The following is a 110,959-nucleotide window of genomic DNA, read 5'->3' as shown; positions in this document are numbered from 1 at the left end:
GCAGGCGGAGGTGCTCGTCGAGCTGGGGGCGGGCTCGGCGGCCAAGACCAGGCTGCTGCTGTCCGCGCTGAGCAGCGCCGGGCCGCTGAAAACCTATGTCCCGCAGGATGTCTCGGTGTCGGCGCTGCGCGAGGCCGCTCAGCAGCTCGTCACGGAGTTCCCGGGCCTGGCGGTGCACGGGGTGGTCAGCGACTTCACCGACACCCTGCACAATCTGCCGCGCGGCGGCCGCCGGATGATCGCGTTCCTGGGCGGCACCATCGGCAACCTGGTCCCCGCCGAGCGGGCCGAGTTCCTGTCCGGCGTCCACGAGGTGCTCGAGCCGGGGGAGCAACTGCTGCTCGGCGCGGGCCTGGTGATCGATCCGGCCGTGCTGGTGCCCGCCTACGACGACGCCGCGGGCGTCACGGCCGAATTCAACCGGAATGTGCTGTACGTCTTGAACTCTCGCCTGCGCGCCGATTTCGATCCGGAGAGTTTCCGGCACGTGGCCGTGTGGGACGCGGCGAACGAGTGGATCGAGATGCGCCTGGAGGCCACCCGGGCGATGACGGCCACCGTCGCCGACCTGGGCCTCACGGTGCACTTCGACGAGGGCGAGCAGATGCGCACGGAGATCTCCGCCAAGTTCCGGGTCGAGGGCCTCACCGCCGAACTGGCGGCGAGCGGTTTCGCCACCGAGCAGGTGTGGACCGATCCGTACGACCGCTTCGCGTTGGTCCTGGCCGCCCGCCGCTGAACCGGAAGGTCAACGGCGCGGCGGCGCCTCGCTCTCGCCCCCGACGACCGCGCCCAACCACTCGATGAGCGGCCGCATGGTCTCCCAGGACTTGCGGATCTCCTTGGCGGCGCGGGGAGTCGGGAGCCAGTCGGGCGCGCCGAACTCCTTGCTCACCAGCAGGGATTTGTGCCGGAGCAATTCGATGCGTGGATGATCGGCGGCGTAACCCTTCGGGCGGGTCTTGAGTTGATCACCGCCCGTAGGGAATCCGGCCTTCGCCAGCCGGGCGAGAATCTGTTCCAGCTCGGCCCCGCGCACCTCGTCGTCGATCGTGGCGCGCAGACGCGCGAGCTGCGCGGGGGAGGCGGCGTATATCCCACCGGCCACGAACAGTCCCGGTGCGCCGATTTGGACGTACCACCCGGTGCCGGACGCCACGTGGACGATGGCCCCCTGGTGGTCCTTGTACGGCGTCTTGTTCTTCGAGAACCGCACGTCCCGGTAGGGCCGGAAGACCTTGGGGGCGCCGAAGTCGGCCTCGAGGTCGGTCATCAGCGCGGTCATCGGCTGCTTCACCGACTGCTCGTAGACGTGCTTGTTGGCGGCCCAGAACGTCTTCGAATTGTCGGCCTCGAGGTCTTCGTAGAAGTCCAGGCCCGCGAACGGGAACCCCGCGAACTCGCTCATGCAGATCAACCTATCGCCCGCGTGCGGGGCCGGGACGACGCGAGGTCGTCCCGGCATGCTCGTGCCGGGGGTTAGGCCGAGCCGTTGAACAGCCCGGTGACCGAGCCGTTCTCGAACACCTCGCGGATGGTGCGGGCCAGCAGCGGGGCGATCGACAGCACCGTCAACGTGGGGAACTTCTTGTCCTCGGTGATCGGCAGCGTGTTGGTGACGATCACCTCGCGGGCGCCGCACGACGCCAGCCGCTCGGCGGCCGGGTTGGACAGCACGCCGTGGGTAGCGGCGATGACCACGTCACCGGCGCCGGCCTCGCGCAGCACGCGCACGGCCTCGGCGATGGTGCCGCCGGTGTCGATCATGTCGTCGATCAGGATGCAGGTGCGGCCGTCCACGTCACCGACCGGGCGGTGCGACTTGACCTGGTTGGGCACCAGCGGGTCGCGGGTCTTGTGGATGAAGGCGACGGGCGCGCCGCCCAGCGAGTCGGCCCACTTCTCGGCGACCTTCACGCGGCCCGCGTCGGGGGAGACGACGGTGACGTTGTCGGTGCTGTAGTGGTTGCGCACGTACTCCGACAGCTGTACCAGCGCGTGCATGTGGTCGACGGGACCGTCGAAAAAGCCCTGGATCTGGTCGGTGTGCAGGTCGACGGTGATGATCCGGTCCGCGCCGGCGGTCTTGAGCAGATCGGCGACCAGACGGGCGGAGATCGGCTCGCGGCCGCGGTGCTTCTTGTCCTGCCGGGCGTAGGGATAGAACGGCAAAACCGAGGTGATCCGCTTGGCCGACCCGCGCTTGAGCGCGTCGAGCATGATGAGGTGCTCCATCAGCCACTCGTTCAGCGGAGCCGGGAAGCCCTGCATCACGAACGCGTCCGAACCGCGCACGGATTCCTCGAACCGAACGAAGATCTCTCCGTTGGCGAAGTCGCGGGCAGTTTGCGGAGTGATCGGAACGTCGAGTTCCTTCGCCACCTGCTCGGACAGCTCGGGGTGAGCGCGCCCCGAGAACAGCATCAGGTTCTTCTGATTATCGGTCGAGAACGCGGTCACTCTCTGTTGCCATCCTTTTGCTCGATTGCTTGACTCGCCCTGTCGCCGGCCGCGAGTGCGTCGGCTGCCGCCTGTGCCGCAGCGGTCCCGGGACGTTTCCGCTGCACCCAGCCCTCGATATTGCGCTGTGCTCCGCCCGAGACGGCCAATGCCCCCGGCGGAACGTTTCTCCGCAGCACAGTACCTGCCGCCGAATAGGCGCCGTCGCCCACCGTCACCGGGGCTATGAACATCGTGTCACTACCGGTACGCACATGGGAACCCACAACCGTGTGGTGTTTGTTCACCCCGTCGTAGTTGACGAACACACTGGACGCGCCGATGTTGCTGTGCTCGCCGATGGTGGCGTCGCCGACGTAGGTCAGGTGCGGCACCTTGGAGTGCGCGCCGATGGTGGCGTTCTTGGTCTCGACGAAAGCCCCGAGCTTGCCGGAGAGCCCGACGACCGTGCCCGGCCGCAGGTACGCGAACGGGCCGATGGCCGCGCCGGGGCCGATGGTCGCGCCCGACCCGTGCGTGCGGACCACCGTGGCGCCGTCGCCGACCACCACGTCGGTGAGGGTGGAGTCCGGGCCGACCTCGGCGTCCTCGCCGACGACCGTATTGCCGAGCAACTGCACGCCCGGCCGCAGCACCGCGTCGCGGCCGATCCGGACACCGGCGTCGACCCAGGTCGTAGCGGGATCGATGACGGTGACCCCGGCCCGCATATGGCGTTCGAGGATGTAGCGATTGAAGATGCGGGCGGCCGCGGCCATCTGCACGCGGTCGTTCACGCCGGTGACCTTGGCAGCGTCCACCAGCCGCGCGCCGTGCACCGGGTGCCCGCCCTCGCGCGCCAGCTTCAGCACATCGGTCAGATACAGCTCGTGCTGGGCATTGGCGGTGGTGAGCCGGCCGATCATGGCGCGCAGCACGGCGGCGTCGAAAACGTAGACGCCCGAGTTGACCTCGGTGAGCGCGGCCTGCTCGGGAGTCGCGTCGGCGTGCTCGACGATCTCGAGCACGTGGCCCTCGGCGTCGCGGACGATGCGGCCGTAGCCGTTCGGGTCCTCGGGTGCGAAGGTCAGCACCGTCACCGCGGAACGCTGCGGATAGCTGCGATGCTCGGCCAGCAGCGCCGAGAGCGTGTCACCGTCGAGCAGCGGCACGTCGGCGGAGGTGACCAGCAGGTCGCCGGCGAAGTCGGCGGGCAGCGCCGACAGCGCGCACCGCACCGCGTGCCCGGTGCCCAGCTGCTGCTCCTGCACCGCCGGGGTGATCTCGCGGCCCAGTTCCGCCGCAACGGAATTCATCGCCGCGCCGACCTGGTCGCGATCGTGCCCGATCACGGTGATGAGGTAGGCGGGGTCGATCTCGTTCGCCGCATGCAGCGCGTGCGCGAGCATGCTGCGGCCGGCCAGTGAATGCAAAACCTTAGGAGTCTTCGACCGCATTCGAGTTCCGGCACCGGCTGCGAGAACGACGACGGCGGTCTGCTGTGGCATGGATCTCCCTCGGCTGCCTGTCATCGTGGGCTGCTGTCCCTTGGTCACTTCCGTCCTCGGTCACCGCGGGCACTGCCGATCGACCTTAGGGCATCGTGCCGGCCGACCGCGGTCACCGCGCCCCCGAGCTCCGCCGCCAGGACTCGAACCTGGACTAACTGAACCAAAATCAGTGGTGCTGCCATTACACTACGGCGGATTGTCGCACCGGCGGATTCCATCACATCCGCCGCCACGTCACGGCACGCGGGAATGATCCTCGCATGCCGACGCCCAAAGAGCCACCTTGCCCGGCACCATACCGGTCGAGATCGGCCGTTGCGTTGGGAGATTCACCAAGATGTCCCGGGGCTGCCGCGCGCGGGGGCGATGCTGTCTGAGAGAGTTGTCGGTGCAAGTCGCGACGGGATTCGTAGGGAGGCGGCGGGATCGATGTCTTCGAATGAGGCGAGCCGGACGCCGCGGCCCCGCATGACCGGAACCCAGCGGCGGCAGCAGCTCATCGAGATCGGCCGCGCGCTGTTCGCGGAGCGCGGGTACGACGCCACCTCCATCGAGGAGATCGCGCAGCGTGCCCAGGTGTCCAAACCCGTTGTGTACGAACACTTCGGCGGCAAGGAGGGGCTGTACGCGGTGGTCGTCGACCGGGAGATGTCGACGCTGCTCGACATGATCACCTCCTCGCTGACGCAGAACCGGTCGCGGGTGCGGCTGGAACAGGTGGCACTGGCGTTGCTGACCTACATGGAGGAGCGCACCGACGGCTTCCGCATCCTGATGCGCGATCAGCCCGTGTCGGCGGCCGAGGGCACCTACTCCAGCCTGCTCAACGAGGCGGTCAATCAGGTGGCGCATATTCTCGGCGGCGATTTCGAGCGGCGCGGTTTCGACACCAGCCTGTCCACCATGTACGCGCAGGCGCTGGTCGGCATGGTCGCGACGGCCGCGACATGGTGGTTGGACGAGCGGCAGCCCTCGAAGGAAGTGGTCGCCGCGCACCTGGTGAACCTGTGCTGGAACGGGCTCACCCATCTGGAGGCCGACCCGCAGCTGGCCTCCGAATGGCCCAGCGGGACAGCGCCGTAGACGTGCGACGCGCCGAGCGAGGGTGGTCCGGCGCGAATAACTGGACGGTTAACCCAAAATTAGCGAAGGAGGCTGGTCCGAATGCTCGATTCCGCTGACCCGGGCCTGTCGGGTGGTACGGTTCACCCATCCTTCGAGTGCTGTTCGAGCTGTGATGTCGGTCAACTTCGGGATGTCGGTCTACTTCAGGATGGCTGGTTTGATGACAGGCGGATCTGATGGCTAGGCAAGCGCGTGCGGAGATCACTCGCGATTCCGTCCTTGCGGGCGCGGCCGATGTCTTCCTGCGGCTGGGTTACGCGAACGCGAGCCTGAGCGAGATCATCGCACAGTCCAATGTGACCAAGGGCGCCTTGTATTTTCACTTCGGCTCCAAGGAGGAGCTGGCGCGCGCCGTGGTCGATCAGGGCAACGAGCGACTGGTGAGCGCCTGTCAGGGGTTCTTCGACCCCCGGGTGCCGGCGCTCGAGGCCTGTATCGGGATCACCTACGTGGTCGCCGACCTCACCATGAACGATCCGATGGTGGGCGCGATGCTCAAACTCACCCACCAGATCGGCGACTACCGCGGCGCGAGCGGCGAGAACATCGCCAAGACCTGGGGCGAGACGCACCAGTTGCTGGCCGAACGCGCGATCGCCCAGGGCGACCTGCTGCCGGACCTGGACCCGGAAACCATCGGCCTGCTCCTGCAGGAGATGTCCTCCGGCGTGCACATCACCGCGGTCGGCACGGATTCGATCGACCAGATGGCCGCCCGCATGGAGCGTGTCTGGTACTTCCTGCTCCCGTCGATCGTCCCGGAGGAGAAGGTCGCCTACTTCCGCGAGTTCGCGGCCCGGCGATTACGCCGCTACGTGCCGTAATTTTGGCCTTCGCTTCGCTTCGGCGGCCGCGGCCCTCGTGACCCCGAGTCTTCCCTCCTCCGCTCCTCCGCTTCGCTCCCCCGCTCCGTCAGTCCAGACTCGGGGCGGGCCGCGGTTGGGGGGTGTCGTTCTGCCAGAGGTTTCGGGAGGCGGGGTGGTGGATGTAATGGGGTGTCGGGGGTGGTGACTAGACTCGGTTGGCCGCCCTGATTCGCTTCCTCTGTGCCAGGAGTCTGTGTCATGCCCACCCATCGCCCACCTCTTGCGGGACTGGCCGCGGTGGCCGGTACCGATGCCGCGTTGTCGCAGGTCCGGAGCCTGGTCGGGCGGTCGCCCGTGCAGTTGGTGGCGCCGTCGGCGGTGCGGCCGTTCGTGGCGGAGACCCTCGCGCGGCAGCGGCCGCTGGTGGTGGTGACCGCCACGGGGCGCGAGGCCGACGATCTCACCGGTGAACTCGCCGAGATCCTCGGCGAGGGCGTGGCCTTGTTTCCCTCCTGGGAGACGCTGCCGCACGAGCGGCTCTCACCCGGCGCCGACACGGTCGGCCGCCGGTTGCAGGTGCTGCGTCGGCTGGCCCATCCGGAGGACCCGTTCTACCCGGAGCCGCTGCGGGTGGTCGTTACGACGGTGCGCTCGCTGGTCCAGCCGATGGCCGGGGGTCTCGGCGATATCGAGCCGATCGTGCTGCGCGTGGGCGTCGAGCACGACTTCGACGAACTGATCGCGCGCCTGGTCGAATTCGCCTACGAGCGGGTCGACATGGTCGGCAAGCGCGGTGAGTTCGCAGTGCGCGGCGGCATTCTCGACGTCTTCCCGCCGACCGCCGATCATCCGGTGCGCGTGGAGTTCTGGGGCGACGAGGTCACCGAGCTGCGCCCGTTCTCGGTGGCCGACCAGCGGTCGCTGCCCGAGGTGGACGTGGATGTCGTGGTGGCGCAGCCCTGCCGGGAACTGCTGCTGACCAGTGATCTGCGGGTGCGCGCGGCCGAGGTGGCCGCCGCGAATCCGGCCGACGCCGCGCTGGTCGAGATGCTGACGAAGCTGGCCGAGGGCATCCCGGTGGAGGGCATGGAGGCGCTGCTGCCGGCGCTGCGGCCCGGCGATCTGCAGCTGCTCACCGACGTACTGCCCGCGGAAACCCATGTGCTGCTCTGTGATCCGGAGAAGATCCGCACCCGCGCCGCCGACCTGGTCCGCACGGGACAGGAATTCCTGGAGGCGTCGTGGACGGCCGCGTCCTTCGGCGGCGCGGCGCCGCTGGGCGCGCACGGACTCGATCTGGCGGCCTCGGCCTATCGCGGGCTCGATGCTGTGCATGCCGGCGCCGACGAGCGCGGCCTGCCCTGGTGGACGCTGAGTCCGCTGGCCTCCGGCGATCCCGCCGAGGTGGTGCTGCCGGTGCTGGCCGCGCCGGTCGCGCGCGGCTCGGAGGAGCTGGTGGCGACGGTCTTCGCGTCGCTGCGCGCGCACGTGACGACCGGCGGCCGCGCGGTCGTGGTGGTCGCGGGACACGGTACGGCGCAACGCATCCGGGAGCGACTCGCCGACGCGGAGGTTCCGGCCGCGCCGCTGGAGCCGGGCACCGAGCCGGCGCCGGGCGTGGTCGGCGTGCTGTGCGGCTCACTGCACGACGGTGTGGTGTTCGAGGACGCCAAGCTGGTCGTCATCGCCGAGTCCGATCTCACCGGCAATCGGGTCACCGCACCCGGCGAGGGCAAGAAGCTGCCCGCGCGGCGGCGCAATCAGGTCGACCCGCTGGCGCTGTCCGCCGGTGACCTGGTGGTGCACGATCAGCACGGCATCGGCCGGTTCGTGGAGATGATCGAGCGCACCGTTGGCGGCGCGCGCCGGGAATACCTGGTGATCGAGTACGCGCCCGGCAAGCGCGGCCAGCCCGGTGACCGGCTGTACGTGCCGATGGACTCGCTCGATCAGCTGTCGCGCTACGTGGGCGGCGAGATGCCCGGCCTGTCCAAGCTCGGCGGCTCGGACTGGGCGAATACGAAACGCAAGGCGCGCAAGGCGGTTCGCGAGATCGCCACCGAGCTGGTGCAGCTGTACGCGGCCCGGCAGGCGGCCCCCGGGCACGCGTTCGGACCCGACACGCCGTGGCAGCAGGAGATGGAGGACGCCTTCGCGTTCACCGAGACCGTCGACCAGCTCACCGCCATCGCCGAGGTCAAGTCCGATATGGAGAAGGCCGTCCCGATGGACCGCGTGATCTGCGGCGACGTCGGTTACGGCAAGACCGAGATCGCGGTGCGCGCGGCGTTCAAGGCGGTGCAGGACGGCAAGCAGGTCGCGGTCCTGGTACCCACGACGCTGCTCGCCCAGCAGCATTTGCAGACTTTCATGGAGCGGGTCGCGGGGTTCCCGGTCACGGTGAAGGGCCTGTCCCGGTTCACCGACGCCGCCGAGTCGCGGCTGGTGCTCGACGGCATGGCCGCCGGCGACGTCGACATCGTCGTCGGCACGCACCGCCTGCTGCAGACCGGCATCCGGTGGAAGGAACTGGGCCTGGTCATCATCGACGAGGAACAGCGCTTCGGCGTGGAGCACAAGGAGCACATCAAGGCGCTGCGCACCCACGTCGACGTGCTGACCATGTCGGCCACCCCGATTCCGCGCACCCTGGAGATGAGCCTGGCCGGTATCCGCGAGATGTCGACCATCCTCACCCCGCCCGAGGAACGCCACCCCGTCCTCACCTACGTCGGCTCCTACAACGACAAGCAGGTCGCCGCCGCCATCCGCCGCGAGCTGCTGCGCGACGGGCAGGTGTTCTACGTGCACAACCGGGTGTCCTCGATCGACAAGTCCGCCAAGCGGATTCGCGATCTGGTACCCGAGGCGCGGGTGGCGATCGCGCACGGTCAGATGAACGAGGACACGCTGGAGAAGACCGTGCAGGGCTTCTGGGAGCGCGAATACGACGTGCTGGTGTGCACCACGATCATCGAGACCGGCCTGGACATCTCCAACGCCAACACACTGCTCGTGGAACGCGCCGACGCCCTGGGGCTTTCGCAACTGCACCAGTTGCGCGGCCGGGTCGGGCGCAGTCGCGAGCGCGGCTACGCCTACTTCCTGTACCCGCCGGACAAGCCGCTCACCGAGACGGCCTACGACCGGCTGGCGACCATCTCGCAGAACTCCGATCTGGGCGCCGGCATGGCCGTGGCGATGAAGGACCTCGAGATTCGCGGCGCCGGAAACGTGTTGGGCGCCGAGCAGTCCGGGCATGTCGCGGGCGTCGGCTTCGACCTGTATGTGCGGCTGGTCGGCGAGGCCGTGGAGGCGTACCGGGCCGCCGCGGACGGGCGGCCGATCATCACCGACGAGGAATCCAAGGAGGTGCGCATCGACCTGCCGGTGGACGCGCACATCCCGCCCGACTACATCGCCAGCGACCGGCTGCGCCTGGAGGCTTACCGCAAACTGGCTGCCGCACAGGATGATTCGGCGTTGGCGGGCGTGGTGGAGGAACTCGTCGACCGGTACGGGCCGCTGCCGGTGGAGGTCGGGCGGCTGGTGTCGGTGGCCAAGCTGCGGCTGCTGTGCCGGGAGTACGGGCTCACCGAGGTGGGTGTCAGCGGTACCACGCTGAAGCTGTCGCCGCTCCAGCTGCCCGACTCGAAACAGTTGCGGCTCAAGCGTTTGTACCCGAACGCCACCTACCGGCCCACCACCTCGATCGTGCAGCTGCCGCTGCCGCGGGTGGAGGACAGCGTCGGCGCGGCCCGGGTGCGGGATGTGCAGCTGCTGCAGTTCATCGCCGATCTGCTGCTGGCGCTGGACGGAAAGCCCCAGGGCACAGTCGATCTGCGGGTCGCGACCGAGGTGTCGGCGGCGCGATGAGCGCGGCCGACCCCACCGCGGCGGACTGTGCGCGGATGGCGCACGGCCTCGCCGCCGCCGTCGACGTCATGGACCGGCTGTGGAGTTTCGGCGGTTGGGAGGTCACCCAGACCCACGACTCGCTGCGGCCGTATCTGCTCGAGGAGACCTACGAACTGCTCGACGCCATCCAGCACGGCGACGTCGAGACCATCAAGGAGGAGCTCGGCGACCTGCTGCTCCAGGTGCTGTTCCATTCCCGGATCGCCGAGGCGGCAGGCGAATTCACCGTCGAGGACGTGGCGGCGGCACTGGTGGACAAGCTGGTCCACCGCAGCCCGCACCTGCTGGACGGCGCGGCGGATTTCGGCGACAGCGTCGAGGACAAGATCGCGGCGCAGGAAAAGGCCTGGGAGGAAAGGAAATCCACGGAGAAGGCCCGCCGTTCCTGCCTCGACGGCATCGCCCTGGCCCAGCCCGCCCTCGCCCTGGCCGAGAAGATCCGCTCCCGCAGCCTCAAGGCGGCCCTCCCCGAAAACCTGATCCCCGACACCCTCCGAGTAATCCACCTGGGCGCCCCGGACAGCGCCGAAGAACGCCTCCGCAAGGCAACCCTGACCTTCGCCACCCAGATCCGCGCGGCCGAGGACGCCGCCGAGGCAGCTCGCGGCGAGCGCGCCCCCCTGACCCCCGCCGACTGGCGCGCGTACTGGCCGAACTGATCGGCCGCTCAGTCCTCGGCGAGGTAGCGTTCCACGCTGGCTACCTTCGAGGTGAGGCCGTCGGTGACGCCCGGGCGGATGTCGGCCTTGATCACCAGGCTGCAGCGTGGGGCGGCGGCCATGACGGCGTCGGTGGCCTGTTTGATCACGGCCATCACCTCGTCCCAGTCGCCCTCGATCGAGGTGTACATGGCCGTGGTTTCGTTGGGCAGGCCGCTGGCCCGCACGACGCGCACGGCCTCGGCGACCGCCCGGCCGACGTCCTCTCCGGCGCCGAGTGGGGTGATCGAGAAGGCAGCAATCATGGGATCAATTGTGGTGTCGCGCCATGTCGTGCAGCGTAGCGACACGCGACTCCAGGTACTCCAGCTCGGACTCGTCGAGCACGGTGCGCTGAATTCCGGCCGACACCAGGAACGCGCCCTGGCGGTGATCATCGATCACGTCGACCTCGATCGCCACCGCCACGTAATCCTCGGCGTCGGGCATCGGGTCGGCGATGACGCGCGCGGTGCCGCGGGCGCACAGCGCCACATTGTCACCGCTGAGGAGCAGCAACGCCACGTCGGGACGCTTGCGTAACCGGGCCAGCGAGCCGCGATTGGACCTGAGGCTCAACAGGATTCGGTGATCCCCGGCGCGCACCGGCCAGGACACGGGGATGGCGTGGGGTGACGGGTCGGTGGTCACCAGCACCCCGATGGTGTCTCGTGGCCATTCCGGCAGTACGTCCAGTTCGGGATGCTCGGTCATCTCTGCCTGCGGCTCGGTCGAGGTCTCTTGACGTTCCCGGGCTTCGGCCACCATATTTCGTCACCTCACGGTCGTCTCGCGCTGCGGGCTGGGTCGCGCGTTTCCTAGCAGTGTAAGCCGTTGCGCCGCTTGCTCGCTGGGATGGAGACGGATATGGGGCCGGACCCGGGGCTCGTCAGGACGCGGCTCCGGCGGTGGCCAGGGCTTCGACAGACAGTGATCGGGCCCATTCGCGCGCCTGATCCTGCGACCGGATGGTGCCGGAGGCATCGTGGCGGCCGTGCTCGCCGAGCTGCCGCGCGCCGAGCGCGGTGAGTTTCTCGGCGCAGATCTCCCCGCCGCGGTTGAAGGTGTCGTCATAGACGATGTCGCCGAGGCCGAACACCGCGAACCGCAGCCCGGTCAGATCGGGCAGGCGGTCGTCGAGCTGGTCGAAGAACGGTTCGGCCCCGGTCGGCAGCTCGCCCGTGCCGTAGGTGGAGCAGACGAAGACGTGGAAGTCGTGCGCGTCCAGATCGTCGGTGTCGAACTCGGACATGTCGTAGATCGAGACGTCGTGCGCTCGCGACAGTTCGTCGGCGACGGCCTCGGCCGCCCGCTCCGCGGTGCCCATCTCGGACCCGAACAGAATCACTACCCGCACGCTGTCTCCCTCGTGTAGTCTCCACCCGAACGCTTGGTGAGCCTACCCTAACTTGTACACTGGGTGTGGTGCCCGGCCCGCGCGGATACCGACGGCCCGGAATCATTCCGTTACGGATGTGAAAACGTCTCGGGACCTGCGACCCGCCTGATTGACGAACAGGCATCGCTGGTTGCATCATTCGTAACAGTTCCCCGTCTTTCGGGGTCACGCGAGTGGCCGGTCGATGAACGCCCGGCGTAGCGAGTCGCTCACCGATTCCTGGTGCCCGACGAACGCAGCAGCATCCGTACGGCGCGCCCGCGCGCCCGAAGACGAGTGAGGTGAGTGCAATGGGATTTCGGCCCTACCGATACCGACTGTGGGCGGCCTTCCCGAACAGTCTGACCTCACGCGGTTTCTTGTAACGCATTCGACGCAGTGGTGAGCCCTCCGCCTGCGGCGGAGGGCATGCGGGCGTGGTCCTTATCGCGGAGGGCATGTGCGCGTGGCTCTTATCTCGGAGGCCCGCGCGTCCGGTGATTTCACGGGTGATGGTGCCCGCGGCTCCGCTCGGGGAGTCGCGGTCGGAGTACGAGGCAGGAGACGGTGATGACGGAATTCGACAAGGTGGAGACGGCCGGCCCGGCGACGGTGGCGAATCTCGCGGTGTCCGCGTCGGTGCTCGATGATCTGCGGTACCTGCGGGCCGAACTGGTAGCGGCCGAGCTGCCGTATCTGCTGGTACGCGACGGCGATCACGGCCTGGCGCTGGCCGTCGACGCCGCCTATCACGCGCAGCTGCGTCGGGTGCTGGGCGCGGCCATGGTGGCCGGATTCTCCTGTAACGAGTTGCGGCACAACGTGTTCCGCCTCGGCCGGGACATGGATCCGGCACACCACGTCGACCTCGAGCTATGGGAGTACCACGGTGACACGGTGTCGTGCCCGCGCCCGAACGCGCTGACCCGCAACGTCTTCGACGTCGCGGACGTGGAGTACACGACGGTACTGCTGTTCGACGGCAGCTGGCCCACCCTGGCGGGAATGTTCGCCCCGCACCCCACCGATGTCGGCTTCGACATCGACCTCGTCTACTCTTGGGTGGACGGCACCGACCCCGAATTCCGCGCCCGCCGTGCGGGAATGCTGGCCCAGGTGGTGGTCGGCGAGGGCGACGACGCCGACGCCCGCATCCGGCACATCGACGAGCTGAAGTACGCCCTGCGTTCGGTGCACAAGAACGCGCCGTGGATCCGCCGCATCTTCATCGCCACCGATTCCCGGGTGCCGGACTGGCTGGCCGACGATCCGAAGGTGACCGTCGTCCGGGCGCAGGACCACTTCTCCGACACCAGCGGACTGCCGGTGTTCAACTCGCACGCGGTGGAATGCCAGCTGCAGCACATCGAGGGGCTGTCGGAGCATTTCCTCTACTCCAACGACGACATGTTCTTCGCCCGCCCGGTGCGCCCGTCGATGTTCTTCACCCCGGGCGGGATCAGCCGGTTCATCGAGGCGGACACGCGCATCGGGCCCGGCAGCAACAACGAGCGGCGCAGCGGATTCGAGAACGCCGCGCGGGTGAACCGCGCGCTGCTGGCAAAGCGGTTCGGCCACATCATCACCCGACACCTCGAGCACACGCCGGTGCCGTTGCGGCGCAGCGTGCTGCTGGAGATGGAGCGCGAGTTCGGCGCCGACTTCGCGCGCACCCGCGGCAGCAGGTTCCGGGCGGCCACCGACATCTCGGTCACCAACTCGCTGTACCACTACTACGCGCTGCTCACCGGCCGCGCGGTACCGCAGGAAGCGGCCCGGGTGCGCTACGTCGACACCACCGGCTACGCCGGCCTGGCCCTGTTGGACGGCCTGGCGCGACGGCGCAAGGTGGACTTCTTCTGCCTCAACGACGGCAGTTTCCCCGAGGTCCCCGAGGCCGAGCGGGTCCGCGTCGTCTCGCAGTTCCTCGAGGGCTACTTCCCGGACCCGGCGCCCTGGGAGCGCGTCACCGCCGCCGACCCGCTGGCGGCGCTGGAGCCGGGCGCCGCGTAGGACAGTCCGTGGATGGGTCCGCGGTTCAGCGGACCGATTCGTCGTCCGATTCGGCGGTTTGTTCCCGGCGGTTCAGGACCTGCGGGATGCGGGAGGCGGGCGGGATGAGGATTCCCGCTCGCTCGAGCCGCTCGGCGGCCTCCGCGGGGCTCGCGGGTTGCCCGACCGTCGGGCCGCGGTCGATCGGCACCACCGAGTGCACCACGGTGTCCGGGTAGACGTGCACGTAGTTGAAGCTCTGCGCGCCGTCGCGGCCGCGCTGACCGCCTTCGGCGACGGCCAGGTCCTGGCTGTAGCAGGCGGAGGACGCCACCGACACCGGGATGCCGGCGAACGTCGCCGTGGTCGAGTAGTGCAGGTGCCCGGCGAGAATGCTGCGCACATCGGTGCCGTCCAGGACGTCGGCGAGCCGCTTCTGGTCGCGCAGCTCCACCGTCACCGCCAGGTCCTGGATGCACGGCACCGGCGGATGATGCATGGCGAGGATCGTGCCGAACGGGGCGGGCTCGGCCAATACCGAACGCAGCCAAGCCAATTGGTCGTCGGTGAGTTCGCCGTAGTGGTGGCCCGGGACGGTGGTGTCCAGCACCACGATGCGCAGCCCGTCGATGGTGTGCACCCGGTCGAAGGGTGCGGCCGAACCGTCCTCGTCGAGCAACTGCTCGCGCAGCGTGGCGCGGTCGTCGTGGTTGCCGGTGACCCAGACGACGGGCGCGCCGAGCCGATCGGCGAACGGCTCCACCAGTGCGCGCAGCTTGTTGTACGCGCGCGGCTCGCCGTGGTCGGTCAGATCGCCGGTGAACAGGATGGCGGTCGGCGTGATGCCGCCCGCCTCGGCCCGGTCCAGGAGCTGGCGTAGGCGCTGTTCGGCGTCGACAGCGCCGTACAGCGCGCCGTCGTCGGCGATCAGGTGGGTGTCACTGAAGTGGAACAGGACATGGTCCGGTCGTGGGTATTCCGCGACTCTGCTGATGGGCACCGGATTCCTCCCGGATACGGGCTTGGCTTCGCCTCCGCGTCAGAATAACGAAGCTGATCCCTACTAAATGCCCACGCCGGATGACGACATGCTTACGTCCAGATGAGAATTTCGTGTCAGCTCGCGCCGCCGAGACTACCGGCCAGCACCCGCGGCCGAGCGTGTTCGCGCCCGCCCAGCAGGGCGAAGTACCGCCGCAGCATGAGTCCGGCGGTCGCGGCGAGCCCGGCCGTGAGCCCCCACCACACGCCCGCCGCGCCGAGCCCGGCCGGGTAGGCGAGCGCCAGCGCTGTGGGCAATCCCACAATCCAGTAGCCGACCAGCGACAGCCGGAACCCGGCCCGCGTCTCCTTCAATCCGCGCAGCAGCCCGGTGCCGATGTTCTGCGCGGCGTCGAAGAACTGCAGCACGATCGCGATCAGCAGCAGGGTGTGCGCGAGTGCGACGGTGTCGCCGTCGCGGTGGGCGAGGAACGGGCGCAGCACCACATCCGGCGCCACCACGTACAGCAGCCCGACCAGCGTGGCGACCACCGCGGCGTGCCGCAGGGCCAGCCACGCCAGCGACTGCGCGTGCCGGTGCTCGTCGCGCGCCACGGCCTTGCTGACCAGGATCGAGACGCCGTGCGAGAGGCCGATCGCCACCTGGAACACGATGTAGACCAGCTGGTAGACCACGTTGTGCGCGGCCAGCGCGGCCGGTCCCAGCGCACCCATGACCAGCGCCAGTACGGAGAACATGCCCGCTTCGGATCCGTAGGTCAGCGCGATCGGGGTGCCCAGCCGCAACTCTTCGGCGACGGTCCGCCACCGCACCGGCCACATCCGCACCGGCAGCGTCGGCCGCAGGCGGGCGTCGCGGCGCACCATCGCCCAGAAGACGCCGAAGGTGATCAGGAAGACCAGCGAGGTGGCGAGCCCGATGCCGGTGAGGCCGAGCGCGGGCAGACCCGCCCAGCCGTGCATGAGCCCAAGGGCGAGAACGACATTCAGCGCCACCGAGCCGAGGGTTACCAGCAGCAGCGCCTGAGGCCGCTGCATGCCGACGGTGTACTGGCGCAGCACCTGGAACCACAGGCACGGCAGCAACCCGGGAGCCAGCGCGACCATCATCGGCCGCGCCGCGGACAGCACCGCCGCGTCCTGGCCGAGCCACTGCAACGACCAGCCCAGCGCCATCAGCACCAGCCCGCCCAGCAGGCCCGCGGCCGTCGCGATCAGGAAGCTGGACCGGACCACGTCGCGGATCTCGTGGTCGGCGTCGGCATTGCGCTGCCCGGCCCGGCTCGCCACCGTGGCGACCTGGTTGCCGGTCGCGGTGATCAGGCCGACGCACATGGTCCGGATCTGGTTGAACAGCGTCATGGCCAGGCCACCGGCGGCGACCTGGGTGATGCCGAGCGAGCCCATCAGCGCGATATTGGTCGTCGACACCGCGACCTGCGCGAGCTGCGTCAGCGCGATCGGCGTCGCCAGCGTCGTCAGACTGCGCCAATCGGATCGGTGCGATGCGCTGCTCATTCCGCCCTTCCGTGTATGAGAATCACATTCTTACTAGGGTGCATCGATATTCTCGTTAGGTATACCTTACTCACCGCGCGCCCACCAGATCGCGGCGCGCGGGCGAGTAGCGATCGAGCAGGTCGAGTACTGCGCTCTCGGAGCTTTCGTCCAGCAGGTCGCGTTCGTTCATCCAGTCGTCGTCGAAGACCGTATCCAGATACTTTTCGCCGCCGTCGCACACGATCGTTACCACGGTCGACCCGGCCGGGAACTGTTCCAGGCGGGTGAGCGCGGCGTGCACCGAGCCGCCGGCCGAGCCACCGATCAGCAGGCCCAGTCTCGCGGCCACCGCACGCGCCGTGGCGAACGCGTCCACGTCCGACACCTTGACGCCCTCGTCCAGCAGCGAGTAGTCGACCGCGGTGCCGACGGTGGCGCCGGGCGGGGTGCCGGTGCCGGACTGCCAGTACGGTCCGCCCTCCCCGCCGAACGCGATCGAGCCGATCGGCTCGACGCCGATCACCCGTGCCGCGCAACCCAGTTCGCGCAGGCGGCGGGCGGTGCCGAACAGCGAGCCGCCGGTGCCGACGGCCGACAGCAGGATATCGACGCTGCCCAGATCATCCAGCAACTCCTCGGCGACCGCGTAGTAGCCGAGGGCGTTGGCGTCGTTGTTGTGCTGCTCGGTGAAGTAGGCGTCGGGGCGGGCAGCGGCCATCGCCTCGGCGAGGTCCTCTCGCGCCGAGGTGGCCAGACTGTCGTCTCCGTCATCGGCGACGTACACGAGTTCGGCTCCCATGGCTCGCATCGCGCGTAGTTTGTCCTTGCAGGCGTGGTGGTCGACGACCGCGGTGAAGCGATACCCGCGCTCGGCTGCCACTACCGCCAGTCCCAGTCCGGTGTTGCCGGACGTGGACTCGATGATATGCCCGCCATCTTTCAGCAATCCTCGACGCTCCGCGTCGCGCACCATTTCCCGGGCCATCCGGATCTTGGCCGCGCCGGTCGGGTTGAACTGTTCGAGCTTGAGCAGCAGCCGGGTGCCGGTGTCGGTGGCGGCGAGTTCGAACAACGGGGTGTTGCCGATCAGGTCCGTCACACGGGTGACGAGCGCCATGAAGTCTCCTCGGACTATGGGTGTGGAAGGGAGGTGTGTGACGGGGACGCTAGCGCGCGTCGAGGGTCCAGCGGAACCGGCCGCCGGGCGCCTCGTGCAGCACCACCTTGGGTGGAATCGGTAACTCGTGGAACGCCGATTCGTTGGAATCCATCTGATATCCGGCGGTATTGGGGTAGACGAGCAGGTCGCCGGGCACCGCGGGCCGCGCCAGCGGGATGCGCCGCCAGCTGAGCATGTCGGAGTCGAGGCAGGTGGCCGCGCCGACGCTCGCGGGAGTGCGGGTGCCGGGCCGGGTGGGCCACAGCACCGGGTCGGGGAGGTATTCGCTGTCGAACCACTGTTCGGACAGGCTCAGGCTGGTCCCGTCGACCGTGAGCAGCTGGTACGGGAGACCCTGTGCGGTGCGGGTTTTCGTGCCTTGGACGCGGAAGACGGTGCTGCCCGCGCGGTCCAGGAGAGCGCGGCCCGGTTCGATCGCCAAGCGAATGCCGTTGTCCCGCAGTGTTTTCGCCAAGCCCTGGTGGTTGAGGACGGCGGCCAGCGCGGCCGGGCCCGCGGTCGCGCTGTGGTACGGGTAGTACGAATCGAACCTCTTCCCCCGTGAAACCAGTGCGGCCCCGCGCCTTCGGTGAACTCCCGCCACGACTGCTCGGCGACGTAGTCGACCGCGAAGCCGCCGCCGATGGAGATCATCGTCGCCGGGTGGCCGAGTGCGCGCGCTTCCCGGCAGCGGGCCACGAGTGCGGCGGCCAGTTCGGCGCGGGGTATCGGCTGGTAGCCGGAGAGATGGAAGCTGAATCCGGCGATGCGGACCGGCCCGAGATCGGTGCGGGCCAGCGCGCGATCGAGTTCGTCGCCGGTCATGCCGAAGCGGCTGTCCGACTCCGGGGGGAGCGCGCGCAACAGCACGCGCACCGGAATGACCTGCGCCGCAAGCTGGTCCAGTTCGTCGTCCGTGTCGACGGCGATGAGCGCACCGTGGCGCGCCGCCAACCACAGCAGCTCGTCGGACTTGGCCGGGCCGGTGACCATCAGCTCGTCGCCCCGGACGCCCTGCGCCAGCGCAGAATTCAGCTCCCCGACGCTCGCCACGTCCACCCCGGCGCCGTGCTCGGCGCACGCCCGCGCCACGCACCCGGCCTTGTTCGCCTTCTTGCCGTAGTAGATCGCGCCGTCGACGCCGGTTCGCTCGAACACTTCCCGGAACGCCTCGATAGTGCGCCCCACCCGCGCCGGGAACATCACGTGAAACGGCCCGCCGACCGCGAACGCGATGTCCCCCAACAAGTCCGGATCGGCCAGCAATCGCCGCTCCCAGTCGTCCCGGTGGGCGGGCAGCGCGGGCGCGGCGCACGGTGGCGCGCCCGCGTTCAATCCCATATGGGGACCTCCGTGCCGCGGCCGTCGGCGATGGCGCGTTCCGCGAGGGCGTGGGCGACGGCGATGTCGGTGAGGACCAGGCCGCTGTTGTAGACGAAGATGCGCTGGTCGTCGCCGGTGCGGCCGACGCCGCGGCGGCTGAGGATCTGCGGCAGCTCGATATCGACGGGTCGCAGGCGGCCGTCCGGGCCGGCCATGTCGGTGCCGGTCAGCGACATCTGCTCGGCGTTGGTGGCGACCACACGGTCGGCGTCGGTCAGCGCCGACGGCGCGAGTCCGTAGCCGACCAGCACCGCCACCGAACCCGGTGCCAGATCCCCGGATTCGAGGGCGACCTTGGTGCCGGGACCGGCCGTCGCGAGCACCACGTCGGCCTCGCGTGCGGCCGCGTAGGGATCCGACACGGTCTCCAATTCGGTGTGCGGGTGATGGGCGGCCAACTGCTCGTGCACCGCCTTCAGCCCGTCCGGATGCGTGCCGTACAGCATCAGGTGATTCAGCTGCGGGTTCGCGGCGAGCAGGTGCGGCAGCGCGTTCCGGCCCTGCGTGCCGGTGCCGATCAGCAGCACGCTGCGCGCATCGGAGCGGATGGTCTCGCGGACCAGCAGCGCCGACACCGCCGGGGTGCGCAGGGCGCCGACCCGGGCGCAGTCCATCATCGCGATCGGCATGCCGGTCGCGTCGTCGTACAGCGTGATCGTGGTGTAGTAGCGCTTGGTGCTGCGGTCGTGGCTGGGATCGAATTTGTAGGAGGTCTTCATCGCCACCACCCGGCGCCGGCCGTCGCGGCCGAGCATGGCGTAGGCGACCGACCAGCCGTCGGGATGGGCGACGCTGAGCTTGCGCGGATTGTCCGAATCTCCCGACGCCAGTGCGATATACGCCTCCTCGACGGCGCGCACCACGTCCACCGGGGTGATCGGGACGTCGGCGAGGTCGCTGCGGCTGAGTACCCGCAGCGGGATGCGCCGGGTGGTCACTGGCTTCCTCGGTTCATCGGTCTGGAACCTCCTGTGTCGCAGTGTCTTTCGAGTCGAAGGGGGTGACCGTGCGCTGGCCGTAACCACTTTCGGCGGCCTCGGCCGCGGGCCTGCGGCGCGGCAGGCGGATGTTGACCCGCTTGAGCCAGCGGTCCGTCCCGTCGTAGCGCGGCGTGAACGGCACCCGTCCGTGTACTACCACGTCGTTGTCCACCAGTAACAGATCACCCGGTGCGAGGACGGCCGTGCGGCATACTCGCTCCAGCTCGGCCCCGAGATGGGCGTAGGCGCTGCGGAATTCGGCGTCGGCGTCGTCGAGCGGGGTGTAGGCCGGGTCGTAGCGCAGCGTCGGGCGGCCGTCGTGGTCACCGACGGTCGGCAGCGGCGTCGCCGGGTACCGGTGAAAATCGGTGCCGTAGGAGACATCCGGCAGGATCGGCAGCGTCGGCTCGCTCAGCCGCCGCCGTTGCCGCTCGTCCAGGCGCACCTGCCGCACCGACGACACGGTGGTGCCGACGCGGTCGGGGTTGCGCAGGCAGCCGAGCATGAGCAGGTGGGCGCGGCGGGGGTGGAAGGCGTCCTCGGTGTGCGGGGTGAGCAGCGTGGTGCTGGAGGCGCCGGACTGCTCGTGCTCGTGCCCGAGGGAAGGGACGATGTTGTTCACCATCCGGCCGTTCTGCTGGCCCTGCCACCCGAACGGCGCACCGGCGGCGCGGGCCAGCAGGAGCATCGTGATGTCCCATTGGAACGAGGCGTGGCGATGGGCCGGATCGCCGCTCCACGCGGCGGCCTGCCGCCAGTCGCGCGGGGTGGGGCCCAATTCTTCGTCGCTCAGCGGTAACCGGCTCACGATCGCGGCGCCGGCCGCGGACACGGGCGGTCGCAGCACGGTGCGCACGGCCTCGGGTAAACGCGCGGCATGCGTGTCGATCAAGTCGATCAGCGCCGTATCGGTGAGAGTGGCGGCGCGCGCGGCGGAACCCGGCATGCTCTCGATTGTGACCGCGATGTCGCGGGCCGTGTCGCGAACGGCCTGTGCGGCCGCGGCGGGCAGCGCGCGTCGTTCGATCTCGTCCGATTCGGTGGGGTGGTGCGTCATACGTTCGCAGAGAACGTTTTCCACCAGGAATTCCCTTCTTCGCAACGGTGGTGAAGCAGGTGGTGAAGACTCGGTCTGCGAAATTAGTCTCTCCCGAGAGCTTAAGCAAGGCTTACCTAAAGTGTGTCGCGGGAAAGGCGAACGGAGAGCGCGGAGATCAGCTAGCAGGGTAACCATGCAGCTAATCGGTCCGACGCGCCGGTGTCGGAGGGCGACGTGGACGTCCGCATGCCCTGTATCGCAGAATCATAAGGTTAGCCTTGGCTGGCATAGCTGACTCGGATGAGGGACGAGGCACCTGCGATGACGACCATGACCAGACGACGGTTGCTCGGCGCCGGATTCGGAGTGGGTGCCGCACTGGCACTGGGCGCCTGCGGGCGCGCCTCCGGCGACACCGGGACCCTACGTGTCGGCGCACTGGGCAAAGCCTCAGCGCTGCAACAGGATCCGCACGCGAACCTGAGCAATGAGAGCGACTTCCTGATCGCGTCGCTGATCTACGAGCCGCTCACGGTGCCCGGCGCCGACCCGACCGTGCAGCCGCGCCTGGCCGCCGCCTGGTCCGCGGACGCCGCGCAGCGGCGCTGGGTGTTCACTCTCGTCGAGGGCGCGACCTTCCACGACGGCAGTCCGGTCACCGCCGAGGATGTGGTGTGGTCGCTGCGCCGCCTGCGTGAGGTGGGCGGTGAGTCGAAGATGCCGGTGGCGCGGCCCGACGACATCGCCGCCGACGGGCCGGGCCGCGTGGTGGTGACGGCGGCGGCGCCGAACACCCAGATTCCGGTGCTGGTGCGGCTGATGACGTTCACGGTCAAGCAGGGGACGACGGACTTCTCGAATGCCGTGGGGAGCGGGCCTTTTCGGCTCGAGTCCTATCGGCAGGGCAACGCCCGGCTGGTGCGCAACGACTCCTGGCACGGGCCGCGGCCGCGGCTGGAGGCCATCGAGGTCACCATGTTCGACAACGTGGACGCGCTGTCGAACGCGGTGGTCGGCGGGCAGGTCGACCTGGCGTCCAACGTCGGCGCGATCGCCGGGCGCACCGCCGCCGGGCGCGGTGACCTGCACGTTGTCCGGCGGCCCAACGACACCGCGGTCGCTATCGCCATGCGCACCGCCGACGGACCCTTCGCCGACCCGCGGGTGCGCACCGCGCTGCGGTTGGCCGCGGACCGCGATGCGCTGGTGGCGCAGGCCTTTTCGGGGTACGGCAGCGTCGCCAACGACGTCCTCGGCACCGGGGATCCGGAGTACGCCAAGGATATTCCGCAGCGTCGCCGCGACCCGGACCGGGCGCGGGCGCTGCTGGCGGAGGCGCGTTTCGATACCGGCGCGACCTATCAGCTGGTCACCAAGGAGGAGGCGCCCGGCGAGGTGGAGTCGGCGCGGGTATTCGCCACCCAGCTGCGCGATATCGGCGTGAATGTCGAAGTGGTAGTGCAGGACTCGGGCACCTTCTACGAGCGCACCTGGTTGCACGCGCCGCTGTACACGGTCAACTGGGGCACCAACGACTCGGTGCTGTTCTACGCCGCCAAGCTGCTGTCCTCGGGCAGCAATCGCAACGAAACCGCCTTCGCCGACAACGAATTCGACGCCGCTACCGCCGCGGCGCTGGGTGCCGCCGATCCGGCCGCGTATGCCAGGGCGTGCCGGGCGGTGCAGCAGATCGAGCACGATCGGGGCGGATACCTGGTGTGGGGCATGGCCGACGGCATTGATATCGCGTCGAGCCGGGTGCGCGACCTGCCGACGCTGGGCGGGTTCGGGCGCGTGCAGCTGGAACGGGTATGGCTCACGTGAGTGTGGTCGCCGAACCGGCGGTGCTCGGCGTCACGGACCGTGGGCGCGGCGGTGTCGCGGTCGCGGTGGCCGGGTTCGTGTTGCGCCGGGTCGGGCTGTTGCTGGTGTTGTTGACGCTGGTGTTCTGCGCGGTCTCGGTGTTGCCCGGCGACGCCGCCCGCGCGGCGCTGGATCGCGGGGCGAGCCCGGAGACGGTCGCCGCCAAGCGGCACGAGCTCGGGCTGGACCGGCCGCTGCCGCAACGATTCTGGTCGTGGCTGAACGGGTTGGTCACCGGTGACTTCGGCACTACGGCGCACGGTCGGCCGATCGCCGATCTGCTCGCCGCGTCCGCGCCGCAGACGCTGCTGCTGGGCGGAATCGCCTTCGCGGTCACCGTCTTCGCGTCGATGGCGTGCGGAATGTGGTGGGCGACAAAGCCGGACGGGTGGGCCGCGCGGGTACTGCAACCGGCGACCGCGATGGTGGTCGCGCTGCCGGAGTTCGTGGTCGCCGCCGGACTGATCGCGGTCTTCTCGTTCGCGGCCGGTTGGCTGCCCGCCGTGACCGTCGCCGGTCGCTCCGGATTCCCCGCGAGCGCCGACATGCTGGTGCTCCCCGCCCTGGCCCTGGCACTGCCACAGACCGGCTGGAACACCCGGGTGGTCCGCGGCGCACTCGCCGACGCCGCCCGCGCGCCACACGTGGAACACGCGGAGCTGGAAGGCCTTTCGCCGACCCGCCTGATGACCCGACACATCTTCCCGGTAGCACTACCCGCCATCGCGGCCTCCTACGCCACGACGGTGGGCATGCTGCTCGGCGGCGCTTTGGTCGTCGAGAGCCTCTTCAACTACCCAGGCCTCGGAGCCCTCCTCGCCGGCTCCGTCGCCGACCGCGACACCGGCCTGGCCGCCGCCACCGCCGCAGCAGCAGGCGTAATCATCATGTGCGTCCTACTGACAGCAGACGGCCTGCGCGCCTGGGCAATGCGAGGTCGGCGATGAACCCGATTCCGGCCACCCCGAGCCCAGCACTACCGCGGCCGTGGCGCGAGGGCGCAGCCGTTGGCAGAGGTGTCGCCTCGAAAGGCGATGGCGTGGTGGCGGGCGGAGCGTCACCGCGATCGTGCCGCGAGCAAGTAGTGGCTGTTGGCGGTGGGGTTGCGTCGAGTGTGGGCGGTGGGGTGGTGGTGGGCGGAGTATCGCTGCGGTCGTGTCGCGAGGAAGTAGTGGCTGTTGGCGGTGGCGTTGCGTCGAGTGTGGGCGATGGGGTGGTGGTGGGCGGAGTGTCACTGTGGTCGCGTTGCGAGGAAGTCGGGGCCGTTGACGGTGGTGGCGTGTGGGGTATCGCTGCGGTCGTGCCGCGAGGAAGTCGCGGCCGTTGGCAGAGGTGTCGTTTCAAGTGTGGGTGGGGTGGTGGCGGGTGGAGCGTCACTGCGGTCGTGGCAGCGGGAAGTCGTGGCTGTTGGCGGTGGCGTTGTGTCGAGTGTGAGCGATCAGGTGGTGTCGGGTGGAGTGTCACCGTGGTCGTGTTGCGAGGAAGTCGCGGCCGTTGATGGTGATGGGGTGGTAGCGGGCGGAGTACCACCGTGGTCGTGTGGCGAGCAAGTAGTGGCTGTTGATGGAGGTGTCGCGTCGGGTGTGAGTGGTGGGGTGGTGGCGTGTGGAGTATCGCTGCGGTCGTGTGGCGAGGAAGTAGTGGCTGTTGGCGGTGGCGTTGTGTCGAGTGTGGGCGGCGGGGTTGTGGCGAACGGAGTATCGCTGCGGTCGAGTCGTGAGGAAGCGCGGCTGTTGACGGAGGTGTCGCAGTGGGGGTGGGCGGTGGGGTTGTGGTGGGTGGGGTATCGCTGCGGTTTTGTCGTGGGGAAGTTGCGGCTTTTGGCGGGGGCGTTGCGTGGGGTGGTGGCGGTTGTGCGCGGGCATGAATGGGTGGGTGGTGCCTGGGCTGGAGACGGGCGGGTGGTGCCGGGGGGCCGCTTTTCTCGGACTTTGGGATGGGGGTGGTGGTTGGCTGCGAGTTGGGTGGGGGTGGGGCGGCTTTCCGGCAGCGGTGATCCGGCCTTGGCGGTCACGGGTCGCGGGGAAGTGGCGGGATTTGCCGTGTGGGGTCGATTTGCGTCCGCGCAGGCCGGGTGGCCGATGCGTGGGAGTGACGACGTGGGCGGGTGGACATGAATCGGGGCTTGCTGTTGCGGGGATTGCCCGCGGTGGTCGTGGTGGTGGGGGCGGCGGTGGGGCCGTGGGTGGCGCCGCGGGCGGTGGATGCCACCGTGGGGATTCCGTTTGCCGCGCCGGGGGCGGGGGCGCCGTTGGGCGGGGATCGGTTGGGGCACGACGTGTTCAGCCGGTTGCTGCACGGTGGGTGGGGGCTGATACTGCTGGCCGTGTTGATCGCCGTCGCGGTTACCGGGTGCGCGAGTGTGTTGGGTGCGCTGGCGGCGCTGCGGCCGCGGCTGGGGGCGGTGATCGAGCGCGGTGCGGATCTGGCGATCCTGTTGCCGGCCGTCCTGGCGCTGCTGCTGGTGGTGGCGTCGTGGCCGGAGTCGGGGGCGTTCGGGGTGGTGCTGGTGGCGATTGTGTTCGGAATCCCTTACTCCGCAAGGGTGTTCGCGGCCGCGGCGACACCCGTGGCCGCAACCGGGTATGTGGAGGCGGCGCGGCTCGGCGGGGAGTCCACCGGTTACGTGATTTTCCGCGAGATGTTGCCGAACATGCGTGAACTGGTCTTCGCGCAGTTCGGCTTGCGTTTCGTCGAGGGCATGTACCTGGTGGCGACGGCCGCGTTCCTGCGGCTGCCGACCTCGCTCGGCGCGTCGAATTGGGCTGTCATGGTGCGCGACAACGCTTCCGGGATCCTGCTGAATCCGTGGGCGGTGCTGGCGCCGAGCCTCGCCATCGGCATCGTCGCGGTGAGCGTGAACCTGCTGGCGGCCGCGTTGGGACGACGGGAAGCGGGGCGGACATGATCGTGGTCCGGGAACTGTCGGTGTCCGCGGCGTCCGCGCCGCTGCTCGACACCATCTCGCTGCGGGTGCCCGAGGGCGGTGTCACCGCGCTGCGCGGGCCGTCCGGCTGCGGCAAGTCGACCCTGATGAAGGCGTTGCTCGGGCAGGTTCCGGCGGGCGCCACCGCGAGCGGGGTGGTACACGTCGGCGAGCACGAGGTGCTCACCCTCGACCCGCTCGCGTTGCGGAGGTTCCGGCGCGAGCAGATCGCTTTCGTCGGCCAGGATCCCGGCGTGGCGCTGAACCCGACCATGCGCGTCCGCTCCTTGCTGGGCGAATTGTCCGACCCTGCAACAGCTTTGGAAGCCCTGGCGGCGGTGGAACTGCCAGAGTCCTACCTGCGCCGCCGCCCGGCCGAACTGTCCGGCGGCGAGCAGCGCCGCGTCGCCCTGGCCCGCGCCCTCGCCCGCCGCACCCCGGTCCTGGTCCTGGACGAGCCCCTGGCCGGTCTACACGGCCGCCTACGCACCTCCGTCATACATCTCCTCCGCCGCCTGGCCGACGACCACGGCACCACCATCGTCGTCTCCGGCCACGACACCGCCGCCCTGCACGACTTGGCCGACGTGGTGGTCGCGGTGGGCAACGGTCGTAACGCGATGTCCGGCAAGGTTGTCGACGCGAGTCGCGACTCGTCCGTCGGGCTGGGCTCGGCCGGCGAGGTGACCGCGGTAGGCAATGGTCGTAGCGCGATGTCCGGCAAGGTTGTCGACGCGAGTCGCGACTCGTCCGTCGGGCTGGGCTCGGCCGGCGAGGTGATCACGGTAGGCAACGGTCGTAGTGCGGTATCCGGCAAAGCTGTCGACTCCAGCCGTGACGCGCTCGTTGGGCAGGGCTCGGCTGATGAGGCGATCGTGGTGGGGGACGGCCGTGGCGCGGTATCCGGGAAGGCTGTCGACCCCGGTCGTGACGCGCTCGGTGGGCAGGGCTCGGCTGATCGGGTGATCGCGGCGGGCAATGGTCGTGGTGCGGGATGCGGCGAGGATGTTGATCCCGGTCGTGATGCGTCAATCGGGCAGGGCTTGGTTGATGAGGTGGTCGCGACAGGCGACGGGCGCGATGCGGTGCGCGGAAAGGCGGTTGATTCCGCCGGGGGTAGCTCGATCGATTTCGCCGTGGACGAGTCGGTGGCTTCGGATGTTGCGGGCTGGTCGTGCCCGGGCGAGGCCGTCGTTGGGCCGGAACGTCCTGGCGGCGTGGGGGTTTCGGCTACGGATTCGGTGGTCGGCGGCGCGCTGCCCGGAGATGGTGTGCATCGGCCTGTGGGTGCCGGGGCGGAATCCGATCGGCATGCTGGCGGAGCGCCGGTGAGTTCCGGCGGCACGGCCGGTCGAGCGGACGGCGGTCCAGGTGGGACCAAAGGTGTTGGTGGCCAGGTGCTCTCGGTGTCGGGGCTCGGGGTGTCAATCGGGCGGCGGATGGTGCTCGAAGGTGTCGACCTGGGGTTGGCGGCGGGGGAGTCGGTCGCGGTGGCGGGGCCGTCGGGGGCGGGGAAGTCGACGTTGGCTCGGGCGGTGGTGGGATTGCGCCGGGCCGCGGTGGGGGAGGTGCGGGTGTCGGGGCGGGTGGCGTTGGTGCCGCAGGACAGTGCGGGGAGTCTCAATCCGCGTCGGACCGTGGCGCAGACGCTGTCGCGGCCGGTGCGGCGGCACGGTGGTGTGCGCGGGCCGGAGGTGATGGCCGAGGTCGCGCGTTTGCTGGACACGGTGGAACTGGAAAGCGCACTGGCCCAGCGGTATCCGCACGAACTGTCCGGTGGTCAGCGGCAACGGGTGGCGCTGGCCCGGGCCTTGGCGCTGCGACCGGCGGTGCTGGTGTGCGACGAGATCACCTCGGCACTCGACCGCGACACCGCCGACGCCATCATGACCCTGCTGGACAGCCTGCGCCGCGACCGGAACCTGGCCCTGCTCGTCATCACCCACGACATGCACGTCGTCTCCCGCTACTGCACCGGCATGTGCGTACTCGAATCCGGCCGCATCGTCGAAACAGGCCCTGTCGCCAAGGTCCTCGCCGCCCCGGCACACGACGCCACCGCCGCCCTGCTGGGCTGAGTGGTCCGTGGCCGGGGTTGAGTCCGCGTGCCCCGAGGGCTGAGAACGGTGGGGCATACACTCGTTGCGTGTCGAGTGCAGCAGCGGTGCCCGCGGCGGCTGGGGGGCGGCGGGAGCGGTGGCAGCCGCATAATGCTGCGCGGCGGGAGCGGATTGTCGAGGCGGCGATTGCGTTGCTGGAGGAGCATCCGGCGGGCGCGGACATTCCGGCGCAGCAGATCGCGGCGCGGGCCGGGTTGGCGAAATCCGTTCTGTATCGGCAGTTCTCGGGCCGCGAGGAGCTCGATCGCCGGGTTCGGACCACCATCGCCGAGCGCTTCACCGACGCCCTGGACGCCGCGCTGGACATCGGCGCCGGGTCCATCGCGGAGATCTTGGCCCGGGCGGTCGGCGTGGTCGTCGACTGGATCGGCGACCATCCGCGCCAACACGAATTCCTGCGCACCGGCCCCGCGGCGGACGGCCCCGAGGACCGCGACGCGCTGAGCGGCCTGATGATCACCATCACCGGCCGCGCCAACGGGCTGGTGTCCGGGCTCGCCGGCGCCGTCGGCGTGGCCGACCCGCCGGTCATCGACACCATGACCTTCGCCATCGTCGCCATGGTCGAGGCCACCGTCACGCGCTGGGCCCACGAACCGGACCCCGCGCTCGACCGCGCCGCCCTGATCGCCGAGGTAGCGAGCTACGCCTGGAGCATCCTCGACGGCGTCGCCCGCACGCACCACCTCACCCTCGACCCCGACCAGCCCCTCCTCCAGCTGATCGAGGCACTGGCCGCACCGGACCGATGAGTGCCGCCGCTCACGCCGCCCGGCGCGCCGGTTCGCTGCGATAACGCGAGGGCGCGCCATTGATGTTCAGCGCCCGCCAGAGCAGCTTGGCGGGGGCGGGCATGAGGCCGAGATCATCGACCAGCTTGCGCACGTCGTCGAAGTAACCCGAGAGGATCTTGCGCGAGGCGGGACCGCGCCAGAACGCCTCCTTGATCACCTCGCGCGGAATGTCGAACTGCCGGGCGAACGACCGCGGCGGCGTCATGATCTCCCCGGCCAGCCACCGCATCGCGAGCGGGAATGCCAAGGCGCACACCGCTTTTCCGGGTAGACCCATCCGCTCGATGTGGGCGGTGAGGTACTCGTGGGCGAATGAGATGTGCCGCGCCTCCTCGGCGATGTGGATCTGCATGGTGCGCAGCACCGCCGGCGGCATGTTGGCCTCGGCGCGGATGACCGCCTTCTGGTAGTGGTCGATCGGCTCCTCGCCGCCGAGAATGCCGATGAACAGGATGACGTGCGCGTATCCGCCCGCCACCCCGATCAGCGGCGACAGCGCCCGGAACACCGGCCGCATCCCGGGCACGTCCACGCCGACGCGGTTCACCAGCTCCTGGAACATCTGGATGTGGTTGCACTCCTCGGTCATCTCGTGCAGGCAGTACCGGAACTCGGGAGATCCGTTGGGCAGCTTCATGATGTACTGCATCAGCCCGCGGATCAGCACGCTCTCGAACGCCGCCCCCACCTTGATCACGTTCGAGATCCGCCATTTGCCGATCTCGATCTGCTGGTGCAGCGGCAACTCCCGGTACCAGCGGGTGGCGCCGAGCGGGTCGATCTCGGGATCGAGCACCCAGCGCGGGTCGTCGGGGTCGATCGCGAGTTCCGGCCCGTCCCAATCGATGTCGAGATACGGGTCGAAATGCCGATGCACCGATCCCTCGGACAGAGCCGCCAACGCCTCCGCGTACTCGGGCGTGATCGGGCCGGTGTGCATGGTGTCGGACAACGTCATCGGTGCCTCCTGAACCTCGACTCCCTTCGAGAATACGTGGGACTCGGAGTCCCACACAACCACCATCGCCCGGATATCTGGATGATGGAGAGGTGCGTCCGAAGAAGGCCGGTGCTCGAACCGCTCGGAAGGTCCGCGCCGCCCTGCTCGGCGTCGTCGCGGCGGCCGTCGTGCTGTCCGGGTGCGGGGAGGTGCAGCAGCTCCCGCCCATTCCGGAGGGCATCCCGCCCGGCGTGGGCACTCCCGTCCCCCGATCGATCTCGACGCCCCCGGCCGCAGCGCCGGACAGCTGCGCGAGTGGGCCGACGAGCAGTCCGACGCGCTCGGCATCCCGGTCGTGGCGCTGGAGGCCTACGGCTACGCCGCGGCCGTGCTGGCCCGATCCCGCCCCGACTGCGGCATCGGCTGGACCACGGTCGCGGGCATCGCTCGCGTGGAGAGCAAACACGGTAGCCACGGCGGTTCCCGCCTGGGGTCCGACGGCCAGGTGAGCCCGCCCATCCGCGGTGTGCCGCTGGACGGATCGCCGGGCGTGGCGCGAATCGTCGACGAGCACGAGACCGCCCGCGCGGGCGAGCCCGTCTATGTGCGTGCGGAGGGCCCGTTCCAGTTCCTCCCCGAAACGTGGCAGCGCTGGGGCGCCGACGCCAACGGTGACGGCGTCGCCGACCCCGACAACATCGACGACGCCGCCCTCACCGCCGCCCGCTACCTGTGCGCCAGCGGAGGCAACCTGACCACCCCCGAAGGCTGGCAGCGAGCCCTGCTCACCTACAACCAGTCCACCCCCTACCTGAATAAGGTCCGCCTCCACGCCGCCGCCTACAGCGTCGGCCGCAAGGCCTGACCCCAACAAACCTCTTGTTCACATCACCCCCGGTTTATGCCGACCCCCCGTTTATGGCGCAACCCCCCCCGGTTTGTGGCGCGTCTCGGGTTTCGGGGGTCGCTGCGAAGCGACGAAGGAGCCAGCAGCGACCCCCGAAACCCGAGACCAAGGGCGCCACAAACCCGCCGAGCGAAGCTCGGCAAACAAACACAGTAGGCTCATCCGAGCACGGGTTCGCCGTGCGACCTGCTCATGGACGGCGGTGGGCGGGACCGAGTCAGGAGCCGAAGGAGTGTCGTTTTCGTGGCCATCATCGAACAGGTCGGAGCTCGCGAGATCCTGGATTCGCGCGGTAACCCCACTGTCGAGGTCGAGATCGCTCTCGACGACGGCACCCTGACCAGGGCTGCCGTGCCGTCGGGGGCTTCCACCGGCGAGCACGAGGCCGTGGAGCTGCGCGACGGCGGTGAGCGCTACGGCGGCAAGGGCGTGCGCAAGGCCGTGGAGGGCGTGCTCGACGAGATCGCCCCGGCCGTCATCGGTTTGGACGCCGTGGAGCAGCGCACCGTCGACCAGGTGCTGCTGGATCTGGACGGCACCCCCGACAAGTCCCGGCTGGGCGCGAACGCGCTGCTGGGCGTGTCGCTGGCGGTGGCCCGCGCGGCCGCCGAGTCCTCGGGCCTGGAGCTGTTCCGCTACCTCGGTGGCCCGAACGCGCACGTGCTGCCGGTGCCCATGATGAACATCCTCAACGGCGGCGCACACGCCGACACCAGTGTCGATGTGCAGGAATTCATGATCGCCCCGATCGGCGCGCCCACCTTCCGCGAGGCCTTGCGCTGGGGCGCCGAGGTCTACCACGCCCTCAAGGCCGAGCTGAAGAGCAAGGGCCTGAACACCGGCCTGGGCGACGAGGGCGGTTTCGCCCCCGACCTGCCGGGCGGCACCCGCGAGGCGCTGGACCTGATCGTCGCCTCCATCCAGAAGGCCGGTTACCAGGTCGGCAGCGATGTGGCGCTGGCGCTGGACGTGGCGGCCACCGAGTTCTACACCGCCGGTACCGGTTACAAGTTCGAGGGCAGCGTCCGCTCGGCCGACGAGATGACCGAGTTCTACAGCGAACTGCTGGCGGCCTACCCGCTGGTGTCGATCGAGGACCCGCTGTCGGAGGACGACTGGGACGGCTGGGTCTCGCTCACCGACCAGATCGGCGACAAGGTGCAGCTGGTCGGCGACGACCTGTTCGTCACCAACCCGGAGCGACTCGAGGACGGCATCGAGAAGGGCGCCGCGAACGCGCTGCTGGTCAAGGTGAACCAGATCGGCACGCTCACCGAGACTTTGGACGCGGTCGAACTGGCCCACCGCAATGGCTACAAGTCGATGATGAGCCACCGTTCCGGCGAGACCGAGGACACCACCATCGCCGACCTGGCGGTCGCGGTCGGCAGCGGGCAGATCAAGACCGGCGCGCCGGCGCGCAGCGAGCGGGTCGCCAAGTACAACCAGCTGCTGCGCATCGAGGACGCGCTGGGTGATTCGGCCCGCTACGCCGGGGACGTCGCGTTCCCGCGCTTTGTTCTCGAGGGGTAGTACGGTCGGAGCTGTCGTCATGCGGCGCGCGTGCCGGGGCCGGATGGTCACGACGGGATCCACGCGCGCCGCCCCGCAGGCAGCCGATTTTCGAGGTGTGAGATGACGGAGCGACGGGCGCGCGGTGCCAGTCCGTCCGGGCGCGGGGACCGCCGCACGTCGCGGACCGCCCGGTCGCGCCCCGACAAGCCGGTCACCGGTTCCACTCCCGCGGCTCGCACCGCCGCCGGTAAGCGCGCCGCGCAGCGCCGCACTGGGACCGGCGGTTCGCGGGCGGCCCGCGCCCGCGCCGCCCGCGACAAGCACGAGCGCAAGATTCTCGGCCTGTCCACCGGCCGCGCGGTCATCCTGGCCGCCGTGCTGTGCGCGCTGGCACTGACCCTGGCCGTCCCGATGCGCACCTACTTCAGCCAGCGTTCCGAGGCCGCCCAGCTCGCCCAGGAACGCCGGGAACTGGAGGACGATCTGGCCCGCCTGCGCGATCGCCGTGCGCAGCAACAGGATCCGGCCTACATCAAGTCGGAGGCACGCGATCGGCTGCGCCTGGTGATGCCCGGCGAGACCGCGTACATCGTGCAGGTGCCCGGCATCGAACAACCGCCCGTCCCGGCCCAGGCCACCCGGGCGCGCCAACCCGACCCCTGGTACACCGAGCTGTGGCGCAGCATGTCGACCCCGCAACCCGCGCCGCAGCCGGATGCGGCCACACCACCCCCGACCCCCGAAGGAGCGCCCCGGTGACAGAGCCCGCCAGCGAGGCCGATCTGGAGATCGTCGCCCGGCAGTTGGGCCGTCCGCCGCGCGGCGTGCTCGGCATCGCCTACCGCACCCCGGACGGGCAGCCGGCCGTCGTCCGGACCGCGCCGCGGCTGCCCGACGGCACGCCGTTCCCGACGCTGTACTACCTGACCGATCCCCGCCTCACCGCCGAGGCGAGCCGGCAGGAGGCGACCGGCGTCATGAAGGGCATGACCGAGCGGCTCGGCGCCGACGCCGAACTGGCCGCCGCCTACCGTGCCGCGCACGAGAGCTATCTGGCCGAGCGCGACGCCATCGAGTCGCTGGGCACCGATTTCAGCGGCGGCGGGATGCCGGAGCGGGTGAAATGCCTGCACGTGCTGATGGCGCACGCACTGGCGAAGGGCCCGGGGGTGAACCCGCTCGGCGACGAGGCGGTCGCGCTCGCGGCCGACAACGGCTTGCGCGGCACCGCGATTGCGGCAGACTGGCCGAAGTACGTGGAGTACCAGCAGGGGAAGGACAGCGATGAGTGACCGGGTGGCCGCCGTCGATTGCGGCACGAATTCGATCCGGTTGCTGATCGCGGAGGTCGGCGCGGACAAGCATCTGACCGACGTGCACCGGGAGATGCGGATCGTGCGGCTCGGCCAAGGCGTCGACGCCACCGGCGAACTGCACCCGGAGGCGATCGAGCGGACCCGGGCGGCGCTGCACGACTACGTGGACCGGATGGTGGATGCGGGTGTCACGCGAGTGCGCATGGTCGCCACCTCCGCGACCCGCGATGCCCGCAATCGCGACGACTTCTTCGCCATGGCCGCAGCGGAATTGGGCCGCGTGGTGCCCGGCGCGCAGGCCGAGGTGATCACCGGCGACGAGGAGGCCCGGCTGTCGTTCGCCGGTGCGGTCGACGAATTGTCCAGTGCCGAAGGGCCGTTCGTCGTGGTAGACCTCGGCGGCGGGTCCACCGAGGTGGTGCTGGGCGACAGCACGGGCGTGGAGTCGGCGTACTCCGCCGACATCGGCTGTGTGCGGATCACCGAGCGCTGCCTGCAGGGCAACCCGCCCACCCGCGAAGAGGTCGCCTCCGCACGGTTTTTCGCCTCTCAGCGGCTGGCGCAGGCCTTCGGGGTGGTGCCCGTGGAGCGGGCGCGCACCTGGGTCGGCGTCGCGGGCACCATGACCACGCTCGCCGCCGTGGCGCTCGACCTGCCCGAATACGATTCGGAGAAGGTACATCTCACCCGCATGAGCCTGGAACAGGTTCGGGCCGTGTGCAATCGGCTGATCGCGATGAACCACGACGAACGCGCCGCGCTCGGGCCGATGCATCCCGGCCGGGTCGATGTGATCGGTGGCGGCGCGGTGATCGCCGAGGTGCTCGCCGACGAGCTGGCCCGCCGGGCGGGCATCACCGAACTGATCGTCAGCGAGCACGACATCCTCGACGGCATCGCCGCGTCGGTCGCCTGAGCGCTCGCGTCCCCGCCCACACCCCCGATCACGCTGCGGCGCACCCGTTGTCGGGCGTCGCGTCGTGCCCTGTGTGCTGTCCGAATCCGCCGCGGCCGGTATATTGCTCGCAAGCTGCTGTCCTTCTCAGACAGATGGCACATTCGAGCCATTGGCGGGGAAGGGCGTTTTGTCCGACCGGGGTGATCGCAAGGGGAGGGATGTCGTGTCGCCGTCGCGCATTCTGGCAAGTCCGAACCGGCCGGCTTGGGCACTCTGCGTGCGAACCGCTCATGACCTGAACATCCTGACCGGAATCCATCTCGTAAATTCATGCGTCCAGTTAGTCTGCTGCGGCGGCGCGCCGAAACCCGGCCCGCCGAATCACCGCAACTGCGATCCGGTTGCTGGAGAATTGCGTGCATGGAAAGGTCGAGTACATGACCGGAGTGGTCCACCCACCGCAGCGGAGTGCCGAACGCACCCTGTTCGGGCATCCGATCGGCTTGGTGAACCTGTTCGGAGTCGAGCTGTGGGAACGGTTCTCGTTCTACGGCATGGTCACGATCCTGGGTTACTACCTGTACTACTCGGCCACCGAGGGCGGGCTCGGGCTGGAGAAGTCCACCGCCACCGGACTCGTCGGCGCGTACGGCGGACTGGTGTACATGTCGACCGTGCTGGGCGGCTGGGTCGCCGACCGCGTGCTCGGCATGGAGCGCACCGTGTTCTACGGCGGTGTCGTGGTGGTGGCGGGACACCTCGCGCTGGCGGTGATTCCGGACCTGGCCGGTGTCGGTGTCGGCCTGGTGCTGGTCGCGCTGGGCAGTGGCGCGCTGAAGGCGAACGCCTCGTCGCTGGTGGGCACCCTCTACGAGAAGGGCGACGCGCGGGCCGACGGCGGCTTCACGCTGTTCTACCTCGGCATCAACATCGGCTCGTTCATCGGCCCGCTGATCACCGGCCTGCTGCAGACGCACGTGGGATTCCACTACGGCTTCGGCGCGGCGGCGATCGGCATGTCGCTGGGCCTCGCTCAGTACGTGGTGTTCCGGCGCAATCTGGGCACGCACGGCCGCGACGTGCCGAACCCGCTGCCGCGCAACGGCTTCGGGCCCGTGCTCGGAGCGGTCGCCGGGCTGCTGGTGGTGGTGGCGGTGGCCGTCGCGACCGGGCTGCTGACGCTGGACAACCTCTCCGACGTGATCACCGGCGTCATCGTGATCGCGGCGATCACCTACTTCGCGGTCATGCTGAGCAGTCCCAAGGTGACGCCCGTCGAGCGCACCCGGGTTCGGGCGTTCATCCCGCTGTTCGTCGCCAACGCCGTGTTCTGGTCGCTGTTCCAGCAGATCTTCACCGTGCTCGCGGTGTACTCCGACGAGCGGATGAACTGGTCGCTGTTCGGCTGGACCGCGCCGTCGAGCTGGGTCGGCTCGGCCGACCCGGTCTGGATCATCGTGCTGTCGCCGCTGTTCGCGATCCTGTGGACCAGGCTGGGCAATCGCGCACCGACCACGCCGCGCAAGTTCGCCTACGGCGTGATCGGCATGGGCGCGTCGTTCCTGCTGTTCGTGGCGCTCGCCGGTTTCGACGGCAAGACGGTGCCGGCGGTGCTGGTGTTCCTCGTCCTGGGCGGGTTCGCGGTGTCCGAACTGCTGCTGTCGCCCATCGGCCTCGCGGTGACGACTCAGCTTGCGCCCGAAGCCTTCCGGGCACAGATGATGGCCCTCTACTTCTTCTCCGTCGGCCTCGGCACCGCGATGTCGGGTGTGCTGTCGAAGTACTACGACCCCGGGCACGAGATCGCCTACTTCGGCACCACCGGCCTGGTCGCCATCGCCGTCGGCATCGTGGTCTACTTCTTCGCTCCACGGGTCAGCCGTCTGATGGAGGGAGTCCACTGAGCAAACTTTCGGATAATTCCGAGACGCCCGTACAAGTTTGATAGGTTGACCGGACGCCCCCGTAGCCCAATTGGCAGAGGCAGCGGACTTAAAATCCGTCCAGTGTCGGTTCGATCCCGACCGGGGGCACGACGACACAGCAGGTAATCGGTCCTCCGGTCCGGCTGTGTTACATCCCTGTGCGGCCCGCTCGGTGCCCGCGCCCATCATGTCCGCGACCGCGTCGGCGTGGTCGAAACGCTCGGCGCAGGCACCGGCGACGCGGCGGTGCGGGGACGCGTTCGCCGGGTGTGCCGCCGTACGGCTTTGTGATCCTCGTCACTGCGCTCCCGGATGGTGCTGTCGGGGCGCCCGTACGTGGTGACGCAACCGGACGCCGTCATGCCCGCGCCGAGTGGCCGCCCTGGTTGCCAGGGTGTGGCCGACCCGTCAGTTTCCTTGCAGCAAACCAGCTTCCGCGGGGTGGGGACCGGCGCGCCGGGTCTCTCGGCCGTCACCGGCGGGAAGGCCCGAGAATGTATTCATCGATGGTGGAAAGGACCGGTACGGCATGCTCGAGGGCCCGTCCGGCGCGGCGCGAGGAACGTCCTGAGATGACCGATGTGGTGGACGTCGCGGGTGCGCCGAGGGTGGTGGAGTCCCGCGTCGTCGGGGACTACCTCGTCGCCGCGACCGAGAGGTTGGGGTTGGGATCCGACGCGGCGACCGTTCGCGCCGTGGCGGCGAGCGCCTGCGGCGCGCGGCTGCACCCGGTGTGGCCGGACGGACGGCGGGCCACCACGCTGACCCTCTCCGGATTCCCGCTCGAGGTGAGCGTGACGGGAGGCCGCGGCGAGGTGGTCCCGGCCCTGCGCTACGTCACCGAAACAGCAACGGAGCAAACGGAATTCGCCCGGCGCGCAGCCGTCCAACTCGCCACGATCCCGGACCTGGTCGCACGCTTGCCGGAGGCCGACTCCACGGTCGCCGAACTGCTGCGGTCCTTCGTAGCGACCGTCTACCCCGACCCGGCGGCCGTGTCCAGGCGGCATCGCTTCGTCACCTGGGCCGGGATCACGCATCGAGCCGCGCTACCGCGCCACGCCGCGTACCTGAAGGTCTACGCGAACCTGCGGGTGGTGCCCGGAGCCGTGGACAGATTGTGCCGAGCGTGGCCCGAGTTCGCCGGATCGGTGTCGGTGCCCGAGGGCCGGAAGTTCGTGGGACCGGTCGCGGCCGCGTTGGAAGTGGATGCCGGTGGCGACCTGACCCACAAGATCTATCTCTCCACGCGGTACAACGACCCGGCGGTGCCGGAGGAGTTGGTCCGATATCTCGGCGACCCGATCGCGGAGATGTTGGCGGAGTTCGCCCGCTGCGGCGCGGAGGCGAACCCGGTGCGGCAGTACAACCTTGCTCTCTGCCGCGCACACCGTCACGGAAAGAGTTCTGTGACGCTCTACCTGCTCGGTAAGCGGCACACCGACGTGACCGAGCTGGCCCGTGCACTCGCTGCCCGGCATCACGGGAGCACCGATGCCGTCGATGCCCTCGCACAGGCGGCCGAGACGGCCGGAGCGGTCTGGCGTTATTCGGGTGTCGGGCTGGGTTTCTCCCCGGACAGCGGAATCGACAAGTTGAATGTCTACGGCACACCGCTGTGGATCACAGCGAGTGCCGCACCAGCCCGAGGTGAGCGTTGACATGCTCCAGCCGATGCGCGGAGCGCAGCTGCCGAAGTCGGCTCGGATCGGCCCCGTAGAGTCGCTCGGCCAAGGCGGCGTCGAGGTCGTCGGCCCCGTACAGGTAAGGGCGCCCGCCCAATTCGCAGCAGCGTCGCAGCAGATCGTCGAATACTCCGCGAACGGCGGCGGTAGCGGCCGGGTCGCGATCGACCCAGGTGTAGATGCCCACTCCGATCGAGACGGGCACATTTCCGGCCGGTGCGAAGGCGAACGGAACGGCGTCGGCGCGACGGCGCACGATCAGGAGATAGAGCATCGTGCGGGCTCGATCGAGGGGCGGCCGGAGCCGATGGGTCTCCACCGCCGCGACCATCGGCGCCAGCTGCCCGGCGGGCACGAGGTAGTCGGTCCACAGGCGCACGCGATCGGCGGCCCGCTCCGGCTCGCGATCCCAAGCGAACGGCAGATCCGGCACTCGCACACAGGTTTCGGCATCGCAGTGCTCCGGTTCGTCGGAGATCCAGCCGGTCGCGGAGCGAAAGCGGTTGCGGCGCACCGACGCCCAGAAGATGTCGACCTCCTCACAGCGTGCGATTCGCTCGGTGTGCTCGACGAGATCGGCGATGGTGCGATGGTGCGCGCGGTGCACGTGGGCGTAGCGGCGGTACGGCGCCGACCGCAGCACGACCCGCTCGATCAGTCCGACGGTGCCGAGCCCGCCCAGCGCGAACCGGAACAGCTCCGGATGGTCTGTGCGGGAACACCACCGGGCGGCCCCGGTCCCGTCGATCAGCCGGATGCGTTCGATGTGGTCGATCTGCATGCCGTGGCGCGCGGAGGTGATTCCGATACCCCCGACCGACAGCGTGCCGCCGACCGACATGTGCAGGTAATTGGGAAGCACCGGAACCGATCGTCCGTGTCGGTTGAGGTGTCGCTCCAGGGCGTACCAGCTCGCTCCCGACGGCACCTCGATCAGGCCGCCGCCGAGATCGCGGATGTCACGTGCGTATGTGTCCGGCGCGTAGGTGACGAGAAGTTCGTTTTCGGTGACGGTCTGGCCGCCGCAGGAATGGCCCGCGCCACGTAATGTCGTCGGCTTACCCGACCCGAGCAGCGCGGCGGGAATCGCCGTCGGCATTCGATGCACGGCCTTCGGGACGGCGTGCGCCAGACCGCCGAAATCGGTAACGAATTCCTCGATGATGAACCTCGCGAAACTGGTCCGGTATCGGCGATGACCTGCCCGCCGGACACTGTAATCACTTCCCGTCTATGGGAATACATGTGGATCCCCATCCGCGAGAAGGCGGAACAATACGTCCCAGGTAGCCGGGCGGAGGGATGACTGTGCCACAGACGAGGGGCCGACCCATGGTCTTGCCGAGAGGTCCACTCGTGGCGGCAGCCGAGGCGGTGGCGGGAGGATCGGTTCCTCCGCCTTTCTTCGTCGGGGAATCCGACGACGGCGACCTGCATCTCGCCCGCGCTCTGGTTGCCGCGATCCTTGCCGACGCGCCCGCCTCGGCAGCCGGCCTGGAGTGGGCAGTGGCGATACTCAGAACCTCGACGGGCGCCCTGGTGCTGCTGAACACCACGGAGGGGCGCGGTTGGTTGCCGCCGGGACTGTTCCTGCCGGTGGAGGTCACCACCCCGTGGCGCTGGCCGGTGATTCGCCGGAAACCGGCCGACGAACTCATCGCTCCGTTGGAGGGCGTTGCCGACCCCTCTCGTGCGCTCGTCGAATTCGGCCTGCTCGGTGAGAGTCGCGGTCGTGGTCGGATCAGCGCACTGGCGTCGTCCCGGCGTATTCCGGCAACGGTCCGCGCGGGTCTGGGCGGCGGGGTTCTCGTCGAGGACCAGGTGGAAGCCTTCAGGTCCGGAGTCGACCTCGCGTCGCCCGGCGTGGGCCTCGTCGATCGGCTCATGATCGCCGGGTCCGACGAGTCGCTGCGCCGTGCCGCGGAGGCGTCCGAAGGGGACGTTCGGGCCACCTGCCTCGAGCTCGCCCGAGACGCGGACGCGAGGGTGCGGGCCGCGGTGATCGACGCGGGTGGAGATCTGACGGCGTACCACGACCTGCGTCACCGGACCCTAGAAGCGTTGTGTGCCGGTCGAGAGATTCCGGCAAGCTGGTGGGGGCAGCTTCGGGACGCCGACGGCATGCTGGCGGCCGTATCGAGGTCTCGGCGGCTGGATGTTTCCGAATCTGCCGTCGGAACCCCGGTGGACCCACCCGGCGCGGATGCCCTGCGCGCGTTGATGTTCGAGCGTCGCGCAGGCGAACTGCTGTTGCTTGCGGCTGGGGAGCCGGGCGAGCAGACGCTGCGCGATGCGTTGTATACGTATGGCCAGATCGTGGAGCATCCACTCATCCCGGCAGCACCGCACACGGATGTTTCGGTGGATGCGGCGGAATATTTCCGAGGCCGGACCGGACCCGTCGGAAATGGTGAGGGCAGGAGATCCTGATGGGCAGGAACAAGGACCAACTGGTCAATGATCTCAGGGGCGACTGGGATGACGCCATGTGGTTCGGCGACGTCGACGACGACAAGGTCGGCGATTACCTGAGGGATCTCAACGACCTGCCACCGGACCAGATGGCCGAGGTCATCAAGAGCCTCGGTATGGGCATTCGAGAAGATCTGGTCGATGATGCCTCGGACGGAGACAAGGAGAAGTATTCCCTTCTTGTCGATGCTCTGCAACACGACGACAAGATTCCCGCACTCGTCAATCATCATCTCGAATCCGACTTTCTCGGTAAACGGGAGGACCCGAAGGCCGGGGACAAGTTTTCCGATTTCAAGCTGGAAATTCCGATTCCGCCGGGATCGGGGGTGTCGAATGATTTGAAAGCGGCCATTTCGGTGGCGAACGACGAGTTGCGGTATCTGATGTATCAGATGGGGACGGAGAACAGAGAGAAACCGTCGCTGCTGCTCTCGCCGTCCGAGAACGACAATAATACGATGGACAAGAATCTGACGAAGTCGTTCATGGACACGATCGCGTCGGGTGAGGCCGCGGACGGGTACTTGTCGGCGATCACGTATCTGGAAGCGCTCGCGGACGAGTGGAACAGCAAGGATTCGCAGTATCTGCTGACCGAGCAGACGCTGGGTAACCTGAACGGCCGCTACTACAAGAGCATGTGGGACCGGATCCAGACGGTGCGTGAGCACATGTTCAACAGCATGCGGGAACTCGACGGCACCGAGACGACCTGGATCGACGGGCAGTTCGAGAAGGCTGAGGCCGACCGCGCCGCGATCGTCAAGGATCTGCCCGAGGGCAAGCGGGACAAGGCCGGGTTGGAAGAAGCGCTGCGGGAGCCCGGGATTCAGCACGTGATCGAGGAACGGCCGCTGTTCAACATGATTCGGGAAGCGGTCGTGGGCTGCCGCGACGACGTGGTCTCCTACGTGGACACCGTCGCCGAGCTTCCTTTCGACATCGGTACACCGGCGCCGGCGCCGGCGCCGGCCCCCGCGCCCTCGCCGTCTCCCTCGCCGTCACCGTCCCCCTCGCCGTCTCCCGCGCCCTCCCCGTCACCGTCTCCCTCGCCGACCCCGGTGCCGACGCCTACACCCACACCGACACCGACTCCCACCCCCACGCCGACTCCGACGCCGACCCCCGCTGACAACACCGGTAACGAGGACTTCAGCAACCTGTTCAGCGACCTCGACCTGACCGGTGAGGACGGCAATCCGATCGGCGCCGACACCGACGGCGGACTCGTCACCGCGGGCAACGGCACCACCGGCAACGGTCTCCCCACGGGCAGCGGCGTCACCGCGGGCAACACCGGCGGCAATACCGGTGGCAACACGGGAGGCGGCGGTGGTGGTGGTGACGCCCTCGGCGGACTCACCTCCATCCTTCCCATGCTGCTGACCATGCTCACCAGCGGACTCGGTGGCGCGGGAAACCTGCTCGGCGGCAACAAAGACAAAGACGACGACAAACCGAGCGAAGACGAGATCAAGGAGCGCGAGCGGGCCGCCTACGAAGCCGGGGCGCAATCTCAGCAGACCGTCACGGCCCAGCAGGCCGGCTACGCCCAGCCCGCCGCCACCGACCCCAACGCCGCCGGCGCGGCCCAGCCCGGCGCCGTCACCGCGCCCACCGGCAACGGCAACCCGCCTCCGGTCAACGCGCCCGGCGCCATGGTCGACTTCCCCATCCGCGACGGAGTCACCCAGCAGGTCCCCACCACCGTCGCCGACGCCCTCAACCGGCAACTCCACGGCGGGGCCGTCGACGCCAATGCCGCGTACGCCGGCACTCCCGGCGAGTCCACCGGTGACCACCGCTGGACCATCGTCAACGATCTCAACAAACTCCAAACCGGCGATATCGTCCAATGGTCCAACCACAGCGCCCTCATCGTCGTCGACAACGGCACGCTCAGCTATGTCGACAACGGCCAACTCATCCCGCTCGACCCGCAGAACCCGCAGGACAGCAACTACGGCGCCTTCCAAGGATTCCGCCATCCCTCGGGTATCGCCGACCCGAACGACACAGCGAACCCCGAACCCAACCCCACGGCCATCACCGCGGCCGCCACTCCGCCGCCCGTCACCGCCGCCCAAAGCCCCGGCGCCGCGGAACCGCCGAAGATCTGACGCCGCTATTGCGGATCTTGATCTTCACCTCCCGTTCAGGTGAATGATGTACCCGGTGTACCGCTCCCAGCTCTGGTTCGCGTCGTCCCATGAGTAGTTGTATCTGCCGATGTGTTCCAGGCGGATCCTGGTGTCGGCGAAAATGCTGAATCCGGAACGCCGGGCGCGCTCGCAGAACGCGAAATCCTCGCCGAGATACCAGGTATCGTCCTCCCGCTCGACGACCATCGGCAGGAAGAACGGGATGCGTGGGCTGCTGTTCCGCTGGCAGATCGGAAGCTGCTCGTGCACGACGATCTTCTCGTACACTTCGCGTTTGGTATACAGGAATCCACCGGCGGCGTGCCTGATCTCCATCAGGCCGCCGTGCTTTCCGAAATGAATCTTGCGGGTTCCGGGCAGGAATCCGCACGCAGGCTGGAAGCGTGGATGTTTCTTCGCGTAGATGCCGCACACGATCGGAAGATCGTGTGATCGAAGCGTTTCCACGGATTCGGGTTCGAATTTTACGTCCGAATCGATCCACATCAATTCGTCGAATCCCTTGGCCAGCGCTTTGGTGGCGAGCCGATTACGTCCCTGATCGATGGCGGAAACACCGAACACGCGCCACACCGTATATCCGAGATGCTCGAGTCGCCGCAGGTTGTATTCACATGCGGGGTCGATGTGATCCCGCGCGGGCACCAGCACGACGCACCCGGAGGGGTCCTTTTCCATTCATCCACCTAAGAAAGGGCTGACCGACTGAGAGAACGGTACCGCGCGCAAACCGAGGCCGCCTCCTCTGGGAACCCGCCGGCCCGGTGGTATAACAGGCCCCTTCGCGCCTTCTTCCCAATTGTGGGGAGTGGGGATAATGAGGTCTGTTGCCTGGAGGAGGCGACACGTCACCGGCCGGACGGTGAGCTTGTCCTGGAGAGTGGGGCCATCATGGTCGAGATGCATCCCGAGACGGTGGCTGCGCTCGGTTCGAGCAAGGAATTCATCCACACGATCGATGAGATGCAGGAACGGATCGACCGGATCCGGGCCAGGCGGCCATCTCCGACCTCGCGGGTGATTCCGGAAGTCGATGCCGAAGCCAGGCTCACGGATCTGTACATCGCCCCGGGCACGATCGAGATAATGACCCGGCAACAGTTGGCTGCCGAGATCGTGGGTGCGATCCAGGAGAGCACGATCGACGCGCTGCGACAGCACCGGCTGGCGGTGCAGGCGACCGAGTGGCCCGAAACCCGCCGGGCAGGCCGTGAGGAGTGAAATGGCGACGCCGGGTGACGTCGATGCCGCGGTCCACAGCGACCACGTGCCGCAGAATCAGGTCTACGAGGTCTTCAACCCCGACTATTCGGTGGGTGTCGCGTGTGAACGCAACGGCATCGTGGTCGGACTGCACCTCGACGACGAGGTGTGGGAATCCACCGACAGCTGGCTCGCCGCCGAGATAGTCCGGCTCGCCCGGCTGGCTCATATGAAGGCCAGGGCCGGCCGCCGCGCGGAGTTGGTCCAGCGGTACGGAAACGGGAGCCTCGCCGACGCGCTCGGCCTCCCCACCGAGGCTCAGTACCGCCTCGCCGAGAAGCAGGAATTCGGCGGCAGCTACTGACCGCGCATTCCCACGATTGGGGACGTGCGACACTGCAAAGAGTTCGGTCGGAAAGAAAGAGGCACTCGGCATGGCGCGACCCGTCAATCAGGACCCGGACAATCTGCATCAAAGCGGCAGTGACAACCACGGTGTGGCACCCGCGAGTCGCGAGCGCGCCAAGACCAACGACGAGTACCGCAACAAGTTCTACGGTGCCTACGGGTATGCCGCCCACTCGTACCTCGTCTGGTCGGACGGGCAGTATCGGACCGCTCACGAGACCGGCTGGAATACGAAGGCCGAGGGTCACGAGACAACCGGTGACAACGCGTACGGGGCTTCGCGCAACTTCTCGACCACGGATATCCACGGCGGGTCGCAAGTCCGGGGCAGCGCGCCGGAAGTGTAAGTCCGCCAATCCCGTTCGGCATGTGCCGACGGTGCGATAACCACTTTTTCGCTCTCTGCCGATGGTCGTCGACCCGGACGACCATCGGCATTCGGCTTTTATCCCGCGGCGAACTGTGTGTCGCGTCAGACCTTCGGTGGCTCGATGGCGCTGGGGTCTTGCGCAGTGGCGATGGGGGGCGGAGAGGCGACCGTGGGTGCGGGTTGGGCGTTGGCGGTGTTGAGGGGCGGTGGGGTGCCGTTGCCGGCGGGTGCGGTGACGGCCCCGGGGGGCGGGGCGCCGTTGCCGGTGGGAGCGGTCGCACCGGCGGGTGCCGTGACGCCGGCGGGTTGGGTGGCGGCGGCATTGGGGTCGGTCGCGCCGGTGCCTTGCTGGGTGAAGGACGCTTGCTGGGCGGTGACGGTCTGCTGCTGTGACTGGACGCCGGCTTCGTAGGCGGTCTTTTCGCGTTCCTTGATGTCCTCTTCGGTGGGCTTGTCGCCCTCTTTGTCTTTGTCGCCGCCGAGGAGGTTGCCCGCGCCACCGAGTGCGCTGGAGAGCGCGGACATCAGCAGGGGCGCGATATTGCCGAGTCCGCCGAGCGGGTCACCGCCGCCGCTGCCCGCGTTGTTGCCGCCGGTGTTGCCGGTGGTATTGGCCACCGGGGTGACACCGCCGGTGGGTGAACCGTCGGCGGTGACGAGGCCGCTCTCGTCGCTGAGGGCGCTGCCGTCCTCACCTGTCAGGTCGAGGTCGCTGAACAGGTTGCTGAAGTCGTCGTTACCGGTGGTGTCGGATACGGGCGTCGCGGTCGGTGAGGGTGTCGGCGTGGGTGTCGGTGTCGGCGTGGGGGTGGGTGTGGGAGCCGGTGTGGGGACCGGTGACGGCGACGGTGCGGGCGATGGTGCGGGCGAAGGCGAGGGTGACGGGGAGGGCGAGGGCGACGGGGAGGGAGACGGTGCCGGCGCGGGCGCCGGTGCGGGGGCGGGCGCGGGTGTGCCGGTGTCGAAGGGGAGGTCGGCGACGGTGTCCACGTAGGAGACCACGTCGTCGCGGCAGCCCACGACCGCTTCCCGAATCATGTTGAACAGCGGCCGTTCCTCGATCACGTGCTGGATCCCGGGCTCTCGCAGCATCGCTTCCAGCCCGGCCGTGTTCTGCTTGTCGTCGGACAGGTCCTTGACGATCGCGGCCCGGTCGGCCTTGGGCTTCCCCAATTGCTCGGCGATCCAGGTGGTCTCGGTGCCGTCGAGTTCTTTCATGCTGTCGAACATGTGCTCACGTACCGTTTGGATCCGGTCCCACATGCTCTTGTAGTAGCGGCCGTTCAGGTTACCCAGCGTCTGCTCGGTCAGCAGATACTGCGAATCCTTACTGTTCCACTCGTCCGCGAGCGCTTCCAGATACGTGATCGCCGACAAGTACCCGTCCGCGGTCTGTCCCGACGCGATCGTGTTCATGAACGACTCCGACAGATTCTTGTCCATCGCATTCTTGTCGTTCTCGGACGGCGAGATCAGCAGCGACGGCTTCTCCTTGCTCTCCGTCCCCATCTGATACATCAGATACCGCAACTCGTCGTTCGCCACACCGATGGCGACTTTCAGATCATTCGATACCGCGCTCCCCGGCGGCACCGGAATCTCCAGCTTGAAATTCGAAAACTTGTCCCCGGGGTTCGGATCATTCTGATTACCGAGAAAGTCCGTCCATGACATCGGCAGGTTCCGGTCGTCCGACGCATCTCTGTCGAATACCGAGTTATTGTCTTCCCATTTGATATGGAAGGCGGTACCGTCGGCGCGGTAATCGATGCCGTTTTCTTTGTAGTCGTCGAAGGACCAGCTTCTGACTCGTATCGGATGCGCGGGATCGTCAGGATTCGCCTGGTAGAGGGTGACCTCGCCACCCGGGCTCTCCTGGCCGGTGAAGTAGCCCGACCTGGGGATGTCCTCCGACTTCGTGAGCTTGCCGTCCGAAGACGCGTACTGGTAGTACTTGGTCACTGCGCACCCCTCGACAAGTGGTCTCGCCGCAATCGGTACAACAGCTGCGCCGGGGCGAGGGCCACGGCACTGGCCCGTCGATCCGATCGGTGCGACGTCTGCCCCGATTATGCCGAGTCCCCAAATATGGGAAACGGCCGAGCGTGGGCGGCGAACCCCGCTCGGCCGTGAATTCCCCTATCAGCTGTTGATCAACTCCGCCTCGGACTCCGCCTCGTCCGGCTGCTCCGGACTGGTGGAGCGGTTGGGGAGCAGGATCGCCATGACTATCACGATCAGGGCCAGGGCGGCGGAGACGGCGAAGGCCAATTTCATGCCGTCGAGGTGGGCGGTGACGGGGTCGGCGCCGTCGGCCACCAGGGCGGTGCTGCGGGCCGACATGATCGTCACGACCAGGGCGGTGCCCAGGGCCGCGGCGACCTGCTGCAGCGTGCCCAGCATGGAACTGCCGTGGGAGTAGAGGTGCGCGGGCAGGGCGCCCAGACCCAGGGTGAACACGGGGGTGAAGGCCGCGGCCAGCGACACCATCAGCAGGATGTGCAGCGCCAGCAGCGCCCAGTACGGCATGGTCAGCGAGATCTGGGTGAAGCCGGCCAGCGCGGCGGCGACGCCGATCGAACCGGGGATGACCAGCACCCGCCCGCCGAACCGGTCGTACAACCGGCCGATGGTCGGGCCGAGCAGGCCCATCGCCAGGCCGCCCGGCATCACCAGCAGGCCGGTCTGCAGCGGGCTGAGTTCGCGCAGGTTCTGCAGATACAGCGGCAGCAGGATCATCGAGCCGAGCATGGCCAGGAACGCCACGGCCATCAGGGTCAGCGCCTTGGCGTAGGTGCCCGATCGCAGCACCCGCATGTCCAGCAGCGGCACGCTGGTGCGCTGCAGGCGCAGCTGACGCAGGACGAACAGCACGATCACGGCCAGTCCGGCCACGACGATCACCGCGGGGGTCGCGACATTGTGGGTCTCGAATCGGCTCAGGCCGTACACGAGTCCGCCGAAGCCGAGCGCCGAGAGCGCCACGCTGAACCAGTCGATCGCGCCCGTCTCCGGTTCGCCGACATTCTCCAGCTGCCGCAGGCCGAACCAGGTCACGATGCCGGCGATCGGCAGCACCAGCACGAAAAGCCAACGCCACGAAGCGATCTGCAGGACGAGCCCGGAGATCACCGGACCCATGGCGGGCGCCACCGAGATGGCCAGGGTGACGTTGCCCATGACGCGACCGCGATCCTGCTCGGGCACCACCGTCATCAGCGTGGTCATCAGCAGCGGCATCATCACCGCGGTGCCGCCCGCCTGGACGATCCGGCCGAGCAGCAGCACCTCGAACGTCGGTGCGACGGCCGACAGCGCCGTGCCCGCGAGGAACACGCCCATCGCGATGGCGTAGGCGCGGCGGGTGGTGACCCGCTGCAGGAACCATCCGGTGACCGGGATGATCGCCGCCATGGTGAGCATGAACGCGGTGGACACCCACTGCGCCGACCGCTCGCTGACGTGCAGATCGCTCATGAGCCGCGGGATCGCGTTGATCATGATGGTCTCGTTGAGAATCACCGTGAAGGTGGCGAGCACCAGTAATCTGATGACTGGCGGTGTCCGCCGCCCGGTCGGGCGATCGGTTCTGGCGGCGGACATCGGGTACCTCCGGGGGGCGTGCTCGAAATGGGGACTGTGTGGCCCCGGGCGAGTCTTCGACTGCCGTATCCCGTGCCACATGAGATCGGACGGGGATGGACGGCTCAACTCATCGGTCGCCGCTCAGTATTCCCGGCGGACGTCGGCCGGAGCATCCGGTTTTCCGATGCCCGACAGCACTCGATAGCTGGGTAAATGCCTGGTGGACAACCATTTCGACAGGTCGCGGGGCATAATCGTGACGCTGGTCACGGCGTCCGCTCGGGCGCGCGCACGGGCAGCAACGCCGCCAACCCGATGCCCAGCACCAGCAACAGTCCCACGATGCCCGCGCGATCGGCCCCGAAGCCCCAGGCGAACAGGCCGAACAGCGTCGGCGCCAGGAACGACACCGCGCGTCCGGTGGTGGTGTAGAGGCCGAACATCTGACCTTCGCGACCCGGCGGTGCGAGCCGGACGAGGAAGCTGCGCGCCGCGGCCTGCGCGGGGCCGACGAAGATGGTGAGCAGCAGCCCGAACACCCAGAACAGCACCGGCCCCGACACGACCAGCAGCGCCGCGCCACACACCAGCATCGCGATCAGCGACGCCACGATGACCGCCTTGGGCCCGACGGTGTCGTCGAACCGGCCCGCGACGAGCGCGCCGAGCGCGGCCACCACATTCGCGGCGATGCCGAACAGCAGCACATCGTCGTCGGCGATGCCGTACACCCGCACGGCCAGCACCGCGCCGAAGGTGAACACGCCGGCCAGACCGTCGCGGAACACCGCGCTCGCCACCAGGAACCCCACCGTGCGCCGATCGGCGGTCCACAGGTCGCGCAGGTCGCGCCACAGCACGCGATAGGACGCGAAGAACCCGGCCCGCGCCGCCCCGGGATCGGCCGTCGTGCGCGGCAGTTCGGGGATCGCCATCAGCATCGGCACCGCGAAGGCCGCGAACCAGACCGCCGCGAACACCGCGACGAGCCGGATGTTCAGCCCGTCCTGCGTGGGCACGTCCAGCAGCCCGCGGTTGTCGCCGTCGCCGGCGATGAACCCGAAATAGCAGATCAGCAACAGCAGAATGCCGCCGAAATAGCCCATCGCCCAACCGAATCCGGACACCCGGCCGACCGTCGCCGGGGTGGAGACCTGCCGCAGCATCGCGTTGTAGGGCACCCCGGCCAGTTCGAAGGCGGCCGAACCGAGCCCGAGCAACAGCAGACCCAGCCACAGTTCGCGGTGGTCGTCGTGCACGAAGAACATCGCCGCCATCACCATGATCGTGAGCCCGGTCAGCACGGCGAGCGAGAGTCGGCGGCGGGCGGTGGCGTCGAACCACTGCCCGCTGACCGGTGCGGTGACCGCGACGAACAGACCGGACAGTCCCAACGCCCAGCCGAGCCAGGAGCTCGCCGAGATCCCGCCGGGCAGGTCGTCGCCCACGGTGTCGGTGAGGTAGACCGAGAACACGAAGGTCAGGATCACGGCCTGGAACGCGGACGAGCCCCAGTCCCACAGCCCCCACGCCACGACTTGCCCTCGTCCGGCGGCCTGCCCGATCGTCGCCCGCCCCGAAACTTCGGTCATGCAGCGCAGCGTATTCGAGAAGACGCCCGGCTCGCGGGTATGATAAACATTTGGTGGCGACCGTCTAGCATCGGAGCAGCAGCATGATTCCGGATCCGGTTAAGTTTCGGGTCGGCAGCGTCGATTCGCTTGTGGCCGAGCGTGGTCCGACGGCTCTGCGCATCGCGGTCGGCGGACAGCTGCGCAAGCTCCGTGAGCAGTGCGGGATCACCCGCGAGGCCGCGGGCGAACATATTCGCGGCTCGCACGCCAAGATCAGCCGCCTGGAACTGGGCCGCACCGGCTTCAAGGAACGCGACATCCGCGACCTGCTGTCGTTGTACGGCGTCAACGACCCCGAGGAGCGCGAGTCCTTCCTCGAACTCGTCCGGACGGCCAACCGGCCGGGCTGGTGGCACCGCGACAGCGACCTGCTACCGCAGTGGTTCGAGACCTACATCGGCCTCGAGCACGCCGCGCACTCCATCAGAACCTTTGAGGCGCAACTGATTCCGGGCCTGCTGCAGACCGAGGCCTACACCCGCGCCGTCGTCGAACTCGGTCACGAGGAGGGCGAAGCCGCCCGCCGCGTCGAGCTTCGCCTGCGCCGCCAGGAGGTCCTCGACCGGCCGGGCGCCCCGACCCTGTGGGCCATCGTGGACGAGACCGTGCTGCATCGCCCGGTCGGCGGCAACGCCGTGCTGCGTGAGCAGTTGGAGCACCTGGTCGAGATGTCCGAACGGCCCAACGTGACGCTTCAGGTGCTGCCGTACGCCGCGGGCGGCCATGCGGCCGTAGGCAGTTCGTTCGCCATTCTCCGCTTCGCCGAGCAGGAACTGCCCGACATCGTCTATATCGAGCAACTGACCAGCGCACTCTATCTGGACCGCTCACAGGACCTGGACCTGTACCGCCGCGTCATGGACCGACTGAGCATCCAGGCCGAGCCGCCGGAGAAGTCGCGGCAGCTCATGAAGGCCGCCGCCGCCCGGCTGTGACCGCGCCGCGCGCATCGCGATAACGTTCGACCAGCTCCGTCCCCAATCGGGCGAGTTCGGCGCGCACCGCCGGCGGGCCGGTGACCTCGATCGTCGCACCCCATCCCGCCAGCTGTTGGGCGATCATCAACGGCGTCGGCGCGGTGACGCGGACCCGCGTGCGACCGTCGTCCACCGATCCGTCGACCACGCAGTGCCTGCCCTGCTGGTGGAGCAGTATGGGCGCCAGTTCCGCGGAGAGCAGCACGGTCGCCGAGGTGGCCGCGCGCTGCTGCTCGACCTCGCCGACCACCTCCTCCCACGCCGTGGACAGCGCGAAATCTGTTGGGATATCGAAGGTTTCGCCGGTCGGCTCGGCGGCGACGATGCGGTCGACGCGGAAGGTCCGCCGCCCGCGGTCGGTGCCGGCGACCAGATACCAGATGCCGTCCTTGTCGACCAGCCCCCACGGATCCACCTGACGTCGCGAGCGTTCGCCGCGGCGTTCGTAGACCAGCTCGATCCGGCCGCGGCGCACCACCGCCTGCTGTAACCAGCCGACCAGTTCCGGGACGGTGGCTTCCCGCCCGCCCCAGCCGACCGGGTCCACCACCACCGCGTCGGCGGCGGCCCGGGCCTCGGTCCGGAACGTCTCGGGCAAGGCGTGCAACAGTTTTCGCAGCGCCGAGCGTACGCCCGGTGCTGCGGTCGCCGCCGGTCCGAGGAGCAGGAACAGGGCCTGTGCCTCCGAGGCGGTCAGCCCGCTGAGGTTGGTGCGGGCGCCGCCGATCAACTGCCAGCCCCCGCCGCGGCCGGGCTGCGGGTATACCGGGACGCCCGCCGCGGACAGCGCCTCCAGGTCGCGTCGCGCGGTGGCGACCGACACCTCCAGCTCCGCGGCCACCTCGGAGGCGGTCACCCGCCCCCGGTCCTGCATCAGTAACAAGGTCGCCACGAGTCGATCGGCACGCATGCGGAAATTCTGCCTGGCAAAGTGCTCATTTGGTGAGCACTTTGCCGTCGAGGATGGAGTCACAACACAACGAAGGAGAAACCGATGTTGCGAGGAATGGCTCATGTCGCGTTCTACGCCGACGATCTGGACGCGGCCGAGCGGTGGTACGGCGAGGTCTTCGGCATGAAGGCCTACTACCACGTGCCCGGCTACGTCGAATTCCGAGTCGGCGACTACTCACAGGAGTTCGGCCTCATCGACGGTCGCTTCCGCCCGCCGGGGACGCCCGCGCAGCCGGGCGGCGAGATCCTGCACTGGCACGTCGACGACCTGCCCGCCGAATTCGAACGGCTGCTGTCCCTGGGCGCGAAGGAGTACGAGGCCCCGCGTGAGCACGGTCCGGGCTTCGTGACCGCGTCCGTGGTCGACCCCTTCGGCAACATCCTCGGCGTCATGTACAACCAGCACTACCTGGACATGCGCGCCGAGATCCGGGGCGCGAATGCGCCGGGGCCTAATCGGTGATTCGCCGTGCGCGGATACGGGTAATTCTGAGACCGTAGACCCCGTCGGAACCGACGCGAACATGTAGGAGCTTTTTCGATGTCGATGTTAGTTTTCCTGGCCCTGTTGCCGTTTGTGGGCGCCGACAACGCGCAGTCGCTGGCGATCCAGAATCAAGGCCTGCTCGGCGGTTGGTGAGGACCCGCCGAGTACACCGCGTACCGGGCTGGTTCGTGCACACGGCCCGACGAACCGTGGTGTCAGGCGGCCCGGCCTTTTCGAGGCCGGGCCGTTCTGCGTGTACCGGTGCTAGGACGGGTTTCCGGACTGCAGGCCGCTGTTCAGGCGCACCACGACATTGTCCGCGTTGACCTCCTGGACCGTGATGTCGAGACCGTCGGCGGGCTTGGTCTCGCCGACCGGAACATCCACCTGCTGCCCGGCCACCTTCAGGGTGACGGTATCGCCGTTCACCGCAAGCAGTTCCGCCTCCACGCCGAGGATGCTCGCCTTCGCGTTCACGCCGCGATCGAAGGTGACGGTGCATCCGCTGACGGCGCACTCGGTCTTGGTGCCGGCGCCCTCCGTGGTGCAGGCGGCCACGCTCAGCGGGATGACCAGGGCGAACATGGACAGGGCGAGCAGCCGTCGATCGAACACGCGCTCAGTGTAGGGGGGATCGGGATGTTCCGGGGGTGAGTAGGCCGTCCAGCACGCGGTGCGCCGTCTCGACGCCGTGCGAATCACCCAGTCGCAGGGCGGTATTGGCCGCGGTCAGCACGGCCGCGAGCTGAAAGGCGAGCAGTTCGGGATCTGCGTCGCGGAGGTCCCCCGCGGCGGTGGCCCTACCGGCCTCGCGGGCGAGCAGTGCGAGCCAGTCCCGATGTTGCTGGGCCAGCGCGTCCCGGACCGGGCCGGGGCGGCTGTCGAATTCGGGCAGGTTGGCGCTCCAGAAGCAGCCGCCGGGAAAGACCGGCTCGGTGGCGTAGGCCAGCCAGTTGTCGACCAGTGCCCGCAACCGCGCCGCACCCCGCGCGGCGGCGGCCGCGGGCTCGATCACCCGCTCGGCGAAGAGTGCGCCCGCCGCGGCCACGGTGGCCAGTTGCAACTTCTCCTTGGTGCGGAACAACGTCTGGATGCCCGCCTTGCTGATGCCGAGGTCATCGGCCAGCCGGCCGAAACTCAGCCCGTCCAGACCATCGAGCGAGGCGATGTCGACGGCATGCCGGGTCACGGTCTGCCGCGACCGGGCGCCACGCAGCAGGCGCCGATCGGAGATCTCGGACTCGGGGGAATGCATACGACCGATCGTACGGCAGTCAGGCGGTCTCGGTCTTGGCTCCCGCGCGGGTCCGCAGCCCGCGCAGCGACTCCGGCACCAGCCGATCGCGGGTGGCCGGCTTCGGCCCCGCCAGCACATACACCGCCACCAGCAGCACGCTCAACCACACGTACGTGTTGCCGATCACGTGTTGCCAAGGCGTCCAGTCGAATTCGCGGTTGTTGTCGCCGGGCTCCCAGTTCTGCGGGCCGATGACGAACACGACCGCCGTGGCGGTCACGACGGCATACCAGAGCCGGGCCTGTCGCCGCGGCAGCCGACTCGCCGCCCCGAGCGCGGCCAGCAGCCCCGGCGCGATCCACACCCAGTGATGAGACCAGGAGATCGGCGAAACCAGCAGCGTGAAGACCGCATTGAAGGACAGCGCCAGCGCCGGGGTGTCCGCGGCCTGCCGCATCGCCGTCGCGACCAGCGCCAGCAGCGCCACCGCCAGCACCAACCAGATCAGGGTGAACTCCGGCTTGGGTACCTGCAGGCGAGACAGCACGCCCTGGATCGACTGGTTGGTGTGGAACGCCGATCCGCTCAGCCCCGACACGTTCCCCATGCCGCCGAACCAGTACCGGGTGGACTCCCCGGGCATGACCACATAGGCGAGAGCGCTCGCCACGGCCCCGGTGACCGCCGCGGTCGCCGCCGCCCGATAGTCGCGACGCACCAGGAAGTAGAGGACGAACGCCGCCGGGGTCAGCTTGATGGCCGCGGCCAGGCCGATCAGCATGCCGCGCTTCCACTTCGGGCGCGCGGTCAGGCAGTCGGCGACCACCAGCACCATCAGGATCAGGTTCACCTGGCCGAAGTCCAGCGTCGCGTGCACCGGCTCCAGCAGCAGGCCCAGCGGCACCGCGCAGGCGGTGGCCCACAGCACCATCTCGGTGCTGCCGTCCCAGTACCGCCGTGCCACCAGGTAGAGCGTCACCGCCAGCGCCGCGGTGGAGACCAGGAAGAAGGCGATCGCGGAACCGTGCAGGGGCAGCATCGCGAACGGACTCAGCGCCAGCGCCGCGAACGGCGGATAGATGAACGGGAGCCCCACGCCCAGGGTCGTCTTCGGCAGCGTCCCGTACATATCGGCGCCGTGCCACCACGCCTGCACTCCGAGCCGGTACACCTGCAGGTCGATGAATTCCCCGCTGATCGGCTCGAGCGGCCAGGTCGGCAGCCGTAGCCACACGGCGGCGGCGGCGATCAGTGCGGCCGGAACCAGCCACACTCTTCGCCCGAAGCGTCGAGTCGCGGCGTCCGGCTGCAGGGGAGTGGAGACACTAACCATCCGGCCCGAGGTTACCGGCAAGCCGGTGCCCGGTGCGCGCACGGGTCCGACTGCCCGGCCGCGCCGCTCCCGCCGGACATTTGCTGTCCGGTCCGTAGCATGAGAGCCGCTATGACGATCATCCGTGCCCGCCGGCGTTCCGCCGAGGCTCCCCTCGTGCTGACCACCGAGCCGGCGCGCAGCCTGTCGTTCTGGGACCAGACCGCTTTCTGGGCCAATCTCGGGGTGAGTCTCATCGGATTCACCGGGGCCGTCTATGTCCTGCAACCCGAAGGCCATCCGCAGCTGCCGATCGCGGGCGCGTTGCTGGCTACGGTGCTCGGCACGCTGATCGGCACCGGCCTGGTCGCGGCGGCCGGTGCGGTCGGCGCGCGGACCGGCGCACCGGCCATGGCCAACTTCCGCGGCCTGTTCGGGACGCGGCTGTCGTATCTGCCCACCGTGGCCAACATCGTGCAGTGCGTCGGCTGGGGCGTATTCGAGTTGACGGTGATCTCCGGCGGCGTCCGGGTACTGACCCACGACCGCGTGGACCACGGCGTCGTGGTCGTCGCCGCGGGCGTGCTGTGCACGGCGATGGCGATCTGGCCGCTGAGCGTGCTGCACATCCTGCGCAAGTACGTCACCGTGGCGGTCGCGATCTCGATGCTCTATTTCACCGTGCAACTGCTGCGGCACCCGCTGCCGCACGTTTCCGGCACCTCGTGGAGCGGGTTCTTCCCCGGCGTGGACACGGCCCTCGCGGTCGCGGTGTCGTTCGTGCCGCTGGCCGCCGACTACACCCGGCACGCGCATTCCGCGCGCGCCGCCTCCGGGGCCACGCTGCTCGGCTACTCGATCGCGCAGATCTGGTGCTATCTGCTGGGCGTGGTGGCGCTGATCCAGGTCGGCGGCGACCCGGACCGGATCTTCGACACCTTCCTCGGCGTCGCGGCGGGCTGGGTGTTCTTCGCGGTGCTGGTGCTGCGCGAATCCGATCAGTCCTTCGCCAATGTGTATTCGACCGCGATGTCGCTGCAGAATCTGCTGCCGCGGGTGGACCGCCGCATCCTGGCCGCGGTGGTGGGCGTGCTGGCGACGGTGCTGGCGCTGGGCGTGCGCGACTTCACCGGCTTCGCCAATTTCCTGCTGCTGATCGGTTCGGTGTTCGTGCCGTTGTGCGCGGTGCTGGTGGTCGACTTCTGCTGGGGGCGCGGCAGATCCGGTTCGGGCGCGCACGGCTGGGATCTGTCGGACCGGGCTCCGGCGCGGCCGCTCATGCTGCTGCCGTGGCTGCTGGGATTCGCCGTGTATCAGGTGTTCAATCCCGGTTCGGTGGCGTGGTGGGCGCGGCTGTGGACCGATGTGCAGAACGCGATCGGCGTGCACCCGAGCTGGTGGTCGTCGGCGTCGCTGTTCTCGTTCCTGGCCGCGGGGCTGGCCACGGGATTGCTGGTGGTGCTCGAACGGCGGTTCGCCGGACGCGCCCGTGACTGACGACCGTGTGTTCGGCATGGGCGAGCACCCCTTGGCCGAACCCGATTGGCCGCCACTGGAACTCGCCGAACTCGGCGGTGCGGCCGCCATCGAATGGCGCAGCCCGCGACCACTCTCGGCCACGGCGCGGGTGCGGGGGTCGGACGGCACGCGCGTCGTCGTGAAACGACTGCCCACGGCGCTGCGCGACACGGCGGCGCTGGCCGAGGAGCATGCGTTCGCGGCGCACCTGCGGTCTCAGGGGATTCGGATTCCGGCGGTGCGGCAATCCTTTTCACGTGGCGAGTTCACCTACGAGATCCAGTCCGTCGGTGCGGGCGAGGACAGCTATCGCGACGCCTTCTCGTGGTCGCCGTATCTGTCGGTGGCGCACGCGGCCGCCGCGGGCGGGCTGCTCGCCCGGACGCACCTGGCCGCGGCGGGCTACGACGCACCGGCCCGGCCGCCGCGGCCGCTGCTGGCCGGGTTGTGCACCGACTTCGCCGAGTCCGTCGCCCGACGCGCGGCCGCCCGCCCCGCGGTCGGGGCGTTTCTCGAGCAGCGCGGCTGGCGGGCGGAGGTGGAGTCGCTGCGCCGGGCGGCGGGCGGTGACTCGCTGTGCGTGGACCTCTCCGGCCTGCCCCCGCTGTGGACCCACAACGACTGGCACGGCACCAACCTGCTGTGGGACGGGGACGAGATCACGGCGGTCATCGATTTCGGCCTCGCCAACCGGACGGCCGCCGTATTCGACCTGGCCACCGCGATCGAGCGGTTCGCCGTGGACTGGCTCGCGCTGCGCGCGGGCGAGCCCGCGCGGATACACACCGACCAGCTCGCCGCCTTCCTGGCCGCCTATCGCGAGGTGCGGCCGCTCGACGCCGCCGAGCGCCGGGCGCTGCCCGCGCTGTTCCCGCTGGTACACGTCGAGTACGAGCTGTCCGAGATCGACTACTTCCTCACGGTGCTGCCCGAGCCGAATCGCGAGAATGCCGAGATCGCTTACCGCGACTACCTTTTCGGCCACACCCACTGGGCGTTCACCCCGGCGGGCCGGGACTTCCTCGCAGTGCTGTCGCAGCTGTGCGGCTGACCCGGGCGCGCCGCGCGCATCAGGTTGGCATCAAGTCAGCAACCCGAGACGCAGATCACACCATCCGGCTGTTAAATTCTGCCGGCACGTCTGAAAAGCGCGATGTCCGGTGTGATGTCGTGGACGGAGGAGAAGGACTTGGCTATACCGGAGCCAGAACAGCAGGCCACCGACACTTCGTCGGTCGGCTGGTGGGGTGGATTGCTGCGCACCAAAAGTGTCGAGCAATCCATCCGCGATACCGATGAACCGGACGCGAAACTGCGCCGCGAACTGACGGCCTGGGATCTCACCATCTTCGGCGTCGCCGTGGTGGTCGGCGCCGGTATTTTCACCCTGACCGCGCGAACCGCCGGCAATGTCGCCGGGCCCTCGGTCTCGCTGGCATTCGTCTTCGCCGCGATCGCCTGCGGGCTCACCGCCCTGTGCTACGCGGAATTCGCGTCCACGGTGCCGGTGGCGGGCAGCGCGTACACCTTTTCCTATGCCACGTTCGGCGAATTCGCCGCCTGGATCATCGGCTGGGACCTGATTCTGGAATTCGCGCTGGCCGCGTCGGTGGTGGCGAAGGGCTGGTCGCAATATCTCGGCGAGGTGATGGGTTCGCGCCCGCCGATCGTGCACTTCGGCTCGGTGAGCTTCGACTGGGGCGCGGTGCTGCTGATCGCGGCGCTGGGCGTGCTGCTGGTGATCGGCACCAAGGTGTCCTCGCGGGTGTCGGCGGTGGCGGTCGCGATCAAATTGGCGGTGATCGCGCTCGTGGTGGTCGTCGGCCTCACCTATTTCAAGGCGTCGAATCTGAAGCCGTTCGTCCCGCCGTCGAAGCCGAGCGACGCCGGTAGCGGCGTGCACCAGTCGCTGTTCTCGTGGCTGACCGGCGCGGGCAACAGCACCTTCGGCTGGTACGGGTTGCTGGCCGCGGCGAGTCTGGTCTTCTTTGCGTTCATCGGGTTCGACGTGGTCGCCACGACCGCCGAGGAGACCAAGAACCCGCAGCGCAACGTGCCGCGCGGCATCTTCGGATCGCTGCTGATCGTCACGGTGCTGTACGTGGTGGTGTCGCTGGTGCTGACCGGCATGGTGCCCTACACCGATCTGGCCGGTAAGGACGCCACGCTCGCGACGGCGTTCGCGCTGCACGGGGCGACGTGGGCCAAGAACATCATCTCGATCGGCGCGCTGGCGGGCCTGACGACCGTGGTCATGGTGATGTTCCTGGGTCAGACCCGGGTGCTGTTCGCCATGTCGCGCGACGGGCTGCTGCCGCGTTCGCTGGCCCAGACCGGAAAGCGCAATACTCCGGTGCGGATCACCGTCATCGTCGGTGTGGTCTGCGCGGTGCTGGCCGGGTTCGTGGAGTTCGGCACGCTCGAGGAAATGGTCAATATCGGCACGCTGTTCGCGTTCGTGCTGGTGTCTATCGGCGTGCTGATCCTGCGCCGGACGCGGCCGGATCTGCCGCGCGGGTTCCGGGTGCCGCTCGTGCCGCTGGTGCCGATTCTCGGCGTGCTGGCGTGTCTGTGGCTGATGCTGAACCTGTCGGTGGAGACCTGGCTGCGGTTCCTGATCTGGATGGTGATCGGCCTGGCGGTGTATTTCACCTACGGCGTACGGCATTCGGTACTGCGCACCGGCGTGAAATAGCCACGGAATCGGGATGGGGCAATCCACTGGCGAATAGGTCGCCGGGTGATTCCCCGTCCCGATTCCTGAGTGTTTGCCATCGAATCGGTCGATCATCGAGACCGGAAAGCAGCCGCCCCGAAGGGCTTCGGCTGGGAGAATCCGGGGCATGAACGGACCGCTGATGGGGGCGGGTCATACCGCCCCGGCACCGTGATCGATATCTACCGCAGTGCCGCGGGCCACCGAATACTGACCGAGCTTTACCGAGAACGATTGGCGCAGGCGCCGATTCCGCTGGAACAGCGCCGCGTGCCGGTCCCCGGCGGGGAGACCTTCGTGCTCGCCGCGGGATCTCCGTCCGCGCCGGCACTGGTGCTGCTGCACGGCTCGTCGACGAACTCCACCGCCTGGTTGTCCTCGATGACGGTGCTGGCCAGCCGGTTTCGCGTGCTGGCCGTGGACATCATCGGCGAACCCGGGCTGAGCGCCCCGATCCGTCCGCCATTGGAGTCCGACCGGTACGCGGCCTGGCTGGACGCCGTGCTGGACCGCTGCGAGGTCGGGGAGGCGGCCGTCCTGGCGGCGTCGCTGGGCGGCTGGATCGCGCTCGACCACGCGGTGCGGCGGCCGGGCCGGATCACCCGGATGGCCCTGTTGAATCCGAGCGGAATCGGGCGTCAGCGATGGGGTTTCGTGGTTCCGGCGCTGCTGTTGTCACTCGGCGGCGGTCCGGGCCGCCGCGCGCTGGCCCGCTATGTGCTGGGCGCCGGACTGCGCGGCGTGCCCGACGCCGACCGCCTGGTGGCCGACACCGCGACCATCACCAGACATTTTCGCCCGCGCACCGACACACTGCCGATCTTCACCGGCGACCAGCTGGCCGGAATCGAGGCGAAACTGCTGGCGGTGGTCGGCGCCCGGGACGCCCTGCTCGACTCGGTGCAGACCTACCAGCGGCTGCGCGAACACACTCGCGCCGAACTGCACCTGCTACCCGACGTCGGTCACCTCATCCCGCCGCAGGGCGAGCCGATCACGAATTTCCTACTGGGCGAGGTCGATTGATCCCGCCGCCGGACGCGGGCAGGTGTCAGGGTGACGGTAGCCGGACAGGAATGGTTGTGAACTTCGGCACTCGGCGCGGTGGTCCGGCCGCCCGGGTTGCTGGCCGGGCACGGGGCGGTCGTCCGCTCGTTCGCCTGCTCGCCGGGGTCGCGTGTCGCGCCGAAGCCGCTGGTGCGCAGCCACCATGTAGCGACTCCGGCGAAAGTACGGTCCGTTCGGTTCTGCGCCGGTCGCGTGCGTTCGGCTCCGGCTCAATATTCTGTTTGCATGAGTGCGCAGACCGAGGGCCGGAACGGTCCGTTACCCCGCGGCCGGCACCGCCTGTCCCGGGCGGAGGTGCAGTCCTCGCAGTACCGGAGACTGTGCGGGGCGGCGCTGGTGGCCGTCGGCGAACTCGGTTACTCCGCGACCACCGTCGCCGACATCGTGTCCCGGGCGCAGGTGGCGCGGCGCACCTTCTACGCAATGTTCGCCGGTAAGGACGAATGCTTCGCAGCCGCTTACGATTACGGCGTCGAGCTGGGGTTGCGCCGGTTGCGCGAGGCGGTGGACGCCGCGGATCCGGTCAATTTCCACGAGCGCGTGCGCACGCTGTTCGAGATCTACCTGTCGGTGCTGGCCGGCCAGCCCGCCGCGGCGCGTGCGCTCTATGTGGAGACGCTGGTGGCGGGCGCGCCGCTGGTGGCGCATCGGGCGCGGGTGCATCGGCTGTTCGCCGACTATCTGGCCGATGTCGCCCGATTGGGTGTCACCCGTGGGGAATTGGCCGCGGAACCGGATCGGGAACTGATCGACATGCTGCTCGGCGGCATCGACGATCGCATTCGCGCCTGCCTGTACGAGCGCGGCGCGGCGGCGCTGCCCGAGCTGGCGCCGTTGTTCGCCCGCACCGCGCTGGCGCTGTGCGGGGAGCGGTATTGATCAGTGAACCCCGTTGCCGGGCACGGCATCTCGATAGGTTCGCGCGATGAGAGCGGCCCGCAGGTACCACAGGCCGCTGGGCTGCGCCGGGTCCAGGCCGGTGAGCTGGCCGATCCGTTTGAGCCGGTAGTCGACGGTATTGGTGTGCACCTGCAGCTGGCGGGCCGTGCGCTGGCGGGACAGGCCCGTCGCCAGATGCCGCCGCAGCGTGTCGAGCAGGTCGGGATAGGCGTCCAGCGGATCGAGCAGTGCGCCGAGCCGGTCCAGTCCGGGGCCGGGGCGGGTGAGCTGATACTCCATGGCCAGATCGGCGAACCGGTACAGGCCGGGCGAGCTGTCCAGGCGCAGCACCATGTCGAGCAGTTCGTGCGCCCGGTCCGCGGCGTCCGGAATCTGTTGGGTCGCAGCGGTGATCACGGTGGCCGTGACGGGTACCTGTGCCGCGGTGGACAATCCGAGCACCAGCTCGTCGAGCCCGCCGGAGGCGACGGTGTCCGCGGCGGCCATGTCCTCGGGGATCAGCAGGGTGCCGCCGTCCACGCTGAGCAGCGACAGCGCCCGGCCGCCGCAGCGGGCGCCGAGCTCCGCCTGTAGTCGGCGAAGTTTGCGGCGCGCGACCACCTTCGGATCGACACCGGGGTGCGATTCGTCGCGATGGCGCGGTACGTGCACCGCGAGGATGGCGTACGCCGCGGCGATCTCGATGCCGCTCTCCCGGGCCATGGTGGAGGTCGGGTGCCCGGCGAGCAGCGCCGAGACGAGGGTGTGCACCGCCGTGTGGTGTTCGGTGACCGCCGCCTGATGCTCGCGCACGTAGGCCAGCGCGACCGCGGGGGTGATGGTGTCGAGGGTGCGTAGTAGAAGCTGCGCGGGGTTCTCGGGCCGGTCGGTGGGATCGGTGCGATTCAGCAGGAGATCGAACGACAGCCGGAATCCCTCGTGCACCGCGTGGTGCACGGTGTCGATCGGGATGCCCTCGCGGGCCCAGTCCGCCGCGGCGCGCTGCAACCGCTCGACCTTGTCGGCGGGGTCGCGGCCCTCGAGCAGGTCGATCGTCAGTTCCAGGCAGACCCGGGTGACGGTGGTGATGTCACCGTGCAGGGCGTCGCCGGGCAGGGTGGCGCAGGTCGCCACATGAGTGGCGAAGTGGCCGACCAGTTGCCGGGACAGGCTCCGGAGATCGTGAGGTGTGCGTCCGCTCATGCAGGGCTCCGCGCTGGGGTTATTCAAGGAACTATAACGTTCCTATTGGCGGCCAACCCTAGCGACGGCACCCCGGCCGGCGCAACTTCCCGTCTCGAAAGTGCCGCGCGCCCGCACACTTTCGGCTATTCGCGGACGATCTCGAGTATGGGGCGTCACCCGTGCGCTGTGCGTGCCGCGGCCAGCGGCGCAGAGCCGTTCGAGCCGCGCGAGTCGGTGCTCGCGGGTTCCCCGATGCGGCGCGAACGGTAGCTGGATGCGCGGAAAACATGCGAATTCCGGCCGCCGCGGTCGCACAGCGGGGGTCGTCGTGCGGACGCGTGTCCGATCCGCGCCACGGTTCACAGGGGAGCCGGTGCCGCGGCCTGGCGTTCGTCGAATTGCACTCGGGCGGCGAGGATCTCGTCCTTGTGCTCGACGGTCCAGTCGCCCAGCAGGTGGGTGACCCGGCCCAGGCTCGCGCCCAGTTCGGTCAGCGCGTACTCCACGCGCGGCGGCACGGTCGGATACACCGAGCGACGGACCAGACCCTCGCGTTCCAGGGTGCGCAGCGTCTGGGTGAGCATCTTCTGCGTGATGCCGTCCAGGCGGCGGCGCAGATCGTTGAACCGGACGGGACCTCCCTCGGCTCGCAGCACGCCCAGCACCAGCAGCACCCACTTGTCCGCCAGCACGGCGAGGATCTCGCGCGCGGGGCACCGGTGCAGGTAGCTGCCCACCAGGCCGTCCGGGTCGGCATCCCAGTCACACATGGTATCCATCGGGTACCTCGGTATCGAAATAGTGCCTTCTTCCCAACGGATACTACGGCACAACAGAATCGAGATCATGCGAGCGATTACTCAGAAGACATTCGGCGGCCCGGACGTGCTGGAGACCGCGGACCTGCCCCGCCCGGCGCCGCAGCCCGGCGAGGTGCTGGTGCGCGTGGCCGCCACCTCGGTGAACCCGGCGGACTGGAAGCTCCGGTCCGGCGAGGTGATGCGGGTGGGCGAGCCGCCCTTCACGCTCGGCTTCGACGTATCGGGCACGGTGGCCGAACTCGGTGCCGGGGTGACGGCGTTCGATCTCGGCGACGAGGTGTTCGGCATGCTGCTGAGCCGGTCCGGGGCCTACGCCGAATACGTTGCGCTACCGGCGGATTCGCTGGCCCGCAAGCCCGCCGAACTCGATCACGTGCACGCCGCGGCCCTGCCCGTGGCGGCGCTGACCGGATGGCAGGCGCTCGCCGGGCTGCGGGCCGGGCAGCGCGTGCTCATTCATGCCGCCGCCGGTGGAGTCGGCCATTTGGCAGTGCAATTCGCCAAGGCACGCGGCGCCTACGTGATCGGCACCGCCCGCGCCGCCAATCACGAATTCCTGCGCGGGCTCGGCGTCGATGAGCCGATCGACTACACGGCCATCGATTTCGCCGAGGCGGTGCGCGACGTCGATGTCGTCCTCGATCTCATCGGCGGCGAGTACGGCTCGCGCTCGCTGCGCGTGCTGCGGCCCGACGGCCGGTATATCGACACGCAGGGTTCGGACGCCGAGCAGGATCCGCGCTACGTCCGCGTCTACGTCGAACCGTCCGGCGCCGAACTGCACGAGATCGCCGGCTGGGCCGCGCGCGGCGAACTGCACGTCGAGGTCGAGCGAGTGCTGTCGCTGGCGGATGTGGCGGAGGCGCACAAGCTCAGCGAGTCCGGGCGGGTCCGCGGCAAGATCGTGCTGTTGCCCTGGGCGGTCGACTGAGCCCGCGCGGAAATGCCGTTGCGGGAGCCCGGCCGCGCGGCATGATGGTCGCCATGGACGCGCACGAGGAGCTGATCGATCTCGCCGAACGGTATTGGGACAGCGTGCTCGAATCGTCGCCCAGTTCCGCGACCCTGTTGGGGGACAGGCGCTTCGACGATCGCATCGAAGACCTGTCCGAAGCCGCCGAACAACTTCTGCTGTCGGCCTGGCAGGGGATGCTGGGGGAGGTGTCGGTGCTGGATCCGGCGCGGCTGGACGCGCGGGACCGCATCACCCGAAGCCTGCTGCAGAACGAGCTGGAGTCGGGGATCGACCGGCTGTCCTGGCGGCCCGCGGAGCTGGCGTCGGATCAGATGGACGGCGTGCACGCCGGCATCCTGACGCTGGCCCCGCAGGTCAACGCGCCGCGGCCGGAGCACGCGTGGGCGCTCGTGCGGCGGCACCGGCAGTTCGGCACGCTGCTGGGCCAGGCGGTCGAGCGATTCCGGGCGGGCCTGAAAGGCGGTCGGACGCCGGCCCGGATCACCGTCGAGCGCTCCCTCAACCAACTCGACGGCTACCTCGCCTCCGATCTCGTGACCGACCCGTTCGTCACCTTCCCCGGGCCCGCCGAGTGGGACGAGGAAAACGCTTGGCGCGCAACGCTGTCGGAGGTCGCCCGGGACGTGATCCGTCCGGCCTTCCGGTCCTACCGCGACATGCTCGCCGACGAACTGCTCCCCGCGGCCCGGCCCGACGACGAACCGGGTCTGTGCTGGCTGGGCGCCGACGGCGAGGACATCTACCGGCGCCTGCTCCGCCACCACACCACCCTGCCCGACCTGGGCGCCGACGAGATCCACGAGTTGGGCCTGGCCGAGCTGGAGCGGTTGCGCGAGGAGTACGCCGAGGTGGGCGAGCGGCTGTTCGGCACCACCGAGCAGGCCGCGATCTTCGCCCGGCTGCGGGCGGACACCACGCTGCGCTACACCGACGGCGCCGAGATCCTGGCCGACGCGAAGCGCTACCTGAGCGCCGCGACCGCCGAGATGCCGCGCTGGTTCGGCCGGCTGCCGCGCGAAGGATGCGATATCGCACCGGTCCCGGATTTCCTGGCCGCGGACGCGCCCGGCGCGTACTACTTCCCGCCCGCCGCGGACGGTTCCCGGCCCGGGGCGTACTTCGTCAATCTGCACGAAGCGCAGGGCCGCAACCGATTCGAGACCGCCGCGGTGGCGTTCCACGAGGCCATACCGGGTCACCACCTGCAACTCACCATCGCCAACGAACTCGACGGGTTGCCGCGCTTCCAGCGGCAGTCGTTCAGCAATACCGCCTTCGTGGAGGGCTGGGCGCTCTATACCGAGCGGCTCGCCGACGAAATGGGTTTGTACGACGACGATCTCGCGCGGGTCGGCATGCTGGCCGCCGACTCCTGGCGCTCGTGCCGGCTGGTGGTCGACACCGGTCTGCACGCCAAGGGCTGGAGCCGTCAGCGGGCGATCGACTTCATGACCGCCAACGCGCCGGTCGCGGTGTCGGAGATCCTCGTCGAGGTCGACCGCTATATCGCGATTCCCGGCCAGGCCGTCGCCTACAAGGTGGGTCAGCTCGAGATCCGGCGGCAGCGGGCGCTGGCGGCCGAACGGCTCGGGGCGGACTTCGACATCCGGGCGTTCCACGATGCCGTACTGGGCGCGGGCTCGGTGAGCCTGCCGGTGTTGCGAGAACTGGCCGCCACGCTGTAGCCCCTCGCTTCGGGCCGCGTGCAGGAATACGGGCGTGTCCTGGTGCCTCGTGTCCGAATAATCGGCCTCTAACGGGCCGTGAGTTTTCGGTCGCATGATCACGTGCGGCGATCTGGTGTGTCTGCTTCCGGCGGCGCTGGCAAATGCGGTTCAATCGATGGTGATCGACGAGTTCTACCTGCATGCTCCCGCCGCCCACCGTGTCATCCGGGCGGACTGCTTCACACCGGCATCACCTCAGCATCCGAGAGGACACGAACGTGAGCATGGTTCTCGCCGCCCACGATATGTACAGCACGGTGCTAGCCCAGGTCGGCAATCCGACGCCGGAAACCCCACCGGCCGCCGACAAGCTGATGAAATTGGTCCGGTACTTCACCTGGTTCGTTCTGCTGTCCGGCGTCACGGCCGTCACCTACGGCGGTGGCAAGTTCGCCTGGGAGAAGTGGAGCGGCGGTGCCCTGGAATCGCCGAAGATGATCGCGGGCGCCATGATCGGTGGTGGTGTCGCGACCAGCGCGGGCACCATCATGAACGCCGTCATCGGCAGCTGATCCGGTACCCGTGCGGGTGTGCCGAGGTCCGGCACACCCGCTGACGCGTGCGCTCAGCCCTGGCCGAGCATGGCCCGCATCTGCTGGATCTCCGCCTGCTGAGCGGCGACGATGCCCTGGGCGAGGTTCCGGGCGTCGGGGTTGGCGCCCTGCGCCAGTTCGGTATTCGCCATATCGATCGCGCCCTGGTGGTGCGCGATCATCATGTTCAGCCACATGCGGTCGAACTCGGGGCCGGTGGCGGCGCGCAGCGCGGTCATCTCGTCCTGCGACATCATGCCGGGCATCTCGTGCCCCATCGCGCCCGGCGCGGGCTTGCCGAAGGCGGTCAGCAACTCGGTGAACTGCTGCATCTCCGGCGCCTGCGCCCGCTCGACGTTCGCCGCCAGCGCGATGAGCTGCTGATTCTGTGACCGGCCCGGCACCAGCTTCGCCATGTCGACGGCCTGTGCGTGGTGCGGATACATCATCTGCAGGAAGGTCACGTCGGCGTCGGTGAAGTCGGTGCGGGTGGGCGCGGTCGGGCTCGACGGCGTGCCGTGGTGCATGCCGGGCATAGCCGACATTCCGGTCGCCGGTGCGCTCGGTGCGGTGGTGGTGTCGCCGGAGTCGTCACCGCCGCATCCGGCGACGAGCAGCGCCACGGCGATTCCGGTGCCGGCCAAGGTGATTCGGGTACGCGAGAGGGACATGTCATTCTCCTCGGAATAGGGGTCGTGCTGAGGTGGACCGGGAAAACCCGCGTCCGCACGCGAGCCGCGCGCCGACGCGGCGGCCCATCAGATCCGCAGAATCGACAATTCCGGTAGTGAGAGCACCGTCCAGGGCGGCGACCGCGCCCCGCCGGACCGCTCGAGCCGTACCCACAATCCGGCCGCGCCCCGCCGCACCCCCACCCAAGCCAGTACCACCAGCCCGAGCAACAGGGCCAGCGCCACCAGCACGAAGACACACCCGTGCAGTCCGTGATGCCCGCCCCCACAATCGGCACACCCTGTATCGCCGCCCGCCTCGGCGTGCGTCTCCAATACCTGTGCCCGGTCGGACCAATGCTCCGATGAGGCCATGGATTCAGCGGCGATGCTCGGGACGCCAATGCCTACGATCCCCGGGGCGAGAGTGTGCCTGGTATCGGCGGTGTGTGTGAGTCCACGGATGGCGAAGTGCGTCAGTCCGGGGCGAGTGAAGTGTGTGAGTCGAGGGTCGTCAGTGCGTTCTGCCTCGGCACCGCGCGTATGCCGGGGAGCGCCGGTGTATGAGAGGTCAGGTGCTGCGACGCGTGTGAGTCCGGGGTCGGTGGTGTGTTCGGGCCCAGGGGCTGCGGCGTGTGTGAGACCAGGGGTGGCCGTGTGCGTGTGGGCGGGGGTGGTGGCGTAGGCGTGACCGGCGGCGAAGACGACTGCGTGCATCAGTGCGACGCCGGTCAGCAGTACCAGGATGCCGAGGGCGCGGATGTGGCCGGGGGCTCGGGAGAGCGGCGGCAGACCGGCGGCGCGGGGCGGGGCGGCGTCGCCGGTGCTGCGCTGCTGGTCGGTCACGCGGCCCATTGTAAGGGCTCGGTGGCCTATACCCCGTAGTGGTATGGAATAGGCGCGCGCTTCGCGTGTTCGACTCAGTTGTTGAGCCGAGCTAACGGAGGTTGTTCTTGACTGTCGCCACCGGAAAACCGGCCATCGGGCTTCGCTCCGAGCGTGGGGCGATCCTCGCCGCGCTGATGCTGTCGACCTCGCTGGTGGCGCTGGATTCCACCATCATCGCCACGGCGGTACTCACCATCACCGCCAATCTCGGCGGCTTCGCGCAGTTCCCTTGGCTGTTCTCGATATATCTGCTGGCGCAGGCGATCACGGTGCCGATCTACGGCAAGCTCGCCGACACCTTCGGCCGGAAACCGGTGATGCTGTTCGGCATCGCGGTCTTCGCGCTCGGCTCGCTGCTGTGCGGCCTCGCCACCAGCATGGTGGCGCTCATCGTCTTCCGGGCGATCCAGGGCATCGGCGCGGGCGCGGTGCAGCCGATGTCGATGACCATCGCCGGTGACATTTACACCCTCGAGGAGCGCGCCACCGTGCAGGGCTACCTGGCGAGCGTGTGGGCCGCCTCCTCGGTGCTCGGCCCGCTACTGGGCGGCGTGTTCTCCGAATACCTGAGCTGGCGCTGGATCTTCCTGGTCAACCTGCCGCTGGCGGCGCTGGCGGGATGGATGCTGATCCGTTCGTTCCGCGAGACCGCGCCCCGGCGGCAGCGGCGCAGTGTCGACTATCTCGGTGCGGCGCTGCTCGCCGGTGGCGCCGGCGCCCTGATCCTCGGACTGCTGGAGGGCGGGCACTCCTGGGCGTGGCTCTCACCGATCGGCATCGGGGTGTTCGCGGGCGGCGCGGCGCTGCTGGCGCTGTTCGTGGTCGTCGAGCGGAACGCCGCCGATCCGATCCTGCCGTTGTGGGTCTTCACCCGGCGCATCGTCGTCACCAGCAGCCTGGCCTCGCTGCTCGTCGGCGCCGTCATGCTCGGATTGACCTCGTACGTACCGACTTTCGCGCAGGGCGTGCTCGGCGTGGGTGCGCTGGTAGCGGGCCTGGCCGTGGGCGCGCTGACCCTGGGCTGGCCTATCACTGCCTCGCAGGCGGGCCGGTTGTACCTGCGCATCGGGTTCCGCGGGACCGCGCTGATCGGCAGCGTCGTGGCCGCGCTCGGCGCCCTGTCGACTCTGCTGCTCGGCGCGGATTCCGGGCTGTGGCAGGTGGCGCTGAGCTGCTTCGTGGTCGGCGCCGGGCTGGGACTGGTCGCCACCCCGACGCTGATCGCCGCGCAGACCGGCGCCGAGTGGAGCGAGCGCGGGGTGGTGACGGGCGCCAATATGTTCGCCCGCTCGATCGGCAGCGCGGTCGGGGTCGCGGTGTTCGGCGCGCTGGTCAACATGCGAGTCGGCGCGGCCGGGAATCCCGAGCCTGCACTGCTGTCCGCCGGGATCCATCTGGTGTTCGCCGGTGTCGCGGCGATGGCCGTCGTCATGGTGCTGGCGGCCGCGGCATTGCCGCGCGACCGGGCCGGACACGCCGCGCCGGACCTGCCCGCGGCGTAGGGTGGGCGCATGGGACAGTTCGGCGAACTCCTGCACGGCGGCAGATTGCGCAAGGAGAGCGACGACGAGGCGGGCACCGGTGAATCGTTCGAGATCGGTTCGCTCGACCTCGACCGCGGCGTGATCCGGCTGAACCCACGCCCCGAGACGCGCGGCGAACCCTCGGAGGACTAGTCGTCGCAGGCCGTCCCCGCCACTCGAAGATTGCGGTAAATTTGCTGTCAATCGACCCGTGCGGTACCGGACCCGGAAGGGGACCAGGATGGCCGACCAACTCGATCCCGTGGTGGCGAGGCTCGTGGACGCGCTCAACGCCGGCGACCGCCCCGCCTTCTTCGACCTACTCACCGACGACGCCACCATGTCCGACGACGGCACCGACCGTGATCTGCGGCAATGGGTGCAGAGCGAGGTCTTCGACAGCAATGGCCGATTGAGCGTCGACCCGGACTCCCTCTCCGAGGGCGGCCGCGCCTTCGTCGCCGACTACGCCAACGATCGCTGGGGCTCCATGCGCACGGCCTGGCGATTCGTCGTGACGGACGGCAAGATCGACCGCTTCGAAACCGGGCAGGCCTGAGGCTCAGCCGGTCGCGATGTCGACGACCAGCCGCCCCGGATTCTCCAGCGCGTCGACGGAGAAGGCGGGCCGCTCCGCGTTCACCCCGATGAACGACTGCGTCGTGCCCTCGAAGACCAGGGTGCGGTAGACGCCCGCGATCCCTGGTGAGCTGGGAGCGGTGACCGGATCGGGGCCCTCGTACTGGGCGACCCCGCTGTCCCACGGATACGCCGAACCCAGGATCTGCACCTCCAGAATCGACTGCCCGGCCACGTCGACCGGCTTGCCGCTACCGTCCTGCACCGCGCGATCGGTGTACTGCACCCGCCAGCCCGGAGTGCCGGTGCCGCCGAGTTCGTACACCACGCGATCGAAACCCGGATGGTGCCCGACCCGCACATTGGTCACGGTCAGCCGTGCGTCGTCCGAGGGCGCGCGCTGCTGCGGACCGGTGGCCGTCGGCGGCGATTCCGGCGCCGCCGCCACCGTCGAGCGCGTGGACGCCGGTGCGCCGGGATCGGATGAACTGTCCGAGCAACCCGCCAGCAGTGCGAGCCCCGCGACCACCGTGAATGCCAGCCTGTTACGCATGAGGCCGATGGTATGCGGTGTTACGGCCGGGGTCGGCGCGACGACACGGCAACGATCTAGCACACTGTAGGAGTGCAGGAGGTCGACGATGTGCTGAGCCGGTTGCGGCGCTATCCGGATGTGGAGGCGGTGAATCTCTACGCGGTCGATGCCGCGGATCGGCTGATCCTGGATGTGGCCCGAGACGCCCTGGCGGCGGCGGGCAGTGGCCGGATCGCCGTCATAGACGACGGCTACGGGGCGCTCACCCTGGGCGCCGCCGCGGCCCACGACCTGAGCGCGGTCCGCGTGCACCAGGATCTGCTCACCGGCGAACTCGCGCTGGCCAACAACGCGCGTGCCGTCGGCCTGGCCGATCGATACAGCACCCACGAGCTGGGCCGCCGGCTGCTCGAGGACGTCAAGGTGGTGTTGCTGCGGCTGCCGCGGGCGTTGTCGGGACTGGCCGAGATCGCGGATGCCATTGCGCGCTACGCCGATCCGGAGGTCGAGGTGTTCGCCGGGGCTCGTGACAAGTACCTGACCCCCGCCATGAACGACGTACTGGCCGAGTCGTTCGGATCGGTGCGGGCCAGCCGCGGTCGGCAGAAGTCGCGGATCCTGCTGGCCCGCGACCCCAAACCCGTTGGCAGCCTGCCCTTTCCGGTACGCAAGCAGCTCGACGAGATGGACCTCGAGGTCGTCGCGCACGGTGCCGCGTTCTCCGGCCCGCGGCTCGATATCGGCACCCGATTCCTGCTCGACCACGTGCGCCGGATGAAGCCGGACGCCCGCGACGCCATCGATCTCGGTTGTGGCACCGGGATTCTGGCCGTCGCGCTGGCGAAGGCGCGGCCGCAGGTCAGCGTGGTCGGCACCGATCAGTCCGCGGCCGCGGTCGCCTCCGCGCGGGCCACGGCCGCGGTCAACGGGGTCGCCGATCGGGTGACGGTGCTGCGCGACGACGCCATGACCGGCGTGGCCGGGCACAGTGCCGATCTCGTCCTGTGCAACCCCCCTTTCCACGTCGGCGCGGCCGTGCACACCGGTTCGGCGATCAAGATGTTCTCCGAGACCGGCCGCGTGCTGCGACCCGGCGGCGAACTGTGGACGGTCTACAACTCGCATCTGAACTATCGTGGGGTGATGGAGCGCTTGGTCGGCAAGACCGATGTGGTGGGCCGCAATCGCAAATTCACCGTGACGCGGTCGGTGCGCGGTTTGTACGACGTTCGGCAGGAGTAGTTCTCCGGCAGTAGAGTCCGCTTTGTCCGATTTTTTGCCCGGTTCGGGAACTTGCGCCCGCCGCGGCACGTTGGATACTCAGAACGGCCACGAGAGACGTGGACCGCGACCTTCGGAAAGGCACGGGAACGGTGCGCACCTCAAGCAACCCGATCTTCAAGAATTTGCCGCAGCAACAAGGGGGTTATGCGGGGTTCGGTTCGGCCGCGGCCGGCGCCGGACAGTTCGCGCAGTACGGGCAGCAGTACCCGCCGCAGGGTTACGAGCAGCCGTACCAGCAGCCCGCGCAGGCCACCCGGCCGATGACGATCGACGACGTCGTCACCAAGACCGGCATCACGCTGGGCGTGGTGACGATCGCGGCGATCCTGTCCTACGCGCTGACCGCCGCCAATCACGCGCTGGCTCCCCTGTTCGTCATCGTCGGCGGACTGGTCGGCCTGGTGCTGGTGCTGGTCGCGACGTTCGGCCGCAAGCAGGACAATCCGGCCATCGTCCTGAGTTACGCCGCCGCCGAGGGCCTGTTCCTGGGCGCGCTGTCGTTCATGTTCACCAATATCGCGTTCGGCGGTGTCGGCGGATCCGGGCTGATCGCGCAGGCGGTGCTCGGCACGTTCGGCGTGTTCTTCGGCATGCTCGTGGTCTACAAGACCGGCGCCATCCGGGTCACGCCGCGATTCACCCGGATGATCGTGGGCGCCATGATCGGCGTCGTGGTCCTGATGCTGGGCAATATGGTCGCCGCGTTCTTCACCCCGGGCGGATTCGGCCTGCGTGACGGCGGCGCGCTGTCGATCGTGTTCAGCCTGGTCGTGATCGCGATCGCCGCGTTCAGCTTCCTGCTCGATTTCGACGCCGCCGACCAGCTGATCCGCGCGCAAGCGCCGGAGAAGGCCGCGTGGGGCGTGGCCCTGGGCCTGACCGTCACCCTGGTCTGGCTGTACCTGGAGATCCTGCGCCTGCTGAGCTACTTGCAGAACGATTAGTACTCGGCCGCAAGCCGAACGGGTGGTCACCGAATACTCGGTGACCACCCGTTTTTCGTGCGCCGAGCCGAGCGGTACCCTCGGGCGGCGAGAAAGGGGAAGGTCCGTGCCGTATGCCGTAGCGGGGGACGGGATTCGCCTCGCCTATCAGGCGGAGGGCGACGGGTTCCCGCTGTTGCTGATCGCCGGGCAGTCGAACAACCATCACTGGTGGGACGGTATTCGCGACGATTTCCACGGCGCGCACCGCACCATCACCTTCGACTACCGAGGCACCGGCGCCAGCGATAGGCCCGATATCCTGTACAGCACACCGGGATTCGCCGACGATGCGATCGCGGTCCTGGACGAACTCGGTATCGACCGGGCCGATGTGTACGGCACCTCGATGGGCGGCCGGGTGGCGCAGTGGGTCGCGGCACGGTATCCGGAACGCGTGCGCGCGCTGGTACTCGGCTGCACGTCGCCCGGCGGGAAGCACGGTGTCGACCGCGGCCCGGAGATCCGCGGCCTGCTCGCGAATCCGGCAACGGCGCACCAGGCCCTGCGCGAACTCATGTACACCCCGGCCTGGCTCGCCGCCCACCCCGGCCCCCACCAGACCCTCGGCGACCCGGACATGCCGTCCTACGCCCGCCGGCGCCACCTGATCGCCAGCCACCGCCACGATGCCTGGGAAGTGTTGCCGGACATCACGTCTCCGACACTGGTCGTGCACGGCAGTGACGACCGCTTCAACCCCGCCGCGAACGCCCCCTTGCTCGCCGACCGCATTCCGGCCGCCGAACTGCACCTGATCCCGGGCGCCAGGCATGCCTACTTCGTGGAATTCCGTTCCGTCGCAAGCCCTCTGGTCCGCGACTTCCTCGCCGCCGTCCGGCACTGACGACGGTCAGTCGGCCAGCAGGGCCGCGGGCAGCACGTCGGTGGCGACATGGTCGTCCCCGCAGTGCTCGGCCAGCACGGCGACACCGACCGCGTTGTCCGTCCGCAGCGGCAGAATGTCCTGGTACTCCGGCGATGCGTACCAGGCTTGTGCGGCAGCGTAATCCGGGAATTCGATCACGATCACCAAGCCGTTCGCGGGCCCCTCGGCAACCAGCTGGCGCCCGCCGTGCACGATGAACTTTCCGTCGAACGGAGCGAGCGTCCCGTCGATTCGCCGCAGGTATTCGACGATCTCGGCATTGACGTCCACATCGTGCAGATGGGCTACGGCATAGGCGGTCATCTCGGGCTCCTTCGCGAAAAACTCCGGTGCCTCCGATGATTCCGCCCCGGCGCACGAAAGGCGATTACCCGACGGGTAATCGCCTTTCCGCGGCGCTCGAACGTCAGCTCAGGCGCTCGATCACCATCGCCATGCCCTGGCCGCCGCCGACGCACATGGTCTCCAGGCCGAACTGCTTGTCGTGGGTCTGGAGGTTGTTGATGAGCGTGGCGGTGATGCGGGCGCCGGTCATGCCGAACGGGTGGCCGAGGGCGATCGCGCCGCCGGACACGTTCAGCTTGTCCAGATCCATGTTCAGCTCGCGCGCCGAACCCAGCACCTGCACCGCGAAGGCCTCGTTGATCTCGTACAGGTCGATGTCGCCGATGGTCTTGCCGGCCAGCTTCAGCGCCCGCCGCGACGCCTCGATCGGACCCAGACCCATGATCTCCGGCGACAGACCCGACACGCCGGTGGACACGATGCGCGCCAGCGGGGTCAGGCCCAGTGCCTTGGCCTTGGTGTCACTCATGATGACCAGTGCCGCTGCGCCGTCGTTGAGGGGACAGGCGTTACCGGCGGTGATCGTGCCGTCCGGGCGGAACACCGGCTTGAGCTGCGACACCTTCTCGTAGGTGGTGCCCGGCCGCGGGCCGTCGTCGGTGGACACGACGCTGCCGTCGGGCAGCGTCACCGGGCTGATCTCGCGCTCGAAGAAGCCCGACTTGATGGCCTCCTCGGCGCGGTTCTGCGAGCGCACGCCCCAGTGGTCCTGGTCCTCGCGGGAGATGCCGGTGAACTGCGCGACGTTCTCCGCGGTCTGGCCCATCGCGATGTAGATGTCGGGCAGTTCGTCGTTCTCGCGCGGGTCGGTCCAGCCGCCCGAGCCGCCCTCGGCGCGCTTCACGGTGCGCGCCTCGGCATCGGCGAACGCCAGGTTGTGGGTGTCCGGCCAGCCGTCGGAGGTGCCCTTCGGGAACCGCGACACGGTCTCCACACCGGCGGAGATGAAGACCTCGCCCTCACCGGCCTTGATGGCGTGGAAGGCCATCCGGCTGGTCTGTAGCGACGACGAGCAGTACCGGTTGAGCGTGACACCGGGCAGGAAGTCGTAACCCAGATGCGTGGCCACCACCTTGGCCATGTTGAAGCCGGCCTCGCCGCCGGGCTGTCCGCAGCCGAGCATCAGATCATCGATGTCGGCGGGGGCCAGCGCGGGGACCTTGTCCAGGGCGGCGCGCACCATCTGCGCGGCGAGGTCGTCCGGGCGCATGCCTACGAGCGAGCCCTTGCCCGCGCGGCCGATGGGGGAGCGGGCAGCGGAAACGATGACGGCCTCTGGCATGAGGACTCCTTCGTCGGGTGTCGAACAACCAAGCGGCTGTTCGGTACACAGGTACGGAATTCCCTTCCGAATCTACGTCGCACCGATCGGGCTAGGAACACCCGGTATGCCCGTATCCCGCCAATCCAACTCCCGCAGCAGCGCGGGCAGCAGGTGGACGGCGGCCAATTCGTACCCGGCGGCCGAGGGATGGAAGCCGTCCGCGGAGAACAACACCTCGGGCGTGGTGCGGAAATCGTGGCCGAGCAGATCGCCCATCGGGACCGGACTGCCACCGGCGGCCCGGGTGGCGGCGACCTGCGCCCGCGCCAGCCGCACGCTCCACCCGTGCACCACCGTCCGCAGCGGCTGCGGAATCGCGACCACCGAACCGAGATCCGGGCAGGTGCCGACCACGACCACGCTGCCCGCCGCGCGCAATCGCGCCACCGCCGACCGCAGCCGCTGCGCCGAGCGCAGCACCGAATGCTTCTTGGTGACGTCGTTGGCGCCGATCAGGATCACCGCGGCGTCCGGCGGCGGCCCCGCGACGAACATCGCGTCCACCTGTCCCGCAAGGCCTTTCGAGGTGGCGCCGGAAATGGCCTTGGTGCTCAGCCGGATTCGCCGCCCGGTCGCCTCGGCCAGTCCGCGCGCGATCCGTACGCCCGGAACCTCTTCCGCGGTGCGGCAGCCGACACCCGCTGCGGTGGAGTCGCCGAAGACCATCAGGTGCAGGTCGAAAGGTATTCCGGTGCGCCATGATTCGGGCGCCGCGCAGCCCGCCGTGTAGACGCCGTCGGCCTCGGGCGGCTTGGTGGTGTCGCGGCCGATCACCGTCCGCGCGGCCTGCGCCTGCTGCATCAGCAGGCGGTACGCCGCCCACCACGCGGTCCCGGCCCCGGAACCGGCCGCCACGGTGGCCGCGCCGGTCACCGCCAAGGTGCGCCACGTTCTCGCCACGAAACCACACCACCCTCCACCACACGATCGTTGTATGCCTGCGTATATCGTGCCGGATCGGTCGAGTGTGAGCACCTGCCTGCGACGGATGTCCCAGTTGCTCCACCGATGCGACACCGATCGGGCGGATTCCGGCGAGAAAGCATCGATAGCGCCTTCTCACACGCAGGCATGGTCGCCGGGCTTATTCGCCCGGCGGCGGAGGCGGCGGGCCCGCGACGTCGAAGGCGCCGCGCGAGGGGATGTTGAAATTGGACGTGGTGGTCGTGACCTCGATGTGGCCCGCGCCGGTGTCCTGGAACTGCGCGTACAGGATGCTGCCGTAGATGCCGGAGACCACGTTCAGCCGGTACTCCCCGGCCGCGCCGGTGGTGGTGTTGCGCCAGGCGACCGTGGTATCGACGTTGCACAGCGGCGCGAGCGGATACTGGCCCGGCCCGAAGCCGGCGACCGGTAGCGCCTGCACGTTCACGATGGCCCGGCCCGGATAGTCGGGGCTGGTGTCGACCCAGGTCCGGATGTTGCCCCAGCAGAAGCCGCCGTAGAACACACTCGGCGTCTGGGGGAATTCGACGGTCTGCGCGCTCGCCGGGGCGGACGTCGCGATCGCCGTCGCGGCCCCGAGGGATCCGAGCACGACGGCGGCGGTGCGGGCGGTCTTCGGCATCCTCACCGGGCCGATGATATGGGTAAACCGGGCTCCCGTCGCGGGGCAGGCCGGAACTCGCCGACGATGTTCCCGATATCGCCCGTTCCGGTCGCCGTCGGCCCGGGGCAACCGCCACGCCGTCGACCGCCTCCGGGTACGCCCAGCCCGGAGGCGCGGGCAGGCGCGGGGCGCGGTTCTGCAACGATGGGCGTATGCGCATCGCGAACCACGTCGTCGACTTGATCGGCAACACCCCGCTCGTTCGATTGAACTCCGTGGTGGGCCCGAACTCCGGCCTGGTGGCGGCGAAGATCGAATATCTGAACCCCGGCGGCAGTTCCAAGGACCGCATCGCGGTCAAGATGATCGACGCCGCCGAGGAGCAGGGCCTGTTGCGGCCCGGCGGCACCATCGTGGAACCCACCTCGGGCAACACCGGCGTCGGCCTGGCGCTGGTCGCCCAGCAGCGCGGCTACCGGTGCGTGTTCGTCTGCCCGGACAAGGTCAGCGAGGACAAGCGCAACGTGCTGCGCGCCTACGGCGCCGAGGTGGTGGTGTGCCCGACCGCCGTCCCGCCGGAACACCCCGACAGCTACTACAGCGTCTCCGACCGGCTCGTACACGAGATCGAGGGCGCGTGGAAGCCCGACCAGTACTCCAATCCGGGCGGTCCGGACAGCCACTACGAGACCACCGGCCCCGAGATCTGGCGCGACACCGAGGGCACCGTGACCCATTTCGTCGCCGGTGTCGGCACCGGCGGCACCATCACCGGAGCGGGCCGGTACCTCAAGGAGGTCTCGGGCGGGAAGGTGAAGATCGTCGGCGCCGACCCGGAGGGCTCGGTCTACTCCGGCGGCACGGGCCGGCCGTACCTGGTCGAGGGTGTCGGCGAGGACTTCTGGCCCAGCGCCTACGACCCCGCGATCCCCGACGAGATCATCGCCGTCTCCGATGCCGACTCCTTCGACATGACCCGCCGCCTGGCCCGCGAGGAGGGGCTGCTGGTCGGCGGCTCCTGCGGCATGGCGGTGGTGGCCGCGCTGCAGGTGGCCGAGCGCGACCCGGAGGCGGTTGTGGTCGTGCTGCTGCCCGACGGCGGCCGCGGTTACCTGTCGAAGATCTTCAACGACCAGTGGATGAGTTCCTACGGCTTCCTGCGCTCGCGCCTGGACGGCAGCACCGCCGAGCCGACCGTCGGCGACGTGCTGCGCGGCAAGTCCGGCGCCCTGCCGGATCTGGTGCACACCCATCCGTCGGAGACGCTGCGCGACGCCATCGAGATCCTGCACGAGTACGGCGTCTCCCAGATGCCGGTCGTCGGCGCCGAACCGCCGGTGATGGCCGGGGAGGTGGCGGGCAGCGTGTCCGAGCGGGATCTGCTGTCCGCGGTCTTCGAGGGCCGCGCCCACCTCACCGATCCGGTATCCAAGCACATGAGCGAGTCGTTCCCGCTGATCGGTTCCGGCGAACCGGTGTCGGCCGCGACCAAATCGCTGGAGTCCACCGACGCGCTGATGGTGGTCGAGGACGGCAAGCCGATCGGCGTCATCACCCGGCACGATCTGCTCGGCTTCCTGAGCCGGTCGGGCCTGCCCGCGCGGTAGTCCCGAATTCGCTGGGGCGCAGGGCTTCTCGTACCTGTCAGGCCGAGCGCATCCGCTGACGCAGCCGGGGTTGCCCGTGCAGCACCTCCGCGACCAGATTGCTCCAGTCGTCGGCGAGCGCGGCCAGCCGGTACCAGGCGGTGTGCACGCGCGCGTCGGAAACGTCGGCGGCGGTGTGCAGCAAGCGATTCGCGTGCACCTGGGCGGCGGCGAGACGGTCCACGGCGCCGCCCAGCGACTCCGGGAACAGTCCGCGGCCGACCCGCGGCGGCCGCAGCGTCACGCTCACCCAGTTGTCGATGGCGGCGACGAGTTCGGCTCGGGCACAATCTATTTCGGCGGCGTGCCCGGGCTGGTCGTGACGGCGCAGATGTAACTCGGCGAGCGCGCGGGCCCAGCGCACCATCGGGTGGGCGTCCGGATCGTCGCCGAGATGGCCGCAGAACGCGGCCAGCAGTTCGTGCCAGTCGGGCAGCGGGGTCGCCTCACGCGGGGACATGGCGAGCCTCCCGCGACTGCGGCTCCGGCGCCGCGGCGATCGGGTGCACCGGGAAGCCGAGGCGCGGGCGCAGCGGATATGCGACGTGGGTCGGGGAGTGACAGGCTTCGAACATCGGTACCTCCGGCGGCGTTTGCTGTGCACCCGGCGCGGAGTCCGCGTTCGTCGTGACACCTCCGGCATCGGGTGTGTCAACAGCTTGCGCTTTCAACCTTGCCGCAGCGGTGACGCCGAGATGGCGCTTGGATGACCGGTCGTAACAAGGTGATGCGCACGGGCGCGACGCGGGTTGTGAGATCGCGCGGGTTACCTCTCGGCACAGTCACCGAACGGTCACGGACCGTTACCGAGACGTGCTCCGATGGTCCGAAATGGTCGCAAAACGGCAAAGTCCAGCGCGACACGGCAAATTTTTCTGTGACCCGCGGCACGTGTTCGTGACGGATGAATCGCCAGGTCAGAGCGTTATAGCCGGTGTGGATCGAAGTCGCGCGGACCTAGCGGCACCATTTGTTCACTTTCAGTTCAGTTTACGTTAACCTACCGCAATCATCCTGTGACCTCGTCGGTAAATCGCGACCTCGCGTCCGAAACAGTACGAGGAGTTGGTCCACCCGCCGGGGCTCACCCGGCAGCCACCGAGCCGGGTCGTGCCGACGGGGAATGCGAATCCCCTTCTCTCATAACAAGTCTCACAACAGCATGCAGTGCGTGGGTGAGCCGTACCCGGCGTCGCCCTGGTGCCGCACTGCCTGTCGCAGGCCGGCGACGGCCGCAACCAGAGTAGGAAAACACCGCGCATGTCGAAGAAATCCATCGAGAGCAGCAGAGCCAAGGCGGTCGCGCGCACCGCCGGATCCGCCACCCTGGCGCTGGCCGCCTTCGCCGCCGTGACGTCCGCGGGCGGGCACGGGACGGCCGAGGTGCAGCCGGCCGCACTGGCGTCCACGATTGCCCAGACCGCCGATAACGCCCCCGCTCCGGCCGCTCCCGCTGCCCCGGTCGAGGCGGTCGCCGCCGCGGCCCCGGCCCCCGAGGCCGCTCCGGCTCCGGCGCCCATGCCCGCGCCGCTGCCGCCCCCGCCGCCGGCCCCCAGCTACCCGGACAACCTGGACGGCTGGATCCACCACGCGCTGGACATCATGGCCGCCCGCGGCATTCCGGGCAGCTACGACGGCATCTACCGCAACATCATGCGGGAGTCGACCGGCAACCCGCAGGCCATCAACCTCTACGATTCGAACGCCGCGGCGGGCATCCCGTCCAAGGGCCTGCTGCAGGTGATCGACCCGACCTTCGCGGCGTACCACGTCGACGGCACCCCGTTCGATGTCTGGGACCCGGTCGCCAACATCGTCGCCGCCTGCAACTACGCCGCGCACCGCTACGGCTCGATGGACAACGTCAACTCGGCGTACTGATCGATCCGCCGCTCGGCACAATGCGATAACGCATCGTTATCGAGATGGCAGCAAAATGTACGCAAACACCCGATTCGAATGATCACGCCGGGGTACAAACGTCTCTGTAGCAGTTCTGGCAAACAGTTGGAACAGCCGAGATAGCGGAAGGGACGGCCGCGCGTGTACACCTCCAGTTTGGCTATCGATTTTCAGCAGGGCATGTCCAATGCGTGGAGCGCCATCGCGACGTTCGTGCCCAAGTTCGTCGGTTTCCTGGTGGTGCTGGCCATCGGCTGGATCATCGCCATGGTCATCGCCAAGATCGCCGACCGGGTGTTGCGCCGGGTCGGGTTCGACCGGCTGGTCGAACGTGGCGGGATCCAGAACATGCTGGCCAACAGCCGGTATGACGCCACCGACATCCTGGTGAAGCTGGTCTACTACGCGATCCTGCTGATCGCGCTGCAGATCGGCTTCGGGGTCTTCGGTCCGAATCCGGTCAGCAACATGCTCAACGGCATCGTGGCCTGGCTGCCGCGGGCCGCGGTCGCGATCATCATCGTGTGTGTCGCGGGCGCGATCGCGCGGGTGGTGATGGACCTGATCGGCAACGTGCTCAGCGGGCTGTCCTACGGTCGCATGCTGGGCCGGCTGGCGGCGGTGTTCATCTGGGGCGTCGGCATCATCGCCGCCCTGAACCAGATCGGCGTCGCGACCTCGGTCACCACGCCGATCCTGATCACGGTGCTGGCCACGATCGGCGGCATCCTGGTCGTCGGCATCGGCGGCGGCCTGATCCGGCCCATGCAGCAGCGCTGGGAGGGCTGGCTGGACACCGTCGAGGGCGAGATGCCGCAGTTGCGCGGCCATGCCGAGGCCTACCAGCGGGGCCGGGAGGACGCCGCCCGGCAGCGTGAGGGCGTCGCCACCCGCCAAGAGGAATGGGCGGGTTCCCCGCGGCCCGGCGATCAGTGGTCGCCGCAGACCAGCGGTGCGGGCTACCGGCCGGAGACCGGCGGCATGACCGAACCGGGCTACGGCGGGCAGAGCGGCCAGGGTTACGGGCAGGGATACGGCGAGGCGCCGGGGTACGGCGATCCGCAGTCACCGCGCTGAGGCGACAACCGAATAGTTCGACAGGGCCTGGGCGGTCGCGGAGTTCCGCGGCCGCTCAGGCTTTCGCGTGGGCGAGCACGCACACCGCGGCCAGCCGCAGCTGCAACCATTCGGCGGCCGCCCAGCCGGCGAGATCGTACGGGGCGCGCAGGCCGCCGCGGCCGGTATGTTCCAGCAGGCCGCGAGCGTAACCGGCGAGCAGTACCCCCGCCGGCACGGTCGCCGAATCCCGCACACCGAGATCGAGAATGTCGCGGACAGCCGCGGCATGCTGATCCAGGGCCGCCGACACCGCGGGCAGTTCCTTCGCGGCGACGAGCGCCGGAACTCCGTGCGTCTTGTGCAGGCGGTTCAAAGTCTTGCGCGCCGACACTTCGAGCAACGCGGAGCCGAGCAAAAACACTTGCTTATGCTAGCAATCATGCAGCTTTCGCGGCAGTGTGACCTTTCACTCGGAAACTTCTGCGAGCGGAGCTGATCTGTGGCAATTCGCGTTTCCGGAAATTCTTGTCAGCGAAAGGCTTTCGATCCGGTGAGGGCCTCGCCGAGCACCAGTTGATGCACCTCCGCGGTGCCCTCGTAGGTGAGCACCGATTCCAGGTTGTTGGCGTGCCGCAGCACCGGATAGTCGAGGGTGATGCCGTTCGCGCCGAGGATCGTCCGGCATTCGCGGGCGATGGCCAGCGCCTCGCGCGTGCTGTTCAGCTTGCCCGCGCTCACCTGCTCCGGCCGCAACTCTCCGCGATCTTTGAGGCGCCCCAGATGCAGCGCCAGCAGCGTGCCCTTGCCCAGCTCGACCGCCATATCCGCCACTTTGGCCTGGGTCAATTGGTACGCCGCCAGCGGCTTGTCGAAGACCTCGCGGGTACGTGTGTAGTCGATGGTGGCGTTCAGGCAGTCGCGCGCCGCGCCGAGCGCGCCGAACACGATGCCGAACCGGGCCTCGGACAGACAGGCCAGCGGCCCGGCGAGGCCGTGCGCCTCCGGCAGTACCGCGTCGGCGGGCAGCCGCACCCCGTCCAGGTCGAGTTCGGCGGTGATCGAGGCGCGCAGGGACAGCTTGTGCCGCATCTCGCGAGCCGTGAAGCCCGGTGTGCCGGCGGGCACCAGGAAGCCCCGGATGCGTTCCTCGGTGCGCGCCCACACCACCGCCACGTCGGCCACCGAGCCGTTGGTGATCCACATCTTCGATCCGTCCAGGACCCAGTCCGCGCCGTCGCGCCGGGCGCGGGTACGCATGCCGCCGGGATTGGAACCGTAATCGGGTTCGGTCAGCCCGAAGCAGCCGATCGCTCGCCCGGCCGCGAGTTCCGGCAGCCACTGCCGCTTCTGCTCCTCGGAGCCGTACTTGTGGATGGCGGTCATCGCCAGCGAGCCCTGCACCGACACCATGCTGCGCACGCCCGAGTCCACCGCCTCCAGTTCCAGGCAAGCCAGCCCGTACTCCGTCGCCGAGGTGCCCGCGCAGCCGTAGCCCTCCAGATGCATGCCCAGCAGGCCGAGTGCGCCCAGTTCCGGCGCCAGCTCGCGGGCCGGGAAGACGCCGCGTTCGAACCAGTCGGCGATATGCGGCCGCAGGCGCTGCTCGCCGAACCGCCGGACCGTCTCGCGGATCTCGCGTTCGGTGTCGCTGAGCAGGGAATCGAGGGCGAACAGCTCGTCTACGGTGGCCATGAACGCACAGTATCGGTCGATCGGTTCCCGGGTCCGGGCGGCCGAGCCGCCCCTTCTAGGCTGGCACCATGACCGACGATCAGCTGGGGTTCTCCACACGCGCCGTGCATGCCGGGTTCGATCCGGATCCGCAGACCGGCGCGGTGAACGTGCCGATCTACGCGAGTTCGACCTTCGCCCAGGACGGCGTGGGCGGACTGCGCGGCGGCTACGAGTACGCCCGCACCGGCAACCCGACCCGCACCGCGCTGGAGGCCAATCTGGCCGCGCTGGAATCGGGACGGTACGGGCGGGCCTTCTCCTCGGGGATGGCGGCCACCGACTGTGTGCTGCGGGCGGCGCTGCGGCCGGGTGATCACCTGGTCATTCCGAACGACGCCTACGGCGGCACCTTCCGCCTGATCGATAAGGTGTTCACGCACTGGGGAATCGAGTACTCGGTGGCGCCCGTATCGGACCCCGACGCGGTGCAGCGCGCGCTGCGGCCCAACACCAAACTGGTGTGGCTCGAGACGCCGACCAACCCGCTGCTGAACGTCGGCGACATCGCCGCGCTGGCCGACATCGCGCACGGCGGCGGCGCGAAACTGGTGGTGGACAACACCTTCGCCTCGCCCTACCTCCAGCAGCCGCTGCTGCTGGGCGCCGACATCGTGCTGCACTCCACCACCAAATACCTCGGCGGGCACTCCGATGTCGTCGGCGGCGCACTGATCACCGACGACGCGGAACTCGATGCCGCGTTCGCCTTCCTGCAGAACGGCGCGGGCGCGGTGCCCGGCCCGACCGACGCGTTCCTCACCATGCGCGGCGTGAAAACCCTTGCGCTGCGCATGGATCGGCACTGCGACAACGCCGAGACCCTCGCGGAGTTCCTCGCCGAGCACCCGAAGATCCAGCAGGTGATCTACCCGGGCCTGCCGGAACATCCCGGACATACGGTGGCGCAGAAGCAGATGCGCCGCTTCGGCGGCATGATCTCGGTGCGGCTGCACGGCGGACGGCAAGCGGCGCACGACTTCTGCGCCCGCACCCGGATCTTCACCCTCGCCGAATCACTGGGCGGGGTGGAGTCGCTGATCGAGCATCCGGGCGCGATGACGCACGCCTCCACCGAGGGTTCGGAGCTGGAGGTGCCGGCGGATCTGGTGCGGCTGTCGGTCGGCATCGAGGACGTCAGCGATCTGCTCGCCGATGTCGAGCGCGCCCTCGGCTGAACCCGTATAGCCCCGAAGAATACACGACGGCGACCGCACCGAGTTCTTCGGTGCGGTCGCCGCGTCCGGTGGCGCCTCGGACGGCGGTGCTGCGATCCACCGCCGAGGCACGACCCGTCAGCTGTGGTAGGGCTCCGCGCTGACCAGCGTCACCTTCATGGTGTTGCCGTTGGGCAGCGTGTACTGGCGGGTCTCGCCGACCTTCGCGTCGATGAGCGCACCGCCCAGCGGGGACGCCGGGGAGTACGTCTCCAGGTCGGAGCCGCCCACCAGGCCCTCTTCGCGTGTCGCGATCAGGAACGTCTCGGTATCGGCCTCGTCGCCGTCGTAGTAGACCTTCACGACCGACCCCGGCAGCGCGATGCCCGACTTGGTCGGGGCGACGCCCACCTTGGCGTTGTTCAGCAGTTCCTGCAGCTGACGGATGCGCGCCTCCTGCTGGCCCTGCTCCTCACGCGCCGCGTGATAGCCGCCGTTCTCCTTGAGGTCGCCTTCTTCGCGGCGTTCGTTGATCTCGGCCGCGATGACCGGACGGTTGGCAATGAGCGCGTCGAGTTCGCCCTTGAGCCTTTCGTGCGACTCCGGTGTCAGCCAGGTCACGTTCGTCTCAGTCATCTCGATCACTCCCTAGTAGTTGTTCCCGGCGAACCGGGATTCCCTGATACCCGCCGCCGTACCCATCCGGAAACGCGCACAGCGGCAGTGGACGGCTAGAGCGATCCCTGGGGGATGTCACCGACCCCGACAGGCCCTGGTCCGCAGGACACCTGGGTGCCCCGGAACCGACAGCGCTGGCCGCCAATGCAGCAAACACGGCTCCGAGCTTCGGAACCGTGTGTTGGGCCATTTTAGCACGATCTACAAATTCGCAGGTCGGAGCCTTGATCGTATGGTGTTTCGCCCGGATCGGGACATGTGGGGTCCGTGGCCGCCGTCACCCGGCGCGCAGGTAGGCGGGAACCTTGTCACTGCACCCGTAGATGTCCCCCGCGGCGGGGCGGCCGGTGGTGCGGATGGTAGCGGTCAGTTCGACCGTTCCGCTGGTCGAGGGTGGGATCAGCACCTCGCGACGGCCCACTTCGGCCTGGTCGGAATCCATCGCGCGGACGAAGCAGACGACCGGGCGGTCCGGATGTTCGCGGGTGACCTTGATGTGGATGTCGAGGGTCGAGTCGTTCACGATGGCGTAGCCCAGCTGGTCGGGTTCGATGTCCTTGGGACCGAACTGCCGGTATCCGGCGTAGGCGACGATCAGTCCGGCCAGCACCACCACCGCGCCGAGAAGGTAGGGGAGCCAGCGCCGACGGCGGCGCGGCCCGGTACCGTAGCGGTCCGCGACCCGCTCGGCTCCCGGCGCTGCCTCGCTCATGATCTGTCGCTCCTGTGGTCGAGCGGCGGCGCGCGGTCCTGCGCCGCAGGGGGGTAACTCGGAACAAATGACGGTCGGATGGAACTATAGGGGGTGGAGATCGGCGCGGGTCCCGCCGGCGCCACAGGTTCGACACCCGCGGCGGAAAGCAATGAGGTGTAGACGTTGAGCAACGAGGTGAACGAGACGTGAGTGGCCTTCGCCTCATGGCGGTGCACGCCCACCCCGACGACGAGTCCAGCAAGGGCGCCGCGACGACCGCGAAGTACGCCGCGGAGGGCAACGACGTCCTGGTCGTCACCCTGACCGGCGGCGAGCGCGGCTCGATCCTGAACCCGGCGATGGATGTGCCCGGCATCCTCGATCGCATCAACGAGGTGCGGCGCGAGGAGATGGCCGAGGCGGCCAGGGCGCTCGGCGTGCGGCAGCACTGGCTGGGTTTCGTGGATTCCGGCCTGCCCGAGGGCGATCCGCTGCCGCCGCTACCCGAGGGATCGTTCGCGCTGGTGCCGCTCGAGGAGGCCACCGAGGCGCTGGTGCGGGTGGTGCGCGAGTTCAGGCCGCACGTGATGACCACCTACGACGAGAACGGTGGCTATCCGCATCCCGATCACATCATGTGCCACAAGGTGTCGGTGGCGGCCTTCGAGGCCGCGGGCGACCCGGAGCGGTTCCCCGACGCCGGCGAGCCGTGGAAACCGCTGAAGTTGTACTACGACCACGGTTTCAGCATTCAGCGGATGGAAGTGTTCGCCGACGAGTTCGAGCGGATCGGTGAGCCGTTCCCGATGCAGGAGTGGCTGGACCGGTTCCGCGCGATGGCCGCCGAGCGCGGCGACATCATGGGCCGGGTGACCACCCAGATCGAGTGCGGCAAGTACTTCCCGCAGCGTGACGACGCCCTGCGCGCCCATGCCACCCAGATCGACCCGAACGGGGCGTTCTTCGCCATCCCGATGGAGATGCAGCAGCGGCTGTGGCCCACCGAGGAGTTCGAGCTGGCCCGCACCCGGGTGAGTACCGAGATCCCCGAAACGGACCTGTTCGCCGGCATCCGCGAGGACGAGGACGCGCGCACCGCGCTCGAGGACACCACCCGATGATCGTCACCCTGCTCGCCCAACCGGCCACCAACCCCACCGGCCCCGAATTCGGCAAGGCCTCCCCGCTGGGCCTGGTCATCGTGCTGGTGCTGCTGGTCGGCACGGTCCTGCTGGTCCGCTCGATGAACAAGCACATCAAACGCCTGCCCGCCGAGTTCTCCCCCGAGCATCCCGAGCCGGACCAGGAAGCCGACGAGGGCACCGACCCCGGTGCGGTACAACAGGATTCCGCCGAGCCCGAGCCGGTCTCCGACAGCTCCGCGAAGCCGGACCAGCACAAGGGCACCTAGCTTCTTTCAGAACGGCGGATCATGGTGCCGCCGCCGACACAGATCACAATCACAATCGAAGTACCCGATCCCCGCACTCCCGTGCGCACCCCGGCGCTCGGCATCTTCCAGATCGGCGAACCAGGGACGGCGGCGTGTGGGCGAGGCGCCCAGCGAGGTCGTAGTAGTCATACCTGCGAAATACCCCGTGGGAGACATGACTGCGTTGCGGTTTCAGCACAGCTCGTATTCCGATGGAATCTTCGATGTCGGCCGCGGTCAGCAGGAGTTCGGTTCTCCGTACTTCACGACCGACAGCACTGCTTCGCCTTCGGTGAAAGGCGTTCCGGGGGAGGGGGTTTGAGCGACGACCAGCCAATTGCGGTCGAGGACCTGCCTGCGGCCGGCTCCGGTGGCGTCCAGGGAGCGGGAGAAGAAGACTCCGGCCTTCTGGACCGTGTTCTGGGCGTCTTGCAGGTTCATGCAGACGACAGCCGGCATCAGTGTGACGGCGCGAGTCGCTTCGGTGGTCGGTGGCTGTGGCGGTGGTGGTGCGGCGAGCGGGGTGGTCGTCGCCGGGGTGGTCGTTGCTGGAGTCGTGGTCGCCGGTGTGGTGGTCGCCGCGCTCGAAGTAGCCGACGTGCTCGGTGCGGATGTCGCCGCGGTGGTACTCGGGCCTGCGGCTGGATCGGTAGCGGGTCCGCACCCGGTACTCAGCCAGGCCGTCGTGACGGCGAGGGCGAGGTAGACGGCACCTTTCCGGCGCGGGCGGTTCGAACTCGGCCCTGCGGCGACGGGTGCGGACACACCGACAATGTGGTGTGTGGATTTCGCGGCGTTCATAGTTCGAATAATCGCGAATCCAGAGCCGCGCGATACACTCCGCACCCACCCAATTTCGCGTATTACCTTGTCCCACAATACAAACTATTGGATTGTTTGTGCCCCGGCCGCTTCCGCCGTTGTGCTCGTTCGGTCCGAGACGGCCGCACTCCGACCATCCACGCGGCCCCGGTTCTGTTGTCAGGCGGCTGGATTGGTGGGCAGCCGCAGCAGGTGACCGCCGATATCGGCGAAGAGTTCGAGCTTGCCGCCGAGCGCCGAGACATAGGCGGCGATGGCATCCACGGTCGCAACCTCACCGCGTTCGATCTGCGAGACCCGACCGGGACTGACCCCCATGAGCTCCGCCAGTCCTGCTTGGGTGAAGTTCAGCCGTTTCCGTTCCTCGGCAAGCTGCTGCCCCCACAGTTCGGCCATGATCGCGCCGCGCCGGCGCGCGGCCTCATCCTCGTCGACCCGCTTGCGATAAGCGGCCCTGTCCCACTTGCTGAAGCTGCTCATTTCCCCGTTCCTCCTCGGCTCGTTCTTTCAAGTAGATCTCGTAGAGTGATTCCGCATGGGGGATGGCTTGCTCATACCAGGCGTTCCACTGGCCTGTTTTGTCCCCGCCGACCAGGAGGATGGCCGACCGCCACGGATCGAACACAAACAAAATTCGGATCACCGTCTGCCGCGGGCGCAACTCTTTCAGCTTGGCACTCCTGGATCCGGTATCCACTGACCTCGTCAGTCTGGTAGATGTCCCAATCCACCGTTGAGCTATAGCATTTGCTATAGCTCAACGTCTGCAGCGCCGTCCTGGTATGGGACGCTGGAGGCGTGAATCGATTGGGCAGCGCGACCTCGCCGTACCTGCGTCAGCATGCCGATAATCCGGTTGATTGGCGGGAGTGGGGTGCCGATGCGCTGGCGGAGGCGGCGGCACGGGATGTGCCGATATTGCTGTCGGTGGGGTATGCGAGCTGCCACTGGTGTCACGTGATGGCGCACGAGTCGTTCGAGGACGAGGCGACTGCGGCGGTGATGAACGAGAATTTCGTGTGTGTGAAGGTGGATCGGGAGGAGCGGCCTGACCTCGATGCTGTCTATATGACGGCGACGGTGGCTATGACGGGGCAGGGTGGGTGGCCGATGACCTGCTTCCTGACGCCGGAGGGGGAGCCGTTCTACTGCGGGACCTACTACCCGAAGACGCCGCGTGGGGGGATGCCGTCGTTCACGCAGTTGCTCGCGGCGGTGACCGATACCTGGCGCAACCGGCGCGACGAGGTGGATCAGGCGGCCGCGCAGGTGGCGCAGGCGTTGCGGGAGCAGGGGGATGGGTTGCCCAATAGTGAGCTGGCGGTCGGGCCGGACCTGTTGCGGCATGCGGTCGCGACCGTGCTGGGCGATGTCGATCCGCGTTATGCAGGATTCGGTGGGGCGCCGAAGTTTCCGCCGTCGGCGTTGCTGGAGGGACTGCTGCGGCATTACGAGCGCACCGGCGACGAGCAAGCGCTGCAGGCGGTTTCGCGGACGGCGGCCGCGATGGCGCGCGGCGGCATCTACGACCAGCTACGCGGGGGTTTTGCGCGCTATTCGGTCGACGCCGCCTGGGTCGTACCGCATTTCGAGAAGATGCTCTACGACAACGCGCAATTGCTGCGCGTCTACGCGCATCTGGCCCGGCGTCCGGCGAACGATGCTGCGGGACAGGCGCTTTCGCTGCGAGTCGCGACGGAGACCGCGCAGTTCCTGATCGATGATCTGGGGACCGCGGAAGGCGGCTTCGCCTCCGCGCTGGACGCCGACACGCATGTGGAGCCCGGCGGTCCCGGCGTCGAGGGCGCCACCTACGTCTGGACCCCGGCGCAACTGACCGAGGTGCTCGGCGCGGACGACGGTGCTTGGGCCGCAGAGGTTTTCGGCGTCACCGCGGAGGGCAACTTCGAGCACGGCGCCTCGGTGCCGACCAGGTACGCCGATGCGGAGGACACCGAGCGCTTCGACCGCGTCCGGGCACGATTGCGGGAGGCGCGCGACAGGCGCCCGCAGCCCGAGCGCGACGACAAGGTGGTGACCGCCTGGAACGGCATGGCTATCGTCGCGCTGGCCGAGGCCGGTGCGGCCCTCGCCCGCCCGGACTGGGTCGAGGCGGCCGTGCGTTGCGCCCGATTCCTGTTGTCGGAGCACGTGATCGACGGTCGCCTGGTGCGCGCGTCGCTGGGCGGTGTGGCGGGTACGGCCGTCGGTGTGCTGGAGGACTACGCCTGGCTCGCCACCGGTCTGCTGGCGGTGCACCAGGCCACCGGCGATCCCGACTGGCTCGAGCACGCGCGCCGCCTGATCGACACGGCCGCAGCGCATTTCGCCGATCCCGACACACCCGGCAACTGGTACGACACCGCCGACGACGCCGAGACACTGGTGAGCCGTCCCCGCGACCCACTCGACGGCGCCACACCCGCGGGAGCGTCGTCCTTCGCCGAGGCGCTGCTGACCGCGTCGGTCCTCGCCGACTCCACCCGCTCCGCCCACTATCGCGAACTGGCCGAACAGACCGTGCAGCGCGGCGCGATCGTGCTGGCTCGGGCCCCGCGCTCGGGCGGGCAGTGGCTGGCGGTCGCGGAGGCGGCGGTGCGGGGCCCGATCCAGGTGGCGATCGCGCTGCCGCACGGCATCGATCCGGAGACCGCCGAGCTGACCGTGGCGGCGCGCCGCGTCGCGCCCGGCGGGGCCGCGGTGGTGGCGGGCGCGCCGAACTCGGTCCCGTTGCTGGCCGATCGCCAGCCGGTTGCCGATCGGCCGGCCGCCTATGTCTGCCGCGGGTCGGTCTGCGATCTTCCGGTCGGCGATCCGGCCGAACTCGAGGCCGCTTTGGTCTCGGACCGGTAACGATCGACGCCTCTCGACCGATCTCGATAGCGTCCGGGGTCGCCGCTGACCTTCCGGAACGCCGGTCATAGCGGATATGCATGCAGAGGGTGTGTCCGTGGCGCGGCGCTTGCCGACCGGGACTGCCCCGTGCAGGATGTCCGAGTCGGCAGCAACTGTCAGGCAAGCACTACCCAGGCCCCAGGGAGATCGCGTGAGACTGCCACGTCGAGGAATTCGTATCGTTCGTTCGTCCGGTTTCGCCGTCGCCGCCGCGGCGCTGGCACTGACAGTGTCCGTCGGCGCCGCGCAGGCCAGGCCGATCGGCCCCTTCGAGGTCGGCGGGGCGATCGAGGCCGAGTACGACCGGGCGGGCGGGTTCGCCACCTTCGGCAACCCGGTCTCGCCCGAATCCGACGCGGGCGGCGGCGGCAAGTTCCAGGCATTCGAGCGCAACAACTCGATCTACTGGTCGGTGGGCACCGACGCGCACGCCGTCGGCGGCCTCATCCGGGACAAGTGGGGCGCCCTCGGCTGGGAGAACGGCGCACTGGGCTATCCGGTGACCGACGAGCAGAAGGCCGGCAAGGACGGCCAGGGTCGCTACAACCTGTTCAACGGCGGCTCGGTCTACTGGTCGTCCAAGACCGGCGCGCACGCGGTATGGGGCGCCATCCGCGACACCTGGTCCACCGAGGTCGCCGAGAAGGGCCGCTACGGCTACCCGACCAGCGACGAATACGACTACCAGGGCGGCAAGGCCCAGGACTTCCAAGGCGGCCGCATCACCTGGAAGCCCTGATCGCGCGAGCCGATGTCGAGGGCGTGACCACTACCCCGGTGCCGCTTCCGCTTCGCCGATCTGGGTGCCGAGTGGTTTCAGATCCTCGAGGTCGTCCTCGCCGGTGCCGTTGCCGCCGGACGCACCATCGTCGCCGGGGCTGACCTGTATGTCCGTCCAGCAGGAGGTCGGCTCCACCCGCCCGCGGAGCTGGATCGTCTCGTAGTGGGTCCAGAGGGCTCGTTCGTCGGCGGTGGCGGCGTCGATTACCGCCTGGGACACCAGGATTCGGCGGTCGACGTGCTTGGCCTCGGTGGTGAGTCGGGACGCCTCGTTGACCGCGTCGCCGATCACGGTGTACTCCAGCCGGGTGTCCGTGCCGACGTCGCCGGCGAAGACCATGCCCCGCGCCACCCCGATGCCGATATCCAGTTCGCCCGCCGCGGCCACCTCGTCGCGAATCCGGCGCGCCGCGCGCAGCGCCGGAGTGGCATTGTCGCGCAACGCGATCGGCGCGCCGAAGATGCACAGCGCCGCATCGCCCTCGAACTTGTTGACCAGCCCGCCGTTGTTCTCGGTGGCCGACACCACGATCGTCAGCAGCCGGTTCAGCTTGGCGACGAACTCGCTGGGTTCGATCCCAGTGGACAGCGCCACCGAGCCGACGACATCGACGAACAGCGCGGTCACCGGCCGGATGTCGCCGGTGAGGTCGAGCCCACCGGCGAGCGCGCGCTCGGCGACCTCGGTGCCGACGTGCCGGCCGAACACGGCCCGCATCCGTTCGCGCTCGGTCAGATTGGCGGCCAGCTCGTTCACCGAATGCTCCAGCCGCCCGATCTCGCTGGCGCTGCCGACCGGAACCCGGACATCCAGCTCGCCGCGCGCGATGCGATCCAGCGCCCGGCGCAGCGCGCGCACCGGCGCCGCGACGGCGCGCGCCAGGGTCGCCGTCGACAACGCGCCCACAGCGAGCCCGACGACGGACATGTACACGGCGGTGCGAATCCGGTCCTCGGCGGTCGCCACCGGGTCGGCCAGCACGGTGATCAACATCAGCAACGGCATGGCGCCGGCCACCGCCCACGACACGACGACCCGGTTGAGCACCGTGGAACTCCAGTGCATCGTCCCGCCGAGCACCGAGGAGACGATCGGGATTGTGGGCCGGATCAACCGATCGACGACGAGGAAGGTGAACCCGGCCGATTCGAACGCGCCGAGCGTGAACATCGCGCCGACCACCGCGATCGCCCGCGACGGAATCACCTGCGCGAAGATCACCGTGGCGATGATCACGCCGGGCAACCAGATGGCGAGGGCGCGCAGCGTGATCGCCATCGGCAGGTTCAGCAGCCGCCGCGCCTCCGCCGCACCCGGCTTGCGCCCCTGATCCAGCCAGCCGAAGTAATAGAACCGATCGCGCACCGCGAGGATGATCCCGGCCACCGCGCCGATCGCCGGATAGATCGACGCCTGGACCAGCGCGGTCATCCAGTCCGGCCCGAGCCGCCCGAGGAATCCACTGAGCGACAGTTCGGTGAGGATGACGCCCAGACCGCCGAGATTGCAGGCCATCACCACGAACGACAGCCCCCAGGGCGCTCGCAGCGCGAGCAGAATCAGCCGATTGATCATGGCGAGGGATCGGCCGCGGACGTGCGAATCGGTTCGGGGAACACGAAGGAGGAGCATAGAACCCGGACGGTGACCTGCGGCGGGTTCCGGCCGATCTTGTCGGACGCGTCACTCCACCGGTCAGTTCAGCAGGACCAGCCAGACCGCCGCGTAGTGGCACAGCGCCGCGAGAACCGTTGCCGCATGGAAGAACTCGTGATGCCCGAAGGTCTCCGGCCAGGGATTGGGCCACTGAGTGGCGTACAGCACGGCGCCGCCGCTGTAGGCGAGCCCGCCGACGAGCAGCAACACCATCGGCGCGACGCCGACATTGTGGGTCAGCGTCGCCGCCACCGGCACCACCGCCCAGCCCAGCAGCAAGTACAGCGGCACCCCGACCCAGCGCGGCGCGGTCGGCCACAGCAATTTCAGCGCGACCCCCGCCAGCGCGCCCGCCCAGACGACCGCCAGCAGCGTGACCCCGGTCGGCGTCGGCAGTCCTAGCAGCGCGAAGGGCGTGTAGCTGCCGGCGATGAACAGGAAGATCATCGAATGATCGGCGCGCTTCATGTGAATGCGCGACCGCTCGGTGCGCCAGTTCACCCGGTGATAGACGGCGCTGACGCCGAACACCCCGCACACCGTCAGCCCGTATACCAGCGTCGACCACCCGGCCTTCGCCGACACCGTCGCGGCAGTGCCGGTCAGGGCGATCACCGCCACGGCCGCGATGCCGACCGCGTAGGTGTGGATCCACCCGCGCATGCGCGGCTTGAGCGGCACATTTCGCAGCTCCTCCAGGGCTCCGAGCACGGGATTCGCCCGTTGTACCGTCTCCGCCACGCAATGACCTCCTCTGTAACCTACGGTCCCGTAGGTTGGCTCTGTTGCCACTGTACCGGGCGCGAACGCGTGCTTCAGCGCGTCGCGCCGCGCAGGTGTGCGGCGCCTGCGCGCGCCGAGGCTTGTCAGGCCGAAAAGGCGGTGACGTGACACGGCGGCGTAGGGTGGCTGTTCGTGGAACTTGCTAGTCGGGTGCGTGGCCTGCCATATCGCATCTACGAGGCGCGGCTGTCGAAACAGCTGGCGGGCAAACAACATCCGCGTCATGTAGCGGTCGTCTGTGACGGAAATCGGCGCTGGGCGCGGGAGAACGGTTTCACCGACGTCAGCCACGGGCATCGGGTCGGGGCACTGCGGATCGCCGAACTGGTCGGCTGGTGTGAGGCCGAGGGCATCGAGATGGTGACGGTCTACCTGCTGTCGACCGAGAACCTCAGCCGCGGCCAGGACGAACTGGAGACGCTGTTCGAGGTGATCCCGGACGTCGTGGAGGAACTGTCGGCGCCGGAACGGAACTGGAGCGTACGCATCGTCGGCTCGCTGGACGGGCTGCCGGCCGATATCGCGCGGCGCATGGAGAAAGCGGCCGCGGAGACGCACGGCCGCAACGGCGTGCACGTCAACGTAGCGATCGGCTACGGCGGCCGGCAGGAGATCGCCGACGCGGTGCGCTCGCTGGTGCGCCAGGAGATGTCGGCGGGGGAGACCGGCGAGGATCTGGTGCAGTCGATCACCGTCAACGCGATCGGCCAGCACCTGTACACCTCCGGGCAGCCGGACCCGGACCTGGTCATTCGCACCTCCGGCGAGCAGCGGCTGTCGGGCTTCCTGCTGTGGCAGAGCGCCTATTCGGAGATCTGGTTCACCGAGGCGTACTGGCCGGAGTTCCGGCGGGTGGATTTTCTTCGTGCGTTGCGCGATTACGCCGCAAGGCATCGGCGCTACGGGACCTGAGCCGCCCCGGTCACGAGGCCGCAACCCCGCACTGCCGCGGACACGCGATCGAGCACAGCTCTGTTGCATTGCGTGATCACGGGCTCACCAGGGCATGCGGCTCGCGTACCGTGCGAACATGAGCGACAACGGGACCGGGCAGCGCAGCACGGTCGCGGCCGGCGCGCCGCCGACCTACCTCAGCTACGAGGAATTCGGGCGGCGATTCCTGCTGTATGCCGCGTCGGAGCAGCGCATCACCGGCGCATTCGGCCAATTGACCGGCGCCGCTTTCGATTTCGGCCCCATCGGGGTCGGTCCGGGACGGCTGGCCAAGGTGTCGGCGCAGGTCCAACTGGGCGAACCGACGCTGAAACGCGACGTCGGCAACCACATCGAGTTCGATCTGGCCATCCCGCTCAGCGTCGATCTGCTGCTCGATCTGGCCCTGGACCGGCATCGCTTCCAGGTCGAGGGCTATGTGCACGTCCACCTGACCGTGCGGACGGCCGAACCGCTGCGCGTGCTCATCGACATCGCCGAGCCGCGACCGGGCGATGTGCGCATCAATGTCGCCACCGCGACCCGGCGCGGCCAGTTGCTGCGCATTCTGGCCAGTGTCGATCACGAGATCCGTCGTTTCGTGGCGCGCTATATCGCCAAGGAAATTCGCAAACCGCATATCGCCGCGGTGCGCGATATCGATGTGGCGGCCCGGCTGGACGCGGCCTGGCAGGTCTGACCGGCGCTACAGTTTGCGCAACCGGATCCGGTTGATGGTGTGATCGGAATCCTTGCGCAGCACCAGGGTCGCGCGCGGGCGAGTGGGCAGGATGTTCTCCACCAGATTGGGCCGGTTGGTGGCGTTCCAGATCTCCTGGGCCGCGATCGTGGCCTCCTTGTCGGAGAACTTGGCGTAGTGGTGGAAGTGAGATTTCGGATTCGCGAACGCCGTCTTGCGCAGCGACAGAAAACGATTCACGTACCAGGTTTCGATGTCCTCGATGCGCGCGTCGACATAGATCGAGAAATCGAACAGATCCGACACCATCAACCGCGGCCCGGTTTGCAGGACGTTGAGACCCTCCATGATGAGAATGTCCGGTTGCCGCACACAATGGAAATCACCCGGCACGATGTCGTAGAGAATGTGCGAATACATCGGCGCGCACACCTCGGCCGCACCGGATTTCACCTCGGTGACGAATCGCAGTAATTTGCGGCGGTCGTAGCTTTCCGGGAAACCCTTGCGATGCATGATGCCGCGCCGGGTGAGTTCGGCGGTGGGATAGAGGAATCCGTCGGTGGTGACGAGGTCGACGCGGGGGTGATGCTCCCAGCGGGCGAGCAGCGCCTGCAGCACACGGGCGGTGGTGGATTTGCCGACGGCGACGCTGCCCGCGATGCCGATCACGAACGGTACCTGGTGGTCGGGATGGGTTTCGCCGAGGAAGGTGGCGGTCGCGGCGAACAACCGCTGCCGTGCGGCCACTTGCAGGTGGATCAGCCGGGCGAGGGGCAGATAGACCTCCGCGACTTCCTCGAGGTCGATCTGCTCACCGAGTCCGCGCAGCCCGACCAACTCTTCCTCGGTGAGTACCAGAGGAGTCGATTTCCGCAGCGTGCGCCACTGTTTTCGGTCGAATTCCACATACGGACTCGGCTCGCTCATCCGCGCCACTTACCCACGCCCTCGACTCGGTAAACACGGCACTTCGGATGAGTTCTCACAGGTGCCGTCCCCGGCGCGGTGAGAACCGGTCCACTGTCCTCGCATAGGCGAATTGTCCTCTGGGTCAACGGACCGCCGTACGCGGGGTGTTACTACTCGCGGGTAACAAGGCGTGACGATTCTCTCTCCGGCACCGTGTACGCGGCGATGAACAGGCGTTAAGGTCGATGGTCATGCAGGCGCATCCGCTCGTGACCGAATACCTGCGGCTGGGGCTGGCATTCGACCGCCTCGAGCCCGGCTTTGTCGATGCCTACACCGGCGATCCGGCGCTGCGGCGCGCGGTGGAGAACGCACCCGCGCCCGAGCCGCGCGAGTTGGCCACGCGGGCAGCGGCTTTGCGCAAAGAACTGCCGGAGTCCGGCTTGGCGACCGAGCGCGCGGAATTCCTCGACGTCCATCTGCGGGCGCTGGAATGCTCCGGACGCAAGTTCGCCGGTGACCGGATCTCGTTCGTCGACGAGGTGCGCGCGTATTTCGATGTCGAGATCGCGCCGGGCGATGTCGAGGACTACCGCGAGGCGCATCGGCAGATGGACGAGGTGCTGCCGGGCGACGGACCGCTGGCCGAACGGGTCACCGCGCATCGCCGGGCCGACGAGATTCCCCCGGACCGGCTGCGCGCCTGTGTGGACGCGTTCTCCGGCGCGCTGCGCGAGCTCGTGCGCGCTCGCTATCCGCTGCCCGACCACGAGACCGTCGAATACGAGGTGGTCGGCGACAAGCCGTGGTCGGGTTTCAACTACTACCTGGGCAACTACCGCTCCCGGGTGGCGATCAATTCCGATCTCAAACAGCACATGGCGCATCTGCCCGCGCTGATCGCGCACGAGGCGTATCCGGGCCACCACACCGAGCACTGCCGCAAGGAGGCGGGGCTGGTCGCGGCGGGGCAGGACGAGCAGACGCTGTTCCTGGTGAACACGCCGCAGTGCCTGATGGCCGAGGGCCTGGCGGATCTGGCACTGAAGTCGATCGTCGGGCCGGGCTGGGGGACGTGGGCGCAGGACATCTACGCCGACCTCGGGCTGCGCTTCGACGGCGAACGCGCGGAACGGCTTTCGGCCGCCTCGGCGAAACTGCTGGGCGTGCGGCAGGACGCGGCGCTGCTACTGCACGACCGGGGCCGCGGCGCGGACGAGGTCGCCGAGTTCCTGCAGCGCTGGAACCTGGCCACGCCGGAGCGGGCGCGGCAGTCGCTGCGCTTCCTGTCCTCGCCGCTGTGGCGGGCCTACATCAGCACCTATGTCGAGGGTTATCGCCTGCTCGGGGGCTGGCTGGACCGGGCCGCCGACGCGGACGAGCGCGCCGAGCGATTCCGCCGCCTGCTCGACGAACCGCTCACGCCGGGCGCGGTGCGCGGGATGCCCTGACCACCCGGTCCCGGGAGCACCGTTCGAGGGCGCGACACCCGGCACATAGACTGTGCTCGTGACCCAGACGACCGCCTCTGTCAACACGCAATCCCTCGCCGAACTCGATCCCGAGCTGGCCACCGCGATGGCCGGTGAGCTGGCCCGCGAGCGCGACACCCTCGAGATGATCGCCTCGGAGAACTTCGTGCCGCGCGCGGTGCTGCAGGCGCAGGGCAGCGTGCTGACCAACAAGTACGCCGAGGGCTATCCGGGCCGGCGCTACTACGGCGGCTGCGAGCACGTCGACGTGGTCGAGAATCTGGCGCGGGAGCGGGTCAAGGCGCTGTTCGGCGCGGACTTCGCCAACGTGCAGCCACACTCGGGGGCGCAGGCCAACGCCGCGGTCCTGATGTCGCTGATGAACCCCGGCGAGCGGCTGCTCGGTCTGGATCTGGCGCACGGCGGTCACCTCACTCACGGCATGCGGCTGAACTTCTCCGGCAAGCTCTACGAGGTACACGCCTACGGGGTGAGCAAGGACGATCACCGCATCGACATGGACGAGGTGCGCAAGCAGGCGCGCGAGGTGCGGCCGCGGGTGATCGTGGCCGGTTGGTCGGCCTATCCGCGGCACCTGGACTTCGCGGCGTTCCGGGAGATTGCCGACGAGGTGGATGCCTACCTGTGGGTCGACATGGCGCACTTCGCCGGTCTGGTGGCCGCGGACCTGCATCCCTCGCCGGTGCCGCACGCCGACGTCGTCTCCTCGACCGTGCACAAGACCCTCGGCGGCCCGCGCTCGGGCGTGATTCTGGCCAAGCAGGAGTACGCCAAGAAGCTCAACAGCGCGGTGTTCCCGGGTCAGCAGGGCGGCCCGCTGATGCACGCGATCGCCGCCAAGGCCGTGGCCTTCAAGATCGCCGGCACCCCGGAGTTCAAGGAGCGCCAGGAGCGCACGCTGACGGGCGCGAAGCTGCTGGCCGAGCGACTGGCCGCCGCCGACGTCTCCGCGAAGGGCATCACGGTGCTCACCGGCGGCACCGACGTACACCTCGTACTGGTGGATCTGCGCAACTCGGTGCTCGACGGTCAGCAGGGCGAGGATCTGCTGCACGAGATCGGAATCACGGTGAACCGCAACGCCGTTCCGTTCGACCCCCGCCCGCCGATGGTCACTTCGGGCCTGCGCATCGGCACCGCCGCCCTGGCCACCCGCGGTTTCGGCGACACCGAGTTCACCGAGGTCGCCGACATCATCGCCACCGCCTTGAAGGGCGACGCCGACCAGGACGCCCTGCGCGCCCGAGTGGCCAAACTGGCCCAGGAGTTCCCGCTCTACGAGGGCCTCGAGGACTGGCGCCTGCTCGGCTGAGCCCGTAATGAACTGAGCCCCAAGGGTTCCGAATACGACCGTGGCCCGTCGATGCCTCAGTGCATCGACGGGCCACGGTCGTATTGTCGGGTGTGGACGCGTTTTTACCGCCCGTCTTCGCCTTCGATCCGATCACGGATTCCCCGCACCGACTTGTCCTCCGGCGTCCGCTGCGGCCATAAAACCGCGATCGCGAAGACCACCAACGGAATTCCGATCACGATAACGAGGCCAACCTGCCATCCGAGCACGTTCATGACGCCTCGCATTCCACGAGCCCGCCATCCTCGGCATCACCATCTCGGCGATAAGAGGACTCCAAATACACCCCCGGCCCATCCTCGGCCGACTCCCCTTCGTAGGCGCGAACTTCCAGCACGCCCCCGGGAAACTCGAACAACCGTGTGCGCCACTCCATCTCGTCCCCTCATAGCCGTCGGTATGGCAACCCCGAACCGGTCCCATTCCGCCGGCTCGAAATGCCGCCTACGACGCTAGGAAGCTGGATACCACCAGGGCGACATACTTGCAGATACTTGCAGATATTGACAGAACCGAGTACAGCGCTCATTACTCCGCGAGACAATGCCTCTTGTCATCGCAAGAACTCGCAAGTATTCGATGAGGGGAAGTCGTCATGAATCTGAAGTTCCTCGGCAGTGGAGGATCCGGCAGGAACGGGTGCCCTACCTTGTATGCCAAGGGCGAGGGGTACGTCGTCGAAGTACCGAAGGCTGAGAGGACCTACTACGGTGGAGTTTCGCGGACTCGATGATTGGATTCGGCCCTTCCTCGAGTGTCGACGCTCGGCTTTCCATATGGAAGTCCGCGATTCCTACCTGGAGCCGTCCGAGTCGGAGGCGCTGCGACGGTTCCTGAATGACGAGCCGCCGCCGGAGTACGACAAGAGCGATTGGATCCAGCTGATCCAGGATATGACCGATCGAGGTGTCGGAGTCAGTCGTATCCGGGTAGTCACTGTGCCGCACAGCGGCTATCAGCGCTGGCTATTGTCGGTTACGGGCGAGAACGTGGAGGCAGGCGAAGACATTCGATACATCCCACGTCATACGGTCCCGCCGGAAATCGTGCCATCCGACGATTGGTGGCTATTCGATGAGAGAATAGTGGTATTCAATCTGTCAGATGCCGACGGTAGACCGGCGGGTACGGGAACGACGACCGATCCCGGAATTGTCACGTATTGCCGAGAGGCCAAGGCGAAGCTCTGGCCCTTTGCTATACCTTACCGCGACTACTACGAACGTCCGGTGACCGCTCGATAGTCACGAACTCGGCTCAGGAAGGCAGGGAGGCCCTCGGCCTGCGGCTCCGGGAGATACGGCGAGATGCCGGTGTCACAGGCCGAGACCTCGCTGCTCGCGAAGGATGGCACGAATCCAAGGTATCGCGTATAGAACACGGAAAAGCGCGCCCATCGAGCGATGATATTCGTGCGTACTGCCGACATTGCGGGGCTGGTGACGAGCTACCGGAGTTGCTGGCTACACTTCACGCGGTCGACTCGGCGTATCTGGAGTGGCGGCGTGTGCTGGGCGGAGGGATCAAACGGGCGCAACAGCTCGTAATGAAGAACGAGGCCGCAGCTCAATTCATAAGAAATTATGAGCCCCAGGTGATTCCTGGGCTGCTTCAGACCGCCGAATTGCTGGGCATCGTACCGCTCACCGCCGAGACCGTTGTATCCGTCGAGAATTTCATGATGTTCGACAATCGCACGGTAAAGATCGAGGGGCATACGGCCGAATTGACCGTAACCCAACCGAGAGAGGTCGCACTCTACGGCCGCGCATTCGATGTCTTGGCGGGTCAGTCCGTGACAGGGGATAAGGCGCGAGCGCTGATCCGGACTGCGTTGGAAATTCGACGGAGTCCGGACGATCAGGGATAGCGCCTGCCCGCTGAGCCCCTACCAGAGCCGGAAACGGAAATGACGTGGGCCGCCGGTGAGCGTGGGCGCATCGGCGGTCACTGTCGCTATCAGGTCCTTCGGGTGTGGGTTCACCCAGTGCCGTTCGCCGGACCCGTCGCGTAGGACGACGGTCGGCACGGCCTCGTTGCCGTAGGCGACCGAGCGGACGAAGTCGGCCGCTTGCGGGTCGCTCCAGATGTCGACCTCACGGTGCACGATGCCGTGCCGATCGAGCACTCGCCGCATCCGCGCGCAGTACGGGCAGCCGTCGCGGCGGTAGACGATGAGTTCGGGCGCGGAGTCGGCGGACATAGCCGAAGTGTAAGGCGCGCACGACGACTACCCGCGGTGGAGCAGTCTCGCTGCCGCCCAAGGCTATTCGGGCCGGTCAGTGCACCAGGGGGCTGAGCGTCTTCCCGGCCAGTTCCAGCACGCCCGGCTCGTGGCCGTTGGCGACCATATTGACGATCACGCCGTCCACGCCGTGGTCGAGCACGCGACGCTGGATCTGGTCGGCCACATCGTCGGGGTCGCCGACGAACTGGCGGCGGCCGAGTGCTTCGCGGAGTTCCTCGACCGAGGGGCCGGAGGGATCCTGGGCGGCCTGCTTCCGGAGCAGGTCGTCCTGCAGTGCGCGGGCGCGGTCGCCGTCCTCGTCGACGATCAGGAAGGCGAGGAAGCTGGTTTCCAAGGTCGCCGGGTCGCGCCCGGCCTCCGCGCAGCGCTGCCGCAGCGCCTCGATCTTGCCGGGCAGTTCGGGAGCGTCGCAGATGATGTTCAGGTGGTCGGCGAAGCGGGCGGCCAGGGCGAAGGTCTTCTTCTCCCCGCCGCCGCCGAGCATGATCGGCAGGTCGTCGCGGATGCGCGGCTCGTTGAGGGCCTCGCGGGTGTGGTACCACTTGCCGTCGAAGGTCGGACGCTGCCCGCGCAGCATCGGCTGGATGATCTGCAGGGCCTCGTCCAGTCGCTGGAAGCGTTCGGTGAACGTGCCGAATTCGTAGCCGTAGCCGATGTGCTCGAGTTCGAACCACCCGGCGCCGATGCCGAGCACCGCGCGCCCGCCGCTGACCACGTCCAGCGTGGTGACGGTCTTGGCCAGCATCGCCGGATTGCGGTAGGTGTTGCCGGTGACCAAGGTGGACAGCTGGATCCGCTCTGTCGCGGTGGCCAGCGCGCCGAGGGCGGTGTACGCCTCCAGCATCGGCTCCTCCGGCGCACCTAGCACCGGCAGCTGATAGAAGTGGTCCATTACGAACGCGGCGTCGAAGCCCGCCGCCTCCGCCGCCCGGGCCTGGGCGATCACCGAGGGAAACAGCTCGCGCGGCGAGGTCGCATGACTGAAGTTCGGCATCTGGTACCCGAGGCGAATGCTCATCCGACGACCTTTCGCTGAGGAAGTAGATACATGCTCACCTTCGCGAAGCTACCCGCACGGCACGACTGCGAGACAGGGAGCGATCTGCCCTTGCTGTCGGCGTGATGTGGGTGTATGTGGCTCAGTCGTGCTCGGCCAGGTACTCGATGTACAGCGGCCGCAGCACCTCGGCGAGCTTGCCATCGCCGGCGTGCACGTAGTCGTCGAGCATCGGCAGCACGTACTTGATGTCGGCCTCGCTCTCGCCGATGTCGCCGGAGGCGGCCGCGGCGGCGGGAATCTGCTCGAGCAGCCGCCACAGGAACCGGATATCGCCGTGCCGGACGGCGTACTTCACGGCCCGGTCGTGCAGCTCCTTCGACGACAGCTGCTCCAGTTGCTCAACATCGGCCATGAGTCGACTCTATCCGGTGCCGCGGCGTGTGGTCCGCTATCGCGGCCCGCGACTGTGCTCCCATGGAGCCATGGCACAGCAACCCGCGGGCGGTTTCCGCGTGCAGCGTGTCTACGACCCGCCCGAGGATTCCGACGGCACCAGGGTGCTGGTCGACCGGCTGTGGCCGCGCGGCATCAGCAAACAGCAGGCACGCATCGACGAGTGGGCGAAGGACGTGACACCGTCGAACGAACTACGCCGCTGGTTCCATGCCGACCCGCAGTCGCGCGAAGCCGAGTTTCGCGACCGTTACCTGGCAGAACTTGCAGCGGATGAGCCCCAGCGAGGTCTGGCGAGACTGCGCGAGCTGGTTGCCGGAGGTCGCGTCACGCTCGTGACCGCGGTTCGGGATCCGGTGCACAGCCACGTCTCGGTACTGTTGGAGCTACTCAGCCGCTAACGAACGCGGTCCACTCGGTGACCCATCCGAAATGAGATGTGTGTCATAGCTTGAACTTTCGCTGAATTGGGTATACGTGCGCCGCGTTAACGACATATTCACCGACACGCCTGCGATCTCGGGAGCCGGAATCGCGGATGCGCAGTAACGTCGGATGTGCGGGCCGCGGCGGTGTGGCTCGTGCGGGAGGTCCTGATCGTGGCTGAGAAATTCAGTGCGAGGGGGCCGGCGCCCGGCCCTCGGGTCCACTGACCCCAGGGCGGACCGGCCCAGCGAGAACGTTCGTACGGGTGCTGTACGAACAACAAAGGAGCCCACCGTGACTGATGCACGCTCCGTCATCGCTCCCTCGGCGAAAGCCCGCTCGACCCAGAGCGCACGCTCCGGAAAGGGAGCTTCCACCTCGCAGACTGCCCGGAAATCCGGGTTGAAAACCTTCGTCATCGACACCTCCGTGTTGTTATCGGATCCCTGGGCCATCACGCGTTTCGGCGAGCATCACGTGGTGCTGCCGCTCGTGGTGATCAGCGAACTCGAGGGCAAACGGCACCATCACGAACTCGGCTGGTTCGCGCGGGAGTCCCTGCGCATGCTGGACGATCTGCGGGTGGTGCACGGGCGGCTGGACGAGCAGGTGCCGATCGGCACCGAGGGTGGCACGCTCCAGGTGGAGCTGAACCACACCGATCCGGAGGTGCTGCCGGTCGGGTTCCGCACCGACAGCAACGATTCCCGCATCCTCGCCTGTGCGCTGAATCTGGCCGCCGAGGGCCGCTCGGTCACGCTGGTGTCCAAGGACATTCCGATGCGGGTGAAGGCCAGTTCGGTGGGTCTGCACGCCGACGAGTACCACGCGCAGGACGTGGTCACGTCGGGCTGGACCGGTATGGCCGAACTCGAGGTCGCTCCCGAGGCCGTCGACCGGCTGTACGCCGAGAGCGTCATCGATCTCGACGAGGTCCGGGACATGCCCTGCCACACCGGGATCCGGCTGTTGGGCGCCAACGGCAGCGCACTGGCCCGGGTGACGTCGGACAAGCGGTTGCAGTTGGTGCGCGGGGACCGCGAGGCGTTCGGACTGCACGGCCGCTCCGCCGAGCAGCGCATCGCGCTGGATCTACTGCTCGACGAGAGCGTGGGCATCGTGTCGCTGGGCGGCAAGGCCGGCACCGGTAAATCGGCGCTGGCGCTGACCGCGGGCCTGGAGGCGGTGCTGGAGCGGCGATCTCAGCGCAAGGTGGTGGTGTTCCGGCCGCTGTACGCGGTCGGCGGTCAGGAACTGGGCTATCTACCGGGTTCCGAGAGCGAGAAGATGGGCCCGTGGGCGCAGGCGGTGTTCGACACCCTCGACGGCCTGGCCAGCCCGGAGGTCATGGAGGAGGTGCTGGCGCGCGGCATGCTGGAGGTGTTGCCGCTGACCCACATTCGGGGCCGCTCGCTGCACGACTCGTTCGTGATCGTGGACGAGGCGCAATCGCTGGAGCGCAACGTGCTGCTGACGGTGCTGAGCCGGTTGGGCAGCGGCTCGCGGGTGGTGCTCACCCACGACGTCGCCCAGCGTGACAACCTGCGTGTCGGCCGGCACGACGGGGTGGCGGCGGTGATCGAGAAGCTCAAGGGGCACCCGCTTTTCGCCCACGTGACGCTCACCCGCAGCGAGCGATCGCCGATCGCCGCGCTGGTCACCGAGATGCTGGAGGAGTACGGGCCGAACGCATAGGTCAGCAAATCCTTGGTATGTGTTTCACCTCACAGGTTGACGGGTATATTTCCACGGGATACCTGTTCGGCGTTGGTTTCGGGTGACGAGCTTCAATTCGCCGGACCATAGCCGGGCAACGGCCTGAGTTGCCGGTGGCGTCGTAGTGGCGCCACCGGCAACCATTTTCGAGAGGATGGACATGCACCACTTCGCTCGACGTTCGGCGGCTTGCACCATGACGATCGCTGCCGCGGCCCTGTTGTTCACCGGCTGCAGCAACGACGACGACAACAACGATTCGAGTAGTTCCGCCTCGGCCACCACCATGCCCGCCACCACCACGCCGGCGACCACCTCGGAGCATGAGATGGGCAACGAGAGCGGCGCGGCGACCGAAACCAAGATCGCCACTCAGAACGGTGAGATCGCCGTCGCCGGGCAGGTTCTCGCCAAGTACAACGAGACGGGCGGGCCGACAGGCGCGCTGGGCGAGCCCACCGGGGCGGCCGTGAGCGGCCCCGACGGCGGCTCCTGCCAGGAGTTCACGGCCGGTCTCATCTGCTGGAGCGAGCAGACCGGGTCGCATGTGGTGTGGGGCGACATCCGCCAGGAATGGGAGAACAGCGGCGGGGTGAACAGCAAGCTCGGCTACCCGACCACCGACGAGAAGGACATCAGCGGCGGCAAGCAGAGCGACTTCACCGGCGGCAGCATCAGCTGGAACGCCAGCGACCGCAAGACCACGGTGACCGAGAAGTAGATTCCCGACCCGCACTCGGCCCCGGAAACGTCCCAACGGTTCCGGGGCCGTTGCTGTGGATTGTCTGCGTGTTCGGCGGAGCCTTTCCCATTCGCCGGGCGGACTGGGTAGGTTGTCGGGGTGCAAACTCTGTTGACCGACCGTGAACTGCTGGAATCGCTGGCGGCGGAGGTGGAGGAGAACCTGCGGCGGCACATGGCCGTGGCGGATGGCTGGCAACCGCACGACCACGTGCCCTGGGACGACGGCCGGAATTTCGCCTTCCTCGGCGGAACCGACTGGGAGCAGGGACAATCCGAGCTGAGCGAGGTGGCGCGACTGGCGCTCACCGTCAGCGTCCTGATCGCCGACAATCTGCCCTCGTATCACCGTGAACTCGGCAAATATCTGCGCACCGGCCCGTGGTGGCGATGGGTCGGCCGGTGGACGGCCGAGGAGAACCGGCACGAGATCCTGATCCGCAACTATCTGATGGTGTCCCGCTCGGTGGACCCGGTGGAGCTGGAGCGGCTGCGGATGGCGCATATGACCGACGGTTTCCGCCGCCCGTCGCTGCATCTGCTGGATGTGCTGGCCGCGAACGCCTTCGAGGAGACCGCCGCCGCGGTGCGGCACCGCAATACCGCCGCGCTGCAGGAGAATCCGCTGGTGACCGCGATCGCCGAGCGACTCGCCGCCGACGACGAGCTGCAGGCCGTGTTCTTCGCCAATCTCGTCGCCGCCGGACTGGACCTGGCGCCCGACCAGACCGTGCGGGCCATCGCCGATCAGGTCGCCGCGTTCCGCGTCCCCGAGGTCGCGCTGCCCGGCGGCCGCAACAGCACCGAGGTGCTGGCCGAGGCGGGCATCTACGATCCGGCCCGCGAGGGCGAGCTGGTCTTCGCGCCCCTGTTGGAGCGCTGGAACATCTTCTCCCGCACCGATTTCACCGACGTGGGTGAGGCGGCGCGCGCAGAACTGGCGCACTTGCGTCGCTGAGGTAGGCGCGGGGCGTCGGACGATCGGCGCCCCGCCGGGTTCAGCGGCGTACGGCGCGCCAGAGCCCTACCGCGGTGCCGCGCAGGAAGTTCTCCCAGGAGAAGTGGTCGTGCCACAGGGTGATGCGGCCGTCCACGATTTCGAAGGTGCCGCAGACCCAGAAGGCGATCTCGACGGGCCCGGCGCGCAGGTAATCGGTGCGCTCGGTGAGCACCGTGCTGCCCTCGGCGGCGGGGGAGCCGTTGGATTCCGCGGCGATGTGGTGCATGTCGGCGCGAAAACCGAACGACGGCCGGTTCAACCCGCGCAGCAGCCCGGCCACGCGGCCGGCGCCGCGGACATCGGGCAGCGAGGTGTTCTTCCAGACGATGTCGGGATCGACGAGATCGAGGGCCTCGTGCACCGCGCCCACTTCCAGCGCCGCGAAGAATTCGCGCACCGTGGTGATCGCATCCTGCTGTAACTCGGGTAGCTCGGACATGTTCCGACTGTAAGCGCCGCGGGGTCGCTCGGGCCATGTTCCGGCCGTTGTTTCGCGCAACGGCTTTCAGCGCGCCCGGTCGGCGATCAGGGCGGCGATGCCGTCGAGAATGCGGTCGATACCGAAGGACAGCGCCTTGTTGCGCAGGGTGGCGGGGTCCGCGGCGTTGTCGGCGAAGGCCGCGACGACGTGTGGGTATCGGTCGGCGTGGGCGCCCAGGACCTGCCCGATCTGTTCGGCGAGCCGCGCCTCGAGATCGTCGTCAGCGCCGGCCGGGCCGACCTGCTGCACGAGGCTGCGGACGTGACCGAGCAGCAGCACCACCGTGTCGAGGCGTTCCGCGCCGGTGAGGGGCAACTCGGACAGGGCTGTGAGCGCGCTCTCCAGCCACGCGATCTCGTTGGGGCCCATCGGCCGCACGCCGTTGGCCAGCTCCAGCGTCCAGGGATGGTCGCGCATACGGTCGAAGATGGTCTCGGACCACATCCGCAAATCGTTGCGCCAGGCCGGCGCGGCGGGCGACGAGGACGGCGGCGTACCCATGGCCGCGTCCAGCATGAGGGCGGTGAGTTCGGTCTTGCCGGGCACATAGCGGTACAGCGCCATCTTCGCGCAGCCCAGCCGCTCGGCCAGGCGTTGCATCGACAGGTTGGTCAGGCCCTCGGCATCCGCGAGGGTGATCGCCTCGCCGACGATCCGTTCCAGCGTGAGCGAGGGTTTCGGCCCGCGCTTGGGGCGTTGCGGGGCGCCCCACAACAGGTCGAGGGTGCTCGGTGCCGACATGGTCCCCATCCTTCCCGATAGTTCCCGATTGACGAGAATCTGCGTCCAGCATACGCTGATGTTCATCAACAGCGTCCGCCGGACGCAGTTAGTGAAGGAGTTCCCCTCATGCGCAAGACCACCGTCCTCGTCTCCGGCGCCAGCATCGCCGGTCCGTCCCTCGCCTACTGGCTCGACCGGTACGGCTTCGACGTCACCGTCGTGGAGCGCGCGCCGGCGCTGCGCCGCAGCGGTCAGGCCGTCGATTTCAAGGGCGCCACGCACCGCACCGTGCTGGAGCGGATGGGTATCTGGGAGGAGATCCAGCGCCGTCAGACCGGCAAGACCGACATGGTGTATCTGGACGACTCAGGTCGCGAACGCGCCGTCATATCGGGCGAATTCACCGGCGGCGATGTCGAGATCCTGCGCGGCGACCTGGCGGAGCTGCTCTACGAGCGCACCGCGGGCAGCTGTGAGTACCTGTTCGGCGACTCGATCACCGAACTCACCGAGACCGAGCAGGGCGTGCGGGTGCGGTTCGAGCGCGCGCGAACCCGCACCTTCGACCTGGTCGTCGGCTGCGACGGAATCCATTCGGTCGTGCGGCGGCTGGCCTTCGGGCCGGAGCGCGACTATGTTCGTCACCTCGGTTACTACTACTGCCTGGCGGGCGCTCCGGGCTGGGGCCACGACCCGGACAGCAAGCAGCGCAACATCTCTCATACCTGGAGTGCGCCGGGGCGGCTGGCCGTCAAGGGCGGATCGAAGGCGTCGCAGATGTACATGTTCGCCGCGCCCCAACTCGACTACGACCGCAAAGACGTTGCGGCGCAGCGCCGTATCGTGACCGAGCGATTCGCGGGCATGGGCGGCGAGGTGCCCGGCATGCTCGCCCGGCTCGGCGAACTCGACGACTTCTACCTGGATTCCATCGGTCAGGTGCGGATGAAGAACGGCTACACGAAGGGCCGGGTGGCGCTGGTCGGCGACTCCGCCTACGGAAATACCTTGGGCGGCTTCGGCACCGGGCTCGCCGTCGTCGGCGCCTATGTGCTGGCCGGTGAGCTGGCGGCGGCCGGCGGCGACCACGTCGCGGCGTACGCCCGCTACGACGAGGTCATGCGCCGCTACGCCAAGATCGCCGGAAACTCCAACGCAGGTCACTTCCTGGCGCCGAAGACGGCGTGGGGCATCCGGGTTCGCAACTGGTTCCTCGGTTCCCGGCTGTTCGACCTGATGGTCAAATACGCCGACAACGCGGCCAACGATATCGAGCTGCGGGACTACGAGGCGGCGATCGCGGCCGGTCGCTGAAGCCGTGTTACTTCTCGCCGTCCACCTTCGCCATCGACAGCACGTCGAGCCTGCGGTCCAGCTCCGCTTCGGACAGTGTGTCGCCGATGAGGCCACGATCGACGACGGCCTGCCGAATGGTCTTGTGCTCCTTCAGCGCTTCCTTCGCCACCGCGGCCGCCTCCTCGTAACCGATGGCCGAGTTCAGCGGTGTGACGATGGAGGGGGAGGACTCGGCCAGCCGGCGCAGCCGCTCGGTGTCGGCGGTCAGGCCCGCGACACACTTGTCGGCGAACAGCCGGGACACGTTGGCCAGCAGGCGGATCGACTCGAGGACGTTGCGCGCCATCATCGGGATGTAGACGTTGAGCTCGAAGGCGCCGTTGCCGCCGCCCCAGGTGGTCGCGGCGTCGTTGCCGATCACCTGCGCGGCCACCTGCGTAACCGCCTCCGGCAGTACCGGATTCACCTTGCCGGGCATGATCGAGGAACCCGGCTGCAGATCCGGCAGCTGGATCTCGGCCAGGCCGGTCAGCGGGCCCGAGCCCATCCAGCGAATATCGTTCGCGATCTTGGTGAGGCTGATCGCGACCGTGCGCAGCGCGCCCGACACCTCCACCAGACCGTCGCGGGCGGCCTGCGCCTCGAAATGATCCTGTGCCTCGGTCAATTCGTCGAGTCCGGTCGACTTACGCAGTTCCGCAACGACTTTCGCACCGAAACCGGCGGGCGCGTTCAGTCCGGTGCCGACCGCGGTGCCGCCGATGGGCAGCTCACCCAGCCGGGGCAGCGTCGCGATCAGGCGTTCCATCCCCGCCTGCACCTGCCGGGTGTAGCCGCCGAACTCCTGGCCCAGCGTGACCGGCACCGCGTCCATCAGATGGGTACGGCCCGACTTCACCACGGTCCGCCACTCGGTGGACTTGTCCAGCAACCGCAGCCGCAGATGGTCGAGGGCCGGAATCAGGTCCCGGATCACGGCCTCGGTGGCGGCCAGGTGCGTGGCGGTGGGGAAGGTGTCGTTGGACGACTGCGACATGTTCACGTCGTCGTTGGGGTGCACCGTGATACCGCTACCGGCGGCCAGACCGGCGATGACCTCGTTGGCGTTCATGTTGGAGCTGGTGCCCGAACCGGTCTGGAACACGTCGATCGGGAACTGGTCGTCGTGGCGGCCCTCGGCGATCTCGGTGGCCGCGGCGACAATGGCGTCCGCCTTGGTGGCGTCGAGCAGGCCGAGGTCCTTGTTCACCGTGGCGCAGGCCGCCTTCAGCAGGCCGAGCGCGCGGATCTGGGCGCGCTCCAAGCCGCGGCCGCTGATCGGGAAGTTCTCGACGGCTCGCTGGGTCTGCGCGCGCCACAGTGCGTTCACCGGCACGCGGACCTCGCCCATGGTGTCGTGTTCGATGCGGTACTGCGTCTGGTCGTCGGTCATGCTTTCGACCCTAAGCCCGCGTGCGGTCGAGGTGGGCTGCCACGCCTGAGGGCTTTCGCACACGGGCGCGACCGCTGGTCCGGGAATAGTTCAGGAGGAGAACAGCATCTTGCCGAAACCGCGTTTGTGGTGCTTGTGCCCGTGGCCGTAGTGCTGGGCGCCCCAGGCCGGGCCCGCGCCCGGGGGCGGCGGCGCGCCG

General features: G+C 68.5%; 110 protein-coding genes, 2 tRNA genes and 2 pseudogenes (2 of these 114 running past the window's edge). 61 read left to right on the top strand and 53 right to left on the bottom strand.

Annotation, left to right across the window (positions count from 1 at the left end; translation table 11 throughout):
* Window positions 1-739: the 3' portion of an L-histidine N(alpha)-methyltransferase gene (egtD, locus tag ACFMRZ_RS17150; protein ID WP_280366223.1), read on the top strand. Its footprint begins 233 nt before the window's first position; the window shows 739 of its 972 coding nt (coding positions 234-972); the start codon falls outside the window, past its left edge; it ends in the stop codon at window positions 737-739.
* Window positions 740-748: 9 nt separating this feature from the next.
* On the opposite strand, the gene ACFMRZ_RS17145 is transcribed toward egtD, so the two are convergent.
* From ACFMRZ_RS17145 to ACFMRZ_RS17130, 4 genes are all read right to left on the bottom strand, one after another.
* Window positions 749-1,408 (bottom strand): DUF2461 domain-containing protein, encoded by a 660-nt coding sequence (locus ACFMRZ_RS17145; RefSeq protein ID WP_400179925.1) that lies wholly within the window; start codon window positions 1,406-1,408, stop codon window positions 749-751.
* A 71-nt stretch (window positions 1,409-1,479) separates the two neighbouring features.
* Window positions 1,480-2,460 (bottom strand): ribose-phosphate diphosphokinase, encoded by a 981-nt coding sequence (locus ACFMRZ_RS17140; protein WP_187686827.1) that lies wholly within the window; start codon window positions 2,458-2,460, stop codon window positions 1,480-1,482.
* Complete coding sequence (gene glmU / locus ACFMRZ_RS17135; RefSeq protein WP_280366218.1) at window positions 2,457-3,947, bottom strand: bifunctional UDP-N-acetylglucosamine diphosphorylase/glucosamine-1-phosphate N-acetyltransferase GlmU; 1,491 nt, start codon at window positions 3,945-3,947, stop codon at window positions 2,457-2,459. The genes ACFMRZ_RS17140 and glmU overlap by 4 nt, the downstream gene beginning before the upstream one ends.
* A gap of 128 nt (window positions 3,948-4,075) precedes the next feature.
* A tRNA-Gln gene (locus tag ACFMRZ_RS17130) sits at window positions 4,076-4,146 on the bottom strand.
* Between the two features lie 272 nt (window positions 4,147-4,418).
* On the opposite strand from ACFMRZ_RS17130, the gene ACFMRZ_RS17125 reads away from it, so the two are divergent.
* The 4 genes from ACFMRZ_RS17125 (at window position 4,419) to ACFMRZ_RS17110 (ending at window position 10,458) form a co-directional block, all read left to right on the top strand.
* Window positions 4,419-5,033, top strand: coding sequence for a TetR/AcrR family transcriptional regulator (locus ACFMRZ_RS17125; RefSeq protein WP_187688938.1), 615 nt, complete (start codon window positions 4,419-4,421; stop codon window positions 5,031-5,033).
* A gap of 218 nt (window positions 5,034-5,251) precedes the next feature.
* Window positions 5,252-5,899, top strand: a complete 648-nt coding sequence (locus ACFMRZ_RS17120; protein ID WP_280273687.1) for a TetR/AcrR family transcriptional regulator — start codon at window positions 5,252-5,254, stop codon at window positions 5,897-5,899.
* Between the two features lie 240 nt (window positions 5,900-6,139).
* The gene (gene mfd, locus ACFMRZ_RS17115) at window positions 6,140-9,757 is read left to right on the top strand and encodes a transcription-repair coupling factor (protein ID WP_400179924.1); all 3,618 of its coding nucleotides are present in this window, start codon (window positions 6,140-6,142) and stop codon (window positions 9,755-9,757) included.
* Window positions 9,754-10,458, top strand: a complete 705-nt coding sequence (locus tag ACFMRZ_RS17110) for a MazG family protein (RefSeq protein ID WP_400179923.1) — start codon at window positions 9,754-9,756, stop codon at window positions 10,456-10,458. The genes mfd and ACFMRZ_RS17110 overlap by 4 nt, the downstream gene beginning before the upstream one ends.
* 8 nt (window positions 10,459-10,466) lie before the next feature.
* Here ACFMRZ_RS17110 and ACFMRZ_RS17105 read toward each other — a convergent pair whose 3' ends face one another.
* From ACFMRZ_RS17105 to ACFMRZ_RS17095, 3 genes are all read right to left on the bottom strand, one after another.
* Window positions 10,467-10,763, bottom strand: coding sequence for an MTH1187 family thiamine-binding protein (locus tag ACFMRZ_RS17105; RefSeq protein ID WP_400179921.1), 297 nt, complete (start codon window positions 10,761-10,763; stop codon window positions 10,467-10,469).
* Between the two features lie 4 nt (window positions 10,764-10,767).
* Window positions 10,768-11,265: a hypothetical protein gene (locus tag ACFMRZ_RS17100; protein ID WP_280273693.1), complete on the bottom strand. Its 498-nt coding sequence runs from the start codon at window positions 11,263-11,265 to the stop codon at window positions 10,768-10,770.
* 121 nt (window positions 11,266-11,386) lie between these two features.
* Entirely contained in the window at window positions 11,387-11,854 is a 468-nt protein-coding gene (locus tag ACFMRZ_RS17095; RefSeq protein ID WP_400179919.1) for a flavodoxin domain-containing protein, read from the bottom strand.
* 591 nt (window positions 11,855-12,445) lie between these two features.
* On the opposite strand from ACFMRZ_RS17095, the gene ACFMRZ_RS17090 reads away from it, so the two are divergent.
* Window positions 12,446-13,888 (top strand): stealth family protein, encoded by a 1,443-nt coding sequence (locus ACFMRZ_RS17090; protein WP_280273695.1) that lies wholly within the window; start codon window positions 12,446-12,448, stop codon window positions 13,886-13,888.
* 25 nt (window positions 13,889-13,913) lie between these two features.
* Here ACFMRZ_RS17090 and ACFMRZ_RS17085 read toward each other — a convergent pair whose 3' ends face one another.
* From ACFMRZ_RS17085 to ACFMRZ_RS17055, 7 genes are all read right to left on the bottom strand, one after another.
* Window positions 13,914-14,867 carry a phosphodiesterase gene (locus ACFMRZ_RS17085; protein ID WP_400179918.1) on the bottom strand — a complete coding sequence of 318 codons (954 nt, stop codon included), beginning with the start codon at window positions 14,865-14,867 and terminating at the stop codon, window positions 13,914-13,916.
* A gap of 116 nt (window positions 14,868-14,983) precedes the next feature.
* Entirely contained in the window at window positions 14,984-16,387 is a 1,404-nt protein-coding gene (locus ACFMRZ_RS17080) for an MATE family efflux transporter (RefSeq protein ID WP_400179917.1), read from the bottom strand.
* 70 nt (window positions 16,388-16,457) lie between these two features.
* Entirely contained in the window at window positions 16,458-17,486 is a 1,029-nt protein-coding gene (locus ACFMRZ_RS17075) for a PLP-dependent cysteine synthase family protein (protein ID WP_400179916.1), read from the bottom strand.
* 49 nt (window positions 17,487-17,535) lie between these two features.
* Window positions 17,536-17,796 (bottom strand): hypothetical protein, encoded by a 261-nt coding sequence (locus tag ACFMRZ_RS17070; protein WP_400179915.1) that lies wholly within the window; start codon window positions 17,794-17,796, stop codon window positions 17,536-17,538.
* A 44-nt stretch (window positions 17,797-17,840) separates the two neighbouring features.
* On the bottom strand, window positions 17,841-18,869 hold the full coding sequence (locus ACFMRZ_RS17065; protein ID WP_400179914.1) for a hypothetical protein: 1,029 nt from the start codon (window positions 18,867-18,869) through the stop codon (window positions 17,841-17,843).
* Window positions 18,860-19,849, bottom strand: a complete 990-nt coding sequence (locus tag ACFMRZ_RS17060; protein ID WP_400179913.1) for an ornithine cyclodeaminase family protein — start codon at window positions 19,847-19,849, stop codon at window positions 18,860-18,862. The genes ACFMRZ_RS17065 and ACFMRZ_RS17060 overlap by 10 nt, the downstream gene beginning before the upstream one ends.
* A 13-nt stretch (window positions 19,850-19,862) precedes the next feature.
* Entirely contained in the window at window positions 19,863-20,948 is a 1,086-nt protein-coding gene (locus tag ACFMRZ_RS17055) for a TauD/TfdA family dioxygenase (RefSeq protein WP_400179912.1), read from the bottom strand.
* Between the two features lie 312 nt (window positions 20,949-21,260).
* Here ACFMRZ_RS17055 and ACFMRZ_RS17050 point away from each other — a divergent pair, with 312 nt between their 5' ends.
* From ACFMRZ_RS17050 to ACFMRZ_RS17030, 5 genes are all read left to right on the top strand, one after another.
* Window positions 21,261-22,754: an ABC transporter substrate-binding protein gene (locus ACFMRZ_RS17050; protein ID WP_400179911.1), complete on the top strand. Its 1,494-nt coding sequence runs from the start codon at window positions 21,261-21,263 to the stop codon at window positions 22,752-22,754.
* A complete protein-coding gene (locus tag ACFMRZ_RS17045) occupies window positions 22,742-23,740 on the top strand; it encodes an ABC transporter permease (protein WP_400179910.1) in 999 nt (332 codons plus the stop codon). Before ACFMRZ_RS17050 ends, ACFMRZ_RS17045 begins: the two co-directional genes overlap by 13 nt.
* 1,166 nt (window positions 23,741-24,906) lie before the next feature.
* Window positions 24,907-25,701 (top strand): ABC transporter permease, encoded by a 795-nt coding sequence (locus tag ACFMRZ_RS17040; RefSeq protein ID WP_400182890.1) that lies wholly within the window; start codon window positions 24,907-24,909, stop codon window positions 25,699-25,701.
* Complete coding sequence (locus tag ACFMRZ_RS17035) at window positions 25,698-27,797, top strand: ABC transporter ATP-binding protein (RefSeq protein WP_400179909.1); 2,100 nt, start codon at window positions 25,698-25,700, stop codon at window positions 27,795-27,797. The genes ACFMRZ_RS17040 and ACFMRZ_RS17035 overlap by 4 nt, the downstream gene beginning before the upstream one ends.
* A 68-nt stretch (window positions 27,798-27,865) precedes the next feature.
* The gene (locus ACFMRZ_RS17030; protein ID WP_280366184.1) at window positions 27,866-28,591 is read left to right on the top strand and encodes a TetR/AcrR family transcriptional regulator; all 726 of its coding nucleotides are present in this window, start codon (window positions 27,866-27,868) and stop codon (window positions 28,589-28,591) included.
* A 10-nt stretch (window positions 28,592-28,601) separates the two neighbouring features.
* Here the strand turns inward: ACFMRZ_RS17030 and ACFMRZ_RS17025 are convergent, their stop codons facing one another.
* The gene (locus tag ACFMRZ_RS17025) at window positions 28,602-29,591 is read right to left on the bottom strand and encodes a diiron oxygenase (protein ID WP_400179908.1); all 990 of its coding nucleotides are present in this window, start codon (window positions 29,589-29,591) and stop codon (window positions 28,602-28,604) included.
* A gap of 92 nt (window positions 29,592-29,683) precedes the next feature.
* On the opposite strand from ACFMRZ_RS17025, the pseudogene ACFMRZ_RS17020 reads away from it, so the two are divergent.
* The 8 genes and pseudogenes from ACFMRZ_RS17020 (at window position 29,684) to ACFMRZ_RS16985 (ending at window position 37,795) form a co-directional block, all read left to right on the top strand.
* A pseudogene (locus ACFMRZ_RS17020) lies at window positions 29,684-30,438 on the top strand (lytic transglycosylase domain-containing protein).
* 285 nt (window positions 30,439-30,723) lie between these two features.
* Complete coding sequence (gene eno / locus ACFMRZ_RS17015; protein ID WP_280367341.1) at window positions 30,724-32,013, top strand: phosphopyruvate hydratase; 1,290 nt, start codon at window positions 30,724-30,726, stop codon at window positions 32,011-32,013.
* Between the two features lie 102 nt (window positions 32,014-32,115).
* Entirely contained in the window at window positions 32,116-32,754 is a 639-nt protein-coding gene (locus tag ACFMRZ_RS17010; protein WP_400179907.1) for a septum formation initiator family protein, read from the top strand.
* Window positions 32,751-33,287, top strand: coding sequence for a DUF501 domain-containing protein (locus ACFMRZ_RS17005; RefSeq protein ID WP_280271996.1), 537 nt, complete (start codon window positions 32,751-32,753; stop codon window positions 33,285-33,287). The genes ACFMRZ_RS17010 and ACFMRZ_RS17005 overlap by 4 nt, the downstream gene beginning before the upstream one ends.
* Entirely contained in the window at window positions 33,280-34,227 is a 948-nt protein-coding gene (locus ACFMRZ_RS17000; RefSeq protein WP_400179906.1) for an exopolyphosphatase, read from the top strand. The genes ACFMRZ_RS17005 and ACFMRZ_RS17000 overlap by 8 nt, the downstream gene beginning before the upstream one ends.
* Window positions 34,228-34,646: 419 nt before the next feature.
* The gene (locus ACFMRZ_RS16995; RefSeq protein WP_280271994.1) at window positions 34,647-36,113 is read left to right on the top strand and encodes a peptide MFS transporter; all 1,467 of its coding nucleotides are present in this window, start codon (window positions 34,647-34,649) and stop codon (window positions 36,111-36,113) included.
* A gap of 55 nt (window positions 36,114-36,168) precedes the next feature.
* Window positions 36,169-36,242, top strand: a tRNA-Leu gene (locus ACFMRZ_RS16990).
* 464 nt (window positions 36,243-36,706) lie between these two features.
* Window positions 36,707-37,795: a hypothetical protein gene (locus ACFMRZ_RS16985; RefSeq protein WP_400179905.1), complete on the top strand. Its 1,089-nt coding sequence runs from the start codon at window positions 36,707-36,709 to the stop codon at window positions 37,793-37,795.
* Here ACFMRZ_RS16985 and ACFMRZ_RS16980 read toward each other — a convergent pair.
* Window positions 37,758-38,918 carry an FAD-binding protein gene (locus tag ACFMRZ_RS16980; protein ID WP_400179904.1) on the bottom strand — a complete coding sequence of 387 codons (1,161 nt, stop codon included), beginning with the start codon at window positions 38,916-38,918 and terminating at the stop codon, window positions 37,758-37,760. The two genes, ACFMRZ_RS16985 and ACFMRZ_RS16980, sit on opposite strands and share 38 nt — an antisense overlap.
* Before the next feature lie 257 nt (window positions 38,919-39,175).
* Between ACFMRZ_RS16980 and ACFMRZ_RS16975 the strand changes: the two genes are divergently transcribed.
* Window positions 39,176-40,249 carry a hypothetical protein gene (locus tag ACFMRZ_RS16975; RefSeq protein ID WP_400179903.1) on the top strand — a complete coding sequence of 358 codons (1,074 nt, stop codon included), beginning with the start codon at window positions 39,176-39,178 and terminating at the stop codon, window positions 40,247-40,249.
* A 952-nt stretch (window positions 40,250-41,201) separates the two neighbouring features.
* Here ACFMRZ_RS16975 and ACFMRZ_RS16970 read toward each other — a convergent pair.
* Together ACFMRZ_RS16970 and ACFMRZ_RS16965 are read right to left on the bottom strand one after the other, a co-directional pair.
* A complete protein-coding gene (locus tag ACFMRZ_RS16970) occupies window positions 41,202-41,663 on the bottom strand; it encodes a hypothetical protein (protein WP_400182889.1) in 462 nt (153 codons plus the stop codon).
* Window positions 41,664-42,438: 775 nt separating this feature from the next.
* A complete protein-coding gene (locus tag ACFMRZ_RS16965) occupies window positions 42,439-43,134 on the bottom strand; it encodes a hypothetical protein (RefSeq protein WP_400179902.1) in 696 nt (231 codons plus the stop codon).
* Window positions 43,135-43,356: 222 nt separating this feature from the next.
* Between ACFMRZ_RS16965 and ACFMRZ_RS16960 the strand changes: the two genes are divergently transcribed.
* The 3 genes from ACFMRZ_RS16960 (at window position 43,357) to ACFMRZ_RS16950 (ending at window position 44,414) form a co-directional block, all read left to right on the top strand.
* A complete protein-coding gene (locus tag ACFMRZ_RS16960; RefSeq protein ID WP_400179901.1) occupies window positions 43,357-43,677 on the top strand; it encodes a hypothetical protein in 321 nt (106 codons plus the stop codon).
* 1 nt (window position 43,678) lies between these two features.
* On the top strand, window positions 43,679-44,023 hold the full coding sequence (locus ACFMRZ_RS16955; RefSeq protein WP_400179900.1) for a hypothetical protein: 345 nt from the start codon (window positions 43,679-43,681) through the stop codon (window positions 44,021-44,023).
* A gap of 70 nt (window positions 44,024-44,093) precedes the next feature.
* Entirely contained in the window at window positions 44,094-44,414 is a 321-nt protein-coding gene (locus ACFMRZ_RS16950; RefSeq protein ID WP_280271986.1) for a hypothetical protein, read from the top strand.
* 125 nt (window positions 44,415-44,539) lie between these two features.
* Here ACFMRZ_RS16950 and ACFMRZ_RS16945 read toward each other — a convergent pair whose 3' ends face one another.
* The 3 genes from ACFMRZ_RS16945 to ACFMRZ_RS16935 form a co-directional block, all read right to left on the bottom strand.
* A complete protein-coding gene (locus ACFMRZ_RS16945) occupies window positions 44,540-46,399 on the bottom strand; it encodes a hypothetical protein (protein WP_400179899.1) in 1,860 nt (619 codons plus the stop codon).
* A 180-nt stretch (window positions 46,400-46,579) separates the two neighbouring features.
* Window positions 46,580-48,040, bottom strand: coding sequence for an MDR family MFS transporter (locus ACFMRZ_RS16940; protein WP_400179898.1), 1,461 nt, complete (start codon window positions 48,038-48,040; stop codon window positions 46,580-46,582).
* A 248-nt stretch (window positions 48,041-48,288) separates the two neighbouring features.
* Complete coding sequence (locus ACFMRZ_RS16935) at window positions 48,289-49,614, bottom strand: MFS transporter (RefSeq protein WP_400179897.1); 1,326 nt, start codon at window positions 49,612-49,614, stop codon at window positions 48,289-48,291.
* Between the two features lie 83 nt (window positions 49,615-49,697).
* On the opposite strand from ACFMRZ_RS16935, the gene ACFMRZ_RS16930 reads away from it, so the two are divergent.
* Complete coding sequence (locus tag ACFMRZ_RS16930; protein WP_400179896.1) at window positions 49,698-50,591, top strand: helix-turn-helix domain-containing protein; 894 nt, start codon at window positions 49,698-49,700, stop codon at window positions 50,589-50,591.
* On the opposite strand, the gene ACFMRZ_RS16925 is transcribed toward ACFMRZ_RS16930, so the two are convergent.
* Window positions 50,563-51,543, bottom strand: coding sequence for a helix-turn-helix transcriptional regulator (locus tag ACFMRZ_RS16925; protein ID WP_400179894.1), 981 nt, complete (start codon window positions 51,541-51,543; stop codon window positions 50,563-50,565). The two genes, ACFMRZ_RS16930 and ACFMRZ_RS16925, sit on opposite strands and share 29 nt — an antisense overlap.
* An 84-nt stretch (window positions 51,544-51,627) precedes the next feature.
* On the opposite strand from ACFMRZ_RS16925, the gene ACFMRZ_RS16920 reads away from it, so the two are divergent.
* Complete coding sequence (locus tag ACFMRZ_RS16920) at window positions 51,628-52,050, top strand: VOC family protein (protein WP_280273507.1); 423 nt, start codon at window positions 51,628-51,630, stop codon at window positions 52,048-52,050.
* 288 nt (window positions 52,051-52,338) lie between these two features.
* Here the strand turns inward: ACFMRZ_RS16920 and ACFMRZ_RS16915 are convergent, their stop codons facing one another.
* The 3 genes from ACFMRZ_RS16915 to ACFMRZ_RS16905 are packed head-to-tail and all read right to left on the bottom strand — an operon-like array spanning window position 52,339 to window position 54,644.
* Window positions 52,339-52,689, bottom strand: coding sequence for a hypothetical protein (locus tag ACFMRZ_RS16915; protein WP_400179892.1), 351 nt, complete (start codon window positions 52,687-52,689; stop codon window positions 52,339-52,341).
* Between the two features lie 4 nt (window positions 52,690-52,693).
* Entirely contained in the window at window positions 52,694-53,329 is a 636-nt protein-coding gene (locus ACFMRZ_RS16910) for a TetR/AcrR family transcriptional regulator (protein WP_400179891.1), read from the bottom strand.
* A 19-nt stretch (window positions 53,330-53,348) separates the two neighbouring features.
* Entirely contained in the window at window positions 53,349-54,644 is a 1,296-nt protein-coding gene (locus ACFMRZ_RS16905; RefSeq protein ID WP_280366818.1) for a glycosyltransferase 87 family protein, read from the bottom strand.
* 111 nt (window positions 54,645-54,755) lie between these two features.
* On the opposite strand from ACFMRZ_RS16905, the gene ACFMRZ_RS16900 reads away from it, so the two are divergent.
* From ACFMRZ_RS16900 to ACFMRZ_RS16880, 5 genes are all read left to right on the top strand, one after another.
* Entirely contained in the window at window positions 54,756-56,120 is a 1,365-nt protein-coding gene (locus ACFMRZ_RS16900) for a purine-cytosine permease family protein (protein WP_400179890.1), read from the top strand.
* Entirely contained in the window at window positions 56,113-57,192 is a 1,080-nt protein-coding gene (locus ACFMRZ_RS16895; RefSeq protein WP_400179889.1) for a phosphotransferase enzyme family protein, read from the top strand. The genes ACFMRZ_RS16900 and ACFMRZ_RS16895 overlap by 8 nt, the downstream gene beginning before the upstream one ends.
* Window positions 57,193-57,336: 144 nt before the next feature.
* Entirely contained in the window at window positions 57,337-58,836 is a 1,500-nt protein-coding gene (locus ACFMRZ_RS16890; RefSeq protein WP_400182888.1) for an amino acid permease, read from the top strand.
* Between the two features lie 192 nt (window positions 58,837-59,028).
* Complete coding sequence (locus ACFMRZ_RS16885) at window positions 59,029-59,883, top strand: alpha/beta fold hydrolase (RefSeq protein WP_400179888.1); 855 nt, start codon at window positions 59,029-59,031, stop codon at window positions 59,881-59,883.
* Between the two features lie 267 nt (window positions 59,884-60,150).
* Window positions 60,151-60,804, top strand: a complete 654-nt coding sequence (locus tag ACFMRZ_RS16880; RefSeq protein ID WP_400179887.1) for a TetR/AcrR family transcriptional regulator — start codon at window positions 60,151-60,153, stop codon at window positions 60,802-60,804.
* Here the strand turns inward: ACFMRZ_RS16880 and ACFMRZ_RS16875 are convergent, their stop codons facing one another.
* A complete protein-coding gene (locus tag ACFMRZ_RS16875) occupies window positions 60,805-62,007 on the bottom strand; it encodes a PucR family transcriptional regulator (RefSeq protein WP_400179886.1) in 1,203 nt (400 codons plus the stop codon). It lies immediately after the preceding gene.
* Window positions 62,008-62,348: 341 nt separating this feature from the next.
* Window positions 62,349-62,768, bottom strand: a complete 420-nt coding sequence (locus tag ACFMRZ_RS16870; RefSeq protein WP_400179884.1) for a winged helix-turn-helix transcriptional regulator — start codon at window positions 62,766-62,768, stop codon at window positions 62,349-62,351.
* A gap of 67 nt (window positions 62,769-62,835) precedes the next feature.
* Here ACFMRZ_RS16870 and ACFMRZ_RS16865 point away from each other — a divergent pair, with 67 nt between their 5' ends.
* From ACFMRZ_RS16865 to ACFMRZ_RS16855, 3 genes are all read left to right on the top strand, one after another.
* Window positions 62,836-63,741 (top strand): NADP-dependent oxidoreductase, encoded by a 906-nt coding sequence (locus ACFMRZ_RS16865; RefSeq protein ID WP_400179883.1) that lies wholly within the window; start codon window positions 62,836-62,838, stop codon window positions 63,739-63,741.
* A 53-nt stretch (window positions 63,742-63,794) separates the two neighbouring features.
* Window positions 63,795-65,471, top strand: coding sequence for a DUF885 domain-containing protein (locus tag ACFMRZ_RS16860; protein WP_400179882.1), 1,677 nt, complete (start codon window positions 63,795-63,797; stop codon window positions 65,469-65,471).
* 266 nt (window positions 65,472-65,737) lie between these two features.
* Window positions 65,738-66,025, top strand: coding sequence for a hypothetical protein (locus tag ACFMRZ_RS16855; protein ID WP_187688945.1), 288 nt, complete (start codon window positions 65,738-65,740; stop codon window positions 66,023-66,025).
* Between the two features lie 53 nt (window positions 66,026-66,078).
* On the opposite strand, the gene ACFMRZ_RS16850 is transcribed toward ACFMRZ_RS16855, so the two are convergent.
* Together ACFMRZ_RS16850 and ACFMRZ_RS16845 are read right to left on the bottom strand one after the other, a co-directional pair.
* On the bottom strand, window positions 66,079-66,717 hold the full coding sequence (locus ACFMRZ_RS16850) for a DUF305 domain-containing protein (RefSeq protein ID WP_400179880.1): 639 nt from the start codon (window positions 66,715-66,717) through the stop codon (window positions 66,079-66,081).
* Between the two features lie 87 nt (window positions 66,718-66,804).
* On the bottom strand, window positions 66,805-67,434 hold the full coding sequence (locus tag ACFMRZ_RS16845; RefSeq protein WP_400182887.1) for a hypothetical protein: 630 nt from the start codon (window positions 67,432-67,434) through the stop codon (window positions 66,805-66,807).
* Here ACFMRZ_RS16845 and ACFMRZ_RS16840 point away from each other — a divergent pair.
* From ACFMRZ_RS16840 to ACFMRZ_RS16825, 4 genes are all read left to right on the top strand, one after another.
* Window positions 67,375-67,602, top strand: coding sequence for a hypothetical protein (locus ACFMRZ_RS16840; protein WP_400183067.1), 228 nt, complete (start codon window positions 67,375-67,377; stop codon window positions 67,600-67,602). The two genes, ACFMRZ_RS16845 and ACFMRZ_RS16840, sit on opposite strands and share 60 nt — an antisense overlap.
* Window positions 67,603-67,670: 68 nt before the next feature.
* Entirely contained in the window at window positions 67,671-69,107 is a 1,437-nt protein-coding gene (locus ACFMRZ_RS16835) for an MDR family MFS transporter (RefSeq protein WP_400179879.1), read from the top strand.
* Between the two features lie 9 nt (window positions 69,108-69,116).
* Entirely contained in the window at window positions 69,117-69,281 is a 165-nt protein-coding gene (locus ACFMRZ_RS16830) for a hypothetical protein (protein WP_400179878.1), read from the top strand.
* Window positions 69,282-69,369: 88 nt separating this feature from the next.
* A complete protein-coding gene (locus ACFMRZ_RS16825) occupies window positions 69,370-69,687 on the top strand; it encodes a nuclear transport factor 2 family protein (protein WP_400179877.1) in 318 nt (105 codons plus the stop codon).
* A gap of 3 nt (window positions 69,688-69,690) precedes the next feature.
* Here ACFMRZ_RS16825 and ACFMRZ_RS16820 read toward each other — a convergent pair whose 3' ends face one another.
* Complete coding sequence (locus ACFMRZ_RS16820) at window positions 69,691-70,260, bottom strand: hypothetical protein (protein ID WP_400179876.1); 570 nt, start codon at window positions 70,258-70,260, stop codon at window positions 69,691-69,693.
* A 72-nt stretch (window positions 70,261-70,332) separates the two neighbouring features.
* Here ACFMRZ_RS16820 and ACFMRZ_RS16815 point away from each other — a divergent pair, with 72 nt between their 5' ends.
* The 3 genes from ACFMRZ_RS16815 to ACFMRZ_RS16805 all read left to right on the top strand — a co-directional run bounded on the left by ACFMRZ_RS16815 (window position 70,333) and on the right by ACFMRZ_RS16805 (window position 73,356).
* Window positions 70,333-71,484 carry a class I SAM-dependent methyltransferase gene (locus ACFMRZ_RS16815; protein ID WP_280274797.1) on the top strand — a complete coding sequence of 384 codons (1,152 nt, stop codon included), beginning with the start codon at window positions 70,333-70,335 and terminating at the stop codon, window positions 71,482-71,484.
* A 131-nt stretch (window positions 71,485-71,615) separates the two neighbouring features.
* Window positions 71,616-72,470 (top strand): Bax inhibitor-1/YccA family protein, encoded by an 855-nt coding sequence (locus ACFMRZ_RS16810; protein WP_280366852.1) that lies wholly within the window; start codon window positions 71,616-71,618, stop codon window positions 72,468-72,470.
* 106 nt (window positions 72,471-72,576) lie between these two features.
* Window positions 72,577-73,356, top strand: coding sequence for an alpha/beta fold hydrolase (locus ACFMRZ_RS16805; RefSeq protein ID WP_400179875.1), 780 nt, complete (start codon window positions 72,577-72,579; stop codon window positions 73,354-73,356).
* A 6-nt stretch (window positions 73,357-73,362) separates the two neighbouring features.
* Here ACFMRZ_RS16805 and ACFMRZ_RS16800 read toward each other — a convergent pair whose 3' ends face one another.
* The 4 genes from ACFMRZ_RS16800 to ACFMRZ_RS16785 form a co-directional block, all read right to left on the bottom strand.
* Window positions 73,363-73,701: a DUF1330 domain-containing protein gene (locus tag ACFMRZ_RS16800; RefSeq protein WP_400179874.1), complete on the bottom strand. Its 339-nt coding sequence runs from the start codon at window positions 73,699-73,701 to the stop codon at window positions 73,363-73,365.
* 103 nt (window positions 73,702-73,804) lie between these two features.
* Window positions 73,805-75,025: an acetyl-CoA C-acetyltransferase gene (locus tag ACFMRZ_RS16795; RefSeq protein WP_280274793.1), complete on the bottom strand. Its 1,221-nt coding sequence runs from the start codon at window positions 75,023-75,025 to the stop codon at window positions 73,805-73,807.
* Window positions 75,026-75,097: 72 nt separating this feature from the next.
* Window positions 75,098-75,967: an SGNH/GDSL hydrolase family protein gene (locus ACFMRZ_RS16790; RefSeq protein ID WP_400179873.1), complete on the bottom strand. Its 870-nt coding sequence runs from the start codon at window positions 75,965-75,967 to the stop codon at window positions 75,098-75,100.
* 184 nt (window positions 75,968-76,151) lie between these two features.
* Entirely contained in the window at window positions 76,152-76,634 is a 483-nt protein-coding gene (locus ACFMRZ_RS16785; protein WP_400182886.1) for a hypothetical protein, read from the bottom strand.
* A 194-nt stretch (window positions 76,635-76,828) separates the two neighbouring features.
* Between ACFMRZ_RS16785 and ACFMRZ_RS16780 the strand changes: the two genes are divergently transcribed.
* Window positions 76,829-78,223 (top strand): cystathionine beta-synthase, encoded by a 1,395-nt coding sequence (locus ACFMRZ_RS16780; protein WP_280274791.1) that lies wholly within the window; start codon window positions 76,829-76,831, stop codon window positions 78,221-78,223.
* 37 nt (window positions 78,224-78,260) lie between these two features.
* Here the strand turns inward: ACFMRZ_RS16780 and ACFMRZ_RS16775 are convergent, their stop codons facing one another.
* Window positions 78,261-78,722 (bottom strand): DUF4254 domain-containing protein, encoded by a 462-nt coding sequence (locus ACFMRZ_RS16775; protein WP_400179872.1) that lies wholly within the window; start codon window positions 78,720-78,722, stop codon window positions 78,261-78,263.
* A gap of 800 nt (window positions 78,723-79,522) precedes the next feature.
* Between ACFMRZ_RS16775 and ACFMRZ_RS16770 the strand changes: the two genes are divergently transcribed.
* Both ACFMRZ_RS16770 and ACFMRZ_RS16765 read left to right on the top strand, forming a co-directional pair.
* Window positions 79,523-80,143 carry a transglycosylase SLT domain-containing protein gene (locus ACFMRZ_RS16770; RefSeq protein WP_400179871.1) on the top strand — a complete coding sequence of 207 codons (621 nt, stop codon included), beginning with the start codon at window positions 79,523-79,525 and terminating at the stop codon, window positions 80,141-80,143.
* Between the two features lie 177 nt (window positions 80,144-80,320).
* Window positions 80,321-81,241: a hypothetical protein gene (locus ACFMRZ_RS16765; RefSeq protein WP_400179870.1), complete on the top strand. Its 921-nt coding sequence runs from the start codon at window positions 80,321-80,323 to the stop codon at window positions 81,239-81,241.
* Between the two features lie 55 nt (window positions 81,242-81,296).
* Here ACFMRZ_RS16765 and ACFMRZ_RS16760 read toward each other — a convergent pair whose 3' ends face one another.
* Both ACFMRZ_RS16760 and ACFMRZ_RS16755 read right to left on the bottom strand, forming a co-directional pair.
* Window positions 81,297-81,644 (bottom strand): DUF6401 family natural product biosynthesis protein, encoded by a 348-nt coding sequence (locus ACFMRZ_RS16760; RefSeq protein ID WP_280274788.1) that lies wholly within the window; start codon window positions 81,642-81,644, stop codon window positions 81,297-81,299.
* 107 nt (window positions 81,645-81,751) lie between these two features.
* Window positions 81,752-82,915 (bottom strand): acyl-CoA dehydrogenase family protein, encoded by a 1,164-nt coding sequence (locus ACFMRZ_RS16755; RefSeq protein WP_400179869.1) that lies wholly within the window; start codon window positions 82,913-82,915, stop codon window positions 81,752-81,754.
* A gap of 68 nt (window positions 82,916-82,983) precedes the next feature.
* Between ACFMRZ_RS16755 and ACFMRZ_RS16750 the strand changes: the two genes are divergently transcribed.
* Complete coding sequence (locus ACFMRZ_RS16750) at window positions 82,984-84,132, top strand: cystathionine gamma-synthase (RefSeq protein ID WP_400179868.1); 1,149 nt, start codon at window positions 82,984-82,986, stop codon at window positions 84,130-84,132.
* Window positions 84,133-84,249: 117 nt separating this feature from the next.
* Here ACFMRZ_RS16750 and greA read toward each other — a convergent pair whose 3' ends face one another.
* Window positions 84,250-84,747 carry a transcription elongation factor GreA gene (gene greA / locus ACFMRZ_RS16745; RefSeq protein WP_280271410.1) on the bottom strand — a complete coding sequence of 166 codons (498 nt, stop codon included), beginning with the start codon at window positions 84,745-84,747 and terminating at the stop codon, window positions 84,250-84,252.
* Window positions 84,748-85,066: 319 nt separating this feature from the next.
* Window positions 85,067-85,501 (bottom strand): DUF4307 domain-containing protein, encoded by a 435-nt coding sequence (locus ACFMRZ_RS16740; protein ID WP_280365492.1) that lies wholly within the window; start codon window positions 85,499-85,501, stop codon window positions 85,067-85,069.
* Window positions 85,502-85,689: 188 nt separating this feature from the next.
* On the opposite strand from ACFMRZ_RS16740, the gene mca reads away from it, so the two are divergent.
* A complete protein-coding gene (gene mca, locus ACFMRZ_RS16735; protein WP_400179867.1) occupies window positions 85,690-86,604 on the top strand; it encodes a mycothiol conjugate amidase Mca in 915 nt (304 codons plus the stop codon).
* Complete coding sequence (locus ACFMRZ_RS16730; RefSeq protein ID WP_280271413.1) at window positions 86,601-86,894, top strand: hypothetical protein; 294 nt, start codon at window positions 86,601-86,603, stop codon at window positions 86,892-86,894. Before mca ends, ACFMRZ_RS16730 begins: the two co-directional genes overlap by 4 nt.
* 258 nt (window positions 86,895-87,152) lie before the next feature.
* Here the strand turns inward: ACFMRZ_RS16730 and ACFMRZ_RS16725 are convergent, their stop codons facing one another.
* Complete coding sequence (locus ACFMRZ_RS16725; protein WP_280271414.1) at window positions 87,153-87,356, bottom strand: calcium-binding protein; 204 nt, start codon at window positions 87,354-87,356, stop codon at window positions 87,153-87,155.
* Here ACFMRZ_RS16725 and ACFMRZ_RS16720 point away from each other — a divergent pair.
* On the top strand, window positions 87,355-87,621 hold the full coding sequence (locus ACFMRZ_RS16720) for a hypothetical protein (RefSeq protein WP_400179866.1): 267 nt from the start codon (window positions 87,355-87,357) through the stop codon (window positions 87,619-87,621). The two genes, ACFMRZ_RS16725 and ACFMRZ_RS16720, sit on opposite strands and share 2 nt — an antisense overlap.
* A 275-nt stretch (window positions 87,622-87,896) precedes the next feature.
* Here ACFMRZ_RS16720 and ACFMRZ_RS16715 read toward each other — a convergent pair whose 3' ends face one another.
* Together ACFMRZ_RS16715 and ACFMRZ_RS16710 are read right to left on the bottom strand one after the other, a co-directional pair.
* On the bottom strand, window positions 87,897-88,217 hold the full coding sequence (locus tag ACFMRZ_RS16715; RefSeq protein WP_400179865.1) for a helix-turn-helix domain-containing protein: 321 nt from the start codon (window positions 88,215-88,217) through the stop codon (window positions 87,897-87,899).
* The gene (locus ACFMRZ_RS16710) at window positions 88,159-88,434 is read right to left on the bottom strand and encodes a type II toxin-antitoxin system RelE/ParE family toxin (protein ID WP_400179864.1); all 276 of its coding nucleotides are present in this window, start codon (window positions 88,432-88,434) and stop codon (window positions 88,159-88,161) included. Before ACFMRZ_RS16710 ends, ACFMRZ_RS16715 begins: the two co-directional genes overlap by 59 nt.
* A 101-nt stretch (window positions 88,435-88,535) precedes the next feature.
* Here ACFMRZ_RS16710 and ACFMRZ_RS16705 point away from each other — a divergent pair, with 101 nt between their 5' ends.
* Together ACFMRZ_RS16705 and ACFMRZ_RS16700 are read left to right on the top strand one after the other, a co-directional pair.
* Window positions 88,536-90,590, top strand: coding sequence for a thioredoxin domain-containing protein (locus ACFMRZ_RS16705; RefSeq protein ID WP_400179863.1), 2,055 nt, complete (start codon window positions 88,536-88,538; stop codon window positions 90,588-90,590).
* Between the two features lie 193 nt (window positions 90,591-90,783).
* Window positions 90,784-91,371, top strand: a complete 588-nt coding sequence (locus tag ACFMRZ_RS16700) for a hypothetical protein (RefSeq protein ID WP_280365507.1) — start codon at window positions 90,784-90,786, stop codon at window positions 91,369-91,371.
* 30 nt (window positions 91,372-91,401) lie between these two features.
* Here the strand turns inward: ACFMRZ_RS16700 and ACFMRZ_RS16695 are convergent, their stop codons facing one another.
* Both ACFMRZ_RS16695 and ACFMRZ_RS16690 read right to left on the bottom strand, forming a co-directional pair.
* On the bottom strand, window positions 91,402-92,988 hold the full coding sequence (locus ACFMRZ_RS16695) for an adenylate/guanylate cyclase domain-containing protein (RefSeq protein WP_400179862.1): 1,587 nt from the start codon (window positions 92,986-92,988) through the stop codon (window positions 91,402-91,404).
* Window positions 92,989-93,108: 120 nt separating this feature from the next.
* Entirely contained in the window at window positions 93,109-93,732 is a 624-nt protein-coding gene (locus tag ACFMRZ_RS16690; protein ID WP_400182885.1) for a hemolysin III family protein, read from the bottom strand.
* 252 nt (window positions 93,733-93,984) lie between these two features.
* On the opposite strand from ACFMRZ_RS16690, the gene ACFMRZ_RS16685 reads away from it, so the two are divergent.
* Complete coding sequence (locus ACFMRZ_RS16685) at window positions 93,985-94,764, top strand: isoprenyl transferase (RefSeq protein ID WP_280271421.1); 780 nt, start codon at window positions 93,985-93,987, stop codon at window positions 94,762-94,764.
* 118 nt (window positions 94,765-94,882) lie between these two features.
* Window positions 94,883-95,485, top strand: a complete 603-nt coding sequence (locus tag ACFMRZ_RS16680; protein WP_400179861.1) for a hypothetical protein — start codon at window positions 94,883-94,885, stop codon at window positions 95,483-95,485.
* Between the two features lie 6 nt (window positions 95,486-95,491).
* Here ACFMRZ_RS16680 and coaA read toward each other — a convergent pair whose 3' ends face one another.
* The gene (gene coaA / locus ACFMRZ_RS16675; protein WP_280271423.1) at window positions 95,492-96,424 is read right to left on the bottom strand and encodes a type I pantothenate kinase; all 933 of its coding nucleotides are present in this window, start codon (window positions 96,422-96,424) and stop codon (window positions 95,492-95,494) included.
* 224 nt (window positions 96,425-96,648) lie between these two features.
* On the opposite strand from coaA, the gene ACFMRZ_RS16670 reads away from it, so the two are divergent.
* Both ACFMRZ_RS16670 and glyA read left to right on the top strand, forming a co-directional pair.
* Window positions 96,649-97,848 carry a DUF885 domain-containing protein gene (locus ACFMRZ_RS16670; RefSeq protein WP_400179860.1) on the top strand — a complete coding sequence of 400 codons (1,200 nt, stop codon included), beginning with the start codon at window positions 96,649-96,651 and terminating at the stop codon, window positions 97,846-97,848.
* A gap of 58 nt (window positions 97,849-97,906) precedes the next feature.
* Window positions 97,907-99,202 (top strand): serine hydroxymethyltransferase, encoded by a 1,296-nt coding sequence (gene glyA / locus ACFMRZ_RS16665; protein WP_280271425.1) that lies wholly within the window; start codon window positions 97,907-97,909, stop codon window positions 99,200-99,202.
* A gap of 104 nt (window positions 99,203-99,306) precedes the next feature.
* Here the strand turns inward: glyA and ACFMRZ_RS16660 are convergent, their stop codons facing one another.
* Window positions 99,307-99,459 (bottom strand): hypothetical protein, encoded by a 153-nt coding sequence (locus ACFMRZ_RS16660; protein ID WP_400179859.1) that lies wholly within the window; start codon window positions 99,457-99,459, stop codon window positions 99,307-99,309.
* Between the two features lie 495 nt (window positions 99,460-99,954).
* Here ACFMRZ_RS16660 and ACFMRZ_RS16655 point away from each other — a divergent pair, with 495 nt between their 5' ends.
* From ACFMRZ_RS16655 to ACFMRZ_RS16645, 3 genes and pseudogenes are all read left to right on the top strand, one after another.
* Window positions 99,955-100,488 carry a DUF6879 family protein gene (locus tag ACFMRZ_RS16655; protein WP_400179858.1) on the top strand — a complete coding sequence of 178 codons (534 nt, stop codon included), beginning with the start codon at window positions 99,955-99,957 and terminating at the stop codon, window positions 100,486-100,488.
* A pseudogene (locus ACFMRZ_RS16650) lies at window positions 100,407-100,682 on the top strand (helix-turn-helix domain-containing protein); the annotation flags it as partial. The gene ACFMRZ_RS16655 and the pseudogene ACFMRZ_RS16650, both read left to right, overlap by 82 nt.
* A gap of 108 nt (window positions 100,683-100,790) precedes the next feature.
* Complete coding sequence (locus ACFMRZ_RS16645; RefSeq protein ID WP_400183066.1) at window positions 100,791-101,114, top strand: Scr1 family TA system antitoxin-like transcriptional regulator; 324 nt, start codon at window positions 100,791-100,793, stop codon at window positions 101,112-101,114.
* 18 nt (window positions 101,115-101,132) lie between these two features.
* Here the strand turns inward: ACFMRZ_RS16645 and ACFMRZ_RS16640 are convergent, their stop codons facing one another.
* The 3 genes from ACFMRZ_RS16640 to ACFMRZ_RS16630 form a co-directional block, all read right to left on the bottom strand.
* Window positions 101,133-101,447 carry a glutaredoxin domain-containing protein gene (locus tag ACFMRZ_RS16640; protein WP_280365545.1) on the bottom strand — a complete coding sequence of 105 codons (315 nt, stop codon included), beginning with the start codon at window positions 101,445-101,447 and terminating at the stop codon, window positions 101,133-101,135.
* 76 nt (window positions 101,448-101,523) lie between these two features.
* Complete coding sequence (locus tag ACFMRZ_RS16635; RefSeq protein WP_400179857.1) at window positions 101,524-102,510, bottom strand: LLM class F420-dependent oxidoreductase; 987 nt, start codon at window positions 102,508-102,510, stop codon at window positions 101,524-101,526.
* 121 nt (window positions 102,511-102,631) lie between these two features.
* Window positions 102,632-102,904, bottom strand: coding sequence for a hypothetical protein (locus ACFMRZ_RS16630; RefSeq protein ID WP_280272645.1), 273 nt, complete (start codon window positions 102,902-102,904; stop codon window positions 102,632-102,634).
* A gap of 70 nt (window positions 102,905-102,974) precedes the next feature.
* On the opposite strand from ACFMRZ_RS16630, the gene ACFMRZ_RS16625 reads away from it, so the two are divergent.
* The 4 genes from ACFMRZ_RS16625 to ACFMRZ_RS16610 all read left to right on the top strand — a co-directional run bounded on the left by ACFMRZ_RS16625 (window position 102,975) and on the right by ACFMRZ_RS16610 (window position 106,786).
* Window positions 102,975-103,346 carry a DUF488 domain-containing protein gene (locus ACFMRZ_RS16625; RefSeq protein WP_400179856.1) on the top strand — a complete coding sequence of 124 codons (372 nt, stop codon included), beginning with the start codon at window positions 102,975-102,977 and terminating at the stop codon, window positions 103,344-103,346.
* Between the two features lie 427 nt (window positions 103,347-103,773).
* The gene (locus ACFMRZ_RS16620) at window positions 103,774-105,066 is read left to right on the top strand and encodes a PhoH family protein (protein WP_400182884.1); all 1,293 of its coding nucleotides are present in this window, start codon (window positions 103,774-103,776) and stop codon (window positions 105,064-105,066) included.
* A gap of 217 nt (window positions 105,067-105,283) precedes the next feature.
* On the top strand, window positions 105,284-105,808 hold the full coding sequence (locus ACFMRZ_RS16615; protein WP_400179855.1) for an LGFP repeat-containing protein: 525 nt from the start codon (window positions 105,284-105,286) through the stop codon (window positions 105,806-105,808).
* A gap of 120 nt (window positions 105,809-105,928) precedes the next feature.
* Window positions 105,929-106,786, top strand: coding sequence for an acyl-ACP desaturase (locus ACFMRZ_RS16610; protein WP_400179854.1), 858 nt, complete (start codon window positions 105,929-105,931; stop codon window positions 106,784-106,786).
* Between the two features lie 40 nt (window positions 106,787-106,826).
* Here the strand turns inward: ACFMRZ_RS16610 and ACFMRZ_RS16605 are convergent, their stop codons facing one another.
* Window positions 106,827-107,267 (bottom strand): limonene-1,2-epoxide hydrolase family protein, encoded by a 441-nt coding sequence (locus ACFMRZ_RS16605; protein ID WP_187686919.1) that lies wholly within the window; start codon window positions 107,265-107,267, stop codon window positions 106,827-106,829.
* 66 nt (window positions 107,268-107,333) lie between these two features.
* Window positions 107,334-108,050, bottom strand: coding sequence for a TetR/AcrR family transcriptional regulator (locus tag ACFMRZ_RS16600; protein ID WP_400179853.1), 717 nt, complete (start codon window positions 108,048-108,050; stop codon window positions 107,334-107,336).
* Window positions 108,051-108,158: 108 nt separating this feature from the next.
* Between ACFMRZ_RS16600 and ACFMRZ_RS16595 the strand changes: the two genes are divergently transcribed.
* Complete coding sequence (locus ACFMRZ_RS16595; RefSeq protein WP_400179852.1) at window positions 108,159-109,346, top strand: FAD-dependent monooxygenase; 1,188 nt, start codon at window positions 108,159-108,161, stop codon at window positions 109,344-109,346.
* Window positions 109,347-109,353: 7 nt separating this feature from the next.
* Here ACFMRZ_RS16595 and ACFMRZ_RS16590 read toward each other — a convergent pair whose 3' ends face one another.
* Window positions 109,354-110,760 (bottom strand): class II fumarate hydratase, encoded by a 1,407-nt coding sequence (locus ACFMRZ_RS16590; RefSeq protein ID WP_400179851.1) that lies wholly within the window; start codon window positions 110,758-110,760, stop codon window positions 109,354-109,356.
* 90 nt (window positions 110,761-110,850) lie between these two features.
* On the bottom strand, window positions 110,851-110,959 hold the end of the coding sequence (locus ACFMRZ_RS16585; protein ID WP_280272653.1) for a zf-TFIIB domain-containing protein. The gene runs 137 nt beyond the window's last position; the window shows 109 of its 246 coding nt (coding positions 138-246); its start codon lies off the right edge, out of view; its stop codon occupies window positions 110,851-110,853.

The sequence above is a fragment of the Nocardia sp. N2S4-5 genome (genome assembly GCF_044628355.1).
Taxonomy (GTDB): Bacteria; Actinomycetota; Actinomycetes; order Mycobacteriales; family Mycobacteriaceae; genus Nocardia; species Nocardia wallacei_B.
This window is presented reverse-complemented; position numbering and strand designations above follow the sequence as displayed.

Bases quoted from the DNA above. Each gene is read 5' to 3' on its own strand.
- ACFMRZ_RS17145 (WP_400179925.1), bottom strand. From the start codon at position 1,408: ATGAGCGAGTTCGCGGGGTTCCCGTTCGCGGGCCTGGACTTCTACGAA.
- glmU (WP_280366218.1), bottom strand. From the start codon at position 3,947: ATGCCACAGCAGACCGCCGTCGTCGTTCTCGCAGCCGGTGCCGGAACT.
- ACFMRZ_RS17125 (WP_187688938.1), top strand. From the start codon at position 4,419: ATGACCGGAACCCAGCGGCGGCAGCAGCTCATCGAGATCGGCCGCGCG.
- ACFMRZ_RS17120 (WP_280273687.1), top strand. From the start codon at position 5,252: ATGGCTAGGCAAGCGCGTGCGGAGATCACTCGCGATTCCGTCCTTGCG.
- mfd (WP_400179924.1), top strand. From the start codon at position 6,140: ATGCCCACCCATCGCCCACCTCTTGCGGGACTGGCCGCGGTGGCCGGT.
- ACFMRZ_RS17110 (WP_400179923.1), top strand. From the start codon at position 9,754: ATGAGCGCGGCCGACCCCACCGCGGCGGACTGTGCGCGGATGGCGCAC.
- ACFMRZ_RS17105 (WP_400179921.1), bottom strand. From the start codon at position 10,763: ATGATTGCTGCCTTCTCGATCACCCCACTCGGCGCCGGAGAGGACGTC.
- ACFMRZ_RS17100 (WP_280273693.1), bottom strand. From the start codon at position 11,265: ATGGTGGCCGAAGCCCGGGAACGTCAAGAGACCTCGACCGAGCCGCAG.
- ACFMRZ_RS17090 (WP_280273695.1), top strand. From the start codon at position 12,446: ATGACGGAATTCGACAAGGTGGAGACGGCCGGCCCGGCGACGGTGGCG.
- ACFMRZ_RS17080 (WP_400179917.1), bottom strand. From the start codon at position 16,387: ATGAGCAGCGCATCGCACCGATCCGATTGGCGCAGTCTGACGACGCTG.
- ACFMRZ_RS17075 (WP_400179916.1), bottom strand. From the start codon at position 17,486: ATGGCGCTCGTCACCCGTGTGACGGACCTGATCGGCAACACCCCGTTG.
- ACFMRZ_RS17065 (WP_400179914.1), bottom strand. From the start codon at position 18,869: ATGGGATTGAACGCGGGCGCGCCACCGTGCGCCGCGCCCGCGCTGCCC.
- ACFMRZ_RS17055 (WP_400179912.1), bottom strand. From the start codon at position 20,948: ATGACGCACCACCCCACCGAATCGGACGAGATCGAACGACGCGCGCTG.
- ACFMRZ_RS17050 (WP_400179911.1), top strand. From the start codon at position 21,261: ATGACCAGACGACGGTTGCTCGGCGCCGGATTCGGAGTGGGTGCCGCA.
- ACFMRZ_RS17045 (WP_400179910.1), top strand. From the start codon at position 22,742: ATGGCTCACGTGAGTGTGGTCGCCGAACCGGCGGTGCTCGGCGTCACG.
- ACFMRZ_RS17040 (WP_400182890.1), top strand. From the start codon at position 24,907: ATGAATCGGGGCTTGCTGTTGCGGGGATTGCCCGCGGTGGTCGTGGTG.
- ACFMRZ_RS17035 (WP_400179909.1), top strand. From the start codon at position 25,698: ATGATCGTGGTCCGGGAACTGTCGGTGTCCGCGGCGTCCGCGCCGCTG.
- ACFMRZ_RS17025 (WP_400179908.1), bottom strand. From the start codon at position 29,591: ATGACGTTGTCCGACACCATGCACACCGGCCCGATCACGCCCGAGTAC.
- ACFMRZ_RS17010 (WP_400179907.1), top strand. From the start codon at position 32,116: ATGACGGAGCGACGGGCGCGCGGTGCCAGTCCGTCCGGGCGCGGGGAC.
- ACFMRZ_RS17000 (WP_400179906.1), top strand. From the start codon at position 33,280: ATGAGTGACCGGGTGGCCGCCGTCGATTGCGGCACGAATTCGATCCGG.
- ACFMRZ_RS16995 (WP_280271994.1), top strand. From the start codon at position 34,647: ATGACCGGAGTGGTCCACCCACCGCAGCGGAGTGCCGAACGCACCCTG.
- ACFMRZ_RS16985 (WP_400179905.1), top strand. From the start codon at position 36,707: ATGACCGATGTGGTGGACGTCGCGGGTGCGCCGAGGGTGGTGGAGTCC.
- ACFMRZ_RS16980 (WP_400179904.1), bottom strand. From the start codon at position 38,918: ATGCCGACGGCGATTCCCGCCGCGCTGCTCGGGTCGGGTAAGCCGACG.
- ACFMRZ_RS16970 (WP_400182889.1), bottom strand. From the start codon at position 41,663: ATGGAGGTGAGTCCGCCGAGGGCGTCACCACCACCACCGCCGCCTCCC.
- ACFMRZ_RS16965 (WP_400179902.1), bottom strand. From the start codon at position 43,134: ATGGAAAAGGACCCCTCCGGGTGCGTCGTGCTGGTGCCCGCGCGGGAT.
- ACFMRZ_RS16960 (WP_400179901.1), top strand. From the start codon at position 43,357: ATGCATCCCGAGACGGTGGCTGCGCTCGGTTCGAGCAAGGAATTCATC.
- ACFMRZ_RS16955 (WP_400179900.1), top strand. From the start codon at position 43,679: ATGGCGACGCCGGGTGACGTCGATGCCGCGGTCCACAGCGACCACGTG.
- ACFMRZ_RS16950 (WP_280271986.1), top strand. From the start codon at position 44,094: ATGGCGCGACCCGTCAATCAGGACCCGGACAATCTGCATCAAAGCGGC.
- ACFMRZ_RS16940 (WP_400179898.1), bottom strand. From the start codon at position 48,040: ATGTCCGCCGCCAGAACCGATCGCCCGACCGGGCGGCGGACACCGCCA.
- ACFMRZ_RS16935 (WP_400179897.1), bottom strand. From the start codon at position 49,614: ATGACCGAAGTTTCGGGGCGGGCGACGATCGGGCAGGCCGCCGGACGA.
- ACFMRZ_RS16930 (WP_400179896.1), top strand. From the start codon at position 49,698: ATGATTCCGGATCCGGTTAAGTTTCGGGTCGGCAGCGTCGATTCGCTT.
- ACFMRZ_RS16925 (WP_400179894.1), bottom strand. From the start codon at position 51,543: ATGCGTGCCGATCGACTCGTGGCGACCTTGTTACTGATGCAGGACCGG.
- ACFMRZ_RS16920 (WP_280273507.1), top strand. From the start codon at position 51,628: ATGTTGCGAGGAATGGCTCATGTCGCGTTCTACGCCGACGATCTGGAC.
- ACFMRZ_RS16910 (WP_400179891.1), bottom strand. From the start codon at position 53,329: ATGCATTCCCCCGAGTCCGAGATCTCCGATCGGCGCCTGCTGCGTGGC.
- ACFMRZ_RS16905 (WP_280366818.1), bottom strand. From the start codon at position 54,644: ATGGTTAGTGTCTCCACTCCCCTGCAGCCGGACGCCGCGACTCGACGC.
- ACFMRZ_RS16900 (WP_400179890.1), top strand. From the start codon at position 54,756: ATGACGATCATCCGTGCCCGCCGGCGTTCCGCCGAGGCTCCCCTCGTG.
- ACFMRZ_RS16880 (WP_400179887.1), top strand. From the start codon at position 60,151: ATGAGTGCGCAGACCGAGGGCCGGAACGGTCCGTTACCCCGCGGCCGG.
- ACFMRZ_RS16875 (WP_400179886.1), bottom strand. From the start codon at position 62,007: ATGAGCGGACGCACACCTCACGATCTCCGGAGCCTGTCCCGGCAACTG.
- ACFMRZ_RS16870 (WP_400179884.1), bottom strand. From the start codon at position 62,768: ATGGATACCATGTGTGACTGGGATGCCGACCCGGACGGCCTGGTGGGC.
- ACFMRZ_RS16865 (WP_400179883.1), top strand. From the start codon at position 62,836: ATGCGAGCGATTACTCAGAAGACATTCGGCGGCCCGGACGTGCTGGAG.
- ACFMRZ_RS16860 (WP_400179882.1), top strand. From the start codon at position 63,795: ATGGACGCGCACGAGGAGCTGATCGATCTCGCCGAACGGTATTGGGAC.
- ACFMRZ_RS16855 (WP_187688945.1), top strand. From the start codon at position 65,738: ATGGTTCTCGCCGCCCACGATATGTACAGCACGGTGCTAGCCCAGGTC.
- ACFMRZ_RS16850 (WP_400179880.1), bottom strand. From the start codon at position 66,717: ATGTCCCTCTCGCGTACCCGAATCACCTTGGCCGGCACCGGAATCGCC.
- ACFMRZ_RS16845 (WP_400182887.1), bottom strand. From the start codon at position 67,434: ATGCACGCAGTCGTCTTCGCCGCCGGTCACGCCTACGCCACCACCCCC.
- ACFMRZ_RS16830 (WP_400179878.1), top strand. From the start codon at position 69,117: ATGGGACAGTTCGGCGAACTCCTGCACGGCGGCAGATTGCGCAAGGAG.
- ACFMRZ_RS16825 (WP_400179877.1), top strand. From the start codon at position 69,370: ATGGCCGACCAACTCGATCCCGTGGTGGCGAGGCTCGTGGACGCGCTC.
- ACFMRZ_RS16820 (WP_400179876.1), bottom strand. From the start codon at position 70,260: ATGCGTAACAGGCTGGCATTCACGGTGGTCGCGGGGCTCGCACTGCTG.
- ACFMRZ_RS16800 (WP_400179874.1), bottom strand. From the start codon at position 73,701: ATGACCGCCTATGCCGTAGCCCATCTGCACGATGTGGACGTCAATGCC.
- ACFMRZ_RS16795 (WP_280274793.1), bottom strand. From the start codon at position 75,025: ATGCCAGAGGCCGTCATCGTTTCCGCTGCCCGCTCCCCCATCGGCCGC.
- ACFMRZ_RS16785 (WP_400182886.1), bottom strand. From the start codon at position 76,634: ATGCCGAAGACCGCCCGCACCGCCGCCGTCGTGCTCGGATCCCTCGGG.
- ACFMRZ_RS16780 (WP_280274791.1), top strand. From the start codon at position 76,829: ATGCGCATCGCGAACCACGTCGTCGACTTGATCGGCAACACCCCGCTC.
- ACFMRZ_RS16775 (WP_400179872.1), bottom strand. From the start codon at position 78,722: ATGTCCCCGCGTGAGGCGACCCCGCTGCCCGACTGGCACGAACTGCTG.
- ACFMRZ_RS16770 (WP_400179871.1), top strand. From the start codon at position 79,523: ATGTCGAAGAAATCCATCGAGAGCAGCAGAGCCAAGGCGGTCGCGCGC.
- ACFMRZ_RS16755 (WP_400179869.1), bottom strand. From the start codon at position 82,915: ATGGCCACCGTAGACGAGCTGTTCGCCCTCGATTCCCTGCTCAGCGAC.
- ACFMRZ_RS16750 (WP_400179868.1), top strand. From the start codon at position 82,984: ATGACCGACGATCAGCTGGGGTTCTCCACACGCGCCGTGCATGCCGGG.
- greA (WP_280271410.1), bottom strand. From the start codon at position 84,747: ATGACTGAGACGAACGTGACCTGGCTGACACCGGAGTCGCACGAAAGG.
- ACFMRZ_RS16740 (WP_280365492.1), bottom strand. From the start codon at position 85,501: ATGAGCGAGGCAGCGCCGGGAGCCGAGCGGGTCGCGGACCGCTACGGT.
- ACFMRZ_RS16730 (WP_280271413.1), top strand. From the start codon at position 86,601: ATGATCGTCACCCTGCTCGCCCAACCGGCCACCAACCCCACCGGCCCC.
- ACFMRZ_RS16720 (WP_400179866.1), top strand. From the start codon at position 87,355: ATGCAGACGACAGCCGGCATCAGTGTGACGGCGCGAGTCGCTTCGGTG.
- ACFMRZ_RS16725 (WP_280271414.1), bottom strand. From the start codon at position 87,356: ATGAACCTGCAAGACGCCCAGAACACGGTCCAGAAGGCCGGAGTCTTC.
- ACFMRZ_RS16715 (WP_400179865.1), bottom strand. From the start codon at position 88,217: ATGAGCAGCTTCAGCAAGTGGGACAGGGCCGCTTATCGCAAGCGGGTC.
- ACFMRZ_RS16695 (WP_400179862.1), bottom strand. From the start codon at position 92,988: ATGATCAATCGGCTGATTCTGCTCGCGCTGCGAGCGCCCTGGGGGCTG.
- ACFMRZ_RS16690 (WP_400182885.1), bottom strand. From the start codon at position 93,732: ATGCGCGGGTGGATCCACACCTACGCGGTCGGCATCGCGGCCGTGGCG.
- ACFMRZ_RS16680 (WP_400179861.1), top strand. From the start codon at position 94,883: ATGAGCGACAACGGGACCGGGCAGCGCAGCACGGTCGCGGCCGGCGCG.
- ACFMRZ_RS16670 (WP_400179860.1), top strand. From the start codon at position 96,649: ATGCAGGCGCATCCGCTCGTGACCGAATACCTGCGGCTGGGGCTGGCA.
- ACFMRZ_RS16660 (WP_400179859.1), bottom strand. From the start codon at position 99,459: ATGAACGTGCTCGGATGGCAGGTTGGCCTCGTTATCGTGATCGGAATT.
- ACFMRZ_RS16645 (WP_400183066.1), top strand. From the start codon at position 100,791: ATGAAGAACGAGGCCGCAGCTCAATTCATAAGAAATTATGAGCCCCAG.
- ACFMRZ_RS16640 (WP_280365545.1), bottom strand. From the start codon at position 101,447: ATGTCCGCCGACTCCGCGCCCGAACTCATCGTCTACCGCCGCGACGGC.
- ACFMRZ_RS16635 (WP_400179857.1), bottom strand. From the start codon at position 102,510: ATGAGCATTCGCCTCGGGTACCAGATGCCGAACTTCAGTCATGCGACC.
- ACFMRZ_RS16630 (WP_280272645.1), bottom strand. From the start codon at position 102,904: ATGGCCGATGTTGAGCAACTGGAGCAGCTGTCGTCGAAGGAGCTGCAC.
- ACFMRZ_RS16625 (WP_400179856.1), top strand. From the start codon at position 102,975: ATGGCACAGCAACCCGCGGGCGGTTTCCGCGTGCAGCGTGTCTACGAC.
- ACFMRZ_RS16615 (WP_400179855.1), top strand. From the start codon at position 105,284: ATGACGATCGCTGCCGCGGCCCTGTTGTTCACCGGCTGCAGCAACGAC.
- ACFMRZ_RS16605 (WP_187686919.1), bottom strand. From the start codon at position 107,267: ATGTCCGAGCTACCCGAGTTACAGCAGGATGCGATCACCACGGTGCGC.
- ACFMRZ_RS16600 (WP_400179853.1), bottom strand. From the start codon at position 108,050: ATGTCGGCACCGAGCACCCTCGACCTGTTGTGGGGCGCCCCGCAACGC.
- ACFMRZ_RS16595 (WP_400179852.1), top strand. From the start codon at position 108,159: ATGCGCAAGACCACCGTCCTCGTCTCCGGCGCCAGCATCGCCGGTCCG.
- ACFMRZ_RS16590 (WP_400179851.1), bottom strand. From the start codon at position 110,760: ATGACCGACGACCAGACGCAGTACCGCATCGAACACGACACCATGGGC.